73 protein-coding genes are annotated in these 81,337 nt (G+C 36.1%); 36 read left to right on the forward strand and 37 right to left on the reverse strand.

Features of this window, described 5'->3' with window-relative positions:
- Positions 1-35: 35 nt before the first annotated feature.
- Positions 36-1,253 carry a sugar transporter gene (locus BZK14_RS01155; protein WP_245831110.1) on the forward strand — a complete coding sequence of 406 codons (1,218 nt, stop codon included), beginning with the start codon at positions 36-38 and terminating at the stop codon, positions 1,251-1,253.
- A 12-nt stretch (positions 1,254-1,265) separates the two neighbouring features.
- Here the strand turns inward: BZK14_RS01155 and yccS are convergent, their stop codons facing one another.
- Positions 1,266-3,395: a YccS family putative transporter gene (gene yccS, locus BZK14_RS01160; RefSeq protein ID WP_077924776.1), complete on the reverse strand. Its 2,130-nt coding sequence runs from the start codon at positions 3,393-3,395 to the stop codon at positions 1,266-1,268.
- A gap of 152 nt (positions 3,396-3,547) precedes the next feature.
- On the opposite strand from yccS, the gene BZK14_RS01165 reads away from it, so the two are divergent.
- From BZK14_RS01165 to BZK14_RS01205, 9 genes are all read left to right on the forward strand, one after another.
- Positions 3,548-4,675: a hypothetical protein gene (locus BZK14_RS01165; protein WP_245831111.1), complete on the forward strand. Its 1,128-nt coding sequence runs from the start codon at positions 3,548-3,550 to the stop codon at positions 4,673-4,675.
- 89 nt (positions 4,676-4,764) lie between these two features.
- Positions 4,765-6,702: a Na/Pi cotransporter family protein gene (locus BZK14_RS01170; protein WP_077924778.1), complete on the forward strand. Its 1,938-nt coding sequence runs from the start codon at positions 4,765-4,767 to the stop codon at positions 6,700-6,702.
- 15 nt (positions 6,703-6,717) lie between these two features.
- Positions 6,718-8,196, forward strand: coding sequence for a hypothetical protein (locus tag BZK14_RS01175; protein WP_077924780.1), 1,479 nt, complete (start codon positions 6,718-6,720; stop codon positions 8,194-8,196).
- Between the two features lie 216 nt (positions 8,197-8,412).
- Positions 8,413-8,874: a RidA family protein gene (locus BZK14_RS01180; protein ID WP_077924781.1), complete on the forward strand. Its 462-nt coding sequence runs from the start codon at positions 8,413-8,415 to the stop codon at positions 8,872-8,874.
- Between the two features lie 243 nt (positions 8,875-9,117).
- Positions 9,118-9,753: a hypothetical protein gene (locus BZK14_RS01185; RefSeq protein WP_077924782.1), complete on the forward strand. Its 636-nt coding sequence runs from the start codon at positions 9,118-9,120 to the stop codon at positions 9,751-9,753.
- 93 nt (positions 9,754-9,846) lie between these two features.
- Positions 9,847-11,907 carry a flotillin family protein gene (locus BZK14_RS01190; RefSeq protein ID WP_245831112.1) on the forward strand — a complete coding sequence of 687 codons (2,061 nt, stop codon included), beginning with the start codon at positions 9,847-9,849 and terminating at the stop codon, positions 11,905-11,907.
- An 87-nt stretch (positions 11,908-11,994) separates the two neighbouring features.
- The gene (locus BZK14_RS01195) at positions 11,995-17,349 is read left to right on the forward strand and encodes a DNA repair ATPase (RefSeq protein ID WP_077924783.1); all 5,355 of its coding nucleotides are present in this window, start codon (positions 11,995-11,997) and stop codon (positions 17,347-17,349) included.
- A 306-nt stretch (positions 17,350-17,655) separates the two neighbouring features.
- Positions 17,656-18,930 (forward strand): MFS transporter, encoded by a 1,275-nt coding sequence (locus tag BZK14_RS01200; protein WP_077924784.1) that lies wholly within the window; start codon positions 17,656-17,658, stop codon positions 18,928-18,930.
- 14 nt (positions 18,931-18,944) lie between these two features.
- Positions 18,945-19,934, forward strand: coding sequence for an ornithine cyclodeaminase family protein (locus BZK14_RS01205; RefSeq protein ID WP_077924785.1), 990 nt, complete (start codon positions 18,945-18,947; stop codon positions 19,932-19,934).
- Positions 19,935-20,239: 305 nt separating this feature from the next.
- Here the strand turns inward: BZK14_RS01205 and BZK14_RS01210 are convergent, their stop codons facing one another.
- Positions 20,240-22,375, reverse strand: a complete 2,136-nt coding sequence (locus BZK14_RS01210; RefSeq protein ID WP_171973613.1) for a BCCT family transporter — start codon at positions 22,373-22,375, stop codon at positions 20,240-20,242.
- Between the two features lie 255 nt (positions 22,376-22,630).
- On the opposite strand from BZK14_RS01210, the gene BZK14_RS01215 reads away from it, so the two are divergent.
- From BZK14_RS01215 to truA, 5 genes are read left to right on the forward strand one after another with little or no spacing between them, the layout of a single operon-like run.
- Positions 22,631-23,026, forward strand: coding sequence for a hypothetical protein (locus BZK14_RS01215; protein WP_245831113.1), 396 nt, complete (start codon positions 22,631-22,633; stop codon positions 23,024-23,026).
- Positions 23,019-23,630 (forward strand): ribosome biogenesis GTP-binding protein YihA/YsxC, encoded by a 612-nt coding sequence (gene yihA / locus BZK14_RS01220; RefSeq protein ID WP_077924787.1) that lies wholly within the window; start codon positions 23,019-23,021, stop codon positions 23,628-23,630. The genes BZK14_RS01215 and yihA overlap by 8 nt, the downstream gene beginning before the upstream one ends.
- A complete protein-coding gene (locus BZK14_RS01225; protein ID WP_245831114.1) occupies positions 23,623-24,600 on the forward strand; it encodes a glucokinase in 978 nt (325 codons plus the stop codon). The genes yihA and BZK14_RS01225 overlap by 8 nt, the downstream gene beginning before the upstream one ends.
- Positions 24,597-25,436, forward strand: a complete 840-nt coding sequence (locus tag BZK14_RS01230) for a MurR/RpiR family transcriptional regulator (RefSeq protein ID WP_077924791.1) — start codon at positions 24,597-24,599, stop codon at positions 25,434-25,436. The genes BZK14_RS01225 and BZK14_RS01230 overlap by 4 nt, the downstream gene beginning before the upstream one ends.
- On the forward strand, positions 25,436-26,215 hold the full coding sequence (gene truA / locus BZK14_RS01235) for a tRNA pseudouridine(38-40) synthase TruA (protein WP_245831115.1): 780 nt from the start codon (positions 25,436-25,438) through the stop codon (positions 26,213-26,215). The genes BZK14_RS01230 and truA overlap by 1 nt, the downstream gene beginning before the upstream one ends.
- A 46-nt stretch (positions 26,216-26,261) precedes the next feature.
- Here the strand turns inward: truA and BZK14_RS01240 are convergent, their stop codons facing one another.
- From BZK14_RS01240 to hutI, 6 genes are all read right to left on the reverse strand, one after another.
- Positions 26,262-26,831 (reverse strand): YceI family protein, encoded by a 570-nt coding sequence (locus BZK14_RS01240; RefSeq protein WP_077924792.1) that lies wholly within the window; start codon positions 26,829-26,831, stop codon positions 26,262-26,264.
- Positions 26,832-26,845: 14 nt separating this feature from the next.
- Positions 26,846-27,412: a HutD/Ves family protein gene (locus BZK14_RS01245; RefSeq protein WP_077924793.1), complete on the reverse strand. Its 567-nt coding sequence runs from the start codon at positions 27,410-27,412 to the stop codon at positions 26,846-26,848.
- Between the two features lie 81 nt (positions 27,413-27,493).
- Positions 27,494-28,894 carry an amino acid permease gene (locus BZK14_RS01250; RefSeq protein ID WP_077924794.1) on the reverse strand — a complete coding sequence of 467 codons (1,401 nt, stop codon included), beginning with the start codon at positions 28,892-28,894 and terminating at the stop codon, positions 27,494-27,496.
- Between the two features lie 116 nt (positions 28,895-29,010).
- The gene (hutH, locus tag BZK14_RS01255; RefSeq protein ID WP_077924796.1) at positions 29,011-30,549 is read right to left on the reverse strand and encodes a histidine ammonia-lyase; all 1,539 of its coding nucleotides are present in this window, start codon (positions 30,547-30,549) and stop codon (positions 29,011-29,013) included.
- A gap of 128 nt (positions 30,550-30,677) precedes the next feature.
- Positions 30,678-31,640 (reverse strand): formimidoylglutamase, encoded by a 963-nt coding sequence (hutG, locus tag BZK14_RS01260; protein WP_077924797.1) that lies wholly within the window; start codon positions 31,638-31,640, stop codon positions 30,678-30,680.
- 19 nt (positions 31,641-31,659) lie between these two features.
- Positions 31,660-32,898 carry an imidazolonepropionase gene (hutI, locus tag BZK14_RS01265; RefSeq protein ID WP_077924798.1) on the reverse strand — a complete coding sequence of 413 codons (1,239 nt, stop codon included), beginning with the start codon at positions 32,896-32,898 and terminating at the stop codon, positions 31,660-31,662.
- Positions 32,899-33,363: 465 nt separating this feature from the next.
- Between hutI and BZK14_RS01270 the strand changes: the two genes are divergently transcribed.
- From BZK14_RS01270 to BZK14_RS01280, 3 genes are all read left to right on the forward strand, one after another.
- On the forward strand, positions 33,364-35,391 hold the full coding sequence (locus BZK14_RS01270) for a urocanate hydratase (RefSeq protein ID WP_077924799.1): 2,028 nt from the start codon (positions 33,364-33,366) through the stop codon (positions 35,389-35,391).
- Positions 35,392-35,566: 175 nt separating this feature from the next.
- A complete protein-coding gene (locus tag BZK14_RS01275) occupies positions 35,567-36,289 on the forward strand; it encodes a histidine utilization transcriptional repressor HutC (RefSeq protein ID WP_077924800.1) in 723 nt (240 codons plus the stop codon).
- A gap of 20 nt (positions 36,290-36,309) precedes the next feature.
- Positions 36,310-36,765: a WapI family immunity protein gene (locus BZK14_RS01280; RefSeq protein WP_077924801.1), complete on the forward strand. Its 456-nt coding sequence runs from the start codon at positions 36,310-36,312 to the stop codon at positions 36,763-36,765.
- Positions 36,766-36,942: 177 nt separating this feature from the next.
- Here the strand turns inward: BZK14_RS01280 and BZK14_RS01285 are convergent, their stop codons facing one another.
- From BZK14_RS01285 to BZK14_RS01295, 3 genes are read right to left on the reverse strand one after another with little or no spacing between them, the layout of a single operon-like run.
- The gene (locus BZK14_RS01285; RefSeq protein ID WP_077924802.1) at positions 36,943-37,554 is read right to left on the reverse strand and encodes a YiiX family permuted papain-like enzyme; all 612 of its coding nucleotides are present in this window, start codon (positions 37,552-37,554) and stop codon (positions 36,943-36,945) included.
- 17 nt (positions 37,555-37,571) lie between these two features.
- Positions 37,572-38,567, reverse strand: a complete 996-nt coding sequence (locus tag BZK14_RS01290; RefSeq protein ID WP_077924803.1) for a YeiH family protein — start codon at positions 38,565-38,567, stop codon at positions 37,572-37,574.
- Positions 38,557-38,865 carry an FtsB family cell division protein gene (locus BZK14_RS01295; protein WP_077924804.1) on the reverse strand — a complete coding sequence of 103 codons (309 nt, stop codon included), beginning with the start codon at positions 38,863-38,865 and terminating at the stop codon, positions 38,557-38,559. Before BZK14_RS01295 ends, BZK14_RS01290 begins: the two co-directional genes overlap by 11 nt.
- 87 nt (positions 38,866-38,952) lie before the next feature.
- Here BZK14_RS01295 and prfA point away from each other — a divergent pair, with 87 nt between their 5' ends.
- The 3 genes from prfA to BZK14_RS01310 all read left to right on the forward strand — a co-directional run bounded on the left by prfA (position 38,953) and on the right by BZK14_RS01310 (position 43,372).
- Positions 38,953-40,041 (forward strand): peptide chain release factor 1, encoded by a 1,089-nt coding sequence (gene prfA / locus BZK14_RS01300; RefSeq protein WP_077924805.1) that lies wholly within the window; start codon positions 38,953-38,955, stop codon positions 40,039-40,041.
- 74 nt (positions 40,042-40,115) lie between these two features.
- Positions 40,116-41,966, forward strand: a complete 1,851-nt coding sequence (locus tag BZK14_RS01305) for a bifunctional 2',3'-cyclic-nucleotide 2'-phosphodiesterase/3'-nucleotidase (protein ID WP_171973611.1) — start codon at positions 40,116-40,118, stop codon at positions 41,964-41,966.
- A gap of 470 nt (positions 41,967-42,436) precedes the next feature.
- On the forward strand, positions 42,437-43,372 hold the full coding sequence (locus BZK14_RS01310) for a sigma-70 family RNA polymerase sigma factor (RefSeq protein ID WP_077924807.1): 936 nt from the start codon (positions 42,437-42,439) through the stop codon (positions 43,370-43,372).
- A gap of 55 nt (positions 43,373-43,427) precedes the next feature.
- Here the strand turns inward: BZK14_RS01310 and BZK14_RS01315 are convergent, their stop codons facing one another.
- From BZK14_RS01315 to miaB, 4 genes are all read right to left on the reverse strand, one after another.
- Complete coding sequence (locus tag BZK14_RS01315; protein WP_077924808.1) at positions 43,428-43,847, reverse strand: universal stress protein; 420 nt, start codon at positions 43,845-43,847, stop codon at positions 43,428-43,430.
- A gap of 183 nt (positions 43,848-44,030) precedes the next feature.
- A complete protein-coding gene (gene gap, locus BZK14_RS01320; protein ID WP_077924809.1) occupies positions 44,031-45,026 on the reverse strand; it encodes a type I glyceraldehyde-3-phosphate dehydrogenase in 996 nt (331 codons plus the stop codon).
- 105 nt (positions 45,027-45,131) lie between these two features.
- Positions 45,132-46,625 (reverse strand): leucyl aminopeptidase, encoded by a 1,494-nt coding sequence (locus tag BZK14_RS01325; protein ID WP_077924810.1) that lies wholly within the window; start codon positions 46,623-46,625, stop codon positions 45,132-45,134.
- Between the two features lie 30 nt (positions 46,626-46,655).
- Positions 46,656-48,005 carry a tRNA (N6-isopentenyl adenosine(37)-C2)-methylthiotransferase MiaB gene (gene miaB, locus BZK14_RS01330; RefSeq protein ID WP_077924811.1) on the reverse strand — a complete coding sequence of 450 codons (1,350 nt, stop codon included), beginning with the start codon at positions 48,003-48,005 and terminating at the stop codon, positions 46,656-46,658.
- Positions 48,006-48,086: 81 nt separating this feature from the next.
- Between miaB and BZK14_RS01335 the strand changes: the two genes are divergently transcribed.
- The gene (locus BZK14_RS01335; protein ID WP_077924812.1) at positions 48,087-49,001 is read left to right on the forward strand and encodes a YwqG family protein; all 915 of its coding nucleotides are present in this window, start codon (positions 48,087-48,089) and stop codon (positions 48,999-49,001) included.
- 64 nt (positions 49,002-49,065) lie between these two features.
- Here the strand turns inward: BZK14_RS01335 and BZK14_RS01340 are convergent, their stop codons facing one another.
- The 3 genes from BZK14_RS01340 to rluD are packed head-to-tail and all read right to left on the reverse strand — an operon-like array spanning position 49,066 to position 51,199.
- The gene (locus BZK14_RS01340; protein ID WP_077924813.1) at positions 49,066-49,458 is read right to left on the reverse strand and encodes a hypothetical protein; all 393 of its coding nucleotides are present in this window, start codon (positions 49,456-49,458) and stop codon (positions 49,066-49,068) included.
- Positions 49,455-50,228, reverse strand: coding sequence for a peptidoglycan editing factor PgeF (gene pgeF / locus BZK14_RS01345; protein WP_077924814.1), 774 nt, complete (start codon positions 50,226-50,228; stop codon positions 49,455-49,457). The genes BZK14_RS01340 and pgeF overlap by 4 nt, the downstream gene beginning before the upstream one ends.
- Before the next feature lie 2 nt (positions 50,229-50,230).
- A complete protein-coding gene (gene rluD / locus BZK14_RS01350) occupies positions 50,231-51,199 on the reverse strand; it encodes a 23S rRNA pseudouridine(1911/1915/1917) synthase RluD (protein ID WP_281249044.1) in 969 nt (322 codons plus the stop codon).
- 63 nt (positions 51,200-51,262) lie between these two features.
- Here rluD and BZK14_RS01355 point away from each other — a divergent pair, with 63 nt between their 5' ends.
- The 4 genes from BZK14_RS01355 to BZK14_RS01370 all read left to right on the forward strand — a co-directional run bounded on the left by BZK14_RS01355 (position 51,263) and on the right by BZK14_RS01370 (position 55,964).
- A complete protein-coding gene (locus BZK14_RS01355) occupies positions 51,263-52,027 on the forward strand; it encodes an outer membrane protein assembly factor BamD (protein ID WP_077924816.1) in 765 nt (254 codons plus the stop codon).
- Between the two features lie 6 nt (positions 52,028-52,033).
- Positions 52,034-53,302: a 3-deoxy-D-manno-octulosonic acid transferase gene (locus BZK14_RS01360; RefSeq protein ID WP_077924817.1), complete on the forward strand. Its 1,269-nt coding sequence runs from the start codon at positions 52,034-52,036 to the stop codon at positions 53,300-53,302.
- Positions 53,299-53,991, forward strand: coding sequence for a hypothetical protein (locus tag BZK14_RS01365; protein WP_077924818.1), 693 nt, complete (start codon positions 53,299-53,301; stop codon positions 53,989-53,991). The genes BZK14_RS01360 and BZK14_RS01365 overlap by 4 nt, the downstream gene beginning before the upstream one ends.
- 77 nt (positions 53,992-54,068) lie before the next feature.
- Positions 54,069-55,964 carry a M48 family metalloprotease gene (locus tag BZK14_RS01370; protein WP_077924819.1) on the forward strand — a complete coding sequence of 632 codons (1,896 nt, stop codon included), beginning with the start codon at positions 54,069-54,071 and terminating at the stop codon, positions 55,962-55,964.
- A gap of 292 nt (positions 55,965-56,256) precedes the next feature.
- Here BZK14_RS01370 and msrB read toward each other — a convergent pair whose 3' ends face one another.
- The 3 genes from msrB to BZK14_RS01385 form a co-directional block, all read right to left on the reverse strand.
- Positions 56,257-56,688 (reverse strand): peptide-methionine (R)-S-oxide reductase MsrB, encoded by a 432-nt coding sequence (msrB, locus tag BZK14_RS01375; protein WP_077924820.1) that lies wholly within the window; start codon positions 56,686-56,688, stop codon positions 56,257-56,259.
- A gap of 17 nt (positions 56,689-56,705) precedes the next feature.
- The gene (locus BZK14_RS01380; protein WP_171973612.1) at positions 56,706-57,083 is read right to left on the reverse strand and encodes a SirB2 family protein; all 378 of its coding nucleotides are present in this window, start codon (positions 57,081-57,083) and stop codon (positions 56,706-56,708) included.
- A 76-nt stretch (positions 57,084-57,159) separates the two neighbouring features.
- Positions 57,160-58,626, reverse strand: a complete 1,467-nt coding sequence (locus BZK14_RS01385; RefSeq protein WP_077924821.1) for a PucR family transcriptional regulator — start codon at positions 58,624-58,626, stop codon at positions 57,160-57,162.
- Positions 58,627-58,883: 257 nt separating this feature from the next.
- Here BZK14_RS01385 and BZK14_RS01390 point away from each other — a divergent pair, with 257 nt between their 5' ends.
- From BZK14_RS01390 to BZK14_RS01405, 4 genes are all read left to right on the forward strand, one after another.
- On the forward strand, positions 58,884-60,218 hold the full coding sequence (locus BZK14_RS01390; RefSeq protein WP_077924822.1) for an aromatic amino acid transport family protein: 1,335 nt from the start codon (positions 58,884-58,886) through the stop codon (positions 60,216-60,218).
- Between the two features lie 64 nt (positions 60,219-60,282).
- On the forward strand, positions 60,283-61,575 hold the full coding sequence (gene gabT, locus BZK14_RS01395) for a 4-aminobutyrate--2-oxoglutarate transaminase (RefSeq protein ID WP_077924823.1): 1,293 nt from the start codon (positions 60,283-60,285) through the stop codon (positions 61,573-61,575).
- Positions 61,576-61,592: 17 nt separating this feature from the next.
- Complete coding sequence (locus tag BZK14_RS01400) at positions 61,593-62,981, forward strand: NAD-dependent succinate-semialdehyde dehydrogenase (RefSeq protein WP_077924824.1); 1,389 nt, start codon at positions 61,593-61,595, stop codon at positions 62,979-62,981.
- A 125-nt stretch (positions 62,982-63,106) separates the two neighbouring features.
- Entirely contained in the window at positions 63,107-63,400 is a 294-nt protein-coding gene (locus BZK14_RS01405; protein ID WP_077924825.1) for a hypothetical protein, read from the forward strand.
- Positions 63,401-63,414: 14 nt separating this feature from the next.
- On the opposite strand, the gene BZK14_RS01410 is transcribed toward BZK14_RS01405, so the two are convergent.
- Positions 63,415-63,846: a DNA polymerase III subunit chi gene (locus BZK14_RS01410; protein WP_077924826.1), complete on the reverse strand. Its 432-nt coding sequence runs from the start codon at positions 63,844-63,846 to the stop codon at positions 63,415-63,417.
- Between the two features lie 113 nt (positions 63,847-63,959).
- Between BZK14_RS01410 and tgt the strand changes: the two genes are divergently transcribed.
- Genes tgt through BZK14_RS01430 form a run of 4 tightly spaced genes read left to right on the forward strand, consistent with a single transcriptional unit; the run spans position 63,960 to position 68,165 of the window.
- Complete coding sequence (gene tgt, locus BZK14_RS01415) at positions 63,960-65,069, forward strand: tRNA guanosine(34) transglycosylase Tgt (protein WP_077924827.1); 1,110 nt, start codon at positions 63,960-63,962, stop codon at positions 65,067-65,069.
- A 3-nt stretch (positions 65,070-65,072) separates the two neighbouring features.
- Positions 65,073-66,137, forward strand: coding sequence for an LPS export ABC transporter permease LptF (lptF, locus tag BZK14_RS01420; protein ID WP_077924828.1), 1,065 nt, complete (start codon positions 65,073-65,075; stop codon positions 66,135-66,137).
- Positions 66,137-67,195, forward strand: a complete 1,059-nt coding sequence (lptG, locus tag BZK14_RS01425; RefSeq protein ID WP_245831116.1) for an LPS export ABC transporter permease LptG — start codon at positions 66,137-66,139, stop codon at positions 67,193-67,195. The genes lptF and lptG overlap by 1 nt, the downstream gene beginning before the upstream one ends.
- A 28-nt stretch (positions 67,196-67,223) precedes the next feature.
- Entirely contained in the window at positions 67,224-68,165 is a 942-nt protein-coding gene (locus tag BZK14_RS01430; protein ID WP_077924830.1) for an endonuclease/exonuclease/phosphatase family protein, read from the forward strand.
- On the opposite strand, the gene BZK14_RS01435 is transcribed toward BZK14_RS01430, so the two are convergent.
- The 3 genes from BZK14_RS01435 to trkA all read right to left on the reverse strand — a co-directional run bounded on the left by BZK14_RS01435 (position 68,159) and on the right by trkA (position 71,201).
- Positions 68,159-68,422: a hypothetical protein gene (locus BZK14_RS01435; protein ID WP_077924831.1), complete on the reverse strand. Its 264-nt coding sequence runs from the start codon at positions 68,420-68,422 to the stop codon at positions 68,159-68,161. The two genes, BZK14_RS01430 and BZK14_RS01435, sit on opposite strands and share 7 nt — an antisense overlap.
- 158 nt (positions 68,423-68,580) lie before the next feature.
- Positions 68,581-69,789 carry an argininosuccinate synthase gene (locus BZK14_RS01440; RefSeq protein WP_077924832.1) on the reverse strand — a complete coding sequence of 403 codons (1,209 nt, stop codon included), beginning with the start codon at positions 69,787-69,789 and terminating at the stop codon, positions 68,581-68,583.
- 23 nt (positions 69,790-69,812) lie between these two features.
- Entirely contained in the window at positions 69,813-71,201 is a 1,389-nt protein-coding gene (gene trkA, locus BZK14_RS01445) for a Trk system potassium transporter TrkA (protein ID WP_077924833.1), read from the reverse strand.
- Between the two features lie 205 nt (positions 71,202-71,406).
- Here trkA and BZK14_RS01450 point away from each other — a divergent pair, with 205 nt between their 5' ends.
- Complete coding sequence (locus tag BZK14_RS01450) at positions 71,407-72,009, forward strand: ZapG family protein (protein ID WP_077924834.1); 603 nt, start codon at positions 71,407-71,409, stop codon at positions 72,007-72,009.
- 85 nt (positions 72,010-72,094) lie between these two features.
- Here BZK14_RS01450 and epsC read toward each other — a convergent pair whose 3' ends face one another.
- From epsC to BZK14_RS01485, 7 genes are all read right to left on the reverse strand, one after another.
- Positions 72,095-72,850 carry a serine O-acetyltransferase EpsC gene (gene epsC, locus BZK14_RS01455; RefSeq protein ID WP_077924835.1) on the reverse strand — a complete coding sequence of 252 codons (756 nt, stop codon included), beginning with the start codon at positions 72,848-72,850 and terminating at the stop codon, positions 72,095-72,097.
- Positions 72,843-73,607 (reverse strand): RNA methyltransferase, encoded by a 765-nt coding sequence (locus tag BZK14_RS01460; RefSeq protein WP_077924836.1) that lies wholly within the window; start codon positions 73,605-73,607, stop codon positions 72,843-72,845. Before BZK14_RS01460 ends, epsC begins: the two co-directional genes overlap by 8 nt.
- Positions 73,608-73,628: 21 nt before the next feature.
- Entirely contained in the window at positions 73,629-74,015 is a 387-nt protein-coding gene (gene crcB / locus BZK14_RS01465; protein ID WP_077924837.1) for a fluoride efflux transporter CrcB, read from the reverse strand.
- A gap of 94 nt (positions 74,016-74,109) precedes the next feature.
- Entirely contained in the window at positions 74,110-74,781 is a 672-nt protein-coding gene (locus tag BZK14_RS01470) for an ATP-binding cassette domain-containing protein (RefSeq protein WP_077924838.1), read from the reverse strand.
- 2 nt (positions 74,782-74,783) lie between these two features.
- Positions 74,784-75,452, reverse strand: a complete 669-nt coding sequence (modB, locus tag BZK14_RS01475) for a molybdate ABC transporter permease subunit (protein WP_077924839.1) — start codon at positions 75,450-75,452, stop codon at positions 74,784-74,786.
- Positions 75,452-76,192, reverse strand: coding sequence for a molybdate ABC transporter substrate-binding protein (gene modA, locus BZK14_RS01480; RefSeq protein ID WP_077924840.1), 741 nt, complete (start codon positions 76,190-76,192; stop codon positions 75,452-75,454). Before modA ends, modB begins: the two co-directional genes overlap by 1 nt.
- A 70-nt stretch (positions 76,193-76,262) precedes the next feature.
- Positions 76,263-76,889 (reverse strand): thiamine diphosphokinase, encoded by a 627-nt coding sequence (locus BZK14_RS01485; protein WP_077924841.1) that lies wholly within the window; start codon positions 76,887-76,889, stop codon positions 76,263-76,265.
- Between the two features lie 88 nt (positions 76,890-76,977).
- Between BZK14_RS01485 and ppa the strand changes: the two genes are divergently transcribed.
- Positions 76,978-77,514: an inorganic diphosphatase gene (gene ppa / locus BZK14_RS01490; RefSeq protein ID WP_077924842.1), complete on the forward strand. Its 537-nt coding sequence runs from the start codon at positions 76,978-76,980 to the stop codon at positions 77,512-77,514.
- A 124-nt stretch (positions 77,515-77,638) separates the two neighbouring features.
- On the opposite strand, the gene cobB is transcribed toward ppa, so the two are convergent.
- From cobB to BZK14_RS01515, 5 genes are all read right to left on the reverse strand, one after another.
- Entirely contained in the window at positions 77,639-78,358 is a 720-nt protein-coding gene (gene cobB / locus BZK14_RS01495; RefSeq protein ID WP_077924843.1) for a Sir2 family NAD+-dependent deacetylase, read from the reverse strand.
- Positions 78,359-78,379: 21 nt separating this feature from the next.
- The gene (locus BZK14_RS01500) at positions 78,380-78,862 is read right to left on the reverse strand and encodes a ClpXP protease specificity-enhancing factor (protein WP_077924844.1); all 483 of its coding nucleotides are present in this window, start codon (positions 78,860-78,862) and stop codon (positions 78,380-78,382) included.
- 3 nt (positions 78,863-78,865) lie between these two features.
- Positions 78,866-79,465, reverse strand: coding sequence for a glutathione S-transferase N-terminal domain-containing protein (locus tag BZK14_RS01505; protein WP_077924845.1), 600 nt, complete (start codon positions 79,463-79,465; stop codon positions 78,866-78,868).
- 73 nt (positions 79,466-79,538) lie between these two features.
- Positions 79,539-80,369, reverse strand: coding sequence for a cytochrome c1 (locus tag BZK14_RS01510; RefSeq protein ID WP_077924846.1), 831 nt, complete (start codon positions 80,367-80,369; stop codon positions 79,539-79,541).
- Positions 80,366-81,337, reverse strand: a 972-nt coding sequence (locus BZK14_RS01515; protein WP_077924847.1) for a cytochrome b, incomplete at its 5' end; no start/stop codon positions are given. The genes BZK14_RS01510 and BZK14_RS01515, both read right to left, overlap by 4 nt.

An 81,337-nucleotide genomic window follows, 5' to 3' on the forward strand; every position in this document is an offset into this window, starting at 1 on the left:
GTTGATATCAGATGATGGTATCAAAGGATATAAAAGTGAAACAGGCGCAAGAAAATTTTCATATTAATACAGCTTGGTTGTGTGTTATTAGCTTGGCATTTGCGGCCTTTGTTTTTAATACAACAGAGTTCATTCCTATTGCATTATTAAGTGATATTGGTCGTGACTTTGGAATGTCTGCCGCTGAAGCTGGGATTATGATCACTATTTATGCCTGGATTGTTGCTTTAGCATCATTGCCATTATTGTTAATGGTGGGCAATGTGGAGCGTAAGAGATTGCTATTGTTCATTTTTATCATATTTATTATTAGCCATGTTATTTGCTTTTTTGCTAATTCTTTTACTACTTTGATTGTTGGGCGTATTGGTATTGCCATCGCACATGCGATTTTTTGGTCTATTACAGCAGCGTTGTCAGTACGAGTAGCGCCTGTTGGACGAAAATCCCAAGCACTTGGTATTCTTGCGACTGGTACAGCATTAGCAACGGTTTTAGGTATTCCTATTGGGCGATTAATTGGGCAGGCTATCGGTTGGCGTTATACTTTTTTATGCATAGGCATTTTAGCACTGATAACTTTGGTTGTATTAATGCGAGTATTACCGAAGCTGCCAAGCCAAAATGCAGGATCATTAAAAAGTTTACCAATCATCTTTAAAAGACCTGCTTTAGTTGGTATTTTCATCTTAACGGCTATTTGTGTCACAGCACATTTTACTGCATATAGTTACATTGAGCCATTCGCAGAACAGATTGCCAATATTTCTGCAAATTATACAACATTATTATTGTTGGTATTTGGTGGTGCGGGCATTGTGGGAAGTGTTTTATTTAGTCGATACAATGGTCACAATCCTTTAGTTTTTTTACCGTTATCCATTGTGTTATTAACAATATGTACAGTGTTATTATTACCCATTGCCTCATCTGCTATTGCGTTATTTGTTCTTTTATTTTTCTGGGGGATTGCAAGCATGTGTGTGATGTTAGCACTTCAAGTTAAAGTATTAGATTTAGCATCCGATGCCACAGATGTTTCTATGTCCATTTTTTCTGGCATCTTTAACATCGGAATTGGTGCTGGCGCTTTGATTGGTAATATAGTGATCACGCAGATTAATCTCGCATCCATAGGTTTTGTTGGGGCAGGGATTAGCATAGTTGCTTTATTATTAGCACTATTTTTATTTAAACGCTATCAGCAGCAGTTTTTAAGTGTAACAAACTCTAAAGGAGTTGTTACACATTAAAAATTAAGACCGTTAATGTTTGAGTATGATTTTATTAGATGTTTCAATAATTTCAGGCAGAATCTGTAACATTAATTGTAATTGTGAAATGACTTGATAATCAATATTCGTATAATCATGATCATTGAAAGTATCAAGAATTTCTTGTAGAGCATTGCAGTATTCATGATTTTTTACATCATCAATTGTATGGAGATGTAATGCATCATGGATAAAATGTTCTATGTTATTAAACATTATTTGGATATCAGGTGAAAGCTTAGATGCTCTATGTACACCTAAAGTTGCAATATAGCTAATGAAAGTATGATTCAGTGTTAAAAATCTAAAAGCTTGATCAATTAAATCATGATCAACTTTGGGTTCGTTGGACATAATGCTAATTAATTCTGATAAATCAGCTGAGTTTTCATGTGCTTCACGGCGAGCATAACGATAGTCTACATTATCAATACGAGATTCTTGGTATTGCCGATGTGTTTGCTTGAGGTAATTGGCATTATCATGGTTTGCAGTTTCTACCAAGCTTGGTAATGTGCGATATTTCCAATCCGGCCATAATAAAAAGACTGCTAATAATGCGCCCACAGAGCCTATGATGGTTGCAATGATTCGTGACCAAGCAACATCCCAAGAACTTTCACCCGTTAAGCTGAAACTAAAAAAGACCAATAAAGTAATGAATACTGTTGCAGAAGCTTGGCGAGAATTTTTAAATATAAAATAGAGCCAAGCACTTGTAATGATGGCGAATATTTGGGTGGGTAATGTATTAAAAAGATATACAAAAAATACACCTAAAAAGATTCCAGAGATTGTCCCTGCAAATCGGATTAAAACTCGTTTTTGTGTTGTTGAATAATTGGGTTGGCAAATGACGAGAGCAGTCATTAATATCCAATAACCATGCGGCAGATGTGTTAATAAGATAATAATATACCCAATCGCAAACACTAAGCTAATACGTACAGAATGTCTAAATAGTGCGGATTTTAAAGTTAAATGTTTTTTAATACGATCATAAGCATCTTTAAAGCTAGAAACTTCATCTTCCACTATATTATTATTGGTAGAATCTTGTGAAATATAGTTAACTTGATTGATCTGGCGAAATTGCTTATCTATTTCAGTTAAATTTTTCAGAATATTTTGTAAGGTTAATCGTAATGAAATAGAAATGTCAGCATTTTGTATTGATTCATCGAGTAACTTAAAATATTTTTCAAATAAGTGATTATGATGATAAGGCTGGTGGTATTTAATGCTATCAGCAATTTGAGCACAAGCTTTACCTTGTAAGGATAATATGCGCGATATTCTAAATAGAATGTCACTATTTTTAAGTTGATGACTTAATTTTTGGTAACTGATGTGAGAAGAGGTTGCACGTTCGTGAATATCTTGGGCAACAAAATAGTAATTCAACATAATGCGCACACGTTTATGGCCCTGATCACCACGTAAGCGATTAAATAATGAGCGCTTACTTTCATTCATAGATTTGATTAATGCTTGATTAATCGTGGTGAGTTCAGATGTTTGAATTTTAAAATCATCTGTTTCATCAGGATCAAACATGTGAGATTTTGCTTGTAAAAATTTGCCTAATGTTTTGAATGAATGATTTAAATATTCATGCGTAGTGCGAATGGGTTGAACGATGGATTCAATCCAAGCAATGAGACCATACCAAAGAGCACCCAATATAAGTAAACATGATAGAACGTATTGATCTTTAAATAATCCAACACCTAACATTGTATAAGTAGCCATTAACAATGTACCAAGGGATATTACAGAAAATTTCTGTCCTAATGCGCCGATGATGGTGAAAAAGAAGCCAGATAAAATAAGTCCGATTAAAAATAACCCAGGATAGGGAAACAATAACTCTACAGAAAATGCTGCAATTGCAAAACAAGTCAATAATAATGATAAATTAACAATGCGCTGTTTTGGGCTTGCATCAATATCTGCAATTGCTGCTGCAATCACGCCTAAGGTTAGCGGAATAGTCGCATGTATTTCACCTAAAAAAGCAGGAATCAGTGTCGTACCTAATAATGCGATAATGATACGAATACTAAAAAGAAGATTGCTGTGATAGAAAATCTTTTTGGTACGATCGGTTTGAATTTTCATAACTATTTTGTATGCTCAGAATGATTTTATTGGCTATTTTACTAAATTTTACAGGTAATTTGATAAAACTATTTTAGCTGTATAATGTTGACATCAGGATTATCAAGCTGGATGGATTACAAATGAAGCAAAATGGATTGAAGTATTCACTTATGACACTAATTTTATCAGTGTACATTGGGCAAATATGTGCAGCACAATTAGACCATAAAGGCTTAAGCATTTTAGATAAAGCAGAAAGTGTTTTAGGCGAATCTTTTAATCTACCTGAAAGCCAGTGGTTTGGTCGTGATAAAGTATCTGCTAATGCTGATATTGATGATTACTTAGATGATTTAATTATACGTTTAGAATTGCCTGAATTGGTTGGCCTTCGTCAAAATTACTTTAAAGTGGAAAAACGCATTGGTGAAGAGCGTAAAATTTTACGTGATTTACGTGAAAAACGTCTTTTTTCTGTATCAGAAGAAGCCAGTACTTTGATGAAATACACGCCCACAGATACATTGAAAACTTGGACGGCATCAACGCGTGCGGACTTTGATCAATTGATTGAGGCACATGAAAAAAATTTACTTGAATTAGAAACCAGTTTATTGGAATTGCGTAGCAGTATGAGTGATGAACTGGCAAAAGCTGGTGTACAGTTAGATGCTGAGCAGTTAGATTTTCTCTATACGACAGTGACAGGCGAAGATACAATTCGCGCCATTATGTTATTTAATAGTGCAACAGCTGTATCTAAGCAGTTACAACATTTAATGGAAACCAATGCGCAAGATTTTGATGCTGTTAAACGCTATTATGGTATGGCTACGATTTTACATCGTATGGTTGTAAAAATTCAGGAAAATTTTATTTATAAGTTAGAAAAAGTATATATGGTGCAGCTGGATAGCTATAAAATTGAGGCCAGAAAAAGTTTAGAGGATGCAAAACGCCTAAAAACAACAGCAGATAAAGAGCAGCGTAAAATTTTAGATAAGAATATCGAAGCGAATCAATTGGCTTTGGAAGCAATAGATCGCTATATGAAATATCTACAAGATCAAGCAAAGAATGCTCAAGCAATTTTGAAGAAGGCTCAATCTCGTGAAGCTATTGCTATGAATACTTATTCTACTGTTAAAGTATCTTTAGATGTTTTGTCATTGATGCAGGATAGTCAGCGTGATTTTCAGGCATTTTCTTCAATGCAAGTACCTGAGATTGTACCGTTTGATAATCCAGAGATTAGAAAAGAATTTTTAAATATTACACAAAAACTTAATCAGTCATAATGTATTTGGGGTATAAATATTCCCTAAAACAAAATATTATCGCTACAATGGTAGCTCTCAATTAGTAATCTTCGTTCAATCAGTGGTGTATGGATAAGAATCAAATTCGTAATGCGCTATTTTTATCAGTCGCAGCAATACTTTTATATTCATTTAAAGGCAATCCAAGCTGGATTGAGCTGTGCTCTGGTTTAGCATTTTTCTTATTTGGTATGCAGTGTATGACAGATGGTTTACAGCAATTAGCAGGCGGTAAACTTGAAAAGCTATTAGCTAAAAGTACATCTAAACGCTGGAAAGGTTTGGTGTTTGGTATTGCATCGACGATGATTTTGCAATCCACAACGATAGTTTCACTATTAATCATTGCTTTTATTAGTTCATCATTGATCACCTTAGCTGGTGGTTTTATGATCATGTTAGGGGCATATTTAGGATCAAGTACAGGTGTTTGGTTATTGGCTATGGCAGGGCAAAGCGTAAGCTTAGCACCTTTTGCATATCCACTACTTGTGTTAGGTGTTTTAGCATCGTTCAATGGTGAAAAGAGTAAAGCATTAGGGCGTGTTGTCTTGGGGATTGCTTTTATCTTTTTAGCCATTACTCATATGAAAAATGGTTTTTCTGATTTTACGACAGATTTTGATTTAACAACTTTTCAGATATCCGGTATCCAACGATTCTTAATTTTAATTGTAGTGGGCTTTTTAGCAACAATGGTTTTGCAATCAAGCCATGCAACGATTATGTTGATATTAACAGCATTAGGCTTAAAACAAATTTCCTTGGATGATAGTTTTATTTTAACCGTTGGCGCCATCTGGGGCAGTACAGTAACAACTGCAGTGATTGGTTTTATTGGAGGAAGTCGAGAAGGCAAGCGGTTGGCAATTGCCCATATCCTTTTTAACTTTACAACGGGTTCATTAGCATTAATTCTTTTGCATCCATTGACTTATATTGTTTTGTTTTTAGGGCAGCGGCTAGATTTAGATCATTTAACTCAGTTAGCCGTTTTCCATACATTGTTTAATGTATTGGGCGTTTCTATTTTTTGGCAATTACAACGTAGGTTAATTGCTTGGTTAGAGAAGATCGTACCCAATGAAGTTAAATCTCCTGTTGTTGTGGAAACGGCCGAAACAGTTTATGAACCCATTGAATTAGATAAATCTATTCAGCCTAAATATTTACGTGAACAATCATTAGGTGTACCGCCTGCTGCAGTTGGAGCTGTATTTAAAGAAGTTCAGCATTTAGGTGAAGTCAGTAGTGAAGTATTGTGCTTATCTTTAAATATTCCTTTAGAGGATGTTACGAAAGAAACTTTTGATGAACTCTGTTTTTTAGAGAGCCATGCTAAAGCATCGGTGGATGCGAATATTTTATATAAACGTTACGTTAAGGGACTATATGGCGATATCTTAATCTATATGAGTCGCATAGATTTTTCAGACTCAGAAGATGCGGATTATTACCAAGATTATTTGTTAAATTGCCAAATGGTGGCTTTATCGTTGGTGGATGCGGTTAAATCTAGCCGACATTTACAGAAGAATTTTAATCGATATTTAACAGTACACGATAGTATTATGCGTGATTTTTATCAGGATTTAAAATTATTTGTTTATACAAATATGCGCTCACTGTACGCAATTTATAGCACTTTAGAAGATGATCTAACAGACCCTATCAAACGAGAAGAAGTGCTATTAAAAATTGATGGTTTATTAGAAAAAAGTAAGCAGTTTGAGCGTGTATTTCGTCGAGAGCTATTTTTGGCAAGTAGTCATGAAGAGGTGAATGCTTTTAGTACAAGTTCTGTGATGAATGATTTAAGTTATTGCCGACGTTTAATTAAAAGCTTGTATGGAATTTTACGTTTAACCATTGAAAGCCAAGCTTATCCTTTTGTAAATAGCGATGAAACAAAAAATGAAAAAGAGGCTGAACCTGTGATGGCTGAAGATATCGATGTAAATTTACATCATATTACGGAACAAGAGGTTCAGACAGATGTAAAATAGTATAAAGAGGTGCACATGATTAAGGAATCATTGAAAATCCATGGCCACCGTCAGTTTGAGATTAAGCAACGTGTCTCGTTTGATCATGCCAAAACAAAAAATATTAAATACCAAGTGGAAACTTATTTCTTTTTACCCGTTGCGTTACAAATCAATCCACAATCATATTCCACAAAAGAATTTCAAAAATCTTTAAAAAATTATGTTCGATTAAGTCCAGCAACTCACAAATTGAAGTATTTTTATAAAAAAAAGGGAATGTTGGAAAAACTATCGATTGAGTTAGAACATTGGTCAATAGAATCACCAGAGATTGAATATTATGAAAATGCATTAAAAAGAGTAGCATTAACTTATAAGCGTAGTTTACGTTTGGCAGTTAAATCTCTGTTAAAAGCACCGAATCAAAAAACAGAAGATAATATTCTTCAATTATTATTGGATATTGAGAAAACGATCAAGGCTTATCGAGAATTAGAAATAAAGTGTCGGTCAATAGAAAAAAAGATCACTTCTAATGCTTTTGAGTATTGTGATGAGTATATTTCATGGGTAACAACATTCTATTTACGCAAGCTTATTACAGAGCGAGCCATTCCTTGTCGTGCTGAGATTAGCCATGCATGGAGAGAAGAAATCAACTATCGTGAACAGGAATATCCAGAAAGCATTGCAAAACCGGGCGAAAGCAATGAAGAGGTATTACATCGTTGGAGTTCTCTGCGTAGATATATTAATCGTTATCTTTTTTTAGATATTAATCATCGTAAAGGCGCCCCTTTATTATTGCATACGATCTATGCAACAATTGCGGCTATTTCTATGAGTATTACATTATTTGTCATGTTGAATATTCGTGGTGGACAATATGCGGATATCAGTATGAAAGTATTCATTGCACTTGTCTTAGCTTATATTTTTAGAGATCGTTTTAAAGATATTAGTAAGCGTAAAATGCAACAGTGGTTTCAGCGCTGGTTACCAGATCGTAAGTTGTTAATTTATAAGGAAGGTGTTAAAAGCCCTATTGGCATTTGCAAAGAGTCTTTTAGGTTTATTTATTATGGTATTTTGCCAGATGATGTTAAGGCGGTTTATCAGCAAGCTAATGATGGCTTCTTAACTTATACCGAAAAGGATGTCGATATTCTTTTTTATAAAAAAGAAGTTCATTTGAAAAATCAGCCAAATTTATTTGAAAAAACGCGTTTTCCTATTGCTGATATTTCTCGTTTTAATATATCAGATTATCTGCGTTATATTGATATTGCATTCGAAGAATTGCCTTTTTTAGAAGAAGATGAAACTCCAGTATTGGGTGAGAAAATTTATCATGTGTATATGATTCGACGAATTCGTTTAAATAGTGATCAAAATGTTGCCACAGAGTTAGTTCGGTTGGTGATTAATGTTGATGGTATTAAAAGATTAGAAGTCCTAAAATCTTTAGACTTTTCTAAAGAACAAGATGCTTCTTTTCAAGATTTACAATAATATACAACTCAGTAAAATATGATATATATCAATAATATGTGATATTTTTTTTTTGAAAAAAATGATGATTTCTTATGCCAAGAGTACACGTAAAGCTATATTCACGGTATAGTAGTACCCGGAATGTGATTTGACATAAATCATATTTACCGCAATTTATGTGAATTATATGATCGTTGATCATTTACATGAGAAAGCAATTAGTTAAGGATTTATATGAAAAAGACATTAGCAGCATTAATTTGTGCATCAACTATTATGGGTGGCGCTATGGCAGAAAATATTGTGCGTACACCAGCACCTGGCAATTTTCCAATTTCAACTGTAGTTGAAGTTCCTAGCGCTGTTAAAACTTATTATTTAAGTGGTGTTGTACCTGCAAAACAGGAAGATGGTACTTTTGGTAATACAGAAGCTCAAACTGTTAGCGTTTTAAAAGGTATTGAAGCGCAATTGAAGGCAAAAGGTTTGGAAATGTCTGATATTGTTAAAATGCAAGTGTATTTAGTGACAGATCCAGCTGTGGGTAAAATGGATTTTGATGGCTTTATGAAAGGTTATTCTCAGTTCTTTGGTACTGAAGCACAACCTAATACGCCTGCTCGTTCAGCATTTGAAGTTAAGGCTCTATACTTACCAGAATGGTTTGTTGAAATCGAAGTGATCGCAGTTAAATAATTTACCTTTAGGTTAATTACACACAATTCTAAATAGCGCTTTCGGGCGCTATTTTTTTATTTGATATTTGAACAGTGTTTATTATATAATTCATTCATGATTTTATGACGTTGACTAAAGTTAGAAAAATATAAATAAAAAATATTGTTTAGTTAAATTTTTTTTATAATGTGCTATATTTCGTTGCCAATAGAGCGCCAAATGGTATAACCAGTCAAAAACTGAATAAGGAACAGTAGCTGTATGATGCTATTTTTAGAGACAATTTTTGCATTTCCAGTTGTGATTTATACAACTTTATTGCTGCTGTGTATTATGTTTTGGTTAATTGGTGCCATTGATATTTTCCAATTGGATAGTTTAGATATTTCCCCAGAAGGTGATGCGGGTTCTCTCAATGCGTTAGGCGGCATTTTATTAAAATTTAAATTGCATGAAATTCCTTTTACTGTGGTTGCCACATTTGTTGCTTTATTTGCATGGCTCACAAGTTATCTTATTTTCCGAATGATTCAAATGCCGATGAAAGACGTTGCTCTTTTATATTACGGCGTAGGCTTAGCCAATATATTTGTAAGTGGCGTTGTTGGCTTAATCGCAACATCTATATTCTTTCGACCATTTAATAAATGGTTATCCAAATTAAATAAAGCAGTAACACATAAAGATATTTTAGGTGAAGTTGTGATTATTCGTAGTAGCGTTGTAAATGCTGAAAAAGGTGAAGCTACTTATGAAGATGGCGGCGCAGGTATGATTCTACAAGTTCGTTGTTTTAACAAAGATAATCAATTAACACGTGGTAGTGAGGCGATTATTGTTAAATATGATGCTGTTCATCACTATTATGAAGTAATTCCTAAAAAGAAATATTTTTAAAAAATTAAGCATCAAAATCAGCAGTATTCAGCAGTATAAAAAGATAAGATTCAAAAGTTATTTTTAGATTAATTTAAAGGATAGGAAACTCGTATGCCAGAAATTGTTGTGTTAGTTTTGTCAGTGATTGGTGTTTCACTGGTTGTGATCTTTGGTTTATTTGCCATTATTAAATCATTTTATGTCAAAGTGCCACAAGGCACAGCTTTGATTCTGAATGATACGACGAGCAAACCAAAAGTATTCTTTACAGGTAAATTAGTGCTACCTGTGATCCATAAGAAAGAGTTCATGAAGATCTCTTTATTGACATTATTAGTAGATCGCCGTGGTAAGGAAGGTTTGATCTGTAAAGATAACTTGCGTGCGGACATTGCTGTTGCATTCTATATTCGCGTGAATGAAACCACAGAAGATGTTTTAAAAGTAGCAAAATCTATTGGTGTAGATCGTGCATCGGATCATCATGCTGTGAGCGAATTATTCAGTGCAAAATTCTCTGAAGCATTGAAAACTGTTGGTAAGCAATTTGACTTAGCAAAATTGTTTGAAGATCGTCTAAACTTCCGTGAGCGTATTGTAGATGTCATCGGTAAAGATTTGAATGGTTATGCGCTAGAAGATGTGGCAATTGACTATTTAGAGCAAACGCCAATTGGTCATTTAGATCCAAACAATATCTTCGATGCGGAAGGTATCAATAAAATCACAGCAATTACAGCTGTTCATAAAGATGAAACTAATAAACGTGAGCGCGATTTAGAATTGGCTTTGAAAAAGAAAGATACTGAAACATTTGAAGCAAAATTAGAATTAGAGCGTCAACAAGCAGATGCAGAAGCTCGACAAAAACGTGAAATTGAAACGATTCGTGCACGCGAATTGGCAGAAACTCTGAAAGTGCAAGAAGAAGAACGTTTGAAAGCAGAACAAGCTCGAATCATTTCACAACAAGAAATTGAAGTGCGTGAAGAGAATCGTTTGCGTGAAGTGGAAGTGGCACAACAAAATCGTATGCGTGCTGTAGCAATTGAAGAAGAACGTGTTACTCGTGCTCGTGAATTAGAAGTGGTAGCGCGTGAACGTGAAATTGAATTACAAACGATTGATAAAGATAAAGCTGTTGAAGAAGAAAAACGTGTCATCGCTGATGTGATTCGTGAACGTATCTCTGTTGAAAAAACAGTGGCAATTGAAGAAGAACGTATTAAAGAAGTGCGAGAAGTTTCAGCGGCTGAACGTGATAAACAAACGAAAATTTTAGCGGCACAAGCAAAAGCAGAAGAAGAATTAGTGAAGCAAGTGAAACAAGCGGAAGCTGATGAAACGGCTGCAAAACATCGTGCGGTTGAGATTAGCACGATTGCACAAGCGAATTTGGAAGCAGCAACGAAAGATGCTGAAGCACAAAAACGCATGGCAGAAGGTATGGAAGCTGAGCAAGCGGCACTTGGTTTGGCTGAAGCACGTGTAATGTTAGCAAAAGCAGAGGCAGAAGAGAAAGAAGGATTGGTGCAAGCTCATGTTGCTGGTGAAATGCGTATCGCAGAAGCAAAAGGTATTCAAGAGAAAGGTTCTGCTGAAGCTAAAGCAATTCAAGAAAAAGGTTTGGCAGAAGCTAAAGTTGTGGAGGCGAAAGCAACAGCAACTGAAAAACAAGGCTTGGTGGAAGCTTCTATTATTCGTGAAAAACTCCGTGCAGAAGCAGAAGGTTTGATCGAGAAATTCCAAGCAATGGGTACAATGACAGAAGATTCACGTGCGCATGAAGAATTCCGTTTAGCCTTAGAAAAAGGTTTTGATCAGGCAATTGCTTCAATCAGTGCTAATAAAGAAATTGCACGTGAACAGGCAGAAGTATTGGGTGCAGCATTGAGTAATGCGAAAATGGAAATTGTGGGCGGTAATGATCAATTCTTCGAAAGTTTCTCTAAAGCGATTAGCGTAGGTAAAGCAATTGAAGGTTCTGTGAATCAAAGCCCAATTTTGCAAACAGCGTTGCAAACTGTATTGAGCCGTATTCAAGCACCGACACAAAATGGTGGTGCAGATGGTACTCCTCATAATCCTTTAAGTAATGTTGATTTAAATGCATTAGCAACACAATTTTTAGGTTATCAAGGCAACAAAGAGCGTAACGATGATCAACCATAATCATTGATGCATTTTTGAAAAATAAACAGAGCATAGCGAGGTTTTCTCGCTATGCTGAGTTGATTGATTTTAAATAAAGTTGTGAATATGTCAGAAATCGAACAGAAAGATCAAAACCAAGAAGTCTTAGATAGCGCAGTTGCAGAAGGTGGTGCTTATGAAATATTAAGCCGTCGATTAAATGCATTGGGTACAGAGCTTCAAGAAAATATCGATACCTTGAATGCCAAACGTTTAGAAGAGTTTGGTAAAAGTGATATGGAAGTAATCGGGCGAATCCGCATTCGTACCGAAAATAACTGTATTGCAAGGGATATTGTTCGTTTTGGTGATTGGTTGCTGTTTGGTTACAACGTTTTTTTAGGCTTAAAAAAAGAAACGCACGTTGAAGATGTTTTCTCGCTCTACCGTTTAGTGGAGCATGATGATAGTTACGATGTTGAAACTGTACCTTTAGAGGGCACATTTTTAAGTATTGATCGTTTTGTTCAAGATTTTAATGAGCTTTATACTTACTATAAAAATGCTCAGTTATTACAATTAGTTGAGCGTGATGGTAAGTTGTTGGCAAGCTTCCAAATGGGGGAACGATTAAGTGATATTCGTGTTTTCCGTTGGTCAATTTCTAGTGATAAACAGAAAATAGAATACATTGATAATCGTGGTGAGCGTGATATTTCATTGCCACCAGCTTATGATTTTGAATGGATTGCAACTGATCGAGAAAATATCGTCAATGGGCGTTTTCCGCACATTAACATTTTAGATACCGTATTTGTGGAAACAATTGGCGGTGATCTGACCGTTAAATGTGAAAATAATACAAATGATGGTTTGGGAATTTATCGTGAAGAAGTTTTGGATAAAAACCAATCTATTAACGATGCAAAAATAGAATATGCCAAAGTCGGCTCATTGATTCTATTAAAAGTATTGCCTTATCGTGAAGATACATGGCGTTATCTTGTTTACAATATAATGACGCAAAAAGTGCAACGTATTGATTCAATAGGTTTTGCTTGTATTCAATTACCAGAGGATCACGGAATTATTTTTCCAGGTGGTTATTATTTGCAAAATGGTGATTTTAAAACGTATGAACACAATATGAGTGGAATGCGTTTTCGCCGCATTCGCAGATCACCCAATGGTGAAGATGTGTTATACATTTTCTATGATGGCGCAGAAGGGCGCTTGGCATTGTTCAATTACAATATGATCGAGCGAACGCTAGCGAATCCTATTTTAGCGTTAGGTTATGCAGTGTTTGAAGATGGTCGTATGGTGGTTTTTGAATCGGTGGATAATGAAGCAACGCGTGTTCATCCGATGCAAATTTGGCAAACGCCATTTTTTAGTGATGAGTATTCAGCCAAACAACCAAATAATAATAGTTTATTAGGAAGAATTGGTAATCCTGATTTAGTGCGTGGGATTTCCGATTTATATCATGTTGTGCGTGAAATTGGTGATCAAAGTGTTTCATCAGATCGCTATAGCTTATTGAGTGAAAATACCAAGCAATTGTTTGATCGCTATTTTTGGCTCAATGATGAAAAGAATTTCCCATTTGCAGGCATTTTGCGTTCAATCTCTCAAACCAGTGAATTGGTTTTGGATGAATATGAAAAAGTAGAAGCGATTCGCAAGCAATCAGATAATGCGATGCGAGAAGCGATGACAATGCAAAAAACATTGTTATCACAATTATATGCAGACAGTTGGCAAGAAACCGATGAATTTGTGGAAGCATTGCATTCCATTAATATGCAAATTGGTCGCTTAGTGACATTGCGTGGTTATCGTTACATTGATCTGAAAGAGATTGATGCAATGGAAGCGCAAATGAAAGAGCGACAAGCATTGATTTCTCGCGCAACAGCAGAGTTTTTAGCTGATGATCGCTCATTACAGCCGTTTTTGGATAAAATCCAAACAACAGAAACGGCAACGCAGCAAGCTGTTAATACCGCACAATTGCAAACATTGCTGACAGAATCTGATGATATGTCGAGCGATTTGGATATGTTATCCAATTTGATGGCAACATTGAAGTTTGATGATGTGACACTGCAAACCAAAATTGTTGAATCCATTGCAGAGGTTTACGCTAAGTTAAATCAGATGAAGGCGCGCATCATTCAAAAGCGTAAGTCTTTATCATCGACAGAAATGGTGGCGCAGTTTGGCGCTCAATTTAAACTCTTTGGGCAAAGCGTTGCCAATGCTTTGAACTTAGCAACTACGCCCGAGCGCTGTGATGATGAATTATCCCGTTTATTGGTGCAATTAGAAGAGTTAGAAAATCAATTCAGCGAAAGTGATGAATTTTTAGCAGACATTCTTGCTAAGCGTGATGAAGTCTTAGAAAGCTTTGAAGGACATAAACAGCAATTGTTAGAAGAGCGCCAACGCAGAGCGCAATCCTTGCAAATAGCAGCTGATCGTATTTTAGAAAGCATTCCAAGAAGAACCGCGAGATTCAGCGATACCACCGAATTGAATGCTTTTTTTGTGACGGATGCTTTAGCTGTTAAGATTCGTGAAATCACAGAAAAACTCCGTGAATTGCATGATAACGTTAAAGCAGATGATATTGAATCACGCTTTAAAAGTGCGAAAGATCAAGCAGTTCGTTCGCTTCGTGATAAATCAGAGATTTTTGAGTTAGGTGGTAATGTTATTCGTTTGGGTAAACATCGTTTCAGCGTGAATACACAAGAGCCTGATTTGACGATTTTACCGAAAGAAAATTATCTCTATTTGCAATTAACAGGCACAGATTATCAAGAACGCATTCAAAATGAGATCTTAGCGCAATATCAGCCATTTTGGCATATGACGATGGAATCAGAATCGCCAGAGGTTTATCGTGCGGAATATTTGGCAAACAGCATCATCGTTGCAGCGCGCAATAATCAGGAAGGCTTAACCACAGGCATTTTGCATGCGGCGATTTCTATGCAAGAAAACTTGGATAAATTGGTGCGCGATTTCGCAGCAAGCCGTTATCGTGATGGTTATGAAAAAGGGATTCATGATCACGATGCTGTACAAATTCTGAAAAAATTAGTGCCATTGAATGAAAGTGCAGATTTATTGCGTTTCAGTGCGATGGCAAGAAGTTTGGCAATGTTGTTTTGGAATTTTGAGCAAGAAGATGATGTGGCAAGCTCTTGGATTGATCGCGCGAAAACAAGTATGGATATTTATACCTTGTTTGGGCATCGTGATGGGTTAGATACGCTACAAGAAGAGATCGAAGTGACTTTATCTATGTTCTATGCAGAATATCCGATCAAACATGAGCCACTGAATATAAAGCATGCGGCAGAATATTTGATTGATGTTTTAGCAAGAACACCACAAGAATTTGTCTGTAGCCATTATGGGCGTGATTTAGCAGCAGGATTACAGAAAAAATTAGAAGATGCACATATGTGGCACAACTTTAATCATTCACAAGCTGCGATGAATGGGCGGTTCGATGCTCGTTGGCAGTTAATCGAAAATTGGCTCAAGGGCTTATGTTCTTTGCCTGCATTTGAACATAAAGCTCGCTATATTCCTGAAGCGATTATGTTATTGATGCTTGGTAATGACAGTAAAGTGATTCAGAGATTCAGTGAAGTAGATTTAGATATTGAGATCACAGATTTATTGGGTGAACATGCTCGTGTTGTCCAAGGTAAAATGAAAATCAACTTAGATGAATTCTTTAAGCGATTGCGTCGCCATCGTCTGTATGTTGTGCCAGAATTTAGGAAATATTTGACACTGCGCCAAGATATTTTGGCAGAGCAACGTAAGCAACTCCGTTTAGATGAATTTAAAGCTAAACCATTGAGTTCATTTGTACGCAATAGATTGATCAATGATGTGTATTTTACAATCATTGGTGATAACTTGGCAAAACAAATGGGTACGGTTGGTGAAAATCGCCGCACAGATTTAATGGGATTATTGCTTCTGATTTCTCCACCGGGTTATGGTAAAACCACATTAATGGAATATGTGGCCAATCGTTTGGGTTTAATCTTTATGAAGGTAAATGGCCCAGCTTTGGGGCATGACGTTTTATCATTAGATCCTGATCAAGCACCGAATGCAACAGCAAGGCAAGAGTTAGAAAAAGCTAACTTAGCCTTTGAAATGGGCAATAATGTGATGCTGTATATCGATGATATTCAGCATACGAACCCTGAATTTTTGCAAAAATTCATTTCATTGTGTGATGGTACACGAAGAATTGAAGGTGTTTGGCATGGCAAAACTAAAACTTATGACATGCGCGGGAAGAAATTCTGCGTAGTGATGGCGGGTAACCCTTATACAGAATCGGGTGAAGTGTTTAAAATCCCTGATATGTTGGCAAACCGTGCGGATATTTATAACTTGGGTGAAGTCTTGGGCGGTATGCAGGATGCATTCATTTCAAGCTACATCGAAAACTCATTAACATCTAATGCTGTGTTAGCACCTTTGGCGCTCCGAGATTTGAAGGATTTATATCAATTCATGGATCATGCAGAAGGTAAGCCAATCAATTCGAGTGCATTAAGTTATGCTTATAGTGGTGCAGAAATTGCAGAAATCACAACAGTCTTAAAGCATTTGATGACCATTCGTGAAATTGTATTCAAAGTGAATCAGCAATACATCGTAAGTGCTGCACAATCAGATAAATATCGCACAGAACCACCGTTCAAATTACAAGGTAGTTACCGTAATATGAATAAAATGGTGGAGAAAATCTCTGCCGTGATGAATGATGCTGAAATTAATCAAGTGATTAATGACCACTACATTGGTGAGGCGCAGCTATTGACATCAGGTGCGGAAGAAAACTTATTAAAACTCAATGAAATTCGTGGCACTTTAACAGATGTTGAGAAAGAGCGCTGGGCACAGATTAAACGTGATTTTGCGCGTAATCAATCCATGGGTGGGGATGAAACGGATACAGGTATGAAGATTGTATCGCAGTTGGCGGAATTGGCAATGAGCGTTAAAGATCTGAATTTTGCGAATCATTTAGTGTCATTAACGGAAAGTCTTCGATTAATGGGTGATCATCAAGATGCAACGAATGCAAGCCTTAAAATTGCCGATGAAGTGACGAAATTATCTACGGCTTTGAGTACGAATGATCATCAAAAAGCCAATACAGAAGCTTCATTGTACATTGCTAAACAGATCGAGCGCTTGAGCGAAGGATTAGTAACATTGAAAAATAATGATGAACAGCAACAAGTGAATCGTTATGTGGCAAAGCAAATGGGTGAGTTAGTTAAAGGTATGAATAGCTTGAAAGAAACAATGCAGATGAATAATCCGCAATATATTGTTCATCGTTTGGATGCACTTGTAAAAGGTGTTGAAGCATTGGGCGGCCGCCGAGAAATACGATTGATTAAAGAAAATAGAATTGTGACTGAATAAGTAATAGTGTGAATAATAGGGAAGCCCAAATAGAAAAGCTATTTGGGTTTTTATTTTTATAGTGAGCTATAAATTTTACAAAAAAACTACTAATTTGAATTTCTAAGTATCTAGATAAAATTATATATCTATTTGATATTTAAGTATCTATAGAGTTTGTGATATTTTTCATTGCTTGCTTTTTCTATGACTTTCATATAAAAACTTAGTAAATGTAGTTAAATTAAATAAAAAACTACATTAAATGTATCCAACGACATAAATATAAATATGGATAAAAAATTAAATTTTTGGAGGATCGTAGCAATGAAGCAAAATATTCAAAAGCGAGTGCTGCTCGCAAGTTTGGTTGGAAGTGCGATTGAGTGGTTTGATTATTTTTTATATGGCACAGTTGCAGCTTTAGTATTTAATCAGATTTTCTTTGTGAGTGAAAATCCCACAATTGGTTTGATGTTGGCTTATGCTTCTTTTGCTTTAACATTCTTTATCCGCCCGTTTGGTGGAATTTTCTTTAGCCACATTGGTGATAAAATTGGCCGAAAAAAGACCTTAGTCTTAACACTCAGCATTATGGGCGTTGCCACAATGGCGATGGGTTTATTGCCAACTTATCAAGCGATTGGCATTTGGGCACCGATTATTTTGGTGTGTTTACGTTTGATACAAGGCTTAGGGATTGGCGGCGAATGGGGAGGCGCATTGTTATTAGCCGTTGAATATGCACCGAAAGAAGAGCGTGGGTTCTATGGCAGTATTCCGCAGGTTGGTATTCCTATTGGTATGGTAATGGGAACATTGGCGCTCACCATCATGTCTTTATTGCCTAATGAAGCATTCATTAGTTGGGGATGGCGCGTGCCATTCATTCTCAGCATCTTTTTAGTATTTTTCGGCTTGTGGATTCGCCGTGGTATTGATGAAACACCATCATTCAAAACAGTTAAAGAAAAAGGGCAGATCGCTAAAGTGCCAATTGTGACAACATTAAAATATCATTGGCGTGAAGTATTGATTGCGATCGGTGCAAAATTTGTAGAAACCGCACCATTTTATATTTTCAGTACCTTTATTGTTTCGTATGCTACGATCAACTTAGGTTTTAACCGAACAACTGTATTAACTGCCGTCATGATCGCGAGTATTGTGACAAGTATTTTGATTCCGATGATGGGAAGATTGTCTGATAAAGTTGGCCGTAAACCGCTGTATGTATGGGGCTCGATTGCGATGATGCTTTATGCATTTCCATACTTTTGGTTGATTCATCAAGGATCAGTGGTTTTATTATTCATTGCAACGATTATCGGATTAGGTGTGATTTGGGCACCCATCACAGCAGTTCTTGGAACGATTTTTTCAGAAATTTTTTCTGCAGAAATTCGTTATACAGGTGTTTCTTTAGGTTATCAAATTGGTGCAGCTTTGGCAGGCGGTACAGCGCCATTAGTTGCCGTGGCACTATTGGCAGCTTTTGATAATTCTTATGTGCCCGTTGCAATTTATATCATGCTAACGGCTGCGATTTCCTTAGTTGCGATGAGCAGAGTGACAGATAAATATAAAGCAACTTTAGATTAATTCATGGAGAAGATATGAAATTACTTAATGAATCCTTGATTCAATCCATTTACAGCATGAAAGATGCGATTGCTGATGTCAAAGCAGTCTTAGAAGCAAAAATTGCGAATCAAATTGAAAATCCATTACGCACCGTGATCGAGTTTCCCAAAGAACACGCTTCAGTTTTGTATATGCCAAGTGCAGATTTAAATACTAATATTATGACGATGAAGGCTGTCACAATCTTTCCAAACAATCCTGCAAAAGGCAAAAAAACAACGCAAGGTGTTGTGTTGGTTTCTGATGCAACGAATGGCGATCATTTAGCATTGTTGAATGCATCTTACTTAACACGTTTACGTACAGGTGCATTGAGTGGATTGGCAACGGATCAATTGGCAAAGAAAAATGCGCGTGTTCTAACGGTGATTGGCACAGGTGCAATGGCATTTGAGCAAGTTTTGGGCGTTTTGGCTGTGCGTGATATTCAAACGATTAATCTATTTAATCCAAGTAAAGATTCTGCGGTTGTTTTTAAAGAAAAATTGCGTGATTTTGGTGTTCCTGAATCAATTGCAATACACATCACAGAAGATCGTGTGCAAGCTGTTAAGGATGCGGACATCATTAACTGTGCGACGCGTTCAAAAGATCCTGTATTCAATGGTGATGATCTTCAACCTGGTACGCATGTAAATGGTGTGGGTTCATATTTACCTGACATGAGAGAAGTGGATTTCACGTTTATTCAACGTGCAGATAAAATCATTGTGGATGATTTTCATGGTGCAACTGAGGAAGCAGGTGAGCTTATTCACGCTAATCAGCAAGATGATTGGTCTTATGATGAGATTAAAGGCGAATTGGCAGCATTAGTTGTGAATCATATTCAAGGTCGTGAAAATGATGATGAAATTACATTCTTTAAATGCGTAGGCGCAGCGTATTTTGATTTAGCAGTTGCTCAAGGTGTTTATCAAAAAGCAGTTAGAGAAAATGTGGGTGTAGATTTCGAAATTTAACACATCAGTTGAATAAAATTATAGGGATAGATTGAGATTAAAGATTTATCTCTATTTTTTATTTTAAGAATAAACAAACATTGCTGATGATAAAAGGCCTGTCATAAATAAAGATTTCAATTTCATGGGATGCTCCGTGTAATTAGTTATAAATTAAGTTGGTATATTTATAATATTTTCCGTGAGATAAGAGAAGTTGAACTATTTTATGTGGTAGTTTGAAAAAACTTATGATGTGTTTTGAAGCATAAAAAAGCCCAAATAGAAATACTATTTGGGCTTTTGTTAGAAGATAACTTTGCTAATTATGCTTTGCTAGGTTGATCTTCTGTTGTTTCAGGAGTGCTATTAGAATTGTTATCATTACTATTGCTAGTATCACTTTCCTTATTAATTGGCTTGTGATCACGGTTATAATCATGTTCCAATTGGAAGTTATGAATGAACTGTAGGTGATTCGTGTATTGATCCACAATGTCATTACTCAAGCTTTCTTTGCTGTAACCCATAATGTCATAACCTTGCGCACCATTATCCAAATGAACTTCCGCACGGAAATATTTTTGATAATCAGGATCAATGTCCGATGCTTCAATGGAAGAGAAATTTGGTTTCAAATAATGGCGTGCTTTAATACGGTACATAAAGTTATCATTTTTACCATGTTCTACTTCAAAGAGAATGTCATCATCATTTTTCTTAGTAATGGTTGTTTTAATGCCTTGCTTTGATAGCTCAGATGCTACTTCTTCAAATGCAGGCTGAACCACTTCTTCTATAAAACGAATAACATGATCGCGGCGAGGATATAATACCAAACTACGTAAACGTTTTTGCCAACCACCAGATGCCGCACTTGTTTGAATATTATTAATAGAGTTCATACGAATTTCTTTTTTACCGTAATCTACTCGAAGCGCTTTAAATAGCCCATATAATGATATCAATAGAATAATACTGAATGGGAAGGCGGATGCAATGGTTGCAGTTTGTAGAGCTTCCAATCCGTTGGCAGACATTAAGACTATCGCTATAACACCTGTGATGGAGCCCCAGTAAATGCGTTGCCATAATGGTGTTTGTGTTTTAGTTGAAGAAAGCATATCCATAACGATTGCACCAGAGTCAGCACTCGTAATAAAGAAAACGAAAACCATGACAATACTTAAACCTGATAAGACAGATGCCCATGGGAATGATTCTAAAAATACAAAGAGAGCTAAAGACTTGTCAGTATTGATTGCATCTGTAATCGCAATTACTCCATCATTACGAATTAAATCAATTGCTGAGTTACCAAAAATTGTCATCCATAATAATGTAAAGCCTGCCGGTACTAATAATACGCCCAATAAGAATGTACGAATGGTGCGGCCACGAGAAATACGTGCGATGAACATACCCACAAATGGAGACCATGATAACCACCAGCCCCAATATAGAATTGTCCAACCACCGATCCAGTCACGAGGATCTTTTGGTTCATAAGCATATAAGTTAAAGGTTTTATTAACTAAATCTGATAAATAGCTACCAACATTTTGGATATATGCTTGGAAAAGCATGACTGTTTTACCGCCCAAAAATAGAACGAGTAACATAAGAGCTAATGCCATATATAAGTTTGTTTCTGATAAGACTTTAATACCCTTATCCAGGCCTAAGCTAACAGATAATGTTGCGCCTGCAGTTGCTATGATCACAATGATAATTTTAATGCCTGTGACGGATAATAATGCGTTTGGATCTTGTGCATAGGCAGATAATTTATAATTCATTAAATAATCTAATCCAGCAAAGATTTGTTCAACACCAAAACCTAAAGAGGTTGCAACACCGAATGCAGTACCAATCACAGCAAAAATATCAATTGCATCCCCCATTCTTCCATAAATACGTTCACCAATTAAAGGGTAAAGGGCGGAACGTAAGGCGAGTGGTAATTTATGGCGGAAGCAGAAGTAAGCTAAAATTAAGCCAACAATTGCATAGATTGCCCAAGCATGTAATCCCCAATGGAAGAAAGTTAGGCGCATAGCTTCTGTTGCTGCTTTAACCGTTTCAGGTTCACCAACAGGTGGTGCAATATAGTGCATGACGGGTTCTGCAACACCGAAGAACATTAAACCAATCCCCATACCTGTAGAGAAAAGCATCGCAAACCAGCTAAAGTTACTGTAAGTTGGACGCGAATGGTCTGGGCCAAGTCGGATATCGCCGTAACGGCTAAAAATTATAAAAATGGCAGCACCTAAGATAATGGCCACAGAAAGAATGTAATACCATTTTAGGTTGTCAACAATCCAAGATTGAATTGCACTAAAAAATTCTTTTGTATTAGGGACAAAAATTGTAATGCATAAAAGAGCTAATATTAATATATTGGCGCCTACGAACACGGGGATGTTTAGGCTTGTAAAAAACTTGCTTTGCGTCCTCATTGTTTTCGACATAAAAGTTCCTTGATCGTTCAAGTTAGGCCCTCATCGCAAGGGCGAAAAATTTGTGATGAATGATAAAAATGAGCAAATTCATTTGAAATCATTTATCATGCCTGATGGCTATAGATTTGGAAAATTTTCCAAAAAAAGGAAATATTATAGCACAAATGGTATATCATCCCAAAAGACAAAAATTTTTGATAATATTTCCGATTTAACACGAAATTGATTAATTTAATGAATAGACGACTAACTATGATACGAAGCACTTTATTCTTAGCTTTAATCACGCTATCATTTTCTAATGCACAATTAACGTTCAATGCATTAGAAAAGATGAAGCAGCCTTTTTCGTTTGCTCAGCAGAGCATCATCGCTAGATTGATGGCAACACAAGCTAAACAGATTGAAGAAGGTGTTATGACAGAATTTGAATCTCGTTGTATTTCGAGTAATATTGTGATCATGATGGGTGATACAAACGCAGAGCGATTTACGGCCATTGCGGAAAAAGCTTATGCGCATCAAATGGAATCTCTCTCTGTAGATGAGATTAGTTTTATGCAAACTGTTAACGACAAATACATGACTGTACTTGCCATTGTGGCAGAAGAATGTAGTCAAAAACCTCAAAAAGAGACACATGAGTAATTTAATTCAACGCTTTCATGCGACAAAATTTTTAACGAGCGCAAATCAATTAAACCAATTGCCCGAAACAGAGGGGCATGAAGTCGCTTTTGCTGGTCGTTCTAATGCTGGTAAATCCAGTGCTTTAAATGCATTAACATCACAATCAACATTGGCTCGTACGAGTAAAACACCAGGGCGCACACAGTTGATTAACTATTTTGAAGTAGATCCACAAAACTTTTTAGTGGATTTACCAGGTTATGGTTATGCAAAAGTACCTGAACGTATTCGCTTGCATTGGCAGTCAGTGATTCAAGGTTATTTTGAAACACGTAAAAACTTAACAGGTTTAATTATGATGATGGATGTTCGTCATCCAATGACTGTTTTGGATGAGCAAATGTTGCGATGGTGTGAATCTCAAGATTTACGTGTCCATATTTTGCTAACCAAGGCGGATAAATTAAAGCGTGGTCCTGCAAAAACCTCCCTATTTAAAGTGCAAGAGGCATTAAAGGAGTTTGCAATGCCTGCAACTGTGCAGTTATTCTCGGCAACAGATCATACAATTGGTTTACAGGATGCTTTAAAAGTATTGAATGAATGGTTACCGCGTGACTAAAAAAATTCATGCTTTAATTGCAGATATCGGCGCGACAAATAGTCGTGTTGCTGTTATCTATGTTGATGACTTAACAGAATATCACTCTGTTAAAATCTATGGTTCAAGTGATTTTAATAGCCCAGATGAAATTATTCGCCACTATTGTGCCGAGCATAATGCAGAGTTACCTAATCTAATACTATTAGCCATTGCAGCGCCTGTTGATTTAAATGATATTCAGTTTGTGAATAATCACTGGGCTTTTAAATTAACAGATATTCAAGAAAAATTATTACCTGCTAAAGTTTGCTTTTTTAATGATGTTGAGATGTTAGGCTATGCTTTGCCGTATTTGCCAGATACATCTCTATTACAAGTTGGTGATGGTGTCTTAGAAGAAAAAGCACCAAAGTTAGCTTTGTCATTAGGATCTGGTGTGGGGACAAGTTTAGTGGTTTTTCATCATGATTGGTTGGCCATTCCCTCAGAGGGTGGACATTCGGCAATGATGATGGGTGATGATTTTATTAGGAATTTTTGGGATTATTTAAAAAATTCTAATAAAAAAGCGTTAATTATTGAGGATTTTATTGCGGGTAGGCGAGGTATTCCACAGCTGATTGATTTTTTAACATCAGAAATTGTCCTACAAGATGAAAAGCCAACACCTATGGAGTTAGTTGAGCGTTTAATCAACAAAAAAGATGCATTTGCTGTACAACTTTTTACAAGATATTGTGCTATGATTGGCGAAGTAGCTAAAAACTACACTTTAATTACGGGAGCAAAGTCTGTTTATCTTGCTGGTGGAATTATTCCTAGATTTTTAGAGTTTTTTGCACAATCAGAATTTCGAGCATCATTTGAAGCCAGTTCATCTGTCGGGCAATTACTAGAAAAAATACCAACATTTGTGGTAACAGATCCTTATCCTGCCTTAACTGGATTAACTCGAAAAGTTGCTTATATGGAGGATACAAAAGAGTGATTTCACATATTAAAAGCCATCGTGACAAGCTAAGAAAATCAGAAAAATTAGTCGCAGATTGGATAATGAGTCACCCAAATGATGCAGCTTCTTTGTCTATTGGTATGTTGGCAAAAACTGTGGGTGTTTCAGAACCAACAGTGATTCGTTTTTGTCGTGCGCTAGGATTTGACGGCTATCACGCATTTAAACAAGAGCTTGCAGAAGCATTAAATGCAGGTGTACCATTCATTCATAGCAATGTTTCTGAGTCTGATAATACAAAAGATATTGTTAATAAAGTTATTACTCAAGCATCAGCAGCATTATTGCGTACAAAAGAATCTATTTCTGTTAAGGCGATTGAGCAAGCAGTGAAGATTTTGTTGAAATCATCAAATGTGCTATGTATTGGTCATGGTGCATCGAATGTTGTAGCTTTGGATATTCAGCAAAAATTGTTACGAGTAGGTATCACTGTTTCAGTCTTTAGTGATCATCACGTGCACTCATTAGCAGCATCATTAATGAAGAAAAAAGATGTATTGATTGCGGTTTCACACACTGGACGTAGTCAAGATATTTTGGATTCTGTTTCTTTTGCAAAAGAAAATGGTGCATCTATTATTTCTTTCACAAGTAAAAATTCACCATTAGGTGAGTTATCAGATGTGGTGTTAGAATCGGGCGCAACAGAAGATACAAAAGAATATATTCCAATGATTTCACGATTAGCGGATTTAGCCATTGTGGATGTGTTGTTGGTTAATCTTGCTTTAAAACGAGGCTCTTCGTTTATTGAAGAAATGAGTCGATCTAAGGCAATTATTGAGTCTAAGCGAGTGCGCGATCAATAATGTTGGGTAAAGAAAATGTCGTGCTATCAATTGCTTATGATGGTACAAACTTTCGTGGTTGGCAGGCGCAAAAAGTTCCTCCGGTGCGTTCAGTTGAATCAGTCTTGGTTAAAGCAATCGAAAAGGTTGCTAATCATTCTATTGATTTAATGTGTGCAGGTAGAACTGATGCAGGCGTTCATGCACGCCATCAAGTGGTTAATTTTATTACGACATCTGAACGCACAGATTATTCATGGATTCGTGGTATTAATACAAATTTGCCAGATGATTGCGGTGTAACTGCTGTTTATCGTGCGCCTTTAGATTTTCATGCAAGATATAGCGCCCAAGGTCGTTTTTATCAATATGTTATTTGCAATCAGCCTTATCGATCAGTGATGGATCGCTTTTATACAACGCATATTGACTATCCATTAGATATTGAAGCTATGCAATTAGCTGCCAATGATTTAGTGGGAGAGCACGATTTTAACGCTTTTCGTTCAAGTGAGTGTCAAGCTCGAACATCCATTCGTGAAATATTTTCCATTAAGCTACATCAAAAAGATAGTTATATCTATATTGATGTTCATGGTAATGCTTTTTTGCATCATATGGTTCGTAACATTGTTGGTGTATTATTGAAAGTAGGTAGTGGTAAAGCTCCCGTTTCTTACGCTAAAATGGTCCTAGAAAGTTTGGACCGCAAGCAGGGTGGAGTGACAGCACCTGCATCAGGATTATTCTTGGATCATATTGATTATGATTGGACGCTCTTAAAAGTCAGAGGTGAATAAAAATAGTGAATACGATAGTATTCACTATTTTAAAATTGTTTCGATCTTACTCTTGAGCAATAGCTTCGACAGTAATATTGACTTTAATTTGATCGCTCACTGCAGGGACATAATCACCCATACTAAAGCTAGAGCGATTAAAATATGTTGTTGCATTAAAGCCAATAGCTTCATTGCCTGCCATTGGATGAATGGCTCTTTGATTCAGTTTTGCTTTGAGAGTAATAACTTTAGAAATCCCTTTAATAGTTAAAATACCTTCGACTTTATATTGGTCTTGATCTAATGGCGTGATTTTGGTGCTATCAAATGTGATGATTGGAAAGTCTTTGGCATTGAACCATTCGGCTTCTTGTAATTTGATATCAAAGCTATCTACATTAGTATTGATACTCTTTGTGTCAATTGTTACATTAACTTTTGATTGAGTAGGATTTTTATCATTAAAAATGATCTTGCCATTAATGGCTTTGAAGTTGGCGCTAGGTGTTGAATAACCCAAATGATCCCAACTAAAAATTGTTGCTGTATGTGTTGGATCAATGATGTAAGTAATCTCATCAGCAGCTGCAATAGAAGTAGTGAGTAATAAAGCAGGGATGATTATAGATTTCATTTTGGCTCCGCTGGTCAATATTCAGAAATTTCTGTAATTAATAATGATGTTATTTTTGTGGATACCTGAATAGTAACATAATTGGGATCTGAAGCTGATAATAAAATAGCGTCAAATGTATCTAATTTTGTATGATTAATTGAACATGGGCTTTGAGCAAGGATTAATGTTATTGGAGATGTGCGATGATAAATTTCACCATCAGCAAAATGAGATTGATTGAGTGAGTGTTGAACAAAATGATCATTTGTCATTACACCAAAGTCCAAAGCAGGTGTTGGACACTCAATCATTGCTGTAGGAACTGATCCGCTGAATGAGACGGGCTGCCCATTGCGATGAAGTGGCACAACTTTTCCTTCAATGTCTAATGTGATGGATTCACCTGTCAATAATGCTAAGCTTCGTGTGACATGATCAAAGTTAGAGAAAGGACCAATAGCATTGACAGTGGCAGCACTGATTCTCCATTGAAAATTAGAGATATCTGCATCTTTTGGGTGAATAGCAATCTGGCGCGTTGTGCCTTGTCCATTTTTCCATGGCATTTCAGCTAGGTTTTTAAATGTAATTTTTTCCATAATCTACCTTGTATCAGCATGTTGGCTTTATTCATAATTGGCTTCATCGATGCTCTGAAGCCAATTATGAATTGTTTACTATTATTTAATGGGTTTAAAGCTAGTTAATTCATCCGTATTTTGCATTTGATGAGGTTTTATCCAAATATAATAGCAAGTTAATAATAATACTAACCAAATTCCACCTGCATATAATGCTTTTCGAGCGGGTTCATAATAGCCTAAAATGCCAATTACAAAAATCATAAATCCGATAGCAAATGCAGGGCCAATTGGCCAGAATGGCACAGGAAACTTGAGATTGTCTGCTTCTGAATTAGATAATTGTTTACGCATTGCCACTTGAGAAATGAGCACGGTTAACCATACCCAAACTGTTGCAAACGTTGCCATTGCGGCAATGACAAAGAATAAACCTTTAGGGAAGAGATAATTTAAAACAACACCTAAAATCATCACAAAGAACATCACAATGATCGGATAAATCGGCACACCACTTGTTGATAGTTTGCTGAATGATTTAGGTGCATGGCCTTGTTCTGCTAAACCGTACATCATTCTGCCTGCGCCAAAGATATCACTATTGATTGCAGAAACTGCTGCAGTTATGACAACAACATTTAATAAATGCGCAGCAGATTCAATACCTAAGCTGCTAAAAATTGTCACAAATGGGCTGGCGCCTAAACCAATTTGATTCCATGGAAACAGTGCCATTAATACCATTAATGCTAAGAAATAAAATAGTAGGATTTGTACAGGTACTACGTTAATAGACATTGGTAATGTTTTTTCAGGATTTTCAGCCTCTAAAGCTGTTAAGCCCAATGTTTCAATGCCTCCAAATGAAAACACAACAACGCTTAGTGCAATGATGATACCGTATATGCCATTTGGCGCAAATCCGCCATGGGACCATAAATTACTGACTGCTGGTGCAGATTCTAGTGAAGAGCTTGTATCCATCCCTGAAAATAAAATATAGCCACCTGCAAAGATCATTGCAATAATTGCTACGACCTTTAATAAGGAGAGCCAAAATCCTAATTCACCAAATAATTTAACAGAGCATAGGTTGATGCCGCATAACAGTAATGTAATGCCTAGTGCCCAGATCCATGGTGCAATGTCGGGATACCAAAATCCCATGTATATGGCAAAAGCAGTAACGTCTGCAATGCAAACGAGTGCCATTTCAAAAACATATGTCCATCCTGTGAAAAATCCTGCTAATGGTCCTAAATATTTAGTGGCATAAGCGCCAAATGCACCTGGTAATGGATTGTGCATGATCATTTCGCCCAATGCACGCATCACCATAAAAACTGCGATGCCTGATAATAGGTAAGCAATCAATACAGCAGGGCCTGCCATTTGAATAGCATTGGCAGAGCCATAGAATAATCCTGTGCCTACAGCAGAGCCTAATCCGATGAATAAAACATGGCGTGGAGTTAAGCCTCTCTTAAGTTGAGTAGCCATTAATAAAATCCTCCAATGGATATGCAAAATATTTTGCACGAAAAAATCTGTTAAGCCTAACATATGATATTGTTAGGCTTATATTTATAATAAAATCTTGCAAATAATTTATGCGCTTAACTCAATGAGAAACCGAGTGCAGTTTCAACATTTTTGACAAGATCTGTTTCTAATAAATCGGCTGCTTTATGGATATCAGGATAAATTACGCGATCTTCCGTCAAGGTTGGAATTTGTGAGCGAATAGTATCGTACGCAGCTTGTGTGCCTGTACCTAAAGCTTTATCTGAGTCTTTCTTGTTTAAATCTACAGCTTGGCTTGCTAGCATCAATTCCATGCCCACAACTGCTTTAGCGTTTTTATAGATGCTCTGTGCTTTACGTGCTGCAATTGTTCCCATGCTTACATGATCTTCTTGGTTTGCTGATGATGGTATAGAATCCACGCTTGCAGGATGTGCCAATACTTTATTTTCAGAAACTAAAGATGCTGCTGCATATTGCACAATCATAAAGCCAGAATGTAAGCCGCCTTGTTCTGTTAAGAATGCAGGTAAGCCATTATTCAACGCAGGATTCACTAGGCGCTCAATGCGGCGTTCACTTACATTGGCCAATTCAGCCAATGCAATGCCTAAGAAATCAAAGGCTAATGCCATTGGTTGACCGTGGAAATGGCCGCCAGAGATGCCCATTTTTTTATCCACGAGAATGATAGGGTTGTCTGTCACAGAGTTGATTTCAATATCCACTTTGTGGCGAACGTATTCAATCGCATCATGGCTAGCACCATGAATTTGTGGTGCGCAACGCAATACATAAGCATCTTGTACGCGAATATCACCTTGATGTGTTGTGCGTTCACTGTTGGCTAATAAGGATAGTAAGTTTTTCGCTGAAGCACCTTGTCCTGGATGTGGGCGAAGTGTATGCAATTCTGGAATGAACGGGTCTGTGATGCCGTTTAAAGCTTCCATTGTCAATGCAACTGCGATATCACTTGCTTTTAATAGTTGGATAGCATCATGACATGTTAATGCTCCTACAGCTGTCATTGCTTGTGTGCCGTTGATGAGTGCTAAACCTTCTTTTGACGTGAGTTCAATGACAGGAATACCTGCTCTTGCCATCGCTTCTTTGCCGGGTAAAATTTCACCTTGATATTCTGCTTCACCTTCGCCGATCATGGGTAAAACCATGTGTGCTAATGGGACTAAGTCACCACTTGCACCTAAAGAACCTTTTTCAAAAATCTTTGGATGAACCCCTTTGTTAAGCATATTCATCAGTGTTTCCATTGTGCTCAGGCGAATACCAGAATAACCTTTGGCTAAGTTATTTAAGCGGAGTAGCATCATTGCACGTACAGCATCTGTCGGTAAATAATCACCCACACCACAAGAGTGGCTAATGATCAAATTACGCTGTAAATCTTTGGCTTGATCTTTAGAAATATGAACATTACTAAAGTTGCCAAAACCTGTTGTAATCCCATAGACAATTTCACCAGATTCAACAAGTTCATCAACATATTGACGAGAAATTTCAATGTTTTTGATAGATTCAGGGGTAAGTTCAACTGTTGCGCCACAACGAGCAACTTCTACAACGTTATCAAGCGTTAAGCTATTTCCGTCAATTTTAATTACAGTCATAATGGATCCTTTACTAAACGTAACTGTGTGTAAGGTATTGATGATATTGAAATGGGCATTAAATATGCCTGTCTAAATCTCTCGCCTTTAAATTTGGAGAGATTTAGACTATGAGTTTGATAACTATTTTAGTTATTGGCCCAGCTATTGTAGATATGCCATGCAATGCGTGCAGCTGTTTTAGCGCACAACATGTCACGATCTAAGCTTGGGTTGTACTCAACTAAATCGACAGCTTTTAATTTGCCAGAGCTGATGATGGTTTCTGCTAAAGACAAATAAATTTGTGTATGAACGCCCAAAGTACTTGGTGCGGACACTGCAAACATTTCAGCAAATGGTAGGGCATCTAAGTCAATTGTTAAATATACAACATCCAAATCTGCTAAAAATGTATTCACTTGAGTGTTTAGATTAGCAATATTACCCTCTGTGCATTCTGTATCCCAAATGATTTTGACATTCAATTCATTGGCAGTATCTAATAATGCTTTTGTGTTGGAAGCACGGCTGACACCAACGCATAAATAGTTGAATGGGCGATTGCTATTTTGGCACTCTTCTGCCAATTGTTTAAATGGTGTGCCAGATGAAGCTGTATTGGCTTTACGAACATCCAAGTGCGCATCAAAATTGATGATGCCAATGCGAGCATTTGGATATGCATCATATAGGCCTTTTGCATGTGCATAAGCAGTTTCATGACCACCGCCAAACACTAATGTCGGTAAGCCATTTCGGTGGCATGCAGTGATGTGTTCAGCGAATGCAGTTTGTACTGCAGGTAAAGAGTCACCTTGGAAAATGATATTGCCTAAATCCACTAATGGTTTAGTTGCTTCGTGATCAGCAAAGTTTGCCATGCCTTGGCGAATGATATTAGGTGCAGTGGCAGCACCTACGCGACCTTTATTCAACTCTACACCTTTATCACACATGAATCCCATTAATGCGATATGATCAGGGTATTTTTCAGGTGTAAAAGACGTAGTTTTTTGAATGGTTTGGAAAATCCTTTTGGCGCTTGGGCTTTCCGCTGAATCATCGCGGCCTTGCCAAATATTTTCTGGTGTTTGTTCCCAAAACTGCATGGTGTTTCTCCTAAAAGTATTATGCATTATTCGCGATTTTGCCATGAAAAACGCGATGAACTAATGGGTTGTGTCCAAGTTCATAAAATATTTCGACAGGATTTTGTACATTCCAAACTGCAAAGTTTGCCACAAAATCTTGTTTTAATTGTCCGTGTGTGTGTTGGCGGCCTAATGCTTGTGCTGCATTTCGTGTTACACCTTCCATCACTTCTAATGGTGTTAAGCCAAACTGTACAGAAGCTGCATTCATTGCAAAGCGAATTGAAGTGAAGGGGCTTGTGCCAGGATTGAAATCTGTAGAAATTGCCATTGGTACTTTGTATTGTCTGAGTAAGGCAATAGGTGGTTTTTGAGTTTCGCGCAAGAAATAGAAAGCGAGTGGTAATAGTGTTGCGACTGTGCCAGATTGTGAAATGGCTTTAATTGCCGATTCATCTAAAAATTCAATATGATCTACTGATAAGCCATTGTATTGCGCAATTAATTTACTGCCGCCTAAGTTAGACATTTGTTCCATGTGGCCTTTAACAGGAATGCCTAATTCTTTAGCTCGATCAAATACTTTTTTAGTTTGCTCTAATGAGAATCCAACGGACTCACAAAATACATCTACAGCTTCATATAAGCCTTCTTGCCATAATGTTGGCATGATGGTTTCACAAATAAGATCAATATATTCATCCGCTTTGTCTTTATATTCAGGTGGTACAGCATGCGCAGATAATAGTGTCGAAGCAATTTCGATTGGGTAATTTTTAGCTAAATCTTGCGATACTTTTAATTGTTTACGTTCGTTTTCTAAATCTAAGCCATAACCTGATTTGGATTCAATTGTAGTTACGCCTTCATTTGCTAGTGATTGCATACGAGGGAATGCAAGCTTATATAAAGCTTGCTCTGACAATTCACGTGTATTGCGAACTGTTGAGTTAATGCCGCCCCCTTGTTGTGCAATTTCAATATAAGGCACGCCATTTAAGCGCATTTCCCACTCTTTTGCGCGATTACCACCAAAAACTAAATGAGTATGACAGTCAATAAAGCCGGGGGTGACCAAGTGATTTTCTAAATCAACAATTGTTGCATCGATTGGCTTTGTATAGGAAGTAGATGGTAATACGGCAATAATTTGATCATTGTGAGTAATGATGTCATGTTGATCTAATAAACCATACTCATGATCAATTGTTGAGTCCATTGTCATTAAACGACCATTGGTCCAAATTGTACAGTTGTTTGGGAATTCCATTGCCATCCGCCTTTATAAATACTAATTCAGTCTTGATATTATAGATTCAGATCATACGAATGTATAACCATTAAAGTTTTATCTACAAACTTTTAACTACAATATTTTGTATATACATTTGCAATTAAGCTGAATTGATTAGATCACTAATGAATAAAATTATCAAGAATTTTATAAAAAATAATAATTTTTCAGTTTTATATCAATTAGTTGATGTTTTTTAGGTCTATTTTTAAATGTATATAAGTATTGGTTTTTAATTTATATTCATCATTCTCATGAAGTGAGAATGTAATTTTTAGATCTGATATTTAAAACTTTAAAGGTAATAATTTTCAATGATTTGAGTTGTATATTACCTTAATTTAAGAAAAGATTAATTTTATTATTAGACAAAAAATTTTTTTGCTTTATATTTGTATAGACAATGTTTATGGTTAAAATTGATTTAAAAATTTTAGGAGAGTAGTCATGACAACGAATTACGATGTATCTCAGGCAATGGAAATTAAATTAGATAATATCTTACCTGAATATCCTGAGTTTGATCCACAATATAGACGTGCTCCAAATCGTGGTTTTCGCCTCACGCAAGCACAAGCAGAAGTGGCATTAAAAAATGCTTTGCGCTATGTACCGGAAGAGCTGCATGAAATATTAGCGCCAGAATTCATGGATGAATTGGTTACTTATGGTCGTATTTATGCCTATCGTTTCCGTCCTGAAGGGCGTATTTATGGTAAGCCTTTAGAAGAGTATAAAGGTGCTTGTGTTGAAGGTAAATCCATGCAGGTGATGATGGATAACAACTTGGATTTCGAAATCTGTTTATATCCATATGAATTAGTGACCTATGGTGAAACAGGCCAAGTGTGTCAAAACTGGTTGCAATATAGATTATTGAAAAAATACTTAGAAGTGATGACACAGGATCAAACATTGGTGGTTCAGTCTGGACATCCTTTAGGTTTGTTTCCATCAAAACCTGATGCACCGCGTGTCATTATCACGAATGCTTTGATGGTGGGTATGTTTGATAATCCTAAAGACTGGGAAATTGCTGAACAAATGGGTGTTGCAAACTATGGCCAAATGACAGCAGGTGGTTGGATGTATATCGGCCCACAAGGAATTGTTCACGGTACATTCAACACAATTTTGAATGCAGGCCGTTTGAAACTAGGTTTGAAAGATGATCAAGATTTAAAAGGCGTATTATTTGTCACTAGTGGTTTGGGGGGAATGAGTGGTGCTCAACCAAAAGCAATCGAAATTGCTAATGGTGTTGGCATCATTGCAGAAGTGGATTATTCACGTATTCAAACACGTTTGGATCAGGGGTGGGTTTCTTTAGCAAGCGCCAACTTAAAAGAAGTCTTTGATACAGCACAAGAGTATTTAGATAAGAAAGAAACGATTTCTATCGCTTATCACGGTAATATTGTGGATCTATTGGAATATGCGGTAGAACATAATATTCACATTCCTTTATTGTCTGATCAAACCTCATGCCATAATGTTTATGATGGTGGTTATTGCCCGCAAGGTATTTCTTTTGAAGAAAGAACAGAAATGTTAGCAAATGATCGTGAGAAATTTGTGGAGTTAGTGGATGCATCGTTGCGTAAGCATTTCGACATGATCCAAAAATTATCTGACAATGGTTCTTACTTCTTCGATTATGGCAATGCATTTTTGAAATCAGTTTATGATGCTGGTGTGACAGAAGTTTCTAAAAATGGTTATGATGAAAAAGATGGCTTTATCTATCCATCATATGTTGAAGATATTTTAGGGCCTGAATTGTTTGACTATGGTTATGGTCCATTCCGCTGGGTGTGTTTATCAGGTAATCCTGAAGATTTACGTAAAACTGACCAAGCTGCAATGGATTGTATTGATCCTAATCGCCGTGGTCAGGATCGTGATAATTGGATCTGGATTCGTGATGCTGAGAAAAACAAAATGGTTGTAGGGACACAAGCGCGTATTTTGTATCAAGATGCCGAAGGTCGTACAAAGATTGCATTGCGTTTTAATGAAATGATCAAAAATGGTGAAATTGGCCCAGTAATGTTGGGGCGAGATCATCATGACGTTTCAGGCACTGATTCACCATTCCGTGAAACATCTAATATTAAAGATGGTAGTAATGTAATGGCAGATATGGCAACACATTGTTTTGCAGGAAATGCTGCGCGTGGTATGAGTTTAGTAGCATTACATAATGGTGGTGGTGTTGGGATTGGTAAATCCATCAATGGTGGTTTTGGTATGGTGTTGGATGGCTCTGATCGTGCTGCTAAGATCATCGAATCAGCAATGATGTGGGATGTAATGGGCGGTGTTGCAAGAAGAAGTTGGGCAAGAAATCCTAACTCAATCGCAACGAGTGTAGAATATAATAAAAACTACGCAGGTAAAGGTCATATCACATTGCCATATATTCCTTCAGAAGATTTAGTTAAGCGTGTTGTTGCAGAGAAAACAAAGAAATAATCTACATTTAACTAAAGAATTCATCTTTCGCTCAGGCGGATGAGAGATTTAAATAAAATTTTAAGAGAAAAAGGTGTTAGATTTTGGTGATAAACTGAAATCTAGCACCTTTCTATTATGTTGTATGCAATAATAGGAGAATCACTGATTAACTTAATTTGGCTAAAGAGAAATTATGCAGAAAGTCACCATGGCAATTCCTAAATATAAAAATATCAAAAATTACATCTTAAGCGGAATTACTTCTGGTTTATTCAAACAAGGTGGGCAGATTCCAACAGAACTAGAGTTATCTTCCATGTTTAGTGTCAGCAGAATGACGGTGAATCGTGCCATTACAGATTTAACTGCACAAAATGTTTTAACGCGCATTCCAGGCAAGGGTACATTTGTGACAGCCGAAAAAGCCGCAGCTTCTGCAACGAATGTGACAGATATCGCCTTAGAAGTCACAAAACGCGGTAATAAACACTCTTTGAATATTATCGCTCAGGAAGTTGTCAGTGCTGATGAAAATGTCGCATTAGGTTTAGGGATTTTCACAGGTTCTAGTGTACATTTTTGCCATATTGTACATTATGAAAATGGCATACCATTGATTATAGAGAAGCGCTATGTGAATCCTATTTTTGTGCCAAATTTCATAGAACAGGATTTTACAAAAACTACACCGAGTGGCTATTTATTAGAGAAGCATGGCTTAAGCCGTATGGAGCAAACGATCGAAGCAGTTGCAGCGACAGAGGTTCATGCTGATTTGTTAGAAATCCCAGCGGGTGAACCATGTCTATACATTACAAGAAGAACATGGGATCGTAATAATATCATCAGTGTTGCCCAATTCTTAGCACCCGGCATGCGTTATAAGTACTTTGTGAGCACAGATTTCTCGAGTTAATTGATATTAAGGAATCGATCATGTATTTACGAGATGACAAGACAATATTCAGAATGAAAATTCTTGGATATGAATTTCCATTGTCCAAACAATATGATGATAGTAACTGGTTAGTTCTACAAATAGCAGTAGAATCAGATGTAGGAAATTTATTTTTTGAAGCACAAGATGCTTGTTTACAGGCAGGCGAACTTATTATGATCCGTGATTGGCTTCAGAAGTTAAAGAGTGAAAATATTAATTCAGCATTAAATTTTTTTGAGCCAGAGCTATCTTTTTCGTATTCTAGCTATCCAAAATCACAGTTATTTGTTCATTTGAAATATTCTTTATATCCAGAAGAGGATAGTAAGAATGCTGAATCTGGTGCAGAAAAAACGTTAATTTTTGATTTGAAAGATCATAAAATCTTAGAGGATAATATTCATACTTTAAATAAAATGATTGATAAATATCCTAGCAGATATAGCCCATAAAATGCAGCATAATTAAACTAACGATGATAATACCATCTCGCATCTCAAACCATGATGATTGGTTTAACGTCATTTCTAAGTAATTTGGTCGGAACTGTATTTAAAATCAATAGCAATCATTGTAAGAATTAAAAATTACCGAAATTATTGCTTATTGTATGAGTTGATTTATTATACTTAATTGCTAATTACGGTTTCCAATAATGAGCTCTCAAACATTGATTGAGGGCTAATCACTGTTTCATTCATGGGAATGTTTTTGCCATAGCGTTCTTTGATTTTTTGTTGCACGATCGGGTGGGATAAATCAAAATCCCCTAAACGTTCTAATGTACCGATTTCAATGCCAGTTGCTCGTTGGTAAATTTTCCAAACAATTTCAGAGCAATACATTTTCTCATCATTCCACTCAAAGGTTAGATCATAAGGCTTACCTAAAAAACTTTGGGCAATTTTCTGCATTTTTAATTTATTTTGTGGTGTAAGTACTTCTTTTGAATTTTTGAGGCGTTTAACAACATAATGACCTTTTTCACCACGATTAATCCATTCTTTTAAAGGCGTTGATTTAACAGGTTGAACAGCTTCAAAAACATAAGGCTGGCCTTTTTTATGAAAAATGATGCCCATGTGAGAATATTTAGATTTCGTCACAAGTTGTATGGCTTGGCTTTGTGATGATTGAGAAGTTTGAAAAATAATATCGCCATCTTGCAGAGATTTTGCATCAGTAATGGTTATAAGGATAGCAATGATCAAAAGAGCAATTGTGTATAGATAACGGCGCATAATATTCTCCCTTGCTATTAAATATAGCCCATAAAATACAGCATAATTAACGCAACGATAGAAAGCACAGTCCAACAAACTAAGCCCATGATGATGGGTTTAATACCATTTCTGAGCAATTTTGCTAAATCAGTATTTAAACCAATGCCAACCATTGCAACGATGATTAAAAACTTCCCTGATTGTGCTAAAAAATGCGTGATGCTACTTGGAATGAAACCTAAAGAATTAATGATGGTTGTGATGACAAAGCCAGTAATGAAATAGGGAATTGCTTTAGTGAGCTCAAATTTATAATCTGTATTGGCAGTTTGCGCTTTGGCCATATAAATGGATAAGCCAAAGGTGATTGGGATGATTATCAAGGTGCGCGTGAGTTTAACAATGGTTGCTAAAGCGCCTGATTCATCACTGTAAGAATACGCCGCAGCTAATACAGAAGAAGTATCGTTAATCGCTGTGCCTGCCCAAATGCCAAAGGCTTCATTGTGCATGTGAAGCAAATGACCTAATGCAGGAAAGAGAAAAACAGCGATGATGTTGAATAAAAAGATTGTCGCAATTGCATAAGATATTTGTTGATTGCTTGCATTCACAACAGGTGCAGTGGCGGCGATTGCTGAACCGCCACAAATACTTGTGCCAACGCCGATCAATGTACCTGTGATAAAATCTATTTTTAATATTTTGGCAACGATATAAGCTGTGATGAAGGTTGCTAGTAATGTGAACAACATAATCCATAATGAACTTAAGCCTACTGAAATAACATCAGAGATGCTCATCTCAAAGCCTAATAAAATAATGGCATAATGTAAGAATTTTTTCCCCGTAAAATTTGTACCAATGCTGATACTTTCTGCTTGTTTAGAAAAAATCGCATTTAAAGCGATACCAATCGTGATACCAAAAACAGCGCCACCAATGAGTGGAAAGCTTTTGCCTAAATAAAATGCGATGATCCCAATGATAAAACAGATCAAGATACCCGTAATTATATGATTATTTTTCATTTTTATTTTCTTCCTCTTCAGGGAGAATTTGATAGAAGGTTTCATCTTCTTGAATTAAGCCGAGTTTGTAGCGGGCTAATTCTTCCTGTGAATTGACATCATTTTTTAAACTGGAAATAGTGATTTCTAGGGCATTATTGCGCTCTTCTAGTTGTTTATTTTGTGCTTCTAGATCAGCAATTTGTGCCTCTAAATGAGTAATGGCGTGAACGCCTTGTTCTTCATCAAACCAAAGATGATGAATAAAATAAAAAACAATCCCAGCCATAAAAGCTAAGAAAACATGCAGCCATTTCATAAATTTTGTCCTATCGGGTACACGAAGCGCAAATATTTTGCGATAATAACCATTTTATCTATTTCTAGAATAATATAGTAGAACTTTATGAATCCATCGATTATCCATAAATTAGATCAGTTGATTGAGCGCCATCAAGAAGTGGGCGTGTTGCTATCTGAGCCAGATATTATCAGCGATCAAAACAAATTTCGTGAGCTATCACAAGAATATGCTCAGTTATCGCCTGTTGTGGATGAATTCACAGCATGGAAAACTAATGAATTTAATTTAACAGAAGCTAAAGACATGTTGGATAGTGGCGACGCTGAATTAAAAGAAATGGCAAAAGAAGAGTTGCCGTTATTACAAGCGCGCCAAGAAGAGTTAGAAAAGAATTTGCAGATTTTGTTATTACCAAAAGATCCTAACGATGATAGTAATATCTTCCTAGAAGTTCGTGCGGGTACAGGCGGTGATGAAGCTGCAATCTTTGCGGGTGACTTATTTAATATGTATGCACGTTATGCTGAAGAGCGTCGTTGGCAGGTTGAAATTATCTCTGAAAACCGTGGTGAACATGGTGGCTTTAAAGAGATCATTGCACGCGTGATCGGTCATGGTGCATATTCCCGCTTGAAGTTTGAATCAGGCGCACATCGTGTTCAACGTGTGCCTGAAACAGAATCACAAGGCCGTGTGCATACATCTGCTGCAACTGTTGCAATTTTACCAGAAGTACCTGAAACAGAGGTAGTGAATATTAATCCTGCTGATTTGAAAGTGGATACATTCCGTGCGTCAGGTGCAGGTGGTCAGCACGTTAACAAAACTGACTCAGCGATTCGTATCACACATTTACCAACAGGCACAGTAGTAGAATGTCAGGATGAGCGCTCGCAACATAAAAACCGTGCACGTGCAATGAGTTTATTGGCATCACGCTTGCTGGAAGCTGAGCGTGAAAAAGAGCAAAAAGCAATGAGTGACAGCCGTCGTAGCTTGGTTGGTTCAGGGGATCGCTCTGAACGTATCCGTACTTATAACTACCCGCAAGGTCGCATTACAGATCACCGTATCAACTTAACATTGTATAAGTTAGAAGATGTGACGGGCGGCGATTTGGATCAAGTGATCGAACCATTGATTCAAGAACACCAAGCAGATATGTTAGCTGCATTAAGTGAGCAATCATAAGTAGTTTGAAACCGCCTTTGGGCGGTTTTGTGTTATATGGTTAGTAATATAATTATTAATGTATGAGGAATATTTTGAATAAGCAGCGTGCCCAATTAAAAATTTTAGCAACCACAGATCTTCATGCGCATGTAACCAATTATGATTACTACCGTGATGATGTTTTGGCAGATTTTGGTTTAATGGGTTTAGCTGATGTGATTCAAGATATTCGAGCAAATTACCCCAATACATTATTAGTGGATAACGGTGATTTCCTACAAGGAAACCCGATTGGTAATTATCTGCGTGATTATTCATTAGAGAACATGCATCCTATGGTGCGTATCATGAATGAGCTTAAATATGATGTGGGAACGCTGGGCAATCATGAATTTGATTTTGGTATCGAATTTTTAGAAAAAATGATGAACGATATTCAATATCCAATTGTGAATGCCAATATCATCAATGGCCATAATAAACCTTGGATTCAGCCTTATGTGATTTTAGATAAAGCTATCATATTGGATTCAGGTGAAGTTAAAACAATGAAAATTGGTGTGATTGGTGCTTTGCCACCGCAAGTGACAATGTGGAACCACAAAATTTTTGCGGACTATGCAAAAGATCATGAAGAGCTATATGTTGAAGATATTATAGAAACGATCACTTCAACAATTCCTAAAATAAAGGTAGAAGGAGCTGATTTAATCATCGTGTTGGCACATTCAGGTTTTGCAACTCGCCCTTATGAATTGGGCGCTGAAAATGTGATCCAATTTTTAGCAGAAATTAAAGATATTGATGTAATCGTAGCAGGGCATGCACACAGCACTTTTCCAGATGATGAATATCATTTTGATCTACCAATTGTAATGGCTGGTTCCTTTGGGCAATATCTTGGTGTGATTGATTTTGATTTGGAATATTGTGATCAGAAGTGGGGTATTATTCAAGGCTCAGCATCACTGATAGAGAATCAACAGCGTGAGCAATTTCAATCGCTATTATTTCGCCTCATAGAACCTGCACATGAATTAGCTAAAGAGCGGATGAATGCACCGATTGGAGAAAATCAAACGCTATTTTCAAGCTCATTGTCTTTAATTCAAGATGATGCTTGTACGCAATTAGTTGCAGATGCTCAACTTTGGTATGCCAAACAGTTATTGCACGAATTGGGTCAAGCTGAATATTCTGATTTGCCACTATTAAGCGCTGTGCCTGCTTTTAAAGTGGGAGGGCGAAAGAATGCACCTTATGATTTTACTTGGATCGAAAAAGGCGTATTCACTTTCAAAAATGTTGCAGATCTCTATCCTTTTAATAATCAATTGGCGTTGATCAAAGTCACAGGGAAAGAGTTAAAAGAATGGTTGGAATGCGCTAACAGCATTTATCATCAAATTCATGAGCACAATGAAGAACAATATTTGATTAATTGGGAAAGTCATCGAGGGTATAATCGAGATGTGATTAAGGGAGGCTTAAGTTATCGGGTTGATGCTAGGCATCCTCGCCGTTATAACGGTGATTGTATGCTTATTAACCCTGATAGTGAGCGGATTTTTGATTTAACGTACAAAGGTGAGCCAGTTTTGAGTGATGCTGAGTTTATGTTGGCAACGAATCAGTATCGTGCTTATTCAGGCAAATTTCCCGGCAGTGGAGAAGCGAAGGTAGTAGCGCTTTCCTCTGATGAAATACCTGCAATTATTGAACTATACTTACAAAATATTGTGCAAGGTTCTGGTGTAGTTAATGTAGTGGCTGAGCGAAATTGGTCTTTATTTATGGGTAAAGCTAATAATGTGATTTATGAAACATCGCCAACGTCGCAAGACTTCGATTATATTATTGGAAATAACCCTAAAGTTACATTTAGTGGTCTGTATGACGCACAAAAGTTTGCTTTGTATAAAATACGGTCATATATTTTGTAATTATGTACTATTATTCATGTAAGGCTAATTTTTTTGACTTGGCTCAAAGTGCATATATGGAAAGCTGTTAATATAATAGAATTATATGTATAAATTTTAGACAAAAATATATTGTTGATTATTAGTTAAAAATATGAATAAAAGGTAGCTGATTATTAGAATATTCCTATGTAAATTTACATAGATTAAATATTGAATAAAAATATAATAAAAACAAAGAGAAATAAGTATATTTTAATAGTCTAATTGTTAATCAATGTATTCTGATTGTATGCATTTTATGCTAAATGTAATATTTTGAAACTGAATGAAAGCTGAAATGTATAAGTTATTTTTACATCAATATTTTTAGATCATTATAAAAATTATAAATCAATCTCATAAATGTTTTTTATTTTGACTGCTATTTTATTGGCTATATTATGCCTCGCAGAAACAATGATTTAATATAAGTATTAAAAGGTTTGCCAATGAATAAGCAGGGGTTAGATTGCGATTTTGATAATGAGATTGTGCCACATGATCAAGTCAATAATGTTGAAGAGTTTTCAAGTATTATTACTAGTCATGATAAGCGCAGTAATATAGATGTTTCAGATTCTTTAAGTATGTACTTTAGTGAATTAGCAAGTAATAAGTTGCTGACGGCAGATGAGGAAAAACAGCTCGCTTATTTAGTAAAACAAGGCGATGAAAAAGCACGTCAGAAAATGATTGAAAGTAATTTGCGATTAGTCATTGCTGTTGCTAAGCGTTATAGCAATAGAGATGTGGCATTATCTGATTTAGTCTCTGAAGGTAATCTCGGCTTGATGCAAGCAGTAGAAAAATTTGATCCTGAAATGAATTATAGATTTTCAACATATGCAGTTTGGTGGATTCGCCATGCTATTGAGCGAGATATTATGAATACGGGACGGGCAGTGCGTTTGCCGATTCATTTACATAAAGCAATCAATAGAGTACTGAAAGTACAACGTGAATTGTCATCAACATTGAATAGAGAGCCAACACATGCTGAGTTGGCAGAAGCTTGTAATAAGTCGATCGCTGAAGTTGAAGAGTTATTGTTAGATAATGAGATGATTTTATCACTAGATATGGAAGTGAATGAAGATCAAGGCTCATTATTGGATATGTTGTCCAGTGAAAATCGTACGGATAATGCTTTGGGGATGATGGAAGAGGACTCTTTATTAAATACCCTAGATCAAGGTTTACGTATTTTAGATCATGAAGCTAGAGCGGTAATTGTGGAGCGTTTTGGTTTACGAGATGATGTGGCGAAAACTTATGCTGAAGTTGGTAACTTATTAAATATGACCAGTGAAAAAGTGCGTAGAGTTCAGATGAAAGCATTGAAAGAGATTAGAGAGTATTTGATTAAACAATACGAAGTTTGTTAATGATTATAAAAAAGTCCCTATGATAGGGACTTTTATGATTAAATTGGTGTGATGATTATTTTACTAATAATACTGGCATGGTTGCTTTTTGTACAACTTCATTGCTGACGCCACCCAATACAAATTTCTGTACAGCATTTAGGCCACGACTTCCGATAACAATAATATCTGCATCAGTTGTATTGGCATGTTGAATAATGGTTGGAGAAGCTTCGCCTGTTACAATAGAAACTTTATTTTTAATACCAGCATCGTTCAAGATTTTTTCAACTGGGCTAATGCGAGCTTGTCTAGCTTTATCTTGTTCTTCTTTAGAAGGTTCTAATAAAATTTCACGTGCAGTTTTAGGTGGAACATTCACATAAAGAATATCAACGATTGCATCTGATTCAATTTTTGCTAGTTTTGTTGCTTCTTCTGTTGCACGTAAAGAGTTTTCAGAACCATCAACAGCCAATAGGATTTTTTTATACATGTGCTCTCCTTTTAGATTAAATATACTTACTTCGGTTGTGTCTTATTAGTATAGGATATTACCATTAAAATGTCCTTGATAATAGGCATATCAACTCTTTCTTATTTAATGAATTTTTTCTAATACCTAAGAAAAAAGCTTCGCAGTGCGAAGCTTTTGTGTTACAGGTTTATATATCAAACATTACTTAGAAATATGAGCAACTAAGTCCAATACTTTTGCTGAATAACCGATTTCGTTATCATACCAAGCAACAACTTTTACGAACTTATCAGTTAAAGCAATACCAGCTTTTGCATCAAATACAGATGTACAAGTTTCACCCAAGAAATCTGTAGAAACTACTGCATCTTCCGTGTAACCTAAAATGCCTTTCAAAGTACCTTCTGATTCTGCTTTCATTTTTTCACAGATTTCAGCATAAGTTGCAGGTTTTGCTAAGTTTACTGTTAAGTCAACGACTGAAACGTCTGGTGTAGGTACGCGGAACGACATACCAGTCAATTTACCATTCAATTCAGGGATTACTTTACCTACTGCTTTAGCAGCGCCTGTTGATGATGGAATGATGTTTTGAGCAGCACCACGACCACCGCGCCAATCTTTAGCAGATGGAGCATCCACAGTTTTTTGTGTGGCAGTTGTTGCGTGAACTGTTGTCATCAAACCTTCAGTGATGCCCCAGTTGTCATTCAATACTTTAGCAATTGGTGCCAAGCAGTTTGTTGTACATGATGCATTAGAAACGATATCTTGACCAGCATAAGTTTCGTGGTTAACACCCATAACAAACATTGGTGTGTCATCTTTAGAAGGGCCTGTTAATACAACTTTTTTAGCGCCTGCAGTGATGTGTTTACGTGCAGTTTCGTCAGTTAAGAAAATACCTGTACCTTCTACAACAACGTCAACATTGATTGCGCCCCAGTTCAAGTTTGCAGGATCTCTTTCTGCTGTTGTGCGAATGGCTTTGCCATTAACGATCAATTGACCATCTTTAACTTCAACTGTGCCTTTGAAACGGCCGTGAGTTGAATCGTATTTCAACATATATGCCATATAATCAACATCGATTAAGTCATTAATACCAACAACTTCGATATCATTACGCTCAAGTGCTAAGCGCATCACAAAACGACCAATACGTCCAAATCCATTAATTCCAACACGAATAGCCATCATTTTCTCCTTGATTATTTAATGGGCATTTACACTATAATTAATGGCTATATTACTATAGCCAGAAAATATTAAATTGAATTATCTCATTTATTGATTAAATAATTAGGCTTTGCTTTGTTTGACAATATAATCAAGCAATAAACCAACAGGGCGACCTGTTGCACCTTTATTTGCACCTGCTGAATTCCATGCTGTGCCTGCAATATCTAAATGTGCCCATGCATATTTCTCAGTGAAACGAGATAGGAAGCATGCTGCTGTGATTGAACCGCCCGCACGACCCGCACCAATATTAGCAATGTCTGCAAATGGGCTGTCTAATTGTGATTGATATTCATCCCAGATAGGTAATTGCCATACGCGATCAGATGTTGCTTGACTGCTTTCGATGATTTGGTCGGCTAACTCTTGGTTATTTGCAAATAAGCCTGTAGGAATGTGACCCAATGCAACAATGATTGCACCTGTTAAAGTTGCAACATTGATGACAGCTTTAGGCTCATATTGTTCTGCATAAGTTAACGCATCACATAGAATTAAACGACCTTCAGCATCAGTGTTTAAAATTTCGATGGTTTTGCCAGACATTGATGTCACAACATCGCCAGGTTTAATGGCTGAGCCAGATGGCATATTTTCAACAGCAGGAATCAATGCAACAACATTGATTGGTAATTGTAATTCAGCAATAGATTGCATTGTGCCTAATACAGTTGCGGCACCACACATATCATATTTCATTTCATCCATGCCGGCGCCCGGTTTTAATGAAATACCGCCTGAATCAAAGGTTACCCCTTTACCCACTAAAACAATTGGCGCAGCTTCGCGATCTTCCGCGCCTTGATATTCCAAGATAATAAAGTTTGGTGCTTCTACGCTACCTTGTGAAACAGCTACAATTGCACCCATACCTTGGCGTTTAATCGCGCTATCATTAAGAATTTTGCAATATAGATTATCATATTTACGTGCTAAATTATCAGCAACATCAGATAAGTCTGTTGGTGTTAGATGGTTAGCTGGTGTATTACCTAAATCTTTAGCAAGGTCGATACCTTTTTCAAGAGCTAAGCCATATGTAAATGCGCTTTTGACCTCATCAGTAATGGTTGAAACATTAATGTTATAAGTTTGCGCATGCTGTTCATCTTTTTTGCTTTTATAATCATTAAAAGTATAAGTTGCATGGCTAATTGTTTCGATGATTTTAGGAATCGAATAAGTTTTTTTACCGCAGTTACTTAAAATTGAAAATGTGATGTTTGTTGCAGGTGTTTTTTTTGCCCATAAAGTAGCTGTTTCTACTGCTTTAGCAACGCTTTCGATGGATGCTTTGTCGCGTGCGCCAAACCCCACCATTACTAAGTAACGCGCTTTTAAATTGACAGGTTTGAAAATAGGGAAGATTGAACCTGTTTTACCTGTGATTTCGCCAGAATCTAATAAAGCTTGTAATTCACCATTCATAATTGCATCAAGTGCTTTTGCATCTGGTGATAACTCTTCTTCGTAGCAGTTAACAACTAAAATATCAGTATCTAGCGATTGAATTTCATCACTACTTAATTGATATGAAACTGGTTGAATTTTCATGAATATCCTTCCTATATTTTTATCAATGGGTTACTCTAAAACTAAACGACCACGTAAAGAATTTGGCAATGCTTCTGTAATAACAACATTACAGAATTGCCCAATTAACTCTTCTGGGCCTTCAAAGTTTACAACGCGGTTATTTTCAGTGCGGCCTGCTAAAATTTTTGGATCATTTCTGGAAGGGCGACTCACTAAGATTCTCTGTGTTGTGCCGACCATGCTTTCAGAAATTGCATTGACTTGGGATGTAATTTGCGCTTGTAAACGTGCTAAGCGTTCTTTCTTTTCCTCCATGGATACATTATCTGGTAAAGATGCTGCCGGTGTACCTGGACGTGGAGAATATATGAAGCTAAATGACATGTCGTAATTTAATTCTTTCACTAAATCCATTGTTCTTTCGAAATCTTCAGCAGTTTCGCCAGGGAAACCAACGATGATATCAGTTGATAATGAAATATCAGGACGAACTTTTTGTAATTTACGAATTTTTGATTTGTATTCAAGTGCGGTGTGATTACGCTTCATCGCCATCAAAATTTTATCTGAGCCTGATTGAATCGGTAAATGTAAATGAGAAACTAGTTCGGGTACACGTCCATAAACTTCAATCAAACGATCAGAAAATGCGATAGGGTGAGAGGTGGTGAAACGGATGCGCTCAATGCCTTCTACTTTTGCCACATATTCGATCAATAGGGCTAAGTCACAGATGGATTCATCAGGCATTTCACCTTGGTAATCATTCACATTTTGACCCAAAAGATTGATCTCTTTTACGCCTTGTTCTGCTAATAATGAAATTTCACCAATGACATCTAGCACAGGGCGAGAAATTTCTTCACCACGTGTATAAGGTACAATACAGAATGAACAATATTTATTACAGCCTTCCATAATAGAAACAAATGCTGAAGGCCCTTCTGCGCGCGGCTCGGGCAAATGGTCAAATTTTTCAATTTCAGGGAAGGTGACATCCACTTGTGCTCCGTTGCCTTTCCAAACATCATTCAGCATTTTTGGTAAGCGGTGTAATGTTTGTGGGCCAAAGACAATGTCAACATAAGGTGCGCGTTTGCGGATTAGTTCACCTTCTTGGCTAGCAACACAACCGCCTACACAGATAACAATATTAGGATTGACAGCTTTGAGTTCGCGCCAACGGCCTAATTCTGAGAATACTTTTTCTTGTGCTTTTTCACGAATAGAACAAGTGTTTAAAATGATGACATCTGCATTTTGTACGTCATCAGTTTTTTCTAATTGACAGAATACTTTTAAGCTATCTGCCATTTTGTTTGAGTCATACTCATTCATTTGGCAGCCTTGCGTTTGTATGTAGAAAGTTTTAGAAGGGGATAATTCGGTGGTTGTCATAAAATTCAAATAATAAAAACTTGTGAGTTAAATAACGTGAATTCTACACGGTTTTCAGAAAAAATTCTGAAAGAAATAATTATGGCATACTATGCGCTTTATCTATTCGAATATGAACTTATGATGATTACTGAAATTCAATATCCTGAAGCATTGTCACAAACATTGATTGATTTACTTAAAAAGATGGAACAGTTGACCATTAGTTTATCAGCAAATGAATCTATAGATGTAGAAAGTCATATTTATTCTAGTAAGTTATGTGGTGTTGCATATTTCCCTAAAGAACAAGAATATCCACGCAATAAAGATGGCCAGCCATTAGCATTAATTGCTCAGTTAAATTTGGATGAAATTTTTGCTGATATAGAGATGCTTGAAGCATGCAATACAGATAATTTTTTAAGACATTATCCGAAAACGGGTATGTTGAGCTTTTTTAATGATGCCACAGATGATTTGATGGGGTTAGAATTTAAAGAACCTTTCAGTAAAACAGGTTATAAAGTGATTTATTTTCCTGAAGTTATCCAGAATGATGAGAATATTGCATTAGCAGAATTCAACGAACTTTCAGCAATTGTAGGTGATGATTGCTATGGTGCTTTGAGCATGGGTCAAAGTTATCTCATTACATCTTCATTGAAATATACAATTCCATCATTGGAAATCTCAACATTGAATGATGAGAATCTTTTGAAATTCCATGATTACACTGAAAATCAGTTGGATGAAGAAAGCAGTGAGGATGTTATGGAGGCCTTATATGATCAGGCTACTGAAGTGTGCCAAGGTCATGCAATTGGTGGCTATCCTATGTTGACGCAATTTGATCCTCGTGGTGATAATGATGATCGGACAATCTTATTATTCCAGTTAGATAGTGTGGGTGATGTAATGCTGGGGGATTGTGGTTCGATGCAGTTTTTCATCTCTGAACAAGATCTAAAAAATAGAGATTTCTCTAATGTTTTATATGATTGGGCTTGTTGTTAGTTATATAATATAAAAAGTTATTTTATGAAAAGGCGCTGTCTGCGCCTTTTGATGGATTAGAATATTAAATTTGTTCGTATGTGCCTGCTAAACTTGCTCCACCAGAGCAATAATAGAATAGAGGGGCTTCAGCTCCTGCAATAATCAGAGAAGTATCTTTAAAGGAAAATTCAATATTTTCTTGGGTAATATATTGTCCTTTGCCATTCCATGTAGCAGTGCCTTCATAACGACATGTTTGTCGTATTTTGACATCATTGCGAGAATAAACTTTGATCGCAAGGTGATTGGCAGAAGGTTGAGGTGTTATTTGTACTGCAACCCAGTCATATTGTTTGGTACGTTTTTCAAGGTCTGCATTTGCATAAGTTGTTATAGCTCTTGGTGCTGTAGGGTGGGTTGTGCAGGCAGATACTATTGCTATAATTAAAACAGGAAATGTGTAATAAATTTTCATATTGATCCTTCCATCCAAATCAATGTCGCCTGTCTGCCTGAATCCTTGCCATCTCTACGATGGGAATAGAAATGTGTCGCATCTGTATAGGTGCAGTGATCTCCGCCTGATATTTGATGTTTAGGGATGCCAAAATTTTCCAGCTTTTGTCGAGCAATGCCATATAGATCGGCAAAATAGTGATTTGTTCGTGTGCTATTGATAAAAAAAGATTCATAGCTTTCATCGCTACATAAAAAAGCTTCTCTCACTTCAGGGCCAACTTCAAATGCTTTTTGCGAAATGGCAGGGGCTAACCAAGCCATCATTGTATGATTTGAAAAAGACGAAACTTTGAGTGTATTCTCTAATATCCCATTTAATAAACCGCGCCAGCCAGCATGGATTGCCGCCACAAAAGATCCTTGTTGATTGGTTAATAAAATGGGTAGGCAATCGGCTGTTAATATTGCACAAACTTGATGCGTTTCTGTTGTAAATGTTGCATCAGCTTCACAGGTTGCTTCCATTTGGCTAACATCATGCACAATTGTGCTATGAGTCTGAGATACCCAACGAGGAGGTTCAGGTAGCTTTAATGTTCGAATTAATTGCTCACGGTTATTGATCGTTGCATCACGATTTTCATCAATATTTAAAGCAAGATTAAAAGAATCAAATGGTTGGTGGCTTTTGCCACCAATACGGGTTGTTGTAAAAGCTTTGATGTTTTTAGGTGCATTCCAATCAGGTTGCACAACAGATAAATCACCAATTTTGACAATAGCCATGATTAGTCCTCAAGCTGTTTTTGATCTTCTTGAAAAATACGAATAAGGTTTTCAAAATCCTCTGGATAATCACATTCGAAAAGCATTCTTTTCTCAGTTTTGGGATGTGTTAATTCTAATTTTTTTGCATGCAGAGCTTGGCGTTTAAACTGGCGTAATTCTTCTGCTAATTCTGGCGCCATCTTAGCAGGTAGTTTTAATCGCCAGCCATATGTACTATCGCCAAATAACGGATGATGAATAAAATTCATATGCACACGAATTTGATGGGTTCGACCTGTTTCAAGTTGACATTCAATAAGGGTATGCCCACGATAATGGTCTAAAATACGATAATGAGTAATGGCAGGTTTGCCAATTGCTTGTGCGCTCATTTTTTTGCGATCAGTTTTATGGCGGCCAATTGGTACATCAATGGTTTGGCCCGAAATCATTTCACCGCTTGCGATGGCGTGATAAGTTCTGCCCATAGAATGATCACTGAGTTGCTCGATGAGGTGATAGTAAGCATCTAGATTTTTAGATACAACCATCAGACCTGTAGTATCTTTATCTAAACGATGGACAATACCTGCTCTTGGCAAAAGATGCGCATTTTTATTATGATACAGTAATGCATTCAATAAGGTACCATCAGGGTTGCCTGCTGCAGGATGTACGACTAAACCTGCTGGTTTATTGATGATCAAAATATCATCATCTTCATAAACAATATCTAGAGGGATGTCTTCTGCTTTAGCGTCATTCAAATAATCTTGTTCTAAAGTTAATGTAATGGTAATGTTTTCCCCACCATACACTTTATCGCGGATTTTTGGTACTTTACCATTCAAGGTTGCTTCACCATTTTTGATGGCATCTTGAATTTTACTGCGGGAAAAAGAAGGCAATAGTTGGCTTAAAACAACATCTAAGCGGCTGCCTGCGGAAGTCATAGGGACGATCAATGAAAAAGTTTCTGTAGCTTGCATAAATTTGAGTATAATAGCGGGTTAAAATTTCTGTTAAATCACTAAATCACATGGATTTGAGATATGAATAAAACTGTTGTGCATTGTAGCGTACTTTTATCCGCAATGTTGTTGATTGTTGGATGTTCTGCTACCAAAAAAGAAGATCGTTACAGAATGATGTCAGGAAGTGATCTTCTGCAAGAAGGAAAAAGTAGCTTAGAAGGCGGTAGTTATAAAGAATCAATTGAGCGATTTGATGTGATTGAGGCGCGTTTTCCTCAAGGAAGTTATGCAGAACAGGCTAAGTTGAATAAAATGTATGCATATTATTTGAATCGTGATCATAAAGAAGCATTACAAGAAGCCAATGATTTTATTAAATTGTATCCTAATCATCCTAATACTGCGTATGCATGGTATATGAAAGGTTTAGTGAATTTTGATAAAGCGCGCTCTATTATTGATAAATTCTTGCCACCAGATCATAGTAAAGTCGATCAGAAACAGTTAACAGAATCATTAGAAGCATTCTTAGTGATTTTAGATAAATATCCAAATAGTATTTATGCTGAAGATTCAGCTAAGCGAGTGGCTTATTTGAGAAATATTTTGGCGCAGTCTGAGATTCATATAGCAAATTTCTACATGGATCGTAAGGCTTATGTCGGTGCAGCGAATCGAGCTCAATATGTCATTGATAACTATGATGGTGCTCCTGCAATACAAGAAGCATTATTGATTCAAATTAAAGCATATCGTGCGTTAGGCTTAGACAGTATGGCGAATGATCGATTGCGTATTTTGCAGTTAAACTATCCTGAATATGAAGGCTTGGCAACTTTGTAAATAACTATGTTATTGCGTATTTATAAAATCCTATGGTGGATTATTCTGCCATGGGTTTTGTTGTTTAGATATTTTAAAGATAAAAAATCTGGTCATGGGTTTTGTTATCTATTTGAACGTTTAGGCTTGAGCCGAACAACTCGGCCGCATGATATTATTTTACATGCAGTATCTTTAGGTGAAGTGCGTGCAATGACGCCTTTGGTATTTGAAATTCAAAAGCAATTGCCAGATTTGTCCATTTTAATCACCACAACAACATTGACAGGTAGAAAGCAGATCGAACAAAGTTTTGGTAATACTGTTTCTGTTGCATTTTTGCCTCATGACATTGGTTTTTTTATTCATCGATTTTTAAAAAAAGTGCAACCAAAAATATTGATGATTATGGAAACTGAGATTTGGCCTAATTTACTTGATTCATGTCAAAAGTTAAATATTTCAACATTTATTATTAGTGCGTGTTTATCTGATCGTTCACAAAAAGGTTATGCAAAAATCCCAAAAACAATTCAACAATTATTAAAGAATGTAAATATTCTAGCGCAGACAGTAGAGGATCAGAATAGATTCTTGGCCGTTGGCGCGCGCAAAGTTTCTGTAATGGGGAATTTAAAATATATCACTGTGTTGCCAGATGATTTTAATGCTAAAACTCAAACATTATTGTTGGCGAAACAAAATTATTTGTTGTGGTGTGTTGCAAGTACTCATGAAGGTGAAGAGAAAATTATTTTAGATGAATTTAAAAAAATTCATAAAGAATTTCCCCAAGTTAAATTAGCAATTGCACCAAGACACCCTGAAAGATTTTCATCCGTAGAAAGTTTAATACAAGATCATGGCTATCGTTATCAAAAGCGTAGTGATATGGGATTTGATGAATTATCGTTTGAACATACAGATGTTTGGTTATGGAATAGCATAGGAGAGTTGTTATACCTTTATGGCGTTGCAGATATTATCACTGTAGGTGGGAGTTTTGTACCTATCGGGGGGCATAATATCTTGGAGCCAGCTTATTTGCATAAAGTGATTACAGTAGGGCCGTGCATTGATAATATCCAGGATATGGTGACTCAATTTATGGAATATCATGCGATTATAATTTTGGAGCAACAGGATTTATATGCCCAACTGACACCTTTGATCAAAGATCCTAAAATGCGTAATATGATGGGGCAAAATGCATATTTGTGTATTATGAAAAATCAAGATTCATTATCGCATATTATGGACGCTTTGCATCAATGTGTAAGTCAGGAGGGGCAATGAAAAAGTTAATACAAGAATTGAAACAGTTTTACATTCCTCCTTTGACCAATTTGTATTTTGAGAGGATTGCTTTAGAAAAAATAGTTTTTCGTTTACCTTTGTTTGTTCGTATTTCTGATCCTGATAGTTGGCGGATAAAATCGGCTTATCAGAAATTTTATTCATTTTCTGATATAGCATTAACCCATCATCTAGAAAATATTAAGGCATATTTATCTTTGGAGCAGGGTGGTTCCATTTTTGAAGGTAATCGTGTTTTATCTTTAAATGAGCCTATTCCTTACATTGAGTGGCAATCTTCAGTAGGATTGTCTGCGTCTACTGATTTATTAGGTAAATATTGTCTATTTATTGATTTATTGGATTTTGTGGAAGAAATAGATATATTGAGCCAGTACATTAATGCTATGCAATCAAGTTTTAATGAGTCATTGCAGTTAGTATTGATTGGCTCATCTGAGTTAAGCTTAAATTTTCAAGGGTATAAAAACTTAGTCTGTATTGATCCAGATAAAACCACAAATTTATCATTTGCCGAACGATTTAAATTTAAATATAAAAATACATTGCCATTATTTAATTTTAGTAGTAAACCTTATTTTTTAATTAATCATCAAGGGCGATTGATAACATTTTTTACAAAGTTAGATCAGCAGAGTTTGCTGATAGAAATAAAAAAATATATTTAAATATTATTAAGTTTAATACATATTTTGCATACAAAAATAAGGCTTGATAGAAGCATTATCTTATAAAGGTTCATGCAATGAAAAATTGGGAAAATAGGCGTTCTTATCTTCTGCATAGTTCGATCTTCTTGTTTGTATTTTTAGTGATCTATGCAATCACATCTATTGTTATGGGGCTATTTTTAGCCTGGGCGACTCCTGTTGAATTGTGGGTTTGGGTCATCATTTGTAATGCTTTTATGTTGCTGATGGTCTGGACAAAATTCATGGAAATGCGAGAAGGTGTGGATTATGTTATGCAAAAATTAGGGGCAATTGAGATTAATCAATTTAATCAAAACCCTATTGTTGCAAGATATATGCAAGTAGTTATAGAAATGTCTATTGCAGCTGGTATCGTATCCCCGCGTTTATTTATCTTACCTTCTTATGATATTAATGCATTTGCGATTGCAAAGGGGCAAAAAGATACTGCTATAGCGGTAACGGAAGGTGCTATCAGTCGTTTAACTCGTTCAGAATTACAAGCTTTGGTCGGCCATGAGATCAGCCATATTTTACACCAAGATCCTGTACTTAATTTTAAATTAATAGGATGGTTATATGGTTTACAAAGTATTTATTTATATGGTTATACTATGTTTAGCTTTTTTACGCGCCATTTTCTAGGAGATTTTGATCGGGTTAATCGTTTTTGTTTAGGTTATAGCATGCGCACAATCGGAGCGGGTAGTCGAGAGTTTGGTGATGGTAATGGACTTTTTCCTATCTTTTTAATGATGATTATGTCCCCCGTCATTGTGCTTAGTTTAATGATTATGTGTGTTGGTGCTGTTGGTGCAATTTTTGCAAGGAGTGTGAAAGCACTCATTTCTCGTCAGCGGGAATATTTGGCTGATGCTGAATCAGTGCGATTTGTTCGTGGACACTATATTGTACAAGTATTGGAGAAAATTGCATTATTAGAGGGCGATGAAGAGCAATATAATACAACATCTATGGATGCAACTCACCAAGAGTTTTCTCATTTTTATATACAAAATTACCAAGAAAAAACAAGTATTTTCGATACGCATCCACCGATATTAAAACGCATTCGTAAAATTCAACCAACTTATCGTTTTCCAAGTGGGAAAATGGTTAATATTTTGGATCAAAAATTTGTTGATAAGAGTGAAAGTACCGATGAAATTTTAGTATCTGCGCTGCATGATTACGCTAAAAGTCGAATAAATAATGTGAGTCATAATATAGTGATTGAGTTGGGATTAGATAAAAATAGTGAGCATGTCTTTATGCAATTAGCTAAATCTTATGCCACATTTATTACGACACATAATTTGGAGATACGGCAACAACAGTTAGATTACCTATATTCAGTATTATCTTCTCATTTATTTAATTTTGTGAATCGGGAGGCTGAACATCTGAGAAAAATGTCTGATTTTCAACGTTTACAGCTATTGACACATGAATTGCCTAGAATGGATCATTTAGCAAAATTTCAAATTCAAGAAATTGAGAATATATGTCAGGCTTTAGTCGATATGGATCAGAAAATTTCATTATCTGAATATTGTATGATTTTAGTGGTTCGCGTGCATATTTCTAAAATTGGCCGTGAAGGAAGTATTGATTATTCAACACATTTTCAATCAATACAGGTTTTAGAAAAGCCTTTGGCTAAATTGTTGAGCGCAACAACTGTAATAATTTTTAGACACAATGCACAGTCAGCACAGCGTTGTTATGATGATATTGCTGAGTTTTTAAATATCAGTCAACCATTTGATGGCAATTTATGTTGGCAGTCAGTATTTGATGAAACTTTACCAATGATGAAGGAGTTATCAGTTTCTGAGCAATCAAAGATAAAAGAAGTATTGTTTCAGTTAAGCAATATGCCTAAATTGAATTCTGATGCCCAATGTCTGCTGTTTATTTTGCAAAGGGCATTCAATTTATTGTATTGATATTAGTCTTTATATGAAAAAATTTTATAAAAATCGTTTTTAATATAAACAAATTAAATAATATGATGTGTTAGTATTTTTATAAGATTATATTTATAATCATAACTATATAAAATTATTGATATATTTTATTGTTCAGTGATTAATTATATTATTTAGACAGCATAAGCTTAAAGCTTTATCATAATAACTGTTACTTCTTAACGCCTAATTGAGAAGTAACATCATAATTATTACTTAACGTTGATTTTGCTAATGGTTTTAAAGAGTCATTAGCTTTTTTTTATTTAAATTATTTTTGAAATAAAAATAGCCATTGACCATAGCCTAAATCATCCATTTGTTCTACAGGGATAAATTTTAATGCATTGCCATTGACACAATGACGGAGCCCGCCGCTTTCTCGCGGGCCATCTGGAAAGACATGGCCTAAATGAGAGTTCGCAATAGGGCTTCTAATTTCTGTCCTGATCATACCGTGGCTATGATCTTGAATATTAATGAGGTTAGTTAATGATTGGCTAAAGGATGGCCAGCCACAACCTGCATCAAATTTATCTTTAGAAGAGTATAATGCCTCACCGCTGACAATATCAACATAGATTCCATCTTCAAATAAATCATTATATTCACTAGAAAATGGTCGTTCTGTGCCATTTTCTTGAGTGACATAATATTGAAGATCAGTAAGAAACATTTTGAGGTTATGTTTTTGATCAGACATTTATTGGTTCTCGATATTTAAAATGGTTTCATTATGGCTAAATAAATCATAAAGCCAACGGATAACATTGATAAAACATATCCCATCCATGCCTTAGATGAGCGAGAAGGGGATTTAATCGCCATAAACCCAAAGCCGATATAAACTAATAAGAGAATGAGTTTTGTGCCCAACCAATTTGCATTTGCAAATGGAATAAATTTAACGGTATAAGCCATCATAGCGCCGGTGATTAACAATAATGTATCGTTAATGTGTGGAATGATACGAAAGATTTTATGCAAAGGTTTATTGGGAACGCACTGTTTCCAAAAAAAGCGAAAATTTAATAAACACAATGTGATGATAACAAACATTAAGTGGGAGTGTTTCATCGCAGTGTAATAAGCAAACATAGTAGCCTCAAATATGATTCCTAGAATAAGGAGTGTATTCTAGTACTTTTTTAAGGTTATTGCTAAAGATCATGATTCATTCTTCGATCACACCTAGTATTTCACCTGCTTTTAATGCAATCCATAATTCTACAATATCTGCAGTAATATTGAGTTGTCGTTGCGTAATTTCTTGGATTTTTTGAATACGATAAACGAGCGTCTGTTTATGGATGTGTAAAATTTTGGCAGTTTTTTCCCATGCGCGATCATTTTCAAGAAACATTTTAAGAGTATAAATATAACGAGTATTTTTACTTTGATCATTTGTATACAGTTTGCCTAAATTTAAGTCAAAGATCTTTTGTGCTTCTTCAATGCTTTTAGGTAATGTTTGGTTGGAATAGTTCTGTTCTGCATAGTACTGTGTCGGGAATTCTTTAGAGCAATTTTTAAAGGCTAAAGATGCTTCTCGGAATGCATTGTGGATTCTGTGTGTTTTTTGAATAGCATCGCTGATACCAATGAATGGAAATATTGTTATCAGCTTGGTTAGGTGAGATTTGTCTGCTAGTAAAATCACTCGATCTTTTTTGAATAAAACTAGACCATTGATACTAAATTTAAAAAGAAGTTTTTTGTAATTGATATTTTTTTGAAGTTTAGCAATAAAAATACAACAATGACTGATGTTAATGTGAAAGCTTGGAAGTTTCTTATCAATATAATTTTCATTCACCCCTTCATTTAAAATGTCATCTAATAGTTCACCGCTTTGGATTATCCTTTGATAAAAGTGATCTTTTTTACTTTCTAAGTATAGGCTAAAGAGTAGTGCTAGGTTTTGTAATAGATCTAAGCTGATTGTATTATCTGCAACAATCAACATGAATCCTTGAGCTTTTAATGGAATGGTATGTAATGTGGTCGATGATTTTTGATAAATTTTTTGAATGTCTGTTGTTTTAAAATCAAAGTCTAATAAGCGGCTTTGAATACTCTCAGGTACAGGCGTGCAATTAAATAAGGTTTCTGTAGGGTCATCTGTATTAATGAGATATACAGGCATATTTAAAAGATTATGAATACGAACCATTAAATCTTTGACATTATGTTCTTTGATCAACTCTTGGGTATTTTCATAAAGTACTTTGCTGAGTTGATGATTAATTAAGTCTTTATTGTCTTTATTAGCTTCATGAACGATGCGCGCAATCTCTATAAATGGTGTGTGGTAATCAATGAATAACACAGGGAACTTATATTGATTAGCCACCTCGATTAATGTACTTAAATCATCTGGTGCACTCATATTGTCTGAGATCATTAAGCCTGATAAATCAGCATCTATAATTCTTTTTATGTAGTCTTTCTGTTTTTCAGGCGTTTTTGGGATACCTAATCCTGTTGTCATGATTAAGTAATTAGGTTGAACCCATTCACTCGGATTTTCTAATTCAGAAGTATGTGCCCAAACAATTTTTCTATCTATCCCTTTGTTTTCACTTAATAATTTTATTTTAAGTGCTGGCATATTAATTAGGTTTCTGATGGTGAGTTGCATGCTATCCTTTCATATTAATTTCATACGATCGTATGAATTTACCATAAATTTCATTATTTTTATCTAATTGTTATAAATTGCATAACGCAATACTATCACTCGGTCAGAAAAATTATGATTTTGAGAGGTGTTGTTAAGTAAAGGTATCAGTAAAATGGCTTGAAATAGAGATTAATTGCAAATATATGAGACTTCACACTAGCTACAATTAGCATACTAATATTAAGAAGCTCACTAAAGAGAAACGAGGAGAGGATATGAATTCTATAAATACGGAAGGCTTGGTTCAGCCTGCCAATGGTTTTGCGAGTGCAGAACCTATTGAGCGAGAGGGCAACAAGGCAACAGAAACTTTGGTTGCAAAGAAATTAACATTGCTAGAAGGTGTGGCAATGATTGTAGGAACAAATATTGGTGCGGGCGTTTTAGCGATTCCTTATGCATCAAGAAATTCAGGATTTTTACCACTGTTTTTATGGCTGATTGTGATCGGAACAATCACAACGATTACGATGCTTTATGTGGCGGAAGCATCTTTACGCACCAAATCACATTTCCAATTAAGCGGTTTAGCGCGTAAATACGTGGGTAAAATTGGCTCTTGGTTCATTTTTATTTCAATTTTTGCCAACAGCACAGGTGCGTTGATCGCATATATGGCGGGCAGTGGCCGTTTGATGAATCAGCTATTTGGTATTCCTAATCAGTTTGGTAGTTTGATCTTTGCTGTGCCAGCCATTGGTATTTTATATGCAGGTTTAAAAGCTATTGGTAAAGGTGAAAAATATATCAGTATTACGATGGTTGCGCTTATTATCGTTTTATCTTTAGCAACAATTTTTAATGTGAACACCAAAATTGAGAATTTAATGGAAGGCCAATGGTCTTACATGATTCCAATCATTTATCTAGTTGTATTTGCATATTCTGCACAGTACATTGTGCCTGAAATAGCTCGTGGTTTTGCACATAAACCGAAACAATTGCCAAAAGCGATAGTGATCGGCATGATCTGTACATTCTTATTATTATCAACAGTTGCTTTATCTGTGATTTCCTTAGCAGGTATCAATGAAGTGGATGAAATTGCAACGATCACTTGGGGACGTTATTTAGGTTCTTGGGCTGCATTAACGGCTAATTTATTTGCATTATGTGCGATGTTGACATCTTATTGGGGATTGGGCGGTAGCTATTTTACTAATATCTTTGATCAGTTCAAGTTGGGTTCAGAAACCAATAAATTACGTCGTTTAACTGTTTTAGCAATCATTTCTGTACCACCATTCATTTTAGCTTATAGAGAAATGGTTTCATTTGGTCGTGCATTGGAGTTTGCAGGTGCTGTGGGCGGTGTGATTTTAGCGATCGTACCAATTCTTATGCTGAGAAGTTCACGCAAGCATGGTGATTTAACACCTGAATGGCAGTGTAATCGTTTCATTACAAGCCCAATGATCCAAACAATCATAGTTTTACTATATAGCTTTGCAGCCATCTATGCTGTGTGTGACTTGCTATATAACATCGATTTGTTACCAACATCCATTGAAGAGATGTTGATCAGCTTGAATGTGTTTGTTCCTAAATAATTTTATCTACTAAATCATTCAAAAATTTTAAATTTATTTAATATTATATTTCAGGAGTTTTATCATGAGTAATTTACAAGCATTGCGTGAAAAATATGTTGCGCGTGGCGTGAGTACTGGTAATTTGAATGTTGCAGTGACAGCAAAAAATGCAACCGTAGTGATGGAAGATGGTAGAGAATATATCGATTTTGCAGGTGCAATCGGTGTGATGAATGTAGGCCATAGCCATCCAAAAGTAATCGAAGCTGTTAAAGCACAATTAGAACATTTTACGCATCCAGGTTTTAACGTTGTGATGTATGAAGGTTACATTCAAGTGTGTAAAAAGCTTTGTGAAATTACAGCAGGTGATCATGAAAAGAAAGCGATTTTATTAAATTCAGGTGCTGAAGCGGTAGAAAATGCTGTAAAAATTGCGCGTCGTTTTACAGGTAAATCAGGTGTTGTTGTATTTAACCGAGCATTTCATGGCCGTACAAACTTAACAATGGGCATGACAAGCAAAGTTAAACCTTATAAAGAAGGTTTCGGTCCATTTAACTCAGATGTATTCCAAGCACCGTTCCCATTCACTTATGAACGTCCAAAAGGCATGAGTGAAGATCAATATATTGATGGTGTGATTGCTGCTTTTGATGAATTCTTTAGAGGTACAACTTGCCCAAGCATGGTTGCTTGCGTGGTGATGGAGCCTGTTCAAGGTGAAGGTGGATTCATCATTCCACCTAAACGCTTTGTTGAACATGTTTATAATTTCTGCCAAGAAAATGGCATTGTGTTTGTGGCAGATGAAATACAAGCAGGTTTTAGCCGTACAGGTAAATTATTTGCAATGGAACACTTCGGTATCGTGCCTGATTTGATGACAACATCTAAATCATTAGCAGCAGGTATGCCTTTAAGTGCTGTAGTTGGTCGTGCGGAAATCGTGAATGAGCCAACTGCTGGTCAATTAGGTGGTACATTTGCAGGTAATCCATTGGCTTGTGCTGCAGCGTTGGCTGTGATGGATATTGTTGAAGAAGAAAAATTGAACGAAAAATCTGAAATCTTGGGGGCTAAATTAGAAGCATTCTTGGTTGATATGCAAAAAACACATACTTACATCGGTGATATCCGCCGTTTAGGGGCAATGGTTGCTGCTGAATTGACAGATCCAGAAACAGGATTGCCTGATGCAAAACGCACAGCGATTATTACAAAATATGCAAATGATAATGGCTTATTATTGCTATCAGCGGGCTTAAATTATAATGTTATCCGTTTCTTATCACCATTAACCATCAGCGATGAAGAATTGGCAAAAGGTTTGGCAATTCTAGAAGCAGGTTTAGTAGAAGCAAGTAAAAACTAATAAAGGATCATAATTCAATGAATGAATTGAAAGTTTATAATCCTGCAACAGGTGATCTATTGGCAACTTTGCCAATGGATACTCAGGATGAAATTATTGCAAAGTTAAAGTCAGGGCATGATGCATTAGCAACTTGGCGTAATACTTCTGCTTATGAGCGTTCTACTTTGATTTCAAAATGGGCTGATTTGATCATGCAACACAAAGAGTCCATTGCAAAAATTATGACGGAAGAAAATGGCAAACCTTATAAAGAATCATTGGGTGAGGTTGCTTATGCAGTCAGTTACCTAACTTGGTATGCAGAAGAAGCGAAACGAGTTTATGGTCGCACCATTCCAGCAGGTTCAATGAATAAACGTATCATTGTAACGCGGCAAGGTGTTGGATTGGTTGCGGCTATTACTCCTTGGAATTTTCCAGCTGCAATGATGACACGTAAAGCAGGGCCGGCCTTGGCAGCTGGCTGCACGTTTATCGTAAAACCAGCAGAAGATACACCATTGACGATGATTCGTTTAGTGGAGTTAGCACATGAGGCAGGTATTCCCAAAGATGTTGTGCAGTGTGTGATTGGTGAAGGTGCTAAAGTTGGCCCTGTGTTCACAGAGAGTCAATATGTGCGCAAGATTACATTCACAGGTTCAACGCCAGTAGGCAAACGTTTAATCAGTGAAAGTTCCAATACCGTAAAACATGTTTCTATGGAATTGGGTGGGCATGCACCATTCATCATCTGTGAAGATACTGATATTGATTTTGTGATTGGTCAGGCTATTGCATCTAAGTTCCGTAATGCTGGCCAAACTTGTGTATGTGCGAATCGTTTCATTGTGCATAAGAATGTATTGGCTGAATTCAGTGAGAAATTTGCTGCAGCAGCCAAGGCGTTAAAAGTTGGTAATGGCATGGATGAAAGCACTGATATTGGTCCTTTGATCAATAAAAAAGGTTTTGACAAGGTTGCTGCACAAATTGAAGATGCCAAAGCAAAAGGTGCTTCTGTATTGGCGGGTGGTAATGTGATTGTGGATACAGAGAAAAATACATTTTTTGTCGAGCCAACAGTATTGGGAAATGTCACATTGGACATGGATATTATGTGCGATGAAACATTTGGCCCTGTTGCACCAATCATTGGTTTTGAATCCATTGATGAAGCTTTGGAAATTGCTAATGGTACACCATTTGGATTAGCAGCTTACTATTTCACAAATAATTACAAAACAGGCATTTATCTTCAAGATAACCTTGATTTTGGTATTATTGGTTGGAATGATGGCTTGCCAAGTGCTGCACAAGTGCCGTTTGGTGGTTTTAAAGAAAGTGGCTTAGGCCGGGAAGGTGGAATCGAAGGCATTGAGCCTTACTTAGAAACTAAATATTTATCTATAGGTAATTTATAGTTTTCTATGAAAAAAGCGTTATATATTTTTAATAATATATAACGCTTTTTTGTGTTAAGGTGTTGTGCATAAATAAGATATATGTCGCTGACTGTCAATAATAGCAAGAAGGGAGGGTTATATAAATGTTCAAAAAACTTTGTATAGTAACTTTAGTAGTTGCATCGTTGAATTATGCCAATGCCGTTGAAATAGATGAAACTCATGCTTCAATACTACCTGAGGATGTTCAGTTACTATTAAAAAAATCACAAGAATGTGCATATTGGATTGATCAATGGGATCATAACTTAGATGAACCACATAAAAAACATATTGAGATTAATGTCAATAATATATGTTTTTCAATCATTGAGGAACGAACACATTTGATGGAAAAATATAAAGATTCACCTGAAATTCTTGAACATTTACAATAGAAAATATAATGTATTCATAGCTTTATTGTTTTAGGCTCGATACCTTGTTGACGATAGAATTTGAATCTCTCACGACCACGCGCTAAATAACTAGGTTCACTGTATAAGATTTCAATGATGCGATTATATTGATTGAAATTTTCAGGTACATGATCTGCTAATTGAATGAGTAGGTCTTTTTTAGGTGTATTAGGTTCAAAGTTTGCGAGAATGATATGATCAATATCATCTACTTCATCATTACTATTGACTAAAATATGTGGAATAAAACTCGTTTCTGAAAATGACCATAAATAATCATCGATAGGCTGTAGTATTTGAGGATGGTTACTGTAAATAAGGACTTGATTCTCTGCGGCATAAGCCTTAATGGTTAGTTTTACAATAGTTTTATAAAAGTCCTTGATATTGTTGCTTTCTAGTACATAAAAAGATACATTTGGCATAATTCTTTCACAAAATAAAAGTATTGTATGAAGTTTTTCTGAAAAAATCAGGATTAAAGGTTAAAATCCACGGTTTATATTTATTCCTATTGTAGATTAGGACATTAGAATTCATGAAATTTTCATTATTATCGACAGATGGCAATGCTCGCCGTGGTCGATTGACATTTGAAAGAGGTGTCGTTGAAACACCTATCTTTATGCCTGTGGGTACAATTGCTACTGTTAAAGGTTTAACGCCAAAGAATTTGTTAGAAGCCAATGCTCAGATTATTTTGGGCAATACATTTCATTTATGGTTGCGTCCTGGTTTAGATGTGATCAATGCACATGGTGATCTGCATGATTTTATGAAATGGGATAAGCCAATTTTAACGGATTCAGGTGGGTTCCAAGTGTTTTCATTGGCAGAACTCCGTAAAATCACTGAAGAAGGTGTGACTTTTAGATCGCCATTTGATGGTCGTAAATGCTTTTTAGATCCTGAAACGTCAATGGAAATTCAGCGTCGCTTGGGTTCTGATATTGTGATGGCATTTGACGAATGCACACCATATCCTGCAGATTATGAAACGGCACGGAAGTCGATGGAAATGTCTATGCGTTGGGCAAAACGTTCTAAAGATGCCTTTGAAGGTAATCCTAATGCGCTATTTGGTATTGTACAAGGTGGAATGCATGAGGAATTGAGAACTCGTTCCATTGAAGCATTGTTAGACATTGATTTCCATGGTTATGCTGTGGGAGGCTTGGCTGTTGGTGAGCCAATGGAAGAGCGTCATCGTATTTTAGAACATTTAACACCTCAAATGCGTGCTGATAAACCACGTTATTTAATGGGGGTTGGTAAGCCAGAAGATTTGATAGAAGGGGTTGAACGTGGTATTGATATGTTTGACTGCGTAATGCCGACACGTAATGCGCGTAATGGCCATTTATTCACACGTTATGGTGATGTACGCATTCGAAATGAAAAGTATAAATTTGATACTAATCCTGTGGATCCAAGTTGTTCATGTTATACCTGTCAAAATTTCTCACGTAGCTATTTACGCCATTTAGATAAAACAAAAGAAATTTTGGGTGCACATTTAAATAGCATTCATAATATTCATTATTATTTACAATTGATGCAAGAAATTCGTGATAGTTTAGATGCGGGCAAGTTCCAAGAGTTTAAACGTAAGTTCTATAGCGATCGCCAAACTCTTTCAAAGGATTAATTGATGCGCATTATCCGCCACTATATTTCTAAAGAAGTATTATTTACATTTGGTGCAACATTAATTGTTCTTTTAGCAATTTTGTTGGTCCAACGTCTAGCTTTGATGTTGAATGAAGTGATCAGTGGTGGAATATCTCCGAATATTATTTTATCAATGATTGGAGTGCAGGTTTTACGATTTATTGCCGAATTAGTCCCCTTAAGTTTTTTATTAGCATCAATTGCTGCATTTGGGCGTTTATATAAAGATTCTGAGATGGTGGCAATGTTTGCCTTAGGTATGCCATTATCAACTTTATATCGTTTATTATTTCAATTGGCTATTCCTCTGTCCATCATATTGCTATTATTGAATTTTTTTCTGATCCCTCATTTTTCTTTGCGGTTTCATGATATTCAGCAACAAGCACGAGAAGAGGCTCAGTTAACGATCATTAAGGCAGGGACTTTTAAAGAGCTATCACGAGGTAAAAATATTGTCTATGTTCGTGAGATTTCTGATAATCAGCAGGAGATCAAAGATGTTTTTATTAAAACCTTAGAAAATGATGGTGCATATTCAGTTACTCTAGCAAAAACGGGTCAACAAGAAATAGATGTTCAGACTGGTATTCGTTTTTTAGTTTTGAATGATGGCAAGCGTTATACATTTTTCCAAAATGGTGGAGTTGATATTTTGGATTATGATGAAATTATTTTAAGACTAGATAGTACTGTTGAGCAAATGATACCTAAGATGGCAGCCTTTTCGAGTGCAGATATATTTGCTAGGCTTGATTTAATTTTCTTTCAGATGGAGTTTGAAAGGCGTTTATCTGCTTCCATTAGTTTATTGATACTCGTAATAATGATTCCTGCATTGGCTCATTCAGGGCCTAGGCAGGGGCGCTTTGGTAATTTATTGGCTGCAATTTTTGTATATGTTATTTATTTTAATCTATTGAATTTAGCGCAAACTTGGATGAGAAAAGGGACGACTCCATATTGGCTAGGGATATGGTGGGTACATATTGTGATGTTAGTGATTGCTGCTGTAATTGCGTATCGATTCAGTAAACGGATGTGATGATGATAAAGATAGATCGTTATATTTTATGGACAACATTCATCACGGTGATTGGTAGCTTAGTTTTGTTATCCATTATTGAAACTTTTTTTACGTTTTTAAATGAATTGGGTGATGTTGGCCAAGATGATTATAAGATTACAGATGTATTACTATATTTGTTATATGATTTACCTGTTCGTTTGAATCGCATGATTCCCATGGGACTTTTATTAGGGATTTTGATCGGATTGGGGCAATTAGCATCAACGAATGAGCTCACAGTTATGCGGGCAGCAGGCCTCAGTAAATTCCGTGTTCTATGTGGTGCTATTTTTACAGTTATTATTATGAGTATTTTTTCATTTTTATTGAGTGAAAATATAATACCTAAGACATCTATACAAGCAGAATTATACCAAAATAAACAGAGCACTAATGAAATAGTGCAAGATGGCTTTTGGGCAATTTCTAATTCAGAAATAGTGAATGTTTCTGCAATTCATGATGGAAACTTAAAAAATATCACAATGTTTGATATTGAGGATCAGAGCATTAAAAGTATTATTCAATCACCTAATGCATATCTAGACCGCAGAGATTGGATTATGTCAGATGTAACAACAACAATTTTTAATGAAGAATCGATTACGCGCCAAGATGAAGGTAATCTTACTTTTCCTAATTTAATTGATCAGCGTATTTTGGACGCTTTAATTGCTAAACCTGAAAACTTATCAGCTAAGAATTTATGGCGTTTTATTCGTTATATGGAAAAGAATGGCTTAGATAGTGCAGAATATCGATTAGCATTTTGGACAAAAGTATTCAGTCCTTTTATGAATTTTGTGATGTTGGTGATTGTTGCACCATTAGTTTTTTCACAAAATCGTCAAGGTAATTTGGGTATGCGTATTTTCTTGGGGATTATGATAGGTTTGATCATTTATCTTGCAACTAGGATTTTGAGTCATACAATTTTAATTTTTGGCTATCCACCTATTGCAGGTGCAATTTTACCAATCGTTGTAGCGCTGCTGATCGCCTTTATATTATTTAAATTTGTGGCATCTAAATAAGATTTAATCGCTTTGGTAAGGGATTAAGATGAAAAATAATAATAAACACAAAGTCATCGCAGGCATTAAAAAAAGATTACAGATCATTGCGATATTATCTGTAATAGCGCTTACATTGGGTCAGCTTGGAAAAATATATTGGGTCTTGGATCTATTTAGCCATTTCACTTGGTTATATCTGCTCAGCTCAATCATTGGTATTTTTGTTTTTAAAAGAATTATTATTAAAGTATGTTTCTGCATCATGGTTTTGGCTCTATTATATATTTCCATACAGCCAATATATTTTATGCCATCTAGAATGGCTCAGCCTCAAAATATGGTCAGTTTGGTGAGTTATAATTTGAGCTTCGATCACAATGAGAAGATGAAAGAGCTAATCAAATTAGAAGCAAAAATGAGTGATCCTAATTTAGTGTTATTTGCAATCGAATATAATTCTGAATGGGATACAGTTTTTAAATTAAAGTATAAAGATTTATATCAATGTGGAAAAGTTGATGATTCACCATTTGGCTTAGCATTGTATAGCCCATTAAAGCTTGATAGCTGTGAGATTTTATATCCGATTGATGGCTTAAAGCAATACCCCTATATTCGTGCAGAACATAAAGGCTTAGTCATTTATGGTATTCATCCACCGCCACCAATTAATTCAGAATTGGCTAATATCAGAGATGAAAGCTTGATGAATTTTGCAGTACAAATTAGCAATGAAAAATCAGATTCTATTGTTGTGATGGGGGATTTTAATATTTCGCCATATTCGCCAGTTTTTAGAGATTTTATTAACACAGCTAGAGTGTTTGAAACTAAAAATAGATTAATACCAACTTGGTCATTGGGATTGATTAATATTGATCACATATTAGTGAGAAATCTAGAGTTTTTAGAAATAGACGGCAGTCGAATAGGTTGGTGGCGAGGATCAGATCATCGCCCAATATTCATGAATTATCGATATTATTGATCTCGTTTTTTATCACTCCATAACGCCATTTTTTGTTCAATTGAGAGTTCATCTTTATTTTGTTTTCTGAGTATATACAAAAGGATGGTGAATATTGGGAAAATCACTCGAGCATATGGAAAAAATGGTGAGTGGATATATAAAAATGAGAATGCTCTGCGCACTGGTACTTCGCTTGGAAAGAAAATTAGCATAATGCTGATAATGAATGAGAATACTAATAAGGCTTCTACCAAAACTCTTTGTTTGCCATCCATGAGATTATATCCAAGATATTAATAATTCTATATATTATAGCGCTTATCTAATCAATGGTGATTGATAAACATATTATTATGATTTAGGTTATAGGAATATTATTTACATCAATAAAGAAACCTGCCAAAGCAGGTTTCTTTAAGTTAATGATCAGCAATTATTTTGCTTTACGCTTAGCAGCAGTACGTAAACGCAATGCATTCAATTTAATGAAGCCGCTTGCATCTTTTTGATCGTATGCACCAGCATCATCTTCAAATGTTGCGATGCTTTCATCAAACAATGATTCATCAGATTTACGGCCAACAACGATGACGTTGCCTTTGTATAATTTTAAGCGCACAACGCCTGAAACGTGTTCTTGTGATTTATCGATTGCAGCTTGCAACATTTCACGCTCTGGGCTCCACCAGTAACCATTGTAGATCAATGATGCATAACGAGGCATCATTTCATCTTTTAAGTGAGCAGCTTCACGATCTAAAGTGATAGATTCGATTGCACGGTGAGCTTTCAAAATGACTGTACCAGCTGGTGTTTCATAGCAACCACGTGCTTTCATACCAACATAACGATTCTCAACAATATCAACACGGCCAACACCATTTGCACCAGCGATTTTATTTAATTCTTCCATCACAGTTGCAGGTGATTTAGCAACACCATCAATTGCGACAACATCACCTTTTTCGAATGTTAATTCGATATATGTTGCTGTATCTGGTGCTTCTTCAGGAGAAACAGTCCAGCGCCACATATCAGCTTCTGGTTCAGTCCATGGATCTTCCAATACCAAACCTTCATAAGAGATGTGCAGTAAGTTTGCATCCATTGAATATGGAGATTTTTTACCACCACGATCAATAGAGATATTATTCTTTTCAGCATAGTTTAGTAATTTTTCACGAGACATTAAGTCCCATTCACGCCAAGGAGCGATTACTTTAACATCTGGTTTCAATGCGTACGCGCCTAATTCAAAACGAACTTGGTCATTACCTTTACCTGTTGCGCCATGAGAGATTGCATCTGCATTTGTTTCGTTAGCAATTTCGATCAAACGTTTTGCAATCAATGGGCGAGCAATAGAAGTACCTAATAAGTACTCACCTTCGTAGATTGTGTTTGCACGGAACATTGGGAAGATGAAATCACGTGCAAATTCTTCACGTAAATCATCGATGTAAATTTCTTTCACGCCCATGGCTTGTGCTTTAGCGCGTGCAGGTTCAACTTCTTCGCCTTGGCCTAAGTCAGCTGTGAATGTCACAACTTCACATTGATATTCATCTTGTAACCATTTTAGGATGACAGATGTATCTAAGCCACCAGAATAGGCTAGAACAACCTTATTCACTTTACTCATTAATAAACTCTCCTACTGACATGTTAATCATTATTACCTTTGATTTGGCAAAGGAATTCCAAATCAGGAATGCTTTGCTTATTTGAAATGAAGAAGATCATGTGGTCATTTTCTTCTATCACTGAAGTTCTGTGGGATACGATCACTTGTTGGCGACGAATGATACCTGCTAATGTAATACCTTCTGGCCAATCAATCTCATCTACAACTTTCCCAATAATTTTAGATGTATCTGGCGTACCATGTGCCACTAATTCGATAGCTTCTAAATCGCCTGTTCCTAATGAATAGAGTTGGACAACATCACCTTTACGAATGTAAGTTAACAATACACCTAACGTTACCTGTTGTGGTGAGAATGCGATATCAATATTGGATTCATTTTCAACTAAATCAACAAATGCGCTGCGATTGATCAATGTGATGACACGTTTTGCACCTAAGCGTTTTGCAAGCATGCTTGATAAAATGTTGGTTTGCTCATCTTCTGTCACTGCGCAGTAAACATCGATCTGATCAATATTTTCTTCATATAATAAAGATTCATCTGTACAGTCACCATTTAAAACAAGAGCATTTTTGAGATGTGAGGTTAGGCGTGCAGCATTTCTCTTATCAACCTCGATAATTTTTACTCGTAAATCATCTTCTAAGGCACTTGCCAAGCGATAACCAATGTTGCCACCACCTGCGATCATTACTTTTTTAGCAATCTTTGTGGAAGGGCGAATTTCTGCCATAACTAATTTTGCATGTTTTTGTGGGCAGAGGTAATAAACTTCATCACCTTCTAAAATAACAGATTCACCACTGAGTTCTAAGGCTTCATCGCCACGAAAAATGGCAACAATACGCACATCGATGTTGGGTAAATGATTTGGTAAATCTTTAATGGGAGAGCCAACTAATCGTCCACCTTCTTCAGCCTCTGCTGCTACGATTAATACACGGCCACGATCAAAGCGCAATACTTGCTGTGCACCAGGTAAGTTGATAATATTTTTTAGTCGTTCTTTAACAAGAATCTCAGGGCTGATGATGACATCAATATTGAAGGCTTTTTCTAATTCATGGCCAAAAATATCAGCATATTCAATATATGATTGAGAACGAATACGAGCAATTTTTAATCGAACACTGAATAAGGTATGCGCTAATTGACAGGCTATCATATTCACTTCATCACTAGATGTTACTGCAATGATAATATCAGTTTCTTTTGCACCAGCTTCGTCTAGAACATGAGGAAGAGAGGCATTGCCCACAACTGTTCTAATGTCATAGCGATCTTGAAGATTCGCTAAAACATTGGCATTAACATCAACGATTGTTACTTCGTGTTTAGCCTCTTGCGAAAGAATATTTGCGGCGTTAGAGCCAACTTGTCCTGCGCCTAGAATTAAGATTTTCATATAAAAGACACAATTTTAAAAAGAAAGCAGATCATTGTATGGAGTTAAGCTATAGTTTTCAACAAATAATTGATTTTTGCATCGTTGAGATCAATAATGCTCAGCGATACTTGAAAAATAATAATTTTAAATAGCTATGAATAGTATAATCTAGCATTATATAAAATGTTTTGTGGTTATTAATCTATCTATAAGGAGTTTTGGCATGGGTGAGTATTTAATTGCTTTTATCTTAGGTGGTGTTGCTGGTATTGTCATCGGATTAATTGTTGGTCGAATGGGCGGTAGCTCTAATGCAGATGTTGTAACAAAGTTGAATCAAGAATTAGATGAAGTGAAAGAGAAATTAAAACAACAAACAGAACATTTTGCAGAAAGTGAAAATATGTTGCATAAAATTGGTACTGATCTGAAAGATTTGTATCAGCATATGAGTAAAAATGAAATATCAACTTTGAAGGAAAAGTTCAAAGGATTAGTAATTGAAGCAGATACTCAAGTTGATGAAATTGCACATAAAGCAGATGATATTGTGAAAGATGTCAAAGAAACTGCTGAAAAAGTACAAGATAATGTTGTAGAGAAGGCTACTGATGTTAAAGAACAGGTTGAAGAAAAAATTGCAGCTGTGAAAGAAGTCATTGTAGAAAAATCTTCCAATATTCAAGAAAAAGTTTCCGAAGAGGTAGAGGAGGTCAAAGAAAAAATGACTAAAACTACTGAAGATATGAAAGAAAAAACAGATGAAGCAATGGATAAAGTGATCGATGAATTGAAAGATTCTACAGAGACAAAAGAGAAAAAATAGTCAATTCCAATGGTAATATCTTAAGATAAGAAAAAGGTTAGAGAAAAACTCTAACCTTTTTTATTATGCTCATATAATTTATAAATTAATTTTTAGGTGTTTGATTGAATGCCTCTAAGTCATCTAATTCTTTTTGTGGTAAATTTGGCACTTTTGTGCAAATTTGAATATTTTGTGCTTCTAGTTCTTTGCAAATATTTTTTAAGCTATTATCTAAGCTTTGAATATGATCCAATAATAGGTTGATGGCTGTTGCTGCAGGATCAGGTGTGTCATTTTCAACACCATAAGCTGTAAATAGCTTCGTAGTAATTTCAGCAGTGATTGTGTCTTTTTTGACAATACGAGCGGGAATACCTACCGCAGTTGAGTTTTCAGGTACTGCTTTTGTGACAACAGAATTAGAACCAACTTTGGCATTATCCCCTAAAGTGATTGGCCCTAAAATTTTAGCACCTGCACCAATGATGACATTATTACCTAAAGTAGGGTGACGTTTGCCTTCATTCAAACTTGTACCACCTAATGTTACGCCATGATATAACGTACAATCATCACCGATTTCGGTCGTTTCCCCAATCACAACACCCATGCCATGATCAATAAAGAATCGACGGCCAATTTTAGCACCAGGATGAATTTCAATGCCTGTTAAAAATCTTGTTACGGTTGATAACCAACGTGCGATGAGCTTGAGGTGATGATTCCATAAGAAATGGGAGATTCTGTGACCCCATAAAGCCCATAAGCCAGGATATGCAACCAATACTTCAATGGTATTACGTGCAGCGGGATCTTTAGCATGAATGGTTTGGATATCTTCTTTGATGTACTTAATCATGACTGATCTTCCTGTTAATAGAAGTTAATACCCCGCGTAATAAATGAATTTCTGAGGCTGTTAAATCTCGTTTTTGAAATAAATGACGAATTTTTTTCATAATATTTTTAGGTTCAGTAGGATCTAAAAATTCCGTTTGGAATAAAATATCTTGAAAGTGTTTATAAAAACCTTCTCTCATTTCGCTTGTAGCTAGTTCGTCTGTTGCTTCATTGGCCTGAATCAATGGCAGGTCTAATGTCTTTTTATGAGCTTTGTGTAACTCATAGCTCACCACTTGAATAGCAGCGCCAATATTAAGTGAATTATAGCTATTTTCACTGGGAATAGTCATCATGCGTTGGCAAAGATCGATTTCCTCATTAGTCAAACCTGTACGCTCTGTACCAAAGACAAAAGCAATTTGTTGACCTTCATTCTTAATGCCTTGTAAGGCTTCAACTGCCGCTTCTTCCACTGTGTGTAATTTAGAAGAGATATAACGTGGGCGTGCTGTCGTTGCATAAGCAACGTGACAATCTTTTAATGCTTCTTCTAATGTTGGTACAACAATAGCGTTTTCTAAAACATCCACTGCACCACTTGCCAATGAAATCGCCTCTTGGCTTGGGAATTGTTTTGGTTCAACTAAGACAAGGTTATATAAACCCATAACGCGCATTGCTCGAGCTGCTGCACCAATGTTGCCGGAATGAGATGTTCGCACCATTACGATACGAATTTGATTCAATAATGTTTCTGGAAATGGTTTTTTCATGTGAACTTCAAAGACTAAAATTTAAGAAATCGCACGGCCAACGAATAAGCCGAGTAGTGCGAAGGTGATCCCTAAAATGATACTACTGCTGACATATAAAATCAGCGTAAATATTTTACCTTCTTGGAGTAATTGCAGATTTTCAATAGAGAAAGTTGAAAAAGTCGTATAGCCACCACAAAATCCTGTGATTAAAAGATATTTTAATAAGGTGTCATTGCCTAATTTAGGTAATAACCACGCAGTTAAAATTCCGATGAGGAATGAACCTGCTATATTAATAGAGAAGGTTGCGAGTGGAAAGGATTGATGCCAAAATCGATTAATGATGAGCGCACTGAAATGTCGGCCCATTGCACCTAAGCCACCGCCTAATCCCACCATTAAAAATGCTAAGTACTGATTCATTCTCTGCTCAAAATATGAATTAAACTTTTATTGTATAGAGATTTTTAAAAAAAGCCTATGGTTGGTGGCTGAGTTTTTGTAGAGAAAAACTATTTTAACTTATTTTAATAATTCGCCCATGTTCAATCTCAATAATCGCATCACCAAAAACTTTGGCATCTTCGGGATCATGAGTGATTAATATCATCGGGATGTTGAGTTTCTCTTGCACTTCAGCTAATTCTTTTCGCATGATGGCACGAAGGTTGGTATCGAGCGCAGAAAAAGGTTCATCCAATAGAATGGCTTTAGGGTTCACAATCAGAGCGCGGGCAAGGGCAACGCGCTGCTTTTGTCCGCCAGAGATTTCATCAGGGTATTGGAATTGTATGCCTTCCAATTTAAATAACTCTAACCAATATTGGACAGCCTCAGGCACAGAATGTTTACGCCCATTGATGATGGAATGATGCAGTGCAAAGCTAATATTTTGTGCGACATTTAAGTGAGGAAATAGGGCATAGCTTTGGAATAAGTATGCCAATGATCTTTGCTGTGGTTTAAGGTTAATTTTTTTTGTAGAATCAAATAAGCAACGATCTTGTAGAGTAATTTTACCTGAATCAGGTGTGATCAATCCTGCAATGGTTTTTAATAAAACGCTTTTACCGGAGCCTGATGCTCCTAAAATTACTAAACGATTAGCTTCTGTTTGGTAAGTAGCATTCAGGGTAAAAGAACGCTTATAAGCTGTGAGGGTTTTATGAACAGAGAAAGCAATATTCATAATCATGCCCTTGGTTTGCGTGGGTTTAAGAAAGTTGCAGCCATTAAAATCACAATGCAAACAGCAGATGTTAATAAAACTAAGTAATTGGCTGTTTTGTAATCAAATGAGTTATAAGCACGATAAATGGCAATGGATAATGTTTGTGTTTTTTGAGTTGCACCTGCAACCATTAATGTTGCACCAAATTCCCCTAATGCGCGCGCAAATGCTAATAAAATCCCTGATAAAATTCCGCGCCAAGCTAAGGGTAATGTGACACGAAAAAAGATTGCAACGTGAGAAATGCCTAGCATGCTCGCTGCTTGCTCAAATTCACGGTTCACATCTTCAAAGGCGGCACGAGCTGGTTTTAATATTAATGGGAATGCAACGATTGTGGCGGCAATGACAGCGGCTTGCCATGTGAAAATTAGGCGAATGCCAAAACTTTCATAGAGCCATTGGCCCAACCAACTTTTTTGTCCAATCAGAGTTAAAAGGTAATAACCTAAAACAGTGGGTGGTAAGACCATGGGCAATGTTAGGATTGTATCTAAAAGATTTTTACCCCAAAAGTTTGCTCTGGCTAAGAAAAACCCGATTAAAATACCGAACACAGAACCGATCAATGTTGCTAAGCCAGCAATTTTGAGTGTTAGCAGTAAAATCGGGTAAATAGATTCTAACATTAAGGTTTAGTAAATCCGTAATCTTCTAAGATTTTTTGGCTTTCTGGCGTGAAAATGAATTCATAGAAACGCGCGCTACCATCTTTGCTTTCTTTGGTTAAAGCAATTGGGTAAGAGATTTCAGTTTGTGTTGGCACTGTAAATGCAACATTGACTTCATCTTTCAGGATTGCCGCATCTGTACCATAAACAAAACCTGTTTCAGTTTCGCCTTGTGCAACGTATGCTAAAGATTGGCGAACACTTTCAGTTTCAATAAATTTTGGCTCTAAATCAGTCCATAACTTAGCAGCTTCTAAAACACCTTTTGTATAGCGGCCAACAGGTACGCTTGCAGGATTTGCTAGAGCAATTTTATGGACATCTGTAGCTTTTAGATCATCTAATGTTTTGATAGTTAACTTGCTATCTTTACCGATAACAACAACCAATGTGTTTTTAACAAAAGTTTTACGTGTGCCATCTTTGATTAATCCTTTTTCGACTGCTTTATCCATGGTTGTTTGGTCAGCAGAAGCAAAAATATCAACAGGAGCACCATTTTCCATCTGTTGCAATAAAGCACCTGAACCTGCATAATTCAGCATAACTTTATCTTCAGGGTGTACTTTTTCATAGTTTTTAGCAATATCATTGAATGCATCAGTTAGGCTTGCAGCTGCTGAAACCATAATTTCTTCTGCATTTGCCATTGTGAATATAGATGCGAGTAGTGCTGTTGCAATTAATTGTTTTTTCATACAAGCTCCACTTTATAAATAAATGAGTAGAGTCGTAATATACACTTTTATATATCGAAATACAATTGAACTAATGAGTCATCACAATCCATCCTAATCCTTGTTCTTGTGAGTAATGGATAAATCTTTCTGTGGGTTCATTGCTGATGGAGAATCCTTTGCCAGGTTTTAGAATTACATTATGTAATGGCCATTTTACATTAGAAATAGAGACGTTTTCTAAGGTTGTAATCGGAATGATGCTAACATGTTTGAATGATTTAGCTTCTAAAATGCGTTGGATTTTATGATTTAAAGAATATAATTCAGTTAGCCCATCTGTATGAAATATCTGTAAATCAGGATGATTGAGCAAAATCATAAATAAGCTTAATTGATGATCTAATCTGCCACCTGTACCGCCAATCATGACGCAGTCGCTAATATTCAATGATACTGCTTTATTTAGTGCTATTTCTGTATCTAATAAATCTTTATCTGTCGGGAAAACTTCTGTTGGAATATGTGCAAATATTGTTTGACTATTTTCTTGACAAGAATCAAAGTCACCTACCCACAGGTGCGGCTCAATATTTAAAAGTGAGCTGTGTTCGATGCCACCATCCACCGCAATGATGTAATCATTTTTTTGAAAAAAGTTTTTAAATTTAGTGTAATCGATCGTGCCAGGTAACAATAAAATTAAGCGATCAAACATTTTGAGCCTTTTGTTTCGTGGAAGTTGGGGGGAGAAAAATGTATAATAACGCGTTTCTGATTTTTCATCATTAAATAGAGGTTATAATATGAGTTTTGATTCAATCCCAGCTGCTAAAGATTTAAGCAAAATCACAGAAGATTTTAACTGTATTATTGAGATCCCAGCAGAATCTGATCCTGTTAAATACGAAATTGAAGATGATTTAGTATGGGTTGATCGTTTTGTGGGTACAAATATGCGTTACCCAGCAAACTACGGCTATATTCCACAAACATTGTGTGATGATGGCGATGCATTGGATGTTTTAGTCGTGACACCATTCCCATTGATTCATGGCTGTGTTGTACGTGCGCGTCCTTTAGGTATGTTGAATATGACAGATGAATCAGGCGGCGATGCAAAATTAATCGCAGTACCTGTATCAAAATTGTGCCCAATGTATGACAATATTCAGTCAATTTCAGATTTACCAGAATTATTGGTTAAACAAATCGAATTCTTCTTCCAAAATTATAAAGGTTTGGAAAAAGGCAAATGGGTTAAATTAGATGGTTTCGGCTCTAAAGAAGATGCTGAAAAAGAGATCGTTAAATCATTAGAAATGTTCAATGCTAAGAAGTAATTAATTTAATTGCATTGAGTTCAATTTATATTTTGCCCGCAGGGCAAAATATTGAAAGAAAATATTATATTAAGTGTGATTATGTTTTTAATGAATATTCAAAAAGCTGCGTAATGCAGCTTTTTTATTGTCTGAGATTTTGTAAAAAGAGTTCAACGTATTTTGGTACAATTTTGCTTGCTAAGCCTTGATGTGATTCATCAAATTGTGATGTGCCTAAAGTTGGATCGAGATTCAATTCAACAGTATGAGCGCCATGAGATTTAGCATAACTCATAAAGCCAGCAGCAGGATAAACATTACCTGATGTACCAATTGAGATGAAAAAATCGGCTTGAGCTAGTTGATCATAAATATAATCCATTGCTAATGGCATCTCACCAAACCAAACAATGTGTGGGCGAAGTGTTGCGGTTTGACAGCATTCACATAATGAATTTTCTGTCACGTCAGCATGCCAATCATAGATTTGATCTGTAGTTGTACAGCGAACTTTTAAAAGCTCACCATGCATGTGAATTAAACTTTGACTGCCGGCGCGTTCGTGGAGATTGTCGACATTCTGTGTGACTAATAAGAAGTTTTGGCCCAAAGATTTTTCTAAATCCGCTAATGCAAAGTGAGCAGGATTCGGTTGAACACTAGGATGTTTGAGATGTTGTCTGCGCTCGTTATAAAATCTTTGAACTAATTTAGGATTAGCAAGAAAACCTTCTGGCGTTGCAACATCTTCAATGCGATGCTCTTCCCATAATCCATCGGAAGCTCGGAATGTACGAATGCCTGACTCAGCAGAAATGCCTGCACCAGTTAAAATAACAACACAAGGTAAAATAGACATCATAACCTCCGATGATGACAATGATTATTCTACGATGGTTAAACTTGGCTTTTTAGTTGTTTTCTTAGTTGTTGATTTTTTCGCTGAAGGTTTTTTAGGTTCGTCTTTACAGTCATTGCTGACAACAGAAAATGGTGAAGCATCTTTTTTAGTGCTCTTAACATCTTCTTCTTTAACAAAAGGGTTTTCTGTTAATGCTTCAGCTGGAAATTCAATACCATGACCATTCTCACGTGCATAAATAGCAATAATTGAACCAATGGGGGCATTGATATCTACAGATACGCCATTAAAACGTGTAGAAAATGAAATCCATTCATTACCAAGATTTAAGTTATGTATAGCTGAAGGTAAAAGGTTTAAAATAATTTTACCTTCAGATATATATTGTTCAGGGACTTCAACATAAGGCAATGTAGCATCAATAGCAATATATGGTGTGACATTATTGTCTAATATCCATTCATAAAATGCTCTGATGATATATGGCTTATTTGAAGTCATCATAATTTATCCTTTTGATTTGTAGTAATGTTGAACGCTTTCTCGATTTAATATATTACTACTATATTCTTTTGTTGCTGTAGCTTTTTCAGGCACATCAATTTGATAAATTTTCAAGTACCAAAAGAAAGGTGCTAATGAGGCATCAATAATACTAAAATCATTGCCTTGAAAATAAATATTGCCTTCAAATAATGGATCATAGCGCAATAACAAATCATTAATAGCTTTGCTAGATTTTTTATCAGCCTCCCCTTTTTTGATCACTTTTTCCAATAACGGGTACCATTCATGAATGATGCGTTTTAAAATCAATCTGAATTTACCACGATTGATAGGGTCATGAGGTAAAAGTGGTGGATGGGGGAAGCGTTCATCTAAAAATTCTAAGATAATGCTGGAATAATAGAGTGTAACTTCTTTTGTTTCTAAAGTTGGCAGAATTAATTGTTGGTTGATATCCAAAAGTTCTTCTGGTGGATTGGCGATATCAACATAAACAGCATCGCTTAATATATTTTTTTCTAATAATGTTATAGCAATGCGATCAGCATCTAATGAAGTGTTTTCTTGATAGAGCGTAAAGCCTGAACGACGTGTAGACATTTTATTCCTTATACTTACAAACAAAATGAAAAGAATGGGCTATCTATAAGATAGCCCATCTTCGATTTACATATTATTTAACATCTTTCCAGTATTCTCTATTCATAAAGTATGCACATACAGTGAATACAACTAAGAATAAAATTACCCATGGGCCATATTGTGCTCGTTTAATTTGAGCAGGTTCTGCCACATATGATAAGAAGTTAACAATATCGCGAGTTGCAGTTTGGTATTCCTCAGGAGTCATTTTACCTGGTTTAACCAATTCTGTACCAACAACTACAGACTGCATTTTACATTCTGCATCATCAGCAGCTTTACAGCCTGCAGGTAAGCGATCTTCATAGACTGGCTTATATTCACCTTGCAGTTCAACCAATACGTGTGGCATACCAACTGTTGGGAAGGCAATGTTGTTCACACCTAATGGGCGAGTATCATCCAAATAGAATGAATTCAAATAGTGATAAATATAGTCAGCACCATTTTTACGTGGTTCAACAGAGCCGTTTGGTGAGCCATCTCTTGCACGTGTGATGGTAGATAAATCAGGAGGAGCTTTACCAAACCATAAGTTTGAGTCAAAACGATTCATGGATGATTTCATTAAATCGCCAACTTTACTTGGTTGAAACTCGTTTTCACGTGTAGAGAAACTACCTGTATGAATTAATTTTTCTTTCACTTCATCATCAGTCATACCGATATCACGGCCTGTCACATTATAACGTTGAAACTCTAAAGAATGGCAACTGTGGCAGTACTGCATATATAATTCAGCACCATTTTGCAAAGATGCTTTATCATTCACATCGAGTTTTACAGGTGGCAAGCTATCTGCATTGGCAACTGTAGCTGACATTAATGAGAGCGTAATTAATAAAAGTTTTAATTTTTTCATTTCATTGTCACCCTTGTTGGCACTGGTTTTGTTTTATCTAGTTTGCTCCAAATTGGCATCAATAAGAAGAAAGCAAAATAGTAAACAGTACATAGTCTTGCAACTAATGTTCTACCAGCTGTTGCTTCAACAACACCTAAATATCCTAATACTAAGAAGCAGATTACAAATAATGTTAACAAGATTTTTGTTAATGGTCCTTTGTAACGGATAGATTTTACAGGGCTACGATCTAACCATGGTAATACAAATAGAACAGCAATCGCGCCACCCATACCAATAACGCCCCAAATTTGTGTACCAAACCAAGAAGGAATTGCACGTAAAATAGAGTAGAACGGCGTAAAGTACCATACTGGTGCAATATGAGCAGGTGTTGCTAATGGGTTAGCGGGCTCAAAGTTTGGTTTTTCTAAGAAGTATCCGCCCATTTCTGGTGCATAGAAAACAATTAATGCAAAGATAATCAAAAAGATACCTACTGCAAAAGTATCATGCACAGTATAATAAGGGTGGAATGGGATACCATCTAAAGGTTTGCCTTCTTCATCTAAATGATCTTTGATTTCGATACCATCGGGGTTATTAGAACCAACATGGTGAAGAGCCAAGATGTGACCAATTACTAAGAATACTAATACTAATGGTAGTGCAATAACGTGTAACGCAAAGAAGCGAGATACAGTTGCTGCAGAAATAACAAAGTCACCACGGATGAATTCTAATAAAGTATCACCAACATATGGGATTGCACCAAATAATGAGATAATTACTTGAGCGCCCCAGAATGACATTTGGCCATAAGGTAGTACGTATCCGATGAATGCTTCAGCCATCAATAATAGATAAATTAACATACCAAAGATCCATACTAATTCGCGTGGTTTACGGAAGGAGCCATACATTAAACCGCGGAACATGTGGATATAGACAACCACGAAGAACATTGACGCACCAACTTCATGCAT

Source organism: Wohlfahrtiimonas larvae, assembly GCF_002006755.1.
Classification (GTDB): Bacteria; Pseudomonadota; Gammaproteobacteria; order Cardiobacteriales; family Wohlfahrtiimonadaceae; genus Wohlfahrtiimonas; species Wohlfahrtiimonas larvae.

Coding starts and splice junctions, on each gene's coding strand:
- BZK14_RS01325 (WP_077924810.1), bottom strand. CDS start 46,625: ATGAAAATTCAACCAGTTTCATATCAATTAAGTAGTGATGAAATTCAA.
- BZK14_RS01205 (WP_077924785.1), top strand. CDS start 18,945: ATGAAATTACTTAATGAATCCTTGATTCAATCCATTTACAGCATGAAA.
- BZK14_RS01440 (WP_077924832.1), bottom strand. CDS start 69,789: ATGAGTAAAGTGAATAAGGTTGTTCTAGCCTATTCTGGTGGCTTAGAT.
- BZK14_RS01435 (WP_077924831.1), bottom strand. CDS start 68,422: ATGGATGGCAAACAAAGAGTTTTGGTAGAAGCCTTATTAGTATTCTCA.
- ppa (WP_077924842.1), top strand. CDS start 76,978: ATGAGTTTTGATTCAATCCCAGCTGCTAAAGATTTAAGCAAAATCACA.
- BZK14_RS01430 (WP_077924830.1), top strand. CDS start 67,224: ATGAAAAATAATAATAAACACAAAGTCATCGCAGGCATTAAAAAAAGA.
- BZK14_RS01200 (WP_077924784.1), top strand. CDS start 17,656: ATGAAGCAAAATATTCAAAAGCGAGTGCTGCTCGCAAGTTTGGTTGGA.
- BZK14_RS01175 (WP_077924780.1), top strand. CDS start 6,718: ATGATTAAGGAATCATTGAAAATCCATGGCCACCGTCAGTTTGAGATT.
- BZK14_RS01270 (WP_077924799.1), top strand. CDS start 33,364: ATGACAACGAATTACGATGTATCTCAGGCAATGGAAATTAAATTAGAT.
- BZK14_RS01215 (WP_245831113.1), top strand. CDS start 22,631: ATGATACGAAGCACTTTATTCTTAGCTTTAATCACGCTATCATTTTCT.
- gabT (WP_077924823.1), top strand. CDS start 60,283: ATGAGTAATTTACAAGCATTGCGTGAAAAATATGTTGCGCGTGGCGTG.
- lptG (WP_245831116.1), top strand. CDS start 66,137: ATGATGATAAAGATAGATCGTTATATTTTATGGACAACATTCATCACG.
- pgeF (WP_077924814.1), bottom strand. CDS start 50,228: ATGGCTATTGTCAAAATTGGTGATTTATCTGTTGTGCAACCTGATTGG.
- BZK14_RS01185 (WP_077924782.1), top strand. CDS start 9,118: ATGATGCTATTTTTAGAGACAATTTTTGCATTTCCAGTTGTGATTTAT.
- hutI (WP_077924798.1), bottom strand. CDS start 32,898: ATGGCAATGGAATTCCCAAACAACTGTACAATTTGGACCAATGGTCGT.
- epsC (WP_077924835.1), bottom strand. CDS start 72,850: ATGATTAAGTACATCAAAGAAGATATCCAAACCATTCATGCTAAAGAT.
- BZK14_RS01245 (WP_077924793.1), bottom strand. CDS start 27,412: ATGGAAAAAATTACATTTAAAAACCTAGCTGAAATGCCATGGAAAAAT.
- BZK14_RS01285 (WP_077924802.1), bottom strand. CDS start 37,554: ATGCGCCGTTATCTATACACAATTGCTCTTTTGATCATTGCTATCCTT.
- msrB (WP_077924820.1), bottom strand. CDS start 56,688: ATGTCTGATCAAAAACATAACCTCAAAATGTTTCTTACTGATCTTCAA.
- BZK14_RS01290 (WP_077924803.1), bottom strand. CDS start 38,567: ATGAAAAATAATCATATAATTACGGGTATCTTGATCTGTTTTATCATT.
- BZK14_RS01195 (WP_077924783.1), top strand. CDS start 11,995: ATGTCAGAAATCGAACAGAAAGATCAAAACCAAGAAGTCTTAGATAGC.
- modB (WP_077924839.1), bottom strand. CDS start 75,452: ATGTTAGAATCTATTTACCCGATTTTACTGCTAACACTCAAAATTGCT.
- BZK14_RS01485 (WP_077924841.1), bottom strand. CDS start 76,889: ATGTTTGATCGCTTAATTTTATTGTTACCTGGCACGATCGATTACACT.
- BZK14_RS01170 (WP_077924778.1), top strand. CDS start 4,765: ATGGATAAGAATCAAATTCGTAATGCGCTATTTTTATCAGTCGCAGCA.
- BZK14_RS01280 (WP_077924801.1), top strand. CDS start 36,310: ATGTATTTACGAGATGACAAGACAATATTCAGAATGAAAATTCTTGGA.
- BZK14_RS01295 (WP_077924804.1), bottom strand. CDS start 38,865: ATGAAATGGCTGCATGTTTTCTTAGCTTTTATGGCTGGGATTGTTTTT.
- BZK14_RS01400 (WP_077924824.1), top strand. CDS start 61,593: ATGAATGAATTGAAAGTTTATAATCCTGCAACAGGTGATCTATTGGCA.
- BZK14_RS01500 (WP_077924844.1), bottom strand. CDS start 78,862: ATGATGACTTCAAATAAGCCATATATCATCAGAGCATTTTATGAATGG.
- BZK14_RS01405 (WP_077924825.1), top strand. CDS start 63,107: ATGTTCAAAAAACTTTGTATAGTAACTTTAGTAGTTGCATCGTTGAAT.
- BZK14_RS01340 (WP_077924813.1), bottom strand. CDS start 49,458: ATGAAAATTTATTACACATTTCCTGTTTTAATTATAGCAATAGTATCT.
- rluD (WP_281249044.1), bottom strand. CDS start 51,199: ATGCAAGCTACAGAAACTTTTTCATTGATCGTCCCTATGACTTCCGCA.
- BZK14_RS01335 (WP_077924812.1), top strand. CDS start 48,087: ATGGCATACTATGCGCTTTATCTATTCGAATATGAACTTATGATGATT.
- BZK14_RS01365 (WP_077924818.1), top strand. CDS start 53,299: ATGAAAAAGTTAATACAAGAATTGAAACAGTTTTACATTCCTCCTTTG.
- BZK14_RS01380 (WP_171973612.1), bottom strand. CDS start 57,083: ATGTTTGCTTATTACACTGCGATGAAACACTCCCACTTAATGTTTGTT.
- BZK14_RS01355 (WP_077924816.1), top strand. CDS start 51,263: ATGAATAAAACTGTTGTGCATTGTAGCGTACTTTTATCCGCAATGTTG.
- hutG (WP_077924797.1), bottom strand. CDS start 31,640: ATGCAGTTTTGGGAACAAACACCAGAAAATATTTGGCAAGGCCGCGAT.
- prfA (WP_077924805.1), top strand. CDS start 38,953: ATGAATCCATCGATTATCCATAAATTAGATCAGTTGATTGAGCGCCAT.
- BZK14_RS01390 (WP_077924822.1), top strand. CDS start 58,884: ATGAATTCTATAAATACGGAAGGCTTGGTTCAGCCTGCCAATGGTTTT.
- yccS (WP_077924776.1), bottom strand. CDS start 3,395: ATGAAAATTCAAACCGATCGTACCAAAAAGATTTTCTATCACAGCAAT.
- BZK14_RS01385 (WP_077924821.1), bottom strand. CDS start 58,626: ATGCAACTCACCATCAGAAACCTAATTAATATGCCAGCACTTAAAATA.
- BZK14_RS01315 (WP_077924808.1), bottom strand. CDS start 43,847: ATGTATAAAAAAATCCTATTGGCTGTTGATGGTTCTGAAAACTCTTTA.
- BZK14_RS01370 (WP_077924819.1), top strand. CDS start 54,069: ATGAAAAATTGGGAAAATAGGCGTTCTTATCTTCTGCATAGTTCGATC.
- crcB (WP_077924837.1), bottom strand. CDS start 74,015: ATGAATCAGTACTTAGCATTTTTAATGGTGGGATTAGGCGGTGGCTTA.
- gap (WP_077924809.1), bottom strand. CDS start 45,026: ATGGCTATTCGTGTTGGAATTAATGGATTTGGACGTATTGGTCGTTTT.
- truA (WP_245831115.1), top strand. CDS start 25,436: ATGTTGGGTAAAGAAAATGTCGTGCTATCAATTGCTTATGATGGTACA.
- BZK14_RS01250 (WP_077924794.1), bottom strand. CDS start 28,894: ATGGCTACTCAACTTAAGAGAGGCTTAACTCCACGCCATGTTTTATTC.
- BZK14_RS01190 (WP_245831112.1), top strand. CDS start 9,847: ATGCCAGAAATTGTTGTGTTAGTTTTGTCAGTGATTGGTGTTTCACTG.
- BZK14_RS01165 (WP_245831111.1), top strand. CDS start 3,548: ATGACACTAATTTTATCAGTGTACATTGGGCAAATATGTGCAGCACAA.
- BZK14_RS01510 (WP_077924846.1), bottom strand. CDS start 80,369: ATGAAAAAATTAAAACTTTTATTAATTACGCTCTCATTAATGTCAGCT.
- BZK14_RS01240 (WP_077924792.1), bottom strand. CDS start 26,831: ATGAAATCTATAATCATCCCTGCTTTATTACTCACTACTTCTATTGCA.
- modA (WP_077924840.1), bottom strand. CDS start 76,192: ATGAAAAAACAATTAATTGCAACAGCACTACTCGCATCTATATTCACA.
- lptF (WP_077924828.1), top strand. CDS start 65,073: ATGCGCATTATCCGCCACTATATTTCTAAAGAAGTATTATTTACATTT.
- BZK14_RS01180 (WP_077924781.1), top strand. CDS start 8,413: ATGAAAAAGACATTAGCAGCATTAATTTGTGCATCAACTATTATGGGT.
- yihA (WP_077924787.1), top strand. CDS start 23,019: ATGAGTAATTTAATTCAACGCTTTCATGCGACAAAATTTTTAACGAGC.
- BZK14_RS01505 (WP_077924845.1), bottom strand. CDS start 79,465: ATGTCTACACGTCGTTCAGGCTTTACGCTCTATCAAGAAAACACTTCA.
- BZK14_RS01275 (WP_077924800.1), top strand. CDS start 35,567: ATGCAGAAAGTCACCATGGCAATTCCTAAATATAAAAATATCAAAAAT.
- BZK14_RS01470 (WP_077924838.1), bottom strand. CDS start 74,781: ATGAATATTGCTTTCTCTGTTCATAAAACCCTCACAGCTTATAAGCGT.
- BZK14_RS01450 (WP_077924834.1), top strand. CDS start 71,407: ATGGGTGAGTATTTAATTGCTTTTATCTTAGGTGGTGTTGCTGGTATT.
- trkA (WP_077924833.1), bottom strand. CDS start 71,201: ATGAAAATCTTAATTCTAGGCGCAGGACAAGTTGGCTCTAACGCCGCA.
- BZK14_RS01360 (WP_077924817.1), top strand. CDS start 52,034: ATGTTATTGCGTATTTATAAAATCCTATGGTGGATTATTCTGCCATGG.
- BZK14_RS01210 (WP_171973613.1), bottom strand. CDS start 22,375: ATGAGGACGCAAAGCAAGTTTTTTACAAGCCTAAACATCCCCGTGTTC.
- miaB (WP_077924811.1), bottom strand. CDS start 48,005: ATGACAACCACCGAATTATCCCCTTCTAAAACTTTCTACATACAAACG.
- BZK14_RS01460 (WP_077924836.1), bottom strand. CDS start 73,607: ATGAAAAAACCATTTCCAGAAACATTATTGAATCAAATTCGTATCGTA.
- BZK14_RS01310 (WP_077924807.1), top strand. CDS start 42,437: ATGAATAAGCAGGGGTTAGATTGCGATTTTGATAATGAGATTGTGCCA.
- cobB (WP_077924843.1), bottom strand. CDS start 78,358: ATGATGTCTATTTTACCTTGTGTTGTTATTTTAACTGGTGCAGGCATT.
- BZK14_RS01410 (WP_077924826.1), bottom strand. CDS start 63,846: ATGCCAAATGTATCTTTTTATGTACTAGAAAGCAACAATATCAAGGAC.
- hutH (WP_077924796.1), bottom strand. CDS start 30,549: ATGACTGTAATTAAAATTGACGGAAATAGCTTAACGCTTGATAACGTT.
- tgt (WP_077924827.1), top strand. CDS start 63,960: ATGAAATTTTCATTATTATCGACAGATGGCAATGCTCGCCGTGGTCGA.